Origin of the sequence: Chromobacterium fluminis (assembly GCF_011602385.1) — a bacterium.
GTDB classification, from domain to species: domain Bacteria; phylum Pseudomonadota; class Gammaproteobacteria; order Burkholderiales; family Chromobacteriaceae; genus Chromobacterium; species Chromobacterium fluminis.
Genome location: NZ_JAAOMA010000004.1, coordinates 1 through 104,225 on the forward strand (window position 1 = coordinate 1; position 104,225 = coordinate 104,225).

Sequence of the window (104,225 nt, forward strand, 5' to 3'; positions counted from 1 at the left end):
ACATGAATAGATAAAAACCTACTAGATGTTCAGTAAAGTGTTGCAGTAAAAATCACAGAAAATCCAAGAATTGCGCAACACACAAAAACTTACCAGTTCTTCGCATAATGTATATTATGTCAAATCTACAATGGACTGCTCAGAAGGCTGCATCGCTGGCTTGGCAAGTTCCATACCCTGTTCTTTTGGCCAGGTTAAAAAACCGCAACACAATTCGCTTGTTGTGTGTTCCTGCAACAAAAGTCAGAACTGAAATGAAACGCAGCAACCCTTGGTGTGAATTCCCTTGCAGCCCGGACGAACTCGTTCGGGCTGTTTGTTTTGGTGACATCGAAGCCACCGCCGCCGAGCTGGGCATTCCCGCCCAGGAACTGGCCTACTACCGAAGCGGGCGCAAGCCAGTGCCCAAGGTGGTCTACCTCTGGCTACGACACCGGAGCGATACACGACTTGGCCACCAGTTCGGGCCATTCCGTGGCTTCCAGCTCGACGACCGAGGCGACGCGCTGATCTGCCCAGCGACTGGCGAGCGCATCAACTACGACGAAGTCGCGATGATGCGCGACTACCGCAACGCGCAGCGCCTGGCCACACAGCAAGCGACGTTGATTGAGCGCCTGATGGTCGAGCGTGATTTCTACCGGGAAAACTGCCACAGGCAAGCGCGTTTCGGCATGCTGCTGAACCGCATTTTAGGGGATGACTGAGTCTCAAATTGAGACAAAAGACGGGGTGCCGTCGGTGGGTTCCCTGCGGTGGTTTTGTACCATAGTGGTACAAGAGACGGGTATTACCTAGTCGCCCGTCTCTTTGACGGCCAAAACCCAAAGCGCAAAAACCAACCCCAAAAGCCCCCTCGCCGGGGGGGCACCTCCGGGGGATGTTTGCAACATCTCCCGGAGGGCCTGAAGGGTCTGGCCTGGTCAGGGCATCAAGGGCGCAGATCCTCACCCGGTCCACGGCTTCGCCGCGGCTGCGGCCTCCGGTCTGACCCTTGACCCCCAGGAAGGTGTCTAGCGCGCCCGCTGGCGCGAAATTCCTTGTAACTCCCGCAGTGCCTGCCACTCCAGGCGCTGGCGCGTCGGGCGGGGGGTATTTGGCCTCGCTCATGCGTCGCCCTAATCCGCCTCCCGCTCACTGGCTCCGCTCACATCCGCTCGCCTAAGGCTCGCTCCTGCGCTCCGCCGGGCGTTCGCTCCCGGCGGGGGCTCCGAAATCGCTCGGTCCAAACACTCCCCCACCCTCCTTAAACATGCCATCACCCTCCGTTCGGCGCTTCTAGACGAAATTTCTTGCGACACCGCGCGCACGTAAGGAGTGGGCCAAAAAAATGCCCCAGTAGAAACCGGGGCTGGCTGAATTTCCGTTACGGTAACTGCTATTTGGTGGGGGGCCTGCCAAAGCCGGATTGTGTCGGCTCAAATTGCATGCGCTGCTGCTGAGCACTGCCCATCGTTGCAATCTGCATCGACGGCGGCGGAGGCGCTGTCACAAGCTCACGAGGCTGGCCGCCCTGCTCCGCTTCACGCGGTGCGGCCTCATGCTCGGACCGATACGGGTCAAACCACGATTTAGCCACCATTTCGCGGCACGTGATCTCCGGCAAGTCATCAATCCGGGTGCCCTGCTGCGTGTAGCACTGGCAGCGCTTGACGCTGGCCACACACGCGGCCGCACGCGGAAACGTGCGCGGTTTGGCTAAGTCGTCGTAGACCGGCGCCGAGTCTGGAAAGCCAGGCATGCGCGGCAAGCGTTGACTGACATACTGCTGCGGCGTCAAAGGCTCTGCCTTGGCTCCCTGTGACTGACCAGGCATCGGCGCCGCCTGGACGGTCACAATTGGCCCGGACTGCGACGACTTGGCCTTGGCCTGGGCGGACTCCTCCGACATCGACCAGTAGAAATAGCCAATCAAGAAAATGGTGGTCCACACGATACCGAGCAGGATCCACACCTTTTTCGGGATCGACACCTTCATGGTGTGGGCCTCAGCCGATTTGTACCAGGTGTAAACCTTGCGCGGAAAAACAAAATTGCGCTTATCAAGGCAGTCCGCCTTGGCCTGGCGGGCATTCGGGTTCTGTTGGCAGCTTTCCCAGCGCAACAGCTTTGACTTAGCCATGCCAAACAGGCGAATCAGATGGTAATGGCGGCCCACCAGGGGGCGGATAAACGAGTCGATCAGCTGAGGCCCCTGAGTAATCAGAAAAATGTCCAGACCAAGATGGCGATGGGTGGCGAACTTGTCGACAGACGCCGGGATGACGGTGCCGGACCGGCGCACAGGAAACACATACTGAGCTTCATCAATCACAACAATGGCCTCAGCAGGCAGTGTCGGCCAGGACTGCGGATCCTCAAGTTCGATCCAGCCGAGCACCTTCTTGCCCTCGTCAGTCAGCGGAATGCCGTGGTAGTAGACCTGACGGTTTTCCTTGGTCGACATCTCGTAAAGCGTCTGCAAAACAAAGAGGGTTTTGCCGGATCCGGGGATAGCCGTAATCAGCGTGATCATTTGCCGAACCCCTTCCACTTGGACTGCATGATGTTCCCAGCGGAGTCCATGCCTGCCAGCGTGGCACGCATCACCAGGGCGGAGAAGATAATTGAAAGTCCCTGGCCAAAGCCGGCCATCGACAGAATCGCAAACACCAGGCTGGTGGCTGCATTCAGGTTCTGAGAAATCAGTGACTTCAACAAATCAAGCACCGCGCTGGCGCCGGCATAACCGATCATGCCGAAGCCGATCGCGCCGATGACACGTGACACGATATTGGTCAGCAGAGCGGTAACCACCGCTGCGCAAATGGACAAGATCAGTGGCATGGCTTACCCCCTGCGGAAGATGATGAACGCGGCCACGACAACGCACGCGATGATGACGCCTGGACGAGCTTTCTCGGCAAACGAACAAACCAAGGTGTATTGCAACTCCACGCTGCCTTCGCCCAGGTCAATACGCAGATTCGCAGGGCAAGCAGCAGGCCGCGTGAAAATGTCGTTGGTGTTCAGCAAGCTTGTGAGGTTAACGCCACCCTCATTGACGAGGTTAGGCGCTGACGTATCCGGCGCACCAGGCTTGTCACTGCAAAGGAATTTCCACATGCCGGTGTAATCACATTCGCCGGGCTTCTCGCCTGAAGGGCTTGAAGCGTCCGGCTTGCCTGGCGTACCGCCAGTGCCGCCACCTGTGTTGCCCCCGGTGCCGCCACCGCCAGGCGTGCCGCCAGTTCCGCCGCCTGTATTGCCCCCGGTGCCGCCACTTCCGCCACCTGGGCCGGACGTGGGATCCACGCAAACGGTTTTGCCGCCAATACCCACCGCATTCCAACCAGGGGGGCAACTTTTGCCATCAGAAGGTTCGTGGGCCGGTATGCACTCCAGGGCGTTGTTTTTGATCCGGCCCACGTAGCCAGCAGAACAGTTGCCGTTCGCATCCTTGCCGGTAGCTGGGTCCGTTGACGGCTTGTCTGACGGCGGAACCGGGCCGCCGCCAAAGCAGCCAGTAACATTGTTAACGGTGCCGTAGTACTCGCCTGGCGCGCAGGAGCTGGGGCTGGTGCCGCTCTGGTTGTTGGGGTCGCCATCCGCAACCTGGGCGCACGCCTGGCCGTTATATTTGAATTGCGTGACCTGAGGATAATTGCGGGTAATGCGGCATCCGGCATCCTCCTGAATATTGCAGCCCGGTATTTTGGGGTAGTAATTGTCACAGACGCGTGAGCGAGTACCGACATTAAAACGAGCGGTATCCACCACCTGGCCGGCGACCATAGAACAATAATTGGCAAGCTGAGCGCTAGTGCAAGTCGCCGGGTCAGGATCTGGTTTGGGTTGATCTGGGCGATAGCATTGGGTGCCGTATAGCTCAGTTTCATAGCCAGGCGGGCACGGTCCACGATATGTATCCTTTTGCGGGAAACCAGTGCGGCCATTATCACAAAAAACAATGTCCGATTTAGCCTCCTGAACTCCTCCACCTAAGTAAGAGCACATAGCAGAAGCGCTGTTTAATTTGCAAGGCGGAGAATTTGAAACAGCATCATCGCTAACACAGAGTCCACCAGAAACATACCAATATGAATGCGTTCGCGTAGGAGCTGGAATAGTCTCCGCCTTAGCGACGCAAGATAATCCAAGCAGCGCCGCAGATAGCCAAAATAACAAAATAGCCCGCCACATTTAACCCTCCTGTCGAATAAAAAAAAGGGGCCGTAGCCCCCTTTTAAAGCGCCGGGCTTTAAACAGCGCGACGCAGCACTTTCAGGGTAAATACCGTGATAATGACGCCGAGTGCAGCCATGCCCAAGAGAACGATCTTGGCATTGGAGCCATTGATTTGAGTAACGAGGGCAGCAACATCGATTTCCATTACATCTCTCCTGTTGAGTTGGGAAGAACATTCATTAACGACTTGATACAAAATGCAGAGACCCAGACGCCCACAATAGCGAAGGAAATCAAGGCCCCCTGCTCGGCTGTCAGCGGGTAGAAAAAACCCGACATTGACGAAAACTTTTGATACTCCGAAGGCGTAATCAGCAAATAGCCTGCGCAGGCCTCCGGCTGCATTGTGGTCAGCAACAACTGGCCATCGGGGTTCTGTACTGCGCACACTGCCATTTCTGATTTCCTCCTGCGCATGCGGCGGCGCTGTGCGCCGGTCGGCGGAGCCATCCCGGCGCCCCGCACCGCCGCTATGCGACGCGTTGATCTGCCTGTTGGGTGTCCACCACCGACAACGACATGCGGCGCTGGTGGTCCCAATACCAGCCAGGAACCTCAACAAGCGGCTGTAGCTCAATCACCTTGATGACCGATGCGAACTTATGCAGCGACGGCAACGGCTCGGCGATATCAAGGCCGTAATCACGCAAGCCCCTGGCATGGCGATAAAACGTGTTATGGGGCAGCAAGGCCCGGACATTTTCACCGCGCAAATAAGCAGCGGCTGTCATCCGCAAATGGCTGGGCAAATGCTCCAATTCAATACGGGTTACATCTTCACGAACACGGGACAACAGCGGTTTCACTTCCGTGTCAAATAAACGAATAAGCTTCGACATGGTGATATCTCCCAAAAACCGCAGCATGTTGTCGCGCAATAGAAGGCGGTTGGCTTCCAGCTCCAGGCGAACGACGCCACTTTGGAGGCAGTGTTGATAAACAGGGTCTGAATAGATTTCAGTTTTTTTGCGGCCATGGCGATGAACGGTCATTTCAACCGCTTTAATGTAGGCTTTGATTAATTTCCGGCCACCCTTTGAACCCCATTGAACGGTGGTTTCCCCTGCCCTGCCTCGTTTAATACGGGCCACAGATTGAGTGGCGAGCCAGTCGATTACGGCTTGGGCATTTTGCGGGGAGCCTGCGGAGTAATTGCGGGTCAAATGAATGCAAGAAATTGTCGCGCCGGTCCAATATTCAAACAGGCCATGCTTGACGTCATACGCTGACGGATTTGGGTTTATCACCTTTTCACCGGGGGCGAAGGGTGGCAAACCAAAACGCGCAAGCAGCTCATTGCAACGCTGGAGCGTTGCGTCCAGGTCCAAGTTGTAGAGGTTGTCCGGGCGATCCAAGCGCCCGATGTTGCCTTCAAGCGTGACGGTGAAGCCATCGCAATGGACGATCACCAGGGAGTCAAACGAGCCACGAATCTTTTTCTTCGACTGCATGGCCCATTCGGCATCCTCGACGTATTCGCCGGTTTCATCCGAGCGCGGGAATTTGCCGATGATGCCTTCATCCACCATCGGCAATGTCGCTTCCACCTCGCCGGTTTCCGGGTTCAATCGGCCCGGATGCCGTTGCTTGATGCGGATGAAATCGACAAAGGCAGTCATTACGCGGCCTTGCCCTGGGCCGGAACGAGCTGCACCCAATTGGTGACAGCGGAAATGACCATCACCGGCACGCTACGGCCATTGGAGCGCATCACGCGGGTTTCGGTCTCGACATCGGCCAGGCACGGGAACGTCATATCCCGAAGCTTCGGGATCACGCTTGCGTTGATCTCAATCGGGCAAGGCTCAAAGCCGCGAACGGTACGGCTGTAGCCTTCCTTGGCGAAGTCGCTTGCCGGCAAGTGGGCTTGCACGCTGGCCATGTCAAAGGGCTTGCCGGTTTTGGACGAAACGCCCTGGGAGTGTTCGAACAGGGTGAGCAGGATTTTCATAGCGATGGTCTCAGTAGGTGCAGCGGCTGGCTGCGGGGTTAAATTCGTTACGGTGACGAATAATCGTCAGCAGGTAATTACCGTTACGGTGACGATTAATGCCATGGAAGAAGCCATGCACCGGGGCAAACGTGACAAGCTCAACCGGGCGATATGGCTGAAGACGGTACGGCGTGTAGCCACTGAAGTAGCGAACGCTCCAAAGCATCTGACGCGGCTTCGGGGCCAGCAGATGGGCGTGGGACGGCAAGGGAAAGCGACGAACCGTCAAGCGAACCGAGTCGCCGCAGAACCACATCAAGCAATCATGGGTGGCGGGATCAATGTAGGTCCAAAGGGCATTGAGTGACTTGGCGTTTGCGGGAGGATCGAAACGGCGGGCATACGTAGCGTGGGCGGCGGTTGCGCGGTAGGTGAGTTTTTGCGGCGTGCTGACTTTCATTGCCCTATCCCCTGCTAAAATTGGTTAACAACCAACTGCTCTCAAGCGAGATCAGCAAGGGTATGCTAGATCAATCTCACCTGAGAGTGCAATGGAGAAGACATTGAAACTAAGCGTGGACTACCTGCAAGAAGCCATCGAAAAGATGGGGGACATCAGCCAGAACAAGAAGGCTGAAAAGCTAGGTATCGGCGGAAATACCCTCAGCCAATACATGACCGGTGCACGGACAATGGACGACTTCGCATGCATCATGGTCGCGAAAGTCTTGGGCATTGACGGCATGATCGTCATCGCTGCTGCGCAGATGGAACGCGAGAAAAATCAAGCACGTAAAGACGTTTGGGAGGACTTGGTAAAAAAGATGGGCGCCCTCGTCCTGGCTTGGATGACGGCGGGGGCGATGCTGGTAGGGAGCCTAAGCTCTGATAGTACTAGTGCAAATGGAATGTTGACGACGCAATATGTTGCGATGACACAACATGACAAGTCAACATTATGACAAATCATTGCAATATCATACATGTGAAGACCATGTGAATATTATCAGAGTTTCAGTCTTACCTATAGTTTAGCCATACCCCTCCACCAACCCATAAGCCTGTCTGCTCGAATCCTGCAAAATTTGAGCTAACCTGGCTACCCGTTTTATGAGATAGATCGAAATGACAACTGCTACTTGCATAGGATGTGGCTGCAACGACGATAACGCATGTGCCGATACCAAATATGGAGGGCCTTGTGCTTGGCTTGAAGTAGATTATGTCCTTGCCCGCGGTGTCTGTTCTTGCTGCGAAAATCATCTTGAGCGTTGGTATAACGGAGACTATGAAATCCACGTCTCTGTTGATCTAGGCTAGCTCGGTCAACAAGAGGCTTGTCGAGCGAATTGACACTTACATGTGACGGCTCTAAGCTATGGGGGCTTTTCTGTCCTTCGTGACATAGCCGTCCTTCGCGACGTTAGCGCGTTTCTCGCGCATTCCAACATCCTTTCTCAACCGGGGCAACATGCCCTGGGCTGGTTGTCTCGATTCTTTGGAGACAACCATGACTGTTACCCAGACCTACACAGGCAACCGCTTCTATGCGGCCATTCCGGCTATTAGCCGTATCAGTATTTTGGACTTCGCGCAGCACCTGTCTAATATCGGGCGCTACAACGGAGCTGTTCTCCGTAACTACAATGTCGCGCAGCATTGTGTACTGATGCCGCAGATATTGCCTAAACATCTGCAGCTTGCCGTATTGCTGCATGATGCAGACGAAGCCTACCTGAACGACATGACGAAGCCAGTTAAAAATTACTTGCCGGATTATGTCGCTTTAGAGTTAAAGGTATCGGCCCTGGTTGCAGCCCACTTTGGTGTTGATTTCTCAGATCCACTCAACAAAGAGGTAGACCTCCGCTTTGCCGAGCTCACAGATACGGCCGTCGAACCAGATTGGTTCGATGATTTTGAGGAACCTGACCCTATCTTCAAAAGTCATGGTTTCGAAATCGTCGACACTGGTGGTGGCTGTACCAACTGGGGAAAACGGTTTGCGAATGGCACCTTGGTACTCGCCGGCGATGCTGAGAATGAAACGACTCATCGCATCACCTGCGAGAAGGTTGGCTTCATTGCTCTCGATCAAAATGACCGCGCTCCGTGCTTGGTTGATCTTCCAATCAATGAACACGGCGCCTTCTCCATCCATCTGACCCATCTGAACCGAGTGCTTACAACTCTCGATTACACATTAGGAAATTCTTCCTATGTTCAAGCTGCTTAGCGTGGATACCCTCACCTTTTACTGTATTCAGAATAGTGTGTTTATTATCGCCTCTAAACGAAAGGATCTAACATGCTGTCCTGGAAGATGATGGAGGCCACAGAAGCTGCGTGTCGTCACGTTTGCGAACAGGAACAAGCGAACGAGCACTATGGGGACCCTTTCACTCATTGGGCGAGGTGGTGTGCCTGGACGCAAGGGTTTGTTGCTGGCTGGACAGGCGACTTGCAATTTGTTCCGCTGAGTGAGCGTATCAGTATGTGGTTTCGCTCTCTGACCACTAGAGGTCAGAGAGCGGATGAAGTTCAACCAGACCGTTAAACACAAGCAAATCCCGATTTTCTTTAGTTTGCCATCCCACTTTCACCAGGGGGCCAAACAACTAAATCCGGATGCACCCTTTTACTTACCACCCTTGCGGGATCTTTCCCGCAAGGGGGAGGTTCCGCTTCACTGGAGATCACCCCATGAAGCGCATCATCGTTATGAACGGCAGCAAGCTGACCCAAGTTTTCACAAACAACACCTGGCAAACTCGTGTTGTCGAGAGCGCGGGCAGTCTGGCCAACGGGATTTATCCCGCCTAACGGCACCTCCCTTCCAACAAACCAACAAGGCGGCTCCCCATAAGGGGACCGTCTTTTTTTTACCTGGAGATCCACATGATTTTCTTCCTCGCGTTCTTAGTTGCTCTGAAGAATCTCGCACTCCTTGAATTGGGGCCTCCACCTGCCGCCGGCGCTGTGCTGCTTCGACTAAGGTGCTGCGCGCTGTACCGACTAGAGGTTCGTCTCATGAATGACGGCACATACTCTGTCTATGCGGTTTCAAAGTTGGAGCCAATGCAAGAGTGGCCAATGCAGCATTCATTTCTCTGCCTAGAGGGTGTAATCAAACATGCCTTCAATCTTCGTAAGCACCGTTGGTGGTTGATCTTGAACGGGGGAAGTAGAACCCAGTACATATCACCAGAAACCCAAGACCATATTTCTTAGGAGTAATCATGATCGTTTCTAAACCGGTTATGCCTGGTGAACCTGATTTACTGGAAGGGCATACGCAAGAAACTCTTTCCTTTGTACTTGATGATGGATCAACTCTTCTGGAGTACCCCGCTCCAACTGTGGGGTGGACTCATGAGACTATTGAGAATTTGGCTCCAGTCGAACCAGGCCTTGCTTGGGATGCCTTGTTGGGTACCCACTGGATAGGCTCCTCGGAAGTCTAAGCCTCTTCTGGGTTAGCAACTCTCACTCGCTCCTTGAAGGAGATATGATAGCCCTGGTCACAGGGCTATCATCTTTCGCCCTGCCAGTATGCTCAGCCTTCTCTTTGTGCATCAATCAATCCCTCTTTTCTATTAATTGCCTCTACTTTGAACGCTCCACGAGTCTTCTGGGAAGTCATCACAGGTGGTGCATTCGTAGCTTGCAATCACATCTCCACTCTTGGCGGGGCCCATGTCGCCCAGCCCTACTCTCCGCGGTTGAGTTGAGCAGTAGCTTGCCAAACATACCGGTTTACGAAGTATCTGCATCCAAACGAAAGAAGCAGGGCTTATGCTTTGCTAAGTCGGGCATTGGATTTGCCCCCATATCTCAGGACACCAACCCACCCTTAGGTTGATCTTGCCGCCAGCAGCCTGAACTCTCGTGGTGAGCGGTATTTCAGCGCACTGTGCGGGTGCTGCTCGTTGTAATGCTCGAAGGCTATACCAAGATTGCGCAGGGCCGTGGAGGCGTCCGGTTTCGGCATCTGGGATACGTAGTCCCGCTTGATAGTCTTCACCAGACTCTCCGCCATCCCATTGCTCTGCTGGCTGCGTACCGGCGTCGTTACGGGTTCAAGGCCCAGCTGCCGCGCAAATAATCGGGTCGCTGCTGCCGTGTAGGCCAAACCGTTGTCACTGAGCCACTCTATCCGCACCGATGGCTTATCCAAGCCCAGCCGCTTCTCTACCGCCTCCAGCATCACGTTCTGCACATCATCACTCCGATAGCCGGCAGCGCCGGCCACCCAGCTCATCACCTCTCGGTCACAGCAGTCCAGCGCGAAGGTGACGCGAAGCTTTTCGCCATCATCACAATTCACCTCGAAACCATCTGAGCACCAGCGGGTATTGCTAGTCGCCACGGCGACACGGCCCTCATGCCTACACAACACCCCGGGTTGCTTCACCCAGCGGCTCAGCAATAAGCCATGCTGCTTAAGGCGTTGACTTCGGGCGGCCAGATGGGAGCGCGCTACGCCAAGGCAGTGACTAACCCGTTTCACTGCCCGTCCTCCGGCAACAAGGGCGAGCGCGCATTCCATTTTCGCGAGCGGACGATCTCCACGGTTTCCTTGAGAATCTCCGCTTCCATCGTCTTTTTGCCCAACAGGCGCTGCAGTTCGCGGATTTGCTTCAATGCTTCGGCCAATTCCGAAGCGGGCACCACGGCTTCGCCGGCACTCACCGCTGACAAGCTGCCGTCCTGATGGAGCTTGCGCCAGTGGAACAGCTGGTTCGGATTTATGCCATGGCTGCGAGCCACCAGAGACACCGTCTGGCCGGGCTCGAGGCTTTCACGGACCATGGCCACTTTTTCTTCGACGGCCCCGCGGGGGGAAACGGTGTCCTGTGTTTCAGGGGCTCGTCCAGGCATCATTCAATGTTACTCAACCCACAACAAGCTTGACTTGGGTCTTTCCAGCTTGGACTGCTCTTGGTGCACCCTCCCCTGCCGGTCCTTCAGAACATCAGCATCTCTGCATGCGGCTTTTGATTTTGATGTCAAAGAATTCATCGACCGAATGCTTAGTCTTTATTTTTACGAAGTTGGTCAGCTTCGCTGGATGTATTTAATAGTGTCCATTTGGTGGACTGTCCCCTTTTAATCCACAGCTCCCCCCCATTCTTCTGCCGGGATCCTGGTAAAGGTTTTCTTGAGCAGCTTCATTAAGCTCACACAAATCGTTCTGCCTGCGTCTACCCCTTCAAGGATTCTCAGAGTGATCGACTCCCCTTCTATCGAATCAACCTTTGCGGTTGCTGCGCCATCAGCCTCTAGCACGTCTCCAATGGCTAGTTGAACGGCATCGCGTGACAGAGAGGCCACCTCAGAAACGTCACCAGAACTGCTGCCGGTGTTTGTAAGGACGTCTAGAAGTGTCCTGTTAGACACCCGCGCGTGTTCAAACAGTTGATGGATGGATACCTCCAACTTCTCTCCGGAATCCATGGAGCGCATGTTCACAATCATGCCTTCATATGAAAGAACTACGAATTTGCCATGACCTCCAAATATGCGGCTGAGGTCAACCTCACTACCAGGCGGAATCGTGAGGCTCACGCTTTTACGCATATCTATGACAATGGTATTTAGCATCTCGATGGTTAATCGCTCTCTTCGGGAATTTTGCTTGCTGTTTGTCTCTACCCACCAAATTCCCTCAATTTTCTGGAAACGGAGGTATCTATCTGGCAATGTCAAGCCTCTCTCAGCCCAGTCTAGTAGTAACTTTTTCATCAAAATTGGTAATTTTGAGAAATCATCACGCTTATGATCTGGACTATCGGATTTGGCATTGCTCAACTTGCCAGAGATACTTGCATAGGCGACACGGAATAGAACATCTCCGGAGTACTTGCTAAATATCTTCCATCTTTCCTGAACGATGTCTTGAAGTTTCTTACCGTATTGTTTAGCAACCTTCATCAGTCGAACAATTTGTTCCGCACTCACCCCTGCAGATACCAATTTCATGCAGCCAGTAGGAATTCTAAATCGACCAATCCTAAAGAATTTTGCTCCATCATCTGCTGGTGCATGCTTGGTGCTGCCTTCCTTATCAGTTACAGCTAGCATCGCGATCGCTGTTTGGGTAAATCTGATGGAGTTACCTTGTTGCCGCTCTATCAACTTGCGCTGTTCTAGCGAGCGTAGCGTCTCATAAAGTGCACTGCGTCCAAGCTGCGCTAGGTTGCCAAGCTTCTTCCTTGTTGTAATGGTGATCGGTAATGCGAAATCTTTACTATCCAAAAATGGAAGGAGCGCTCCAATGAGCGCTCGTTCTGTTCGTGAAAGTTCCAACTTGCAGATTGGTAGCTTCTCCATCAGGTAGAAGGCGCATGTTACGCCCACCCGGTGGGGGAAATTAGTGTGGGTTGTCATCATCATTCCTTTTGAGAAAATCGAAGGCAAAGAAAAACCCCCGAGGAATTTGCATTCGCTCGGGGGTTTGTTTTTGGGCCCCTGGGTGTCTTGTTCGACTTGGCCCGGGGGGCGCCAGACTATGTATTGGTGGAGCTCCTGGTGGAGCTTCATCCCTCGTGACTGAGAGGTGTTTCCACCCAGTTAATACGTATTGACTGACGTGCGTAGCCAACCTGGGACAAGACTGATGCTGCCCAGTCAATACGTATTGACTGGAGATCGGGCGGATTGAGTCGATCGCTACCTTTGCTGTGACTGAAAGGTGATGCTGGCCAGTCAATACGTATTGACTGACGTCTGCAGTCAGACTGAGGCAAGGCAGATACCGTCCAGTCAATACGTATTGACTGGAGATCGGATGGATTGAGTCGATCGTTACGTTTGCTGTGACCGAAATGTGTTTCCACCCAGTCAATACGTATTGACTGCCGAGCACAGTAGCCCCGTGGACGGGTAGCTGTGGCTCAGTCAATACGTATTGACTGTCACGCAGGAAAGTAGATTGAACAGAAACGATAGAAAAGGAGGAATATCCTGAAAGAAGCGAAAGCCAAACAGTGTCTTGGCAATCCTGGCAAATGATCATGTCTGAGATTCCAGTCAATACGTATTGACTCCCACGCCGCGAGCAAAGTGAGCCAGCTAATACGTTTTGACTGAGAAGAGCCTCAAAAAAGTGAAAAACCGGCACAATCATCGGAATATCGGATTGGCCGGTTCTCTTATAGAGATCAAGGTGTTTAGCCACCTTGAGTCTCCTTCGGGGGGGGGTCTATAGGAGGAGTGTCCTTGAGCTTCCTGATAGCGTTTTCGATTGCCTCTGCGAACGCTGATTCCTGGCCAACGGGAATATTGTCTAAGGAAAGCTCCAAAGAGCCCTCACCATACTTCATCTTTCCAAGGTTTTCTATGGGCTTGGTGACTTTACGAACTCGTTGAGAAGCAGAATATCCGCTTTCTGCAGAACTTACATACGAATTCAGCTTTGCATACGTCCATGAACCAGAGGCTACTTTTTCAGCAGCCTTCTTTACCTTCTCCTCGTCACCTGTCTTCGATAACAAAGCAGACAGCCGAGCTGCATGGTTGTAGCCAAACTTGTCTTTAGCCCGCTCGATAATTTCGTGTACGGATGGAGGCAACTTAGCAAAAGAAAGCAAAGCAGAAATAACCTGCTTATTCTCCCCTGACTCGGTGATGAGCTGCTCCTGATCTTTTGCTATGCCCTGCTCAAGTAGAGCCGCAAATGACATGCCTTTGTCATATGGCGTAAGCGGGTTCCGGTCTTCGTTTGCACGGAAACCATGGAAGTAGCCGGTGAGATCATCTAGACCGAACTTGACAATGGCCTTAATTTTCTTGGCCATCAGATGCCGGCGGAATGAATGAAGGCGAGTGAGGCCTTCAACAATCAAATACCGGCCAGGTACCAGCGGGTTGGGTCTGACGATGATGGGCTGAATTTGGCCCTTAATAACATCGCCGTCGCCTTCCTTCAGTATCTTGCGAGCCATGTCCTGGACTGCTAGTTCATCGTAGTACCAGCGTTGACGAACGCGGGGTTCGTCGATTAGATCGACGTCGATGAGCTTTTCAGATTCACCAGTGATAGGTGCAGAGCTCACTGGGTGATTAACAGGCTCACCTGGTGGAGTAGAGTCAGAACTCAACAGCGACGATTCGCTGTCCAACGTTAGTGGATCGCTATCGTCATCGCCCCCAACGATATCAGAAAAGGACCGCGGCGCCGGTTTACTTCCTGTCTCAGGAGTCAGGGTATGAACCTTTGCAACGATAGGCTTAGGATTGCCAGCTAGATCCTTCGGGTCTGTGCCGAGTGGACGCATTTTGGAACTTGCAGCTTGGAGTGACTCCGCCATTATCTTTCTCCTACATCAGCAATGATTCGCTGAATAATTTCAGTGGCGAGATCCCTGAACTCGTTTCTAATTGCGGGGCTTGCCCCTTTCCAGATGCTTACCGGATAGCCCTCATCCATTGCCTTAGGATAGTCCTCGCTATGATGCAGACGAACATCGGTAACCCGGGTATTGAAGTGCTGCATCAACATGGCCAAGTTGCGTTGTGTGCGAGGACGGTTTTTCTGGAACATCGTTGGAACAACGATAGGAGTCGGAGCCCTGTTGTAGTCTTCCTCGAAAACACTGAGAGACTGAGTCAGGCGGGAGAGACCTTTAACGGAGAGTCTATCCATCCGGACTGGGGTAACAATGTAATCGCAGGCGACAAGCGCGTTACGCGCAGCAACTGTACTCGACGGCGGGCAATCAAAAATGATGAAGTCGTAGCCAGACAGATCGCAATTTTTGAGCTTTCCTTTCCGGCTCTGCTCAATCAGTAGGCCAAAACGGAAGTCGCTATTGTTCGCGTTGGTTAGGGCAACATTAAGATCATCAAGGCTCTCGTCGGCCGGGATGAGGTGTAGCCCGTTTTCGCCAAACGGCTTCTTAATGACGTCCTTGAGATCGTGGCCAGAAAATGCCCCGCCAAATTTGAATAAATGACCAAAGTGCAGCTCGACCGCACGACTCGCAGGGTGGCCCATCTCCTCCAGTTCGGCGACGGAGAGATCCGGGTCGAAGCTGAGCATGCTGGTCGCGTCGCCCTGCGGATCGTTGTCTACAAGCAGAGTCTTGTACCCGGCAAGGGAGAGCTGGATCGCGAGGTTAACTGCAAGAGTGGTTTTGGCAACGCCACCCTTTTTGACATGAACCGTCAATGTGATAGGCCGGTTGAGCGGCTTGATGAGGCCACTTGTGCGGCGATGAGCGGCAATGTCGAAAATGTTCTCAAGGCTATAACGCCGAGACTGAACGCCGGTGGACTGACGCTCAACCTCCAGCCCCATGTCCTTCTCGTATTTCTTGATAGACGGAACGCTGACGTTAAGCATGTCAGCCACGACATTGACCGGGTAGCGGACCGTTGAGAAGTCGGGTACCACGAACTCTAAGTCAGTCATAATTGTACCGGTTATAGATTGCTGTTTTCGTGATTCTAAGACCGGGCTATCCATTGTGCAACCTTAAATTAACGGTTTAAGTGCAAAAAATAGCCTCATAACCGTCAATGGTGTTGTGATTTTGTCGTATCCGTTACCGGTTAATGCCATTTTTTCACTGGTATACCGCTATCGAGGCCTGGCGAGATGGCCGGGCGCGTTATCGAGAACGGGTGAGTGGCCGCATAGGTCGGCAACCAACCAGTCTACAGAGTCGGAAGCTGTACATATCAACGTAAATGAGTATGTTTTTGGGCTAATTCCGAGGGTAATCGGCAAAAAATGCGTGAGGCTCACGAAATCTAGGGCAGGCAATGTACTGGGATGCGGTCTCTGGAGCCCATCACGGGTTGTTCAGGATTTAAAAAGGGTATGTAGAGGAACGAAGAGTAGCCGCAAAAAAGGGCGCCATCGGCGCCCTGGGGCTATCAACAAAAAACAGCGAGTTAGCCAGTTTGGGATGTGGATTGAAGGTGAAAGGTCCCCGAGACATTTTGGAGCTGATACCACTCAAGAGGGCCAAAGTCGTGCTGATCAAGGCGTTTACCTTTAATGGGAGTGTAAAGCTGGCCAAGAACAAGACGTGGTCCATCTGTCTCTCGTGGCCAGTCCACCACGCGTGCCACAAAGCCAAGCGTTTTTCCACCTATCTCAACATATGTTGAACGAGTAGCAGATTTGGTGAAGGCAAGCTTATGTTTTTGTCTGATGCTTCCAAAATACTGAAATGCGTCCCCCCAACTTTTCCCATCAATACGTCTTGCTAGTACGTTTGCGATGCCCCCGAAAAACAGGGCACAAATCAAGTAAAAACAGAAGATCTGAATCCCTAGGAAGAAAGGATAGAACTCGTCTACGTGCCTGGTGTTGCCCGTGGAGTCAGACTGGAGGAACTGCATAAGGTATTTAGTGATCGGGTGCGTGCGTTGGAGTGGTTCCAAGAATGCCATGAGTAGACAAGACAAGGAAGCCAGGCTACACAAGACATGGACTATTTTGAGGATCAGGGTCCGGCTAACTTCAGGTACTTTGGGAATGGAGAGCGACATTGTATTCCTTGATGTTCATATGATTTAGAAGTCTACTTCTTGAACAGTATCACCGGTTGTAACCATGAGATCGGGCTGGCCAGCATAGAGGCTAGGTAGCAGCTCAGCCATCCCATTCTCATATGACTTCATGAGTCCGACGTTCTCGGGAGAGGGCTCGGTACCAAAGATTTGTATACCAGTTAGCGGAAGCTTCTGAACAATGGCTTCGGCCGCGGCGCGGCATGCGCCTAAGTTCGACTCATAAATGAACCGAGCTGCGACGATTTCATGAATGTGGGGATGACCTGGTTTCCGATTTTTCAGCCAGTCTGCCACTTTTCCATCGTTTGGCATCACCAGGGTGAGGCGATCCTGCGCTCGTGTAATAGCAACATAGAAGAGCCGACGCTCCCCTTCGAGATCTTCGGTCTCGCCTGGAAACTTGGCGTCAACCAATTCGGGCAACAGTACATGGGGCCATTGTAGACCCTTGCTTCGGTGGATTGACGTGATCAGAACCTGATCGACAGTGCTTTTCTCTCTAGAGAACTCAAGGCTCATATCATCTAGGTACTTAGAAAACTCTTGAACCGAGCCGCCATGCCGCTTCGCAAACTCTACTACCTCTTTGAGTAAATGAACCTTCTCGCTGGCCGTGTGTTCTTCGCCTGCGCGGGAAAAAGCGGAGTACAGATCCAGACGATCTATGCAGTCCAGTAGGAACTGTGCAGCTGGACGTTCTTTCGGTGTCCTGCAGGACGATCTGACGTGATCGATGGCTGTGTCGATGCGCTTAACACGATAGCCGGTACGGTTCCCTTTGAACTGGCTTAAAACATCCATCATTGCATCGCCAATGTCCCCATCGTGAGCAACCAGCCTTTTAATCTGGGACTCAATTTGATAGCGCTTCACGAATAGAGGTGGGACGGTAAGAAATCCGTCCAGAAGCTTTGTCTTACGCTTGGGGTCCTCTATCTCATGCCAGCCGTTCGTCACCATGACCATGGCTGCCCGTAGCGCTAGTACTTCTTTGCGATCGAAGAATGGTTCTGATCCGATTACCTGGTATGGAATGCCTTCCCGCATGAGGGCCGTCTCGGATGTGATCCCGTGTGAGTAATCGTGAACTAGAACCGCACATTCCTTGAGTTTCCGGCCAGAGGACTGCCATTCCTTAACCGCATTCACCACAGCGCAACCCGAGTCACTCGCTCGAAGAAGCGACACGTTGGTATCAGCCTCCCGGGCAGAGAGGCAGTATTTTGGGTGGCGCTGCTTATTGTAACGAATGATGTGATTTGCCATTAGAGCTAGGGTGTGGCCATACCGGAATGTGACCGACAGGGTGTAGCGGGTAGTCTCCGGGAAGGTCTGCTCGAAAAGCTCAGTCATATAATCCGGGCGGGCGCCTCGGAAGGTATAGATGCATTGATCTTCATCACCGACAGCCATTATTGAAGCCCGGTGGCCAGCAACATGATATAGGAGGCGAACTTGAAGCTCGTTAACGTCCTGAAATTCGTCGACAATGATTTTGTCGTAGTGGTTGGCTACGAACCTTGCAATGTCCGGGTGGGCAAGGATAGCCATCACGGGGTCATAGAGCATATCGGTAAAGGTGCGGAAGCGCTGATTGGTGTCGAGCCTGCGCTTCTCGTAAGCCGAAAAGGCCATTTCCCATCGTTTGGACATTGGAAAGGGCTTGCCGTCTGCCAAAACCATGGTTTCTTTTACCATGTTGATTGCGTCGATGAACTCCAAAATGACGTCATGACCAGTGTCGAATTGATCGTCTGGGGATAGCTCAGTGTTGACCTGCTCGAGGATCTCACGAGCAATCGAGAAAATTCGATTGTCAGTGATTAGCTCCGCAGGTTCGATCAAGCCCTTTTCGACTAAGGCATTGCAAAGACTCAGTCCGAATGCATGGAAGGTTCTAACTTTTGGGACCGGGGTAGCGGCCTCAGCACACGCAAACTTTAGTCGTTTTGTGAAATCAAGCTGAGCACTTTTATTGAACATCAAGATGAGCAATCGTCGAGGATCGGTCCCTTTTTTCAGCATGTGAACGATGCGTTGAACCATGGTCTCCGTTTTGCCTGAACCGGCAACAGCGACAACGAGAGCATGCTTACCATCATGGCGAACGACGGCCGCTTGTTCCGTAGTTGGTCGCCGCATTACTTCGCTCCTTTCTGGGCCAACTCATGATCATATGTCAATCGATCGTAGTAGAGCTCATCAAACATGCCGGACACCGTTACCAGGCGCATCTTGTCGTCGCGGTCATCAATGATCAGATTGAGACCAGATCCTTTGTGGAAGAGTACAAGGGGAAGAAAGCCGTGGGTCCGCAGGTAATAGGCCTGATGCTTTGCTACCACCCGCATTGGATGTAGGTTCTTAGTCTGAAGCCAACGGCCAAGAACGCTGGTAGCAGAGGAGATATCGGGAAGGCTTGCTCGTTCTGCTAGGCGGGTCAGTCCGTGATAGCTCAGTTGAATCGGCCCAAAACGCGAGGGCAGCGCCTCAATGACAGGTGCTGCTGTAATGGTATCCACTACTTGGCCGGAAAAGATCGACTGAAGGCTCTCGTCGAGTCCTTTGATTTCGATTCCCAAGTAGCGAGTTTGGAGAAACTGACCAAAAAGGAATAGATCACCATCCGCAACCGTCATTTCCTGAACTGAAAGTTTCTTGAACTCTCTGTGTCGAGTCCGGAGGATTATGCCTTTGCCATGCCACCGGTTGCTGCCAATTATGCTCATTTCGGACATCAGGTGTCGAAGCGCGCACAGTTCAGCAATAGCTACCGATTTGGAGGAAAGAGCTCCTTCAGGAAAGATGACATCGAGTGCCAGACTAGACGGGATCAAAGAGTTCTTGCTGAAGAAGCAACGGAACAGGTTGGTGCCCAGAGCGATGGTTTCTACAGACAGCACATTCATGATGATTTCCAAGTAAGGGGCCTTGATCTGCGGGAGCAGATCGGTGCCTGTTTATCAGGGGCCCCATACTATCCATCCTATTCACAAACACAATGATCGATTTTAGGAGTGCCCAAGACAAGGGGTAAGCGCGGTTCCTTCAATTATCCCTCGAGTCCTGATGAGCCGCGTGCTGGAAATGGCAAAGAATAGCACCGATATCCAGAAAGGATGTTGCCAGGGAGGCAAGTAGGATTGCCGCGGGTGCCAACAACGCGACTGATGGCGCTGGTACTGGATGTTCTCAACACAGCAGAGGCCCTGCCGATTACAAGCCAAGCTATCTATCCAGGGGTAGATCAAGACCGATATAAAGGCCTGCCTACCATGGGAACTGTGGCGACTGTTCGTTTGGCGCCATGGCTTGGAACTGACGGAATCTTTGTCGTCAATGAAGCTGTTTCTGCCTCACTGCCAAAAGAGCGCCTTGTGCCTGTGGTTGACGCCAGCGACCTACTACCTATCGGCAGGTGGGGTTAAGTCGCCTAGTCGATTCGCGATTCGAACCTATCCTGGGGAGGAGCCACCTACAGCAATCAAGGATCACTTGGTACGTGAGATGCCTCGGATGTCACAACGCGGCCGTAAGGCAGGTCTATGGATGCCTCCAGAGACATTTCATCGTTGGGATCTCAGCCAACCATCATTGATGTTGCCTAGAAAAGCGCAAACGGTAGCATCATTCTGGATTGAAGGGGGCGCTTGCCGTTAGATCACCATTTGTCAATCTCATGCGACTCGCAAGAACAACTAGAACATATTTAGCGAGCATTAAACCACCCACTTGCGACGTACTGGCTACAGGACCATGGGCAACGGCTTGAAAATGGATTTTTCTACCTAACAGCGACGTTGTTAAGACGGGTGCAGCTAGTGCTTTGATTCCAACTGTTCTGCTGTGAACCTATCACCGGCAAGATGGATGTGACGCGGAAGAGAAACTTGAAATTGGCATGAATTTGCGTGGATTCAGGCCCTTGTTCTTAGGCGCATTCCTTGTAGGCTGTTGGATATTGGCTTTAGCCAGAAGAGAGGTAGTTTGGGCAAAGAAGTGTTAGCACATGTGCACCCGAACTATTTCCCATGTCATCCTATAAACGAATGGAGCACTAAATGGTACTGCCTTTTGATGAAGCCGTTGGCGACAAATTGATCGAAGGTGTCGAAGGTTGTGTTGCCGTAAAGCGAGCAGGGTCGGAACAAATTGAACTCTGGGGCGAGGAGTTCGAGCGGCAGCTTGGCTGCGTGCCGGGAAATTTTTGCGCAGTCCAAATCAATGTGGTGATGAGTTTTTTACGCATGGGATATAGCTCAGGCTTTCAGGATGGCAAACTTGCCCAGCAACACGAGGTTCAACGTAAGCTTGGTATCAGTGTTTGCCTCTATCCGAATGTGCAATTCTCACATTGATCTTGCTCCTATTATCTATCTAGGACAGGAGGAGGTTGGTGTTCATTTTTTGCGTCTTCGTGGGTTCACTCGCCACGATCTCGCTGGTTATGCCGCATGAGGTGTCCCAGCCTTCTCCTGCTCAAGCAGTGATCAGTGCGGGTACAGTCCAGGGAGGGGACTGCATTCTCAACTTCTACATCTGTAGTGACAACAAGAGCCTACCAAGTCAGTGGAGGGGGGCGGCAGCAAATGGCGAAGTTTTTTCACTGAGGGCGACACAGAGTAATCTCCAGAGAACCGAGCTTTGCATACAGTCCAAGATCAAAGCCGAGTGCTATGAATTATTATGAAGAGATGTACCTCTATTGATAGGCGTTTCTTCAACAGCAAGCGAGATCTAGAACTCAGATTTTATATTCCATGGCAATGAGAATAATATGAACCACAAGTATATGTGCATGGTAGTGGTAGTCACAGTCGGAATTTTTACAGTATATAGGGTTTGGAACTCCTTAAAGTATCTTATTGCACTCCGTTCCGGCCTTCACGCAAACTGGATCCGTGACACAGAGCGATTTCGTTTTCATCCGCTCTGGGGGAGTATTCATAAATACGATAGAGGTTGGTTCGCATATTCAGGGAGAGGGAAAAGCACGGGCCCATACCTAACTGCCGATGAAGCTCAAGGGTTTTTGGAGTCATTACCGCTTCTCCTTGAGCGGAAGCAGGATGTTATCAAAGTGGCAAAGCTACGAGCTCACTTGGCTTTACACGTAATGGGCAGTATTGTGGTGTTTATTCTTTTCGCACTGTTTTCAATAAAATTTGACTACCAAGGTCCGCCAAATATGGTGCCAAGGGTCTTGACTATCGGCATCTCTTTCGCTTTCATTTTTTATAGCCTCTACCTGGTGATTTTTACACGAGAACGATTGTGGCTTGTTCGGGGAATGCTAGCTATTTGTGGATTCGTTTTGGCCCCCCTTTCTTTCTCATCAATCCTAATGGAAAATGCTGCATTTGTTGGCAGTGTGACCGTACTGATTCTATTGGTATTTTGGTTGTGTATTTCCACTGCTGCCGATAGTCTTCAAGCAGCTGCATGTCGTAATTTAAAGCGATCAGCCGGCTTTGGTGGGGGGGCGATACGCTGTCTTGAGTAAATCATATTTTTATATATGACTAATCAGCCTCACATCGCAATGCGGTATGAGGCTGATTGTTATTTCAAAAGAAAGAACTTGATTGCTTGGAAAAGGTAGTAAACAGCAAGGCAGATTGAGGATGCTGCTATCACACCTTTTATTAAGTTCGCGGAAAATGTTTCAACAAACCGGACTTTGTAACCAGCAAATAGCCAAGACGAAGCTGCAACCAAAAGCGTAAGCGATGTGGGAAGCAAAGGAGGCTCTGAAGGCGAAATCAAATTAAATAGAGCAGGCGCAGATATAAAAACAAAGGCTATCCACGTCGGGATCAGCCATGATCTATTCCTCTGAAAGTAATTTTTGTGATTTTGACTTGCGTTAAGTAAATCTTTATTTTCTGGCCCTTCGAAAAAATTATACATTTCCCTGCCTTGCGTTAGATTTAAACCACTGTGGACTGATAGGAACACAAAATAACTTGTGAGAAATTTATGAACCCATTTCCCATGGAAGCTGTTGCTTTGCAAAGGCTTCCAAATAAACCGCTATTGTAATGGTACATGAGATCATGGCCAAGACAACAAGGAATATGAGCAATTTTTTTGTCTATTATAATTGCCATGTTGCAAGCTTGATACCACTATAAGGTGACTCTGGTAGGTATGTCTTGAATTCCATAGACAAGATTGAAGTGCCTGCTTTAAAATCAGAGCTCGTTCCAAATGGTTGCTCGGACAAAAGCGAGTCTTTCAATTTGTCGCTTTGAAGCGGCGTCTTTTTTGAGTTTTTAGCTCATAACCCTTGCGGGGCCTTCCCCGGCAGGGATGGCTCTGTAACTAATTGAGGAGCCATCATGATCCATCTCGAAGACCCTGCGGTGCAAGCTGCTCTGATAGGCGGTGTCTGTAGTCTTATAGCCACTGTGATTGCGGCTATTTGCGCAGCATTGATCGGGCAAAAGCTTGCGCGGATTCAGAGGCTTAAGGAGCAACTCCTTCTGGCCATGAACGATGTGGAATTCCTTCTGCACTGCGAGGAAGTTCACTGCAGCAACGTGGATGGTAAGTTGGATGTGACGAAGAAGTTGGAGATCCGTAAGAAGGCACGTGAACAAGGCCATACCTGGTCCGGCCTGTTTACTCCTGGTCGTGCCGCCGAACGTCGCCTGTATTTGAAGTAGTACCACAACCTCTCCGGGGGATCCTTTGATCACCTCCTAAGGTATTTCACCTGTAAGGTAAACCCTATATAAGCCCCGAGAGATCGGGGCTTTTTAGTTTTTATAGAAGTGGCGCCGCGGCTGGTCTGGCGGCATTGGCTCGGGTTTGCTGTGAGCCATCTACAAAACCGCCTTGGTTGTGCCCTGGACGCTCCCGAGTTTCGTGGGTTGATGCCGCGCACCCGTCTCCTACTTACTCATCGAGGAGGTGGCTTTGAACTGGTACGCAAGCGCCGCACGCTACCTGATGGCCGGCAGGTTGATTATTGGGCTGCTGACGCTCTGGAAGCGAGGTTCCGAGAGCTATACCGCGCCGCTGGCATCAAAACGAGTAGCCATGCTGGGCGGCGCTCGTTCGCGTCGGCACTGCTCAAGAATGGAGTGTCATTGGAACAGGTGGCGATACTTTTGGGGCACCAGGACACCGAGGTAACGTCTGCCTACATCCAAGTCGAGAAAAAGCAGCTTCGCGCCATGTATGAACTCGCATTGTGATAGTGCGCAACATACTTCATACTATGCAAATGGCTAATCTGTTCAAACCACCTTGGCACTACTTCGCTTGGCAACCACCAGCACTTGATGCCCGAAGCGAACGAAACGCTGCGGCCATTACTCGCAGCAGAGGCTGGCTGTGGGCACTGTTGCTGTTCTGGGGTGTCGTTGACGGTTCCTCTGTCCAGTTCGGCAGGCTGAGGGTTTTCATCGGCTACAACTACACCGGCCTAATAGCCGGGCTGCTGGCATGGTTTGCCCCTGTACTTGGGCTTGGCACAGGCTTGAGTGCCGTGATCGCCACTATCGGCCTTGGCTGGCTCGTGACAGTCGTGTGGGGTACCGCAAGATACGTAGGCTGGATCGCCGCCATCCTTGGCCGGTGGCCACCAACGGGAAGGGCATAGAAAAACATGAGTGAAATGGTGATCTACCAGCATGAAGCTGGCGAGCTGGTCTCGGTGCGGCTGGAGGGGGATACCCTGTGGCTGACCCAGGACCAGATGGCCGAGCTATTTGGCCGCGAGCGTTCTGTCATCGCCAAGCACCTGCGCAACATCTACAAGGATGAGGAGCTGACCGAGTCAGCAACTCGTGCAAAATTTGCACAAGTTCGTTTAGAGGGTGAGCGAGAGGTGTCCCGTGAGATTGAGCACTACAATCTCGACGCCATCATCAGCGTCGGCTACCGGGTTAACTCCCGGCGCGGCACGCAATTTCGCCAGTGGGCAACCGGCGTGCTGCGCGACCATCTGACCCAAGGCTGGACACTGGATCGTGCCCGCCTTGAGCGCAACGCTGCCGAATTGGAAGCGGCGCTGGCGCTGGTCAGGAAAACCGCCCAAACCCCGGAGCTGACCGCCGATGCCGGGCGCGGTCTGGTGGAGATCGTCAGCCGCTACACGCAAACGTTCCTGTTGCTGCAACGCTACGACGAGGGGTTGCTGACCGAGCCACAAGGCACGCCTGGCGGCACACTGCTGACGCCCGTGGAGGCGCGGCGGGCCATTGCGACGCTGAAGGCCGACCTGATGATGCGGGGCGAAGCCAGCGAGCTGTTTGGCCGCGAACGCGAAGACGGTCTTGCTTCCATCCTGGGCAACCTCGACCAGACGGTGTTCGGCCAGCCGGCCTACGCCACGCTCGAAAGCAAGGCGGCACATCTGCTGTACTTCGTCATCAAGAATCACCCGCTGGCGGACGGCAACAAGCGCAGCGGGGCGTTCCTGTTCGTAGACTTCCTGCATCGCAACGGGGCGCTGCTGCGCGATGGCCAACCCGTCATCAACGACATGGGCCTGGCGGCGCTGGCGCTGCTGGTGGCCGAATCCGCCCCTCCCCAGAAGGAAACCATCATTCGACTGATCGAGAACATGCTTGCGAGGCCGCTGTGAGGATTGAAGTACAACCACTGAGCCGGATGACCCCGGACGAGTTCAAAGAGCTGGTACGCGGCAAGGGCTGGACCTACCGCGCCCTGGCGGTACGCTGGGCCATGTCTGAAACCCGCGTTAGCCAGATTGCGCGAGATGCGGAGCGTCCCCTGTACTACGACGATGCGGTGCAGGCGCTACCGGCAATGCCGCGTGGTAAAAATGCAAAAACATGAAATATACTTCATGAACAATATTGCATTTATAGAAACTATACTTCATACTTTTAACATCAAGAACTAGGAGATAGTCATGGATGAACAGGAATGGAAGGCAGCTTTCATTGCCGCCATGCAGGCCCACGGCAGGACTGCCGCAGAGAAAGCTGAAGAAGAGGCCGACTACCAGTGGATGACGGCTCCGAACGTCGAGAGTATCGATCCCGTGGCGTGGGCAAACAAAATCGCCCCGGCCTACTGCTAAGCACCCGGAAAATTACAGGAGCCACAGCATGCCGACCCTGACTAAGACCCGCTAACAAAACCTGTCGATAAATCGCAGACAGATCAATGAGAAAGCCAGCTTGAGTAAGGCGTAATGCGTATCCAGCCGCCGTTCGAAGCGGATGCGCAATTTCCCGAAGCCAGCTAGCCAAGAATGGGTTCGTTCTACCACCCAGCGGTGGCGACCTAGTCTCTCGCTGCTTTCCACCCCGCGACGCGCGATTCGCACCAAGATTCCGCGTCGGTTCAGGTGTTCACGGCAACGGCGGTAGTCATAGCCTTTGTCTGCATGCAGCTTGTAAGGCTTTTGCCTGGGCCGCCCTGGCAAACCAGGAACGGCAGGAATCGCATCGACCAAAGTTTCGAAGGCCATGGAATCGTGCCGATTGGCGCCGGTAATACACAGCGCCAGTGGTAAACCTCGGCGATCTACGATGATGTGCCGCTTGCTGCCGCATTTGCCTCGATCGGTGGGGTTGGGACCGGTCTCTTGGCCCCCCGGGGGCTGGCAACGCTAGCCCCGTCAATGCTTGCCCGGCTCCAATCAATTTGATCGTGTTGGCGCAGTTGTATCAGCAGGGCTAGGTGTAGGCGGTCCCAAATGCCTAGCGCTTGCCAATCGCGCAGTCTTCGCCAGCAGGTCATACCGCTGCCAAAACCGAGTTCCTGTGGGAGGTCCTCCCAAGGAATGCCGGTAGTGAGAACAAACAAGATGCCGTTGAGGGCGGCAAAATCATCCAACCGCGGCCGCCCACCCCGGCGGGAACGCGGTGGTGGAGGAAGTAGTGGTTGCAATGACTTCCAGAGCTTCTGACTGACGACTTTCCGTTTCATCTTCGCCAAATGCGGGCATACGCATCTGACATCAAGAGGTTTTGTTAGCGGGTCTAAGCGCACCCTCTGTGCTTGCTGCCATCAGTTCATGAATGCTGGCGAACCGTTCCGTTGGTATGAAAAACGGATAGCGACTGGCTCCAGCGTCAAGTCCGGAGGAAAGAGCGTTCATCGCCCAGCGCACGTTGACCCGCTGTGCTGGCAAAAATTGGCGATGCGTGAAGAATTGGAGCGAGAGGTAAAAGCCAATCTCGCCAGTATTGAAAGTCTCAAAGCGGTCAATGCTCCGGGTGAAGTCCTTGCCTTGTTCGAGGTGAAAGCAGACGAGGCACGGGCCAAGTTGGCCGCGATGAATTAACCACGGAAAACAGATGAAAATCGATAGCACATTGCTGGCCAACGCCGAGCAAGAATATAGGGTTGACATGTCCAGGCCGAGGCGAGCAGTTCGAGACGATGTCATCACCCCATTTGCAATTGCAATGAAGTTGGGAGGCTACGTTGAGGCATCTAGGTTCAGTCGTTGCTCTGAATTGCGCGAATGTCCGTTCTGCAAACAAAAGTATTCAACCCGCTATCAAAAAGACGGGGCGATCTTTTGGGGATGCCCACACTGCCAAAACATCACTGAGTCGTAACGGAAAAGGAAGCCCTCATGAAGCGTACTGTTGAGCACTTGGCAGTTGACCGACAGCAGTGGGGTGGCAGCCTTTATGGAACGCTCTGTCGCCGCTCTCACAATGACGGCGTGGATACCAATCGGACCTATGACCGTGACAAAGTCACATGCAAGTTCTGTTTGAAAATCATGGCGGCACAGCAGGCACGGCAAACCGCTAAATGAACACCACGGAAAATGCGCATCAAGAAAAGGAATCAACAGTGGAAAGCCTTATCGCAGTGTGCTCCCTTCTCGTTGCTGTTCAGGGGACCATCTTCGTTTTGAGCAGCAACACGGAGGAGTCGATCCTCGTAGGATATGGCAAAGCATGGCAGAAGACCTTCCGCCTGGTTGGTGCCATGTTCGTTGGCGGCAGTAAGCAGGAGCGCAAATTGTCGATCATCGCGTGGGTGGTCTTCCTGCTGTGCATCCCCGGCTTCTTTCTGGTGTGTCACACTCTTGCCGGCATGCACTTGGTTCCCTGACATCGGAAAAGACCATGACAACCAGACATGTGCAGTTCAAGTCCGACGCGAAAATCGTTCCATGTCCGAAGTGCGGCAACAAAACACATTTCACGATTCATTCGGACTACTGTGCCGAAGATTGTTGCGAGGTGTGGGCGGTTTGCAAGTGCGGGCACCATGCCGACAGTGATGAGCGATTTGAGGACGTGATGGGTGGTGTACATGACGACAACGTGATCGCCGCCATCAGCTGCTGGAATGAATCCATGGCTCAAGAAGCCTAACCCTCGGAAAAGCCCACCAGGGCAGAGAGAAGAGAAAATGGGCGATTACACCCGCATCAAGTTCAGAGCCAAGCTGCGCGAAGACACACCGGCCAATGTGCTGGCCGTCTTCGACGCCGCTAGCCGTGGCGAGGCCGACAACCTTGAATCGCTGCCTGATGCAGATTTCTTCAAGGATGAGCGGTGGACCATGGTCTTCAACGGCGCTAGCGCATACTTCCAAACCCCGGAGAAATGCCAGGTCGCTGTTGAGGACGGGCTTGCCTCTGTCTCCTTCCATAGCAGCGTGAAGAACTACGACGACGTGATCGAGAAGTTCTTCGACTGGATCTCGCCATATCTCGCAGAGACGCCGGGCGGCATCTTAGGGGAATACGAGTGGACCTCCGATCAGCCAGAAACGGTCATCGTCGGTGCGGATGGCAAAATCACCCGGCAAAAGCGGCAGCCCGAGCTGGACGATTCTGAAACAGACATCTGGTAACGGAAAATACGATGAATCTGACACCAGACCAGAAGGCCGCACTCCTCGACTTAATTCAGTGTGGACAGCCGGACGTTGCGATTGAACGTTGCATCGAATGGTGCCAAGACAGTCTTGCCGCATCTCTGCTTGAACGAGGTGGCTACGGCACGTTGCAGCTTAATCCCCCCGGCGTTGTGCCACGTTTGCACTTTGTTGAACTGGATCAGGTGCAATCGGTGACCATGGCGAAAATCAATGGCGTTCTAATTCATCGGGATGGACTGCATGGCTGAGGTGATTCTACACAACGCAGGTGCTTACAACCTGTACAACACGATTTCTGACGGCGCGCACTTCGTCAGCGCTCTCACGCTTGACCAGCTGAGATATTACATACAGCGCGAATACGGGGATGCCGGATTGAAGGCGCTGCCGGCGCGTTTGGAGCGTGCCCACACAACAGGCACCAGTGATCCCGAGGCTGAATCGCTTGAAGAATTCCTTATCAGCAATCAGGCTGGGGCGAACGGTGAAACCCTGTCGTGCGCCGACTTTGTTCAGAAATTTCTAACCATCGTTCCAACGGCATAGGCCTCGGAAAAGGATTGAAGATGGAGACCGCAGTTAATCCTGTCGCAAAATTCTACGCTCCGGTTGACTCAACCGGGTATTTCTCGCTTCACGCTATCCAGAAGGCCAAGAAAAACATTCGTATTTTGCCTTCCGATGCGGAATATGGCGGTGTCACTGCCCGTCGAGTTGAAGCACACATCTTCGAGGGCGATATACCTGATGTAGACGATGATGCTTGGCGAGCTTGGAAAGATCATCGGCTCGGTTGGGTCATCCAAAATGTCGATGGATCGTTTTGGTGGGATACCTTGTCGATGAGCAAAGCTGAAACCGAGTCATGGCTGGGGAGTGCCCCGGACAAGGTTGCGACAAAGAAGTCCCAATTCGGCTTCAAGACAGTGGCGCTAGTGTTTACTGTCGCCGCCTGAATACGGAAAAAATCATGAAACTGCTGACCTACGCATCAACAGACGCTATCAGGCTGTGGCTGGCCTCGGCAGTGCTGATTGTGCTGAGTTTTGTTGTAGGGCTTGGGGTGTTTGGCTCTACCGTGGCGCTCAGTTTCGGTTGTTCAGCCGCATTGATGATGTGGTTGCCGCTAGTGCGGCAACTTGCACCGGTTGCGTACTCAGTGGTTGTTAAAGGCCGTTGGCCAGCCCGGCAGTAATCAGAAGACGGAAAAGTCTGCTGGCCGCTGCCGGTTCCCCTGCCGGCAACCACGAACAGACTCAACAGAGTTTCGCATGCGAAACCACCTGGCCGCCGCTGGCGGCCTTCGTCGCACCAGGAGTACAGATTGGAAGAGAAGAAGCGTGGCCGGGGACGGCCGGTTACTGGTAATGCAAAGACCCCTACCGAACGTGTTCAGGCATCTGAGGCGGCAATTCTGGCCGATGGTGGTCAGCGGCTGGGAACAGTGCGAATTGGCGCAGAAGCGAGCCTGGCGCTGGAAGTGTTGATTGCGCGGTACGGTAGCAAAAAAGCCGCAGTCGAAGCGGCGCTAATCGCTCATGCTAAAATAATAGTTGGCACCAACGATAAATAGAGTATAATTGAACCATCAACAGATGAATGGTGGTTGGCATGGCTATCGAGGGAAAGCAATTCAAGGTGCTCGGCACTTCTGATTATCCGGTTTGCGATTGCTGTGGAAAAACCAACCTGACCCGCGCTATTGGTCTCGAAAATGAATGTGGCGAAACATTCAATGTTGGTGTTATCTGCGCAAGCAAGCTGTTGCGCCAGTCCTACCAGGGAAAGAAGCACAAGATTTCCACGTCGGCAATCATGTCGATTGGTAAGGCGGCACGCCAAAGCCAAGAGTGGAAAAATCGTAACGGATATGGTGCTGCCAGCTTTACGCTGGTTGCTGCCAACTAAGTCTCGGAAAAGATATGACACAAAATATTCTAATGGCTCTTTTGATTGGGGCTGTCTGCGGAATTGGTTACGTTTTATCCAAAATTTATGGCGAGCTTCAGTATGCCAATGACCTCAAGTCTTTTGAACTGAAGGCAAAAGGTGTTGAGCTGCCAGAGCAATAACCACCTCGGAAAATCGCCATGAAACAACGCGATGGAGACGTTCATCGCCGGCCGCAAAATCTGACAGCGCACAATGAATCCATCGACCGTCGCCGGCCGGTAGCCGGGATCAACAACGATAAGACCTTTCACCAGGCCGCCAGAACGCGGCCTTTGTCGCACCAGGAGCAGAGTTTGAGTAATGAGCAGAAGCTAGGACCAGGCAGGCCGGCAACAGGCCAAGCACTTACAAGTACGGAACGTGCAGCGAAACGCGACAAGGAGCTTATCGCGTCGGGGGGGCGAGTGCTGCGCAATGTCCGCCTCATTCCGGAGGCGGCAGCAGCGCTGGAGGCGCTGGCCGCGCTACATCCGTCAGAGCGTAGTGCAATTGAGACAGCGCTGATCGAATGGCATAAAATAAGCGTGGTATCCCACGATAAATAGGCTATAATTGAGCCATCAACAGCGGAGAAACTGTCATGGCGCAAGGGAATTGGAATCCTGAAGTTATCAAGCCGAAGCCACGTTGCCGGTTGTGCCGCCGTGTCGTCAAGGCGGCAGATTTTGTCAGGCTAGATGGCATCATGCCGGCGCATCGCTGTTGCGCTCAGGCAAAAAATCGGCACTTCACGGAAGGGAAAGAAATCTATCGTAACGGCGTTTCGTCTGATTGAAACCAGCTAGACCGGTTTACGTGACGTGATTAATCAATTCGGAAAATCCTGCTAGCTACTGCCGGCATTCGCTGGTAGCAACGAGCAGACTAAACCAAGTTTCGCATGCGAAACCAGCGCTTGAAGCGCCCGCAGCGAATGTACTGGAGACTGAAATGCTTTACGTGATCTGGTCAATTGCTTTGATGATAGCCGGCCTAGCCCTGATATATCGGAGCAATGAAAATATTGGGCATATGTTCGCCGGGGAGGGGCTGGAAATTTTATCTGTCGTTCTCGTAGCCAACCATACGATCATTCCGGCCTATAAGTGGATCTGTGAGATGCTGCCTAACGAAGGCGAGTTCATCAACTACCTAACAGCCGGGGTAATTGTGCTTGCTGTGATTGCTGCAGCTCTGGTCTTTGTGAATGCCAAACTGAGTGAATGGGGGGAGCAACGACGTCATCCCCGAATAATAAAAAACGAGGTGGATCATCATGCCTGAAATCCAGACTGTTGTCTCGGTTCTCTGGTGGTTCCCTTATGCCACATTACTATTAGCTGCTGGTTGTATAACTGTGGGGCTGAGTCATGCTTATCGCGCCCTATGGCTTTGGAGGCACCAAGACACGCCGGTCAACGCGATAGTTGCAAAAGCCCTCGAAGGTGTGAAGGCTCCACCATATTTCATCTATGCAGCTGTCTGGCTCATTTCAGGAATGGTCTTGGCCGGCTTAACCTTCATTATGTGGCATTAACTAATCCGCGCAAGCTGGCTCTTATGAGGAATCAATATGTCCAATGACGTGGTACTAGAATCTCTGACCGAGAAGATTCAGCGGCAAGATCGCCGCATCAAGAAGCTGGAAGCCGAACTTCTACAGGCGCGGCAAGCCGAAGTTGGCAACATGCTCGGGCAGCTTCGCTTGCGAGAGGCGGTTTTGCTATATGTTGGGCAGAATGCTGGCAACTTCGAGCGGGAGATTGCAGAGAAATTCGGTCGAGAGGTAGCGCAGGAGGTGTCAGTCAGCCTGTTCGTGCTTGACAACGCGCCTGTTTCGCCCGAAGTACGTGAGACGTTCCGTAAAGCGACCAACCACGGAATGAACCGATGGTAAGTGACATTCGCGGCGCAACCTTTCCAAGTTTCGCGGAAAATCGCGGCCAGGTGCCGCCCGTTGCCGGGCGGCCGCCGGAAATGACCATGCCAGATTTGAACGAACTGAGCAGGGCAGCATTGTCTGCCGCGATGCGTGGCGGCACTGCCGGATGGGGGCAAATAGGCTCGGCTTCGGACAATATCCGGTATGCAGAGCCACAGGAGCCGCAGCGTCGCAAGAAATGTTATTGCGGCTGCTGCAAGAGGGCGACGCACAGAGGCATGGCCAATGGCGTTTGCCTGATGATTGGATGCGAGCTGTACGTGAGGCGCTGGGTGCGCGATGGCGTGGCCAAGCCCGTAACCAAATAACTCGGAAAATTGCGCATAGCGCCGGCGCCAGCCGGTAGCCGAACAAGGACTGTCATGAAAACCTACCCGATTTACGTGGCGAGAAACACCTACCGTGGAGCTGACCCGAAGAAGAAGGCCAAAGCCGCTGCTGAAAACCGGGATGCTGCCGCGTTGGAAAATCATGTGAATCAGCTGCTGCTCAGCCAGAAGTCACCTGTTTGCACCTATGGCTGGCTGGAGATATCCCGCGGGTGCGGCTTGCCGTATGAGACGGTTGCACGCTTGGGGTATTCAATTGATGGTGGCAGTAATGGCTTTACCGCTTGGCGGCATGACATGAGTTATGAGGCCGCCATGGAAGCTCACACGAACGGTTCAAATAGCTAATCCCATCCACGGAAAATGACATGGAAATCGAAAGCCTGACACCTGAAGAAATCGCGCTTATTCAAAAGCGTCGGGATGAACAAGCGGCCCGTGATGCTGCCCGCGCCTTCCAGCGTAAGGCCATCGCTACCGCTCATGAATTTGCCAAGTGGTCGGACGAGGAAGGCTTGGGCCTAACTTTTTCGACCTTCATTAACACCTTTGGCTATCAAGACGATGACGGCACTCAAATGTTTCAAGCCGTAGAGCGCATCGTTGACGCGGCCTGGCCGAAGTAACCAGAAAAACCCGCGCCCTGGTGGCGCCCGCCGCCGGCCGGCCGCTGGCACTGGATCAATATTATGCATCACGACGAACTGAAGATGGACCGGATCATTAGTGGCCACGGCATCGCCAAGACGAATCAGGATGATGCCGACTGGCTCCGCGCGGTACAGGAAGAACGGGCGCAGCTCCGGAAAGAAGTTGATGCCTGGCGCGAGCGTTTCCCCGACCTCAAATATCGCCCTCAGGACGACTGCGTGGCACTCAAGTAAACGCCACGGAAAAGCATAAGGAAAAATATGGCCAATGTGATGAAACGGTTCGGTGAGCTTCCATTTTTTGGAGTTGGTTTGATTGCAGCGCTTTATGCAATCTACGCCGTTGAGCTTGTCCTTTTTATAGCGTGGCTGCTTCGAGTATTGGAGATTAAATCTGTTTTTGATCGAATACTTCCATTTTGGGTGTCATCGCATCTTCTGTTGGCGCTGGGAGGAAGTGTATTGGCCGGACTTGGGGTCCGAAAACTAATCATCATGATGGTCGAATAGGCCGCGGAAAATACTCCATGAATACGACGGCCACCCTCTGCCTGTTTCACGGCGCTGCCGATGTGCTTTCCAATTGGCATCCCTCGCCATTCACCTACAAGGGCTTTCAGTTCAACTGTGTTGAGCAGTTCATGATGTTCTCAAAAGCCAAAATATTTGGGGACGAGGAAACAGCAAAGAAAGTCATGGAAACGCACGACCCCAGGAAGCAGAAAGCGCTCGGCCGGGAGGTGAAGAACTACGACGACGCTGTTTGGGCAGCAAAGAGACTCAGTATTGTCACCGTTGGGTGCCGTGAAAAATTCAGGCAAAACCCGGTCCTGCTGAAAGCTTTGCTAGATACCAAGGATACAGTCCTGGTCGAGGCAAGCCCCTATGACCGTGTCTGGGGTATCGGCCTCGGTAAGGATGACCCTCGAGCCCTCAATCCTGCCAAGTGGCAAGGTAGTAATTTGCTGGGAGAGGCACTTATGGCGGTAAGAAAACACCTTACGCCGGCACCGAAGGCGGCCCCGGCATGTAGGCCGTCTGCTGGGCCGCGAATGAGAATGTGAAAATCCCTCGGAAAATTATGGAACAAGAACTTCACTGGTACGCGTTTACCTTCCAGGACGGGAATGCAACCGGGTCGGTGTATCGCGGTTTCCCTCAGCCGCTTGTAACGGTTCCCCGTATCGAAACGGCCAAAGTGTCAGCGAACATGCCACCGAATTCAGTGTTGATTGGGCTAGCTTACCTTGGCTTGATGTCGCATGAAGTAGTCACCCGTCTGGAATAGCGGAAAAGCCTTGTCCATGCCGGCGGCCGCGCCGGTATCAGCAAGACCTTTCACCAGGCCGCCCAGGATAGGGCGGCTTTGTCGCACTAGGAGCAGAGATTGGCTGAAGAGAAGCGAGGCCGGGGACGCCCGGCCACCGGCAACGCAAAGAGTAGTACGGAGCGCGGGAGGGCTGCCGATGAGGCACTGAAAGCGGCCGGCGGGCGTATCGTCAACCGCGTGAGGCTGAGTAAGGAAGGCGTGGATGCTCAGGAGATGCTGTCCCAGCATTACGGATCTGATCGTGTTGCATTTGAGACAGCACTTGTTGAGTGGGCTGCAATTATTGTTGCGCGCAACAATAAATAGAGTATAATTGAGACATCAACAACGCACCTGTAGAGGGAGTCGGCCATGAGCAGCACGTCTTATATCGAGCATGTTTATCAGCAAAAAGGTGTGGCCGCGGCTTATGACGAAGCCTGCAATACCGTCCGTCGCCAGGCCGCAGAAGTGGATGGGTGGTGGAACAGCCGTTTCTTCGAGCGCCGCGTGCTGGACAATGGCACCAAGAAGCTGTGGCCGACGACCGAGCGCAGCATCAGCAGCGCGTATGACCTGGCCGACTGCAACGATGGCCCGTTCCCCGAGTTCTTGTATTGTGATGAAGATGGTGAGTTGTATCCCGTCACGGTCGGCAAGAGCGAACGCATCAATAGCGAGGAAGAATGCCCGTTCAACTATGCCGCATCTGACATGGTGGCCAACGGCAAGGTTATCGGCACCGTGATGTATACGGATCACTAACCCCGGAAAAGAGTCGTATGCCAGTAAGCGACACCAATCTCAAGCGGTTCAAGAAGGCTGTGAAGCAGTTAAACGCAGTAATTGCTGATTGCAAGAAGGACTGCGAGGGCGAGCTTCACATCCCATTTGCCTATCTGGATGGCAACAACAACCTTCACCTTCTTTCAGGTGAATTCGCTCCTGGTGAGGAAGGCGATCAGGATAGCATCTTGGTTGATGCCACTCTGGACGCGGCCGGCGGCGTCTGGTGATAAACCATACGGGGACCATCGGAAAAGACCATGAAACCCGGCGACCGCGTGAATTGGAACTATGCCCCGCGAGGGGGCTACGGCTACATGATCAAGGTTGCCGGGGTTGTGAGAAAGCTCACCACAAAGCGGGCGATTATTGAGGTGGCTCGCAAAGTGGACGGTGTTTGGAAGAAAGAGCAACGGTCGGTTTCCTTGGCGAAGCTGACGCTGAGAACAACTCCGTCGCCCGAACTGGGCGAACTGACTGAATAGGAAGGTGTGTATGTGGCATCAAGTTGCGACGCCGGCAGGGCCGGACACTAAGCTGCGTATCGAGGCGCACCAGCGGTCTGGTAAGCATGGAGACTACCGTCTGACTGCGTTTCTTGGGGACTGCCAGGTTCACTCTGCAACCTATCCCTGGAACGTCTGGCTGGGGCATGCGTGTGGTCAACTTTTGATGCCTGCGTTCATTGAAAGCGCGACGTTGGCAGCGGGTTTTGACACCGAAAACGAGCAGCGTTGGCCGAATGCGCTGACGCCTGAGAAATAGTCGGAAAATGACCATGAATAAGAGCATCGAGATCGTTAGCAAAGGTCGAATTGTAGCGGTTGGCGCGGAGCAACTGGATGAGGTTGGCCAGCTTGGTATTGGCTGGTATTCCTACTGCCAAGCCCGCCTCTCGCGCAGTCACACTACTGCAATTGACCACCTGACGCGATTCCGGCGCGCCTGAACGGAAACTCTTCATGGATGCGATTGCCCGTTCGAAGCGAATCCTCGCGCTGGTGGATGACTATCACGAGAGGCCAACAGCTGACACTCGTACTGCATTGCGCATTGCACTGATGGATGAGTTTGAGTCCCATCCGTCGCAAGTGGGCGACTTGGTAATGCTGATCAAGCAACTCGTCCGCTCGCTCTGCAAAGCCGCGCCAGACAACGAAATGGCGGCGCGGGCACTGGACTACTTGAAGCGAAAAGACCTTCTTGGGTCGCCGCTTCGCTAACCCCGGAAAAGATCATGGCAAGGAAAGTACCACTCAAAGACAGGATCAGGGTTGCGCTGGCCAGTGGTGAAAGAATGACCTACCACGACCTGATGCTTGCTGTATTCCCATTCGATGAATACCCCAAGGCATATCGCTATCAATCCAATGGTGGACCACCTGGTTGTGCGATGGTTTTCGGTAAAGCTCTGCGAGAAATGAAGCAGGCACAAGAACTTTACGACCATCAAGACGCAGGTGGCTGGCGCTGGATTCGCCTGGCTACCAAGTAACGGAAAAATCATGATTGAGACATGGGCGCAGTATACGTGCGATGGCTGCGGTGTTACCGAGTATACCGGCGCGGCCAATGAGACTCGGAAACAGGTCCGGGCAGAATTGCGCAAATACGGCTGGCGAGCATATGGCCGTCTCGATTACTGCCGGGAATGTGTGAAAAAGGGTAACGCGCGCAAGCGCATCACCGACATGAACCACTGATCGAAAAAGTCTGCTGGCCGCTCCCGGCACTGCCGCCAGCAGTGAGTAGGCCAATCAACTGGAGAATGGCATGACAACGAAACTGCACTTTTGGGATGATGGCGACCCGTCCACCGGCATTGGCCGCAATGAAACCGTGATCGAGCTGGCGCTGGACGGCTACAACGCTGACGAAACCGCCGACAACATCGTCCATGCCAAGGATGTGTTGGCCAAAGCTTTGGCTGAAATTTGGGACAACGGCACTGTCCATGTGATGACAAGTGAAGAGGCGAATCGATTTGTCACGATGCAAGCGGCGGGCGCAGCACAAGGCATCCAGCGTGCTTGAGTTCGCTGGAATCGCTGTACGCCAGCGATAAAAAGTAGCCTCGGAAAATGACCATGATCATCAGTGAGCTGTCGGCTCAGATCGAACGCAAGATGAAAAAGTCGGATTCGCTTTGGAAATCGGCCAAGAGATTAGCCATGGCCGGTGAAGGGCGACATGCGGTGTCTGTGACGCGGGCGGCCAAACGACTGGATGATGAAGTAGCAGAGCTACGCTTGAAGCTGGCGGCTTCTGTTAAACAAGATTAACCACTGAAACCACTGCGCCCAGGTAGGGCGTCCGCCGCCGGCCGGCCGCCGGGACTGGATCAATATCATGCATCACGACGCACTGAAGGTGGCCAAGCCCGATACCAAATAACTCGCCCTACCCATGCCGCCAGCCAGGCGGTATCAGCAAGACGATTACCAAGGAGGAAGCAATGGACAGTAACCCCTATCTGACCGGTTTGGAACTGGTCAAGCAGCACAGCGGCACCAGTGGGCAGGGAGCCTTGGCCAAGTGCATTTTGTCGCTCTACAACAGCCGCAACGCCTTTGCAATATCCGACATTCTTGCGCCCCTGGACGAGCGATATACCCGCGTTGTCATTGCAATGGTCAAAGAGTACGCCGAACGCGGTGAGACCGAGGAGTTGCGTATTGCCGGCCGCTATGTGGCCGAAGCGTTCCCCGGCTTGATCGAGCTGTCCAACGCTATGGCAGAGGCCCGTGACGCGGTGCGGCGAGAATGGGACCGCCAGCGTGAGGAAGAAGCCAAACGACTCTACCCTGACGGCTGATCGGAAAATAATTTTGGAGAACCTCAATGGATGAGCATGAGAAAGGTGTGCATCTGGAGCATTGCAACCAGGGCGAATACGTGGGGAGTTGTAAGTATGGCGATGATGGCTGCCCGGCGCAGGCCGGAGCAGACGGCATGACCAAGGAGCAGATGCTAGAGGAGCTTGAGCAGCTTCGCGTGGTAGCAGATGAGTTGATCTCGTTCCAAGCCGAGTATGCCGAAAAAGCTTGGGAGCCTGGTGGCATGCCTGGGAATGATTACTACAGGCCAAAACTGGTCAACATCGTCAACAAGGCCCGCGCAGCACGCGGCCAGTGACACATCGGAACCTGACATGGCCAAGGTATCGAAGAAGTTGCAGCAACAGATCGTGGAGGCGATTCGCCAGGCGCATAGCGGCGTTGTTGATCAGTTCCTGCCCGAGTGCGTCGAAAACCCGCCAGACCTTTGGACTGCGGAACAGACCCTGAAATACGACATGCTCACTGACGCCGAAATGAAGTCCGTCGCGTCAGCGGCCACGGCATCGCCAAGACGAATTCGGATGATGCCGACTGGCTCCGCGCGGTCCAAAATGACACTCACTTCTCTGGCTGCTGCCGTGCTGTTCCTGCCCGCCAGTGCAGCCTCTGCGTCCACCCAAACGGTGGACGGCTTTGATATGGGCAAAGTGACCAAGATCAATGTGCCTTCGCCTCTCTACGATGACGCAATGGTGATGGTGAGGCGAGACGGCAAGAAAACCATCTGCAAGGTGATGATGGTTCGCACTGGCCAGGCTGATGCAGTCAAAGCCGAGGACATCAAGCCGCGAGAACTTTCTCTTTATGGCTGCGATGAAGTGACAACGGGTGTGGCATTCCACTCCCCTGAACAGGGCAAGTGAGCCCTCGGAAAATCGGAGACAACAGCGTGAACATGAATACTGAATGGCAGGTTGAGGGAAGCACGGTTTATCGTCTGATGGAGGACGGTTACCGCAAGGGAGAGCCGGTGTTCAGGAATGAGTTTTCGTTCCTTGTTCAGGCTGACAAATCGCGGGAAGATCAAGCGCCCGAGCTGGCAAAACGCCTTCAACTGTTGTTGGAACTTTCCACCGGGCTGTCCGATGATGAGCTGCGCGAACGCCTGTCCAAGTGAAACACCTACGGTAACGGAAAATGAGCATGAGCCAAAACACTCGCGTACCGTTCGATGATCCAGGTAATGTGTCACCCATGTTGCCGGACGGTTTCACCTATGAAAAATATTCTGACGAAGACATTGTTCTTGGCTTGGAAAGGCTGGTTAACGAGTTTGGTGCAGAAAACGTTTGGATGGTTGTTGCTGACAAACTGGTACACAGCGGCATTTTAAGTGGCACGACGCCGACTGACTTAGCCGCCAGAGTTCAAGCATTGGTAGAGATCGTAAAGAGTCATAACGCTGACCAACAAACGTAAAACGGAAAATATCGTGAGAACAGTGCAAGAGATTGATTGCGAAATTCGACGCCTCAAGAGGAATGCCATCGTCAAGATTGTTTTGTTGTGGGTTGGGGCATTCTTCATTTTGTACGGCTTGTACGTTTGTGCTGGCATGTAATCGTATTTTGTAGTGCTTAAATCGGAAAATGACATGGAACTTGGTGATCTGACTCCCGATGAAATTGTGCTGATCCAGAGGCGCAGGGGCGAACAAGCAGAACAGGCACCCTTGCGGAATACCTGATGGATCGGTTGATTTTCAACAGCTGGCCAAACATTTTGCACCGGTTGCGCATGCGCTGGCGCCCGAATGATCTTGACCGTCGCTCGAAACATTTGCTGAATTCGGGATCGATTTTTGGTGGATAGCCCTATTATCGGAAAATTCAAGGAATGGATACTGACATGGAACTCGCTGAAGATTGGCAAATCGATCAAAACAGGCAATGCTTATGACAGCTATCGTACATCAACTAGTCAATATGGCTACAGATCCAGCCGTTTCTACTGTTGACTTATTGCGCAAGGCGCTGGTAGTCGCTCGCCGGTTAGCGGTGTCTGAGCTTGTCGATTGGATCGACGGAGAACTGAATGGATACATTGGCAAGGAGCTCCCGGACTACCGTCTGTTGCGTGGCCAATTGAAAGCCCTAAACCCCTATAACGGCCCCATACCTTTGATGATGCCAACCGCAGAGTCCACAGAGCACCTGACGTGGACTAGGGTTTTCCAATCTGTGCCCGAACTGGAGCAATTAGCTCAAAGCAAACACGGGGTTTTTTCCTATTTCACCGCCGGCATGGAACAACGTCTGATGCAAGGCATGGAAGTGCCAATGCGCCCGGTCATCAGTCTCTCTACAGTCCAAATCCACGGAATCGTTGAAAAAGTTCGCAGTCGCATTTTGGAGTGGGCGCTCGATCTCGAAGAGCGTGGCGTACTTGGGGAAGGCATGACTTTCACTTCTCAGGAAAAGCAAATGGTTCAGCAACTGCACTACCACTTTGGAGACGTTAGTGGATCGCAGATTCAGATTGGATCCAACAGTTCCAATCAAATCCAAAACAAGACGGTCAATACTGATGCCCTCAAAGCCTTGATCGCGGTTTTGCAAGAAGCCATCGATCGAGGCGAGGTTGCAGGTGAGCCGTGCGAAGAGCTGCGTTCAGAGCTGGCGACCCTGCAGGCACAGGCAGTTTCTCCCAAGCCAAAGTGGCAAGTCCTCAAGGTTACGGCAAACAGTATCAAATCGATATTAGAGAATGCGGCAGGCGGTATCGTTACGGCTCAGGCACTCCCATACTTGGCTCCTTTTTTAAACTGATATAAAAGGCAGACATAACCGAGTTAGGGATGGAACCTATCTGCTCTATCAAGATGTACTCCCAGCCGGCTAGCGAATACCTGTCAACGAAAAATTTAATGAGAAAGGATCAAAACATGCCTCAGCTCGAACGACTGGACGAGATAGCACGACAAGCCTGGGCGGGAAATTATGAAAATGTTGGTGTGCTTTCAGGGGGCGAGCGGTTGTACGTCGCACTGGCCTCGGGGCGAATGCGTGAACTTTGCCCCTCTGACTCGATTGCCTACGCGGTTGATCGCGTAGGGCCTAAGTGGATGGCACATATGATCAACGTGTGGCGCAGTACCCCGCAACCAACAGACTAACCATCGTGAAACCACGCGCCATGATGGCGCCCGCGGGCACCAGTAATGGTGGCCAAAATTCAACAACGTTTCGTTATCGACTTCACACTCGTTGTAGTTTCGACGATATTCGCTATCTCACTTGGGCTTAAATCCGGAGTTGCGCGTGAGCGGGCAAAGCTAGCTCTGAACATGCCGCTTAGGGGAAACGCTATGCTGGCGAGGAATGCCCCGAACTGCACCATGCTCGCGCTGGCTGCCTCAATAGCGTTCTGATACCCAAGAGAGCCCGCCAAAAGGGCGTAAGCGCCTCTATGTTGGGGCAGACTGCTGGGCATCACGATCTACCCGCCTGGCAACTCCAAGGTTGGAAGATCCGCTCCGGATGGCTGATAGGCGGGGGGACGAATAGGAAAGTAATTGTGATGAATAGGACTGAATGCTGAATGGGCCTGCTTGTGATTCTGAATCAAGGCAGCGAAATGGAAGAGATTCCGATGGCCGAAATTTACCCATCCTCGTTGAGACAAATGCTGGGCGGAGAATTCCAACTTGCGCAAGTCATTTATCGTCAGGATGGGCGTTACATGGCATTCAATCCTGAGTCTAAAGAATGCATAAACGAATTAGCTACTAATCTCTTTCAAGAATTTATGAGAGCCATGGCTCCCATGCTGCCAATTGCTGCCAAGAAGCAACATGAATTCATTAGAGGAAAAGCCATCGTTTTTATTGACGTTTCCATTGGTGAATATTGGACAGATGTAAGCGAATTTTGGTATCACTGAATTCAAGTGAAGGCAAATCTGTGAGACCTACTAAGTGGCAAATTGAGTAACTCTGGCAGTCCCTCGATGTAACAAGCAAGAAATCTCAAATTTAAAGGAAACATCATGAAGAAAATTCTGCATGGCTTATTGCTGATGAGCCCTCTTGTCGTTGGAGCCAGTTCGTTGACGGTTGCGTCAAATATTCCCCCTAATCTAAAGGAATTTGTTGATGCAAATGGTGAAATTGTTGGAGCGGTGGTATATGGAAATGCTCGGACGCGATCTTACGTGAAGGAAATAAAGCCTGGAGTACCGATGGAGATCATCCAGGATGTTGTGTGGGAAGGTGAGAAAATTTATAAGACTAAGAACGGAAGTTGCCTCCAGGAAGTGCGCTCTGGCTTAAGCGTTAAAGATAATAAAACTCCGCTCGGGATAGTTCAGCTCCCGTCTTATGAGAGAAGCCTTTTGGGAATTAAATGCCCTTAGAGGAAGGTGGGTAGTAATCGTAAATCTTGCGGCTAGTGCCCGCTGGCAGCCAAAAAAGGAACTGAATAATGAACTTAAAGGCGATCCTCCCAGTAATTCCCAAAGAAGCAAAGAAACGGCTCCCTGTGTCGGTTATGATTGGCGAGACTCTCAACTTAAAAACGTTGGAATTCCTTCTTCGACTCAATAAATAGTCTGCAGATGGCTGCCGGCTTCGTAGCCGGCAACTACACGCAGATTCCATTGTATAAATGTCAAGTTGATGTGCGTTCGCACCCACGTCGACCAGTAGTCAAGAAAATAGGAGTTTGCGATGCCAACAGATGAAGAACAAGCTCTGCTTGACCTCCAAGTCGCAGATTGGACAATGGAGCTACAAGGCTTAGCAGGAAAGATCGCAACCGCCAAAGGGAGGAACTGCGCAATTGTTCTTATAGAACCTAAGGGTGAAGGCTATGAAGATGTCTGCCCCCAATTGATTGTTGAGGATGCGTTAGGGGTCCTTTCCCGCGGCTGGCCCTCTGCCTTCAGCGTAACGATTCTAAACCGATCAGACTGATAAACAAAAATTCAATAATATTCAAGAAAGTTACCATAGTCGCTACAGAATTAGAGGCGAAGCAGCTCACGGTTGTCGTTGATCCTCAAGTGTCCGGCTTGTCGGAGTTGAAGATCGGTTGCATATGCATTTAAGAATTAATTGGGAACAACAAAATGAGTAGTGATAAAAAAATAGAGCGAGGCCTGCGAGATTTGGTGTTTCCCTGGATACAGGCACTTGGTACCCGTGAAGGTCTTGAGCAATCTTCCGATGTCTTGGCCAGGGCCCTGGCCAAGGTATACGTATCAGCATCGTCTGGAGGGGATGGCGAAATGGCGGTTCTGATGCTCTCTGGATTGGTCAATAAAATTAATCATGAAATTGAGTTGCTGAGTCCTACAGTTGGAGTGAGTGAGAATACCAAAGTAACATCGCAGTGACATGCAGTTTTCTTCCTCTGCATTGAGATGAAGCTAGAAGTGGATCGATGCGACCAGGCTACTATCACTTCGGTGGCCATATGTTTACACTTGATATGTGCAAAGACAGAATTAAACTCATTGAGTCCTTGAAACCCCTATGCGAACAGATCCGGAAAGTGGCGTTTCGAGGCTCGTGTACAAATATGGAAGGGGCCAGCTGGCGGCTTTCTCTCCGGGGGTGAGCAGACCCAGGCCACACCCCCGACCACAAAGCCTGAAACATCGAGGAGCACATTAATGAAGAATCTTCCATCAAAGTTACTGCAAGACCTCGCCAAGGCTGGTTTTGCTAGCTTCCCCAAAGAGCGTGCGCCAGTCATCATGGGGCTAACAAGCCGAGCAGATGCACTGCCGAGCGTTTATCGTTCATTGGTAGTGAAGCAGGGAGTGCTAGATGCTCACGATCTCGTGACCTTGGAAGTCGATTCTTCAGAGCATATTCGTGTAATTGTCTATGACGTGAATGATGAAGATTCTGTCGACGGTATTGTGTACTGCGATGATTTTGCGCCGTTGAATTCAGCGAAAGGCATGGCGCTTCTTGATGATGCTTTTATTCTTCAAGCTTGGTCTGACCGGAGTCAATGGGGTTTGGACGGTAAGCGTCGAAAACATGAATATTAGCAGCCTTAAGAAAGAGGGTGTTGTAGTCAGGATAGTCGAGTATGTTCTTTATCACGTAGTCGAAGTCTGAGCTGCGTTTTCATACTATATATTAAATCTCACACAAGCAATAAAGATCATGACTTTAAACATAGACTTCGAATATGACAGCAAAAGAGATGGGTTTGTCTATACAATTAAGGATAAGCTTTCTGGTAAGGAATTAGCGAAATCGACAGACGCATTTGAATCTCCGAGAGAGGCGATGCGTACGTGTCTGATGCGGCTTAATTCTGCGGGAATTAGTAACATTCCTCAGGAGAAAATTGAAAATAGTGTTTTGATCTACAGAGATACTAAGTGGGTATAGTGATTTCTTTTGCTGATGTATATGGGTTAGTCAATATAGTGCGTGCAAAGTTTTAAAATCAAGACCCGTTCGCTACGAATGGGTCTTTGCATTTGATTGTAAAGAGCATTATGGTGTGGTGGGACTAAGTTGGTTCGTCGCGTATGCAAAAAAATGTAATGGCTAGAATTTATTGAAGGAACTGTTAGAATTGACCTAACGTAATGTAATTGAGTAGGTTGAAAATGGAACTTGAACACCTAGAAGGGTTGATTGCGGAGGGCGGTGACTTGCGGACCATATACTGTATAGACTACGGCAGCATGGCTGGCGATTATAAGTTTTTCAATTCGAGTAATGAAAGAGATGTTAGTTTATTGAAATATTCAGTTGATTCGCATGCTGCCTTTTTTGACATGGATGTGCCCGCAGATGTCGCATGTGAATACTTTGCTCTAGATAATTTGATCTATAATGCTGCTTTCAAAAAGCTCTATAAAGTAGGGCTTAGATTTTGTCGGCAAGTAAAAATAGAGAACACGAATGCATATAAAGTGGTTCCTTCTCCAAACGCGTTAATGAACGAGGACATACAATTTTAAGAGCCCAAATTGATTGGAGGATTTAGTGGTGAATAAAATTCAGTCATTAAGTCAATTTGCCATTGTTCTTACCTCTCTGCTTGCCGACAAGCCTCAGGGTACTGTAGGTCGCTTACCTACTGGGGGTCATGTGTGGATACTGGACGGCCAGGTCATATATTGTTGGGAAGGAGCAGAGATTGACTTTGCTTTTCCATGGGACCAGTCTGCCCTGGATGCCGCAACGATAGAAGAGGTCAATGATTGGCTTAAAAATCCGACATTTGAATGCCACATACCAGATGAAGAATTTGAGGGTGATTTGTCGCTTTCTCCATTTCAAGAGTGATTGATAGGCAAAGCCGATTGAGCGAGGCCGCATGGACTCGGGGGTGGAGTGGAAGCCATGCATAGATTGGCTCCGGCGGCCGCACGAAATTCATACTTATCGCCGTGACCTGTGTGGTATCCGCTGGAAAGTTACTAGTCTGACGCAGGGGGGCGCATCAGGTGTACTGCAGTCGTCAGCTAGACGAAACGGGCTGGCATGCAACTGCTTCAACAAAACAAGTATGGGAAAAGCGATGGATGCTGTGCTGGTAACACAGCATCCATCTGACCACCAGAGATCTAAAAGGGAGATCCAGATGGCTGCACCTATCGTACACAAAAAAATTGTCTATCGGGCTGCTCGTGGAAAGTATTTCGGCTTCGCGCCTGCTCATCGTAAGGCGCGTGGGCTCGGTCGATGGTGCATTTGCATGGCTAGACTGAGTGACGGATTTCAATTTGCCAGGGCAGATGTTGCTATGCCCGTCTTCAGGTGCATCCCGGTGAACAAAGACCGCACCTATCACTAAGGCTGCGCGGAGGAGTTGGATATCTTAACCTGCATAGGGCTTGCCGCGTTTCCTAGTGCCTCAATGCTCAGCCACCATACATGGTGTTTTGAAGGCCATCAGACATGGAACGCGGAAACTAGCTCAATGACGATTAAGATGAGGCATTGGTTTCGGTATGTGTCGAATGCTGCATTGAAATCAATGAATTATGTTGGCATTGCGATGCAAATTTGTTGTCTGCTTACAGATTTCAGAGCTTGAGGACTGTATGGATAGGCTCGCGAGAGAGTACAGAGCCAAGGTGGCAAAGCGGCATCTTGATACACTAGTACTACGAGCCAACCGAGAAAATTGATTTCGCTTGGTCAACGTGTGACCAAATCAAATTAACCACGGTGTGTTACAAATGATTGAAAACCTGCAAGCCATGTTGTCAACTACCCGTCACGGAGTGAGCTTTGAACAGTGCTTGGCACAATGCGTTCAAACCAAAGAACTGGTAGACGCCTATGATCGCCTTCAGGGCACTAACCTTGCTCGCCGCGGTTCACCGTTGGACCTGGCTATTGATGTTGCCTCAGGTCGACTTGAGTCTGAGCTTGAAGAATACATTGAATTTTGCTGGGACAGCATATTCATGCGTTTCGGCGCATAACGAAACGACTTTTTGCCAGGTACTGACTTTGCATGTGGCTAAGTCATACCTGATCGGGTTCTTCCCTGGTGCTATGCTACAACTAGAGCGCTTACGTCGATAGGGAGATTGCATAATGTAGGAAGGTGTTATATTTTTAATTCAACTTGAATGTGGAACAGGTGGGGATATGAATATTTCTTTAATTGTTGTGTTTGGAGTAGTATTTGTTGCCATATTGGCAGTACTTGCAGGGATATCGTTTACTACGGAAGTCGTTCGTTGTCGTTGTGGTTTTGTTAGTAGAGTGCCGATTGGAGTTGAAGACTGCACATGCGAAAATTGCGGGTTTAAATATAAGAAACCATTATAACTGTCAAGGTTTGTATGCAAAGCTAATGGCTTAATTTAGCCTAGGCACAACTCTCTCTGACAAGGGTAACTATCAATGTCTTTCTCAATATTTGCTATCACGATTTTGATGTATTTGGCTGGTTTCGTATATATGAAATTGATTGAGTTTCAGCGGGAAAAGCTTAATGACACAGAAATTCTCGCATTGCGTGCCGCAGCAGCCGGAAATAAAATTGCAGAGCAGTTGGTGGAGCTAAAAAGCGAAGAAAAATTTTCACCGCGTGAATATGCTGCACTCAGGTGTAGAGTTGATGCCATTGTATCGAAGGGGGCTAATCCTATAAAGCCTGATCAGTTGTCTGATTAATTCTAGCCAATTGAAGTTTAATATCGGCGTTTATAACCATTTCATCAAGTAATGCTTGGATAGACTGGGCTGATGCCCGGCCAAGCATGTCGCGCAGCGCGGTCATCCACAGCTCCGCACGCTCCAGTTCATCAAGATCAATTTGCAGCACATCACCACTAGCCATCGCTGCCTCCAGGGGAAAGATTAAGGGATCTAACCCCCTTGGATCAGGCGCCAGCATCCTGCTCTGACGGGCCGCGTCGGCAAGGCTCCTCATCAAGCGAAGATTCGAAACTTGCTCCAGATCGACTATTCCTTGTCGCATTGCTGCCAAAGCATTCTGTCCAGGGGCAACCATCTTGTTCGAGAGGTCGAAGAAGGGCAGTCGCTGCGCACGCTTTTTTTTCATCAATGTGCTCCGTTATAGGTGCCCACAGATTCAAACACTTGAAGCTGGTTTGGGCTATAGCTTGGCTATGTGAATTCAAGTTCTTACATCTGCGGGTTGTTACAACGCAATGATATAGTATTTTGGTGCAAGTAGTGCTTGAGGGAGGAAATTCTGTTTTTTTGCAAGTAGTTACGACCTGAGTTGTAAGGTGGGCTCAGGTGCAATGTGATTACGGAGCACCAATACTGAGTGATCGAATCGAATTGCAACTACTCGTTGCTTCGTGCCACCAGAGAGATTATCCTAGCAAGTAGACGTACCGAGCTGCCGGCAGCAGCATTTTACATGGGCCCTTGGCCAAGATTTCCCCCGCGACCTTCGTGTCGCTCTTCGCAGGCTTACCCCTGCATTCCAACTATCATCCCGGATTGCCGTGATGAAGCTTTCCCACCGGGACCATCTCCCGGTGGGTGGTGGTCTCCTAACTCTTTGGAGAAACACCATGAAGCAGATCTACCGCGGGTTCAGAGTCGGGAACAAAGTCACTTCACTCGTTCCTGTCCGTGCGACAGGTAGCGGGCTGAATGGAAGGCCCCTGTCTACTTTTGAGCCTGGCATGCAAGGCAAGGTTCTGAAGATCAACTCATGGTTCAGTCGTCCACGTAACACAGTTGGGCAGTATTACTTTGTCCTGGAGTATTACAGTGGGGAGCAACGTTGGGAGGTCACTCTCAAGGCTGACCAGATTGCTAAACTGAGCCATCGCTAAACAAAACACCAGTAATCGACCCACCCGGGGCTTTCTTCCCGGAAGGGAAGTCCCCTACTTATAAGGAGCCTTCCCATGACTGTCACAGTCGACTTTCCAGATCCGTTTACCAATCTTCCTACTTCTGTTCGTGTTATGCACGGCTCTGAAGGGTTTAAAGTAATTGGATACTGGAGTAGCTCAAGCGGAAACACCATTAAACAGACCCGTTCCAGATGGGAGGCATTGTTGACGGCCGCCGCGTGGAAAGGTGCCGATAAGATTGCTCTATTGACCTTATTGGAACTTGGCGCCGAAACCCGAATATCCGAAGTCTACGATGCACAGCCCGAAGTCGCCAATGCGTTATGCGTGCTGGTGCCAGGGTTTGAGTATCCTGACTGGTCGCATCTGACCATGCTTGAAGCCATGTCTGTTATTGCCGCCCGCCGGACAGTGTTCCAATCTAGTCATCCTTCCAATAAGCCAGTTTCACATTGAAATTGAGCTAGATGAAGAAGGATGGAAAACGGATTTTTTTCCACATGATTATGTTTTAAACCCGCTTGGGACGCATTTACCGCGGGAATGGTCCCTCTTAACAGGAGTAGGACCATGTACATACCCGAGGAACTTGAGGACTTCATTGCACAGCGCAATCGTGCTCATTCTGAGTTTCGAGAAGAGGTGATTAAAATCCTTAAACAGCACGAGCATGATGTGCCACATGTTGAAGGCTATTTCCTGCAACTTCTAAATGGTCGAAATGGCCACTGCGAGGAGATTGAGGAAATTGGATTCAAGGGACCGTGTTTTGGCCCGTTGAAGAGTTTTCACATCTCATACTTAACCAGCATCAAGCTCGAATTTGAGGGCGAAAGCAGTTCTATACCACCTACAAGGATGATGGAAAGTATTATGGAGATTTCGAACTGGCGTTCCGAAAAGCCGGAGAAATCAGACCATAATATGGGCCAACCCACTGCAATGCTTGTACGTGACTGTCAAGGAGAATGAAATGCGTTTGAAGACAGAAACTTTCTTACTGCAGTTAGTGGAAAGAGCCACTTTAGAGCCACTTTCAGAAGTGTACGAGAGCAACTTGGAGCGTGGTGAAAACGAATATGATTTTTCCGTTGAAGATCGCATGAAGCGAAGCTTTCTCGTAGAAATTGAAACGTTGATCAAGCACACCCCCAGTTTGCGTAGAAAGCTAGCAGGCTGTGATTGGATAATCGATTGCACGGTTGTCTGATTAACCAGCAGCTTTAGAGATTTTTTTAACCCTGCCGGGGCTCTTCCCGGAAGGGAGGGCTCCGGAATTAAATTTGGAGCTCTCATGGCAAAACTATCCCATTTACCCAAACAGATTAAGGACTTAATCAAGGCTCTCGACGGAGGCTATCAGCACGGGCCCAGGACCATGCTCGAGGCTTTTGTAGAGCACACCCTTTCAGTTTGGAAGGCGCCGGGGGTGGACCGGCCACAACCGTCCTTGCGTGATCGTATGCAGGATGCCTTCGAATGTTACGGTGAGCTAATCAAGACCCATGAGCCCTTTGAGGATATCCTCGGCCCTGTTTTCATGGAGGTTGTGTCTGGTAAGTCTCGTGATGCGAAGGGGCAGTTTTTTACACCTTGGAGCATGTGCAAAATGATGGCGATGATGACTATCGGAACTGATCCGGTTAAATCACATGACCGCTTGACAACCATCATTGACCCGGCGTGTGGCAGTGGGGCGATGTTGCTTGCAGCAGCTAATCAGATCCTGACGACGCAAGGAAATCAGGCGCTCTATATGACCAGCATTTCTGCCATAGACATTGACCTCCTCTGTGCTCGCATGACTGCGGTACAGATGGTGGCCAACTGCAATGTGTGGGGTGTCCAGTTGGGGGAGATTGTCGTGTACCAGGGCAACAGCCTTGGCCCTCTAACAGATATGCGTACAGTGCTGCATGCGAATGCGCCAGGCCATGTCGTACCGCCCGCGCTGGATCCTATTCGGCAACGGATGATTCGGAATTCAATTGGCCATCGGTCTGTGCAAGCGCCGTCACGAGCCCGTGATCCCGCTTATACAGTAGAGAAGCCGATGCTGGCGACAATCGATTAACCTAAATGCCTCTGTGAGGCGCTATTAACTTTGCCAGGCATTTACTGGCGCTACCCCTGACGGGCTTCTCCCCGTTAGGGGGGAGGCTTGTCCTTACCTAAGGAGAGCTTCATGCAACCTAGTGTTATTCAACGTCCTCATCCTACATATGTAGACATGAGTCAGTTAGTGCTTCAGAAGGATGGGCTGGATATACCCATCCTGAACGTCAGTGCTTTCTCACGCCTGCAGGCGAAAGATATGCGTGATGATCTGGACCGAACAAAGTTCACCTATACAGCTCGCTATTGCAATGGTGGCCTGACGCGCGATCTTCATGAACTCATAAGGCGCATCCAGAACAAAGAGGTAAAGCTACATCCATTGACAAAAATTGAAGATGATGGCCGATTTTTCACCTTTTGGGGAGGAATCGCTGGGGTTACCCAGGACTTCTGCTTTTTGATTTTTGATGAAGGTTTGGCATACCAGGTGATGCTTGTTTCAGGGTTGGAGCCTGAGAAAGTGCTGAAGGCTTTTATGGCCAGACGCAAATTCACGATTCTTCCCGAAATCAAAGCAAACCGCCTGCGTCATGTATCTGCCTTGGCAAATGATGAGCAAGTCGTATTACCTCCTTTCTTCGAGAAGCAGGAAGATGGCACGTTTTTGTCACTCATTGTGCGAACTCGGGTCATCATCACCGATGGCCTGCTCGAGCTTCGGCGCCAGGTGTTGCCACAGGGAGAGCCGGTTTGAACTGCTGTAGTCCTGATCGTCCATTTACTGATGATACAGTTTAGAGCAGAGAATATGAAACTCCGGCAATGACATCAGGTTGTCAGTAGGTCTAGGCAGAAACTGAGTCCATGCAAGAAACGGAAACTGTATTTAATACGATTGGATTAATAACCTGTCCATAGAGGCAAATATGAATAGCTTTAAATTGGTGATGTATACCTTGTTGTGTGGTCTTACTGTAGGTCTGATTGGAGCCGTGGTCGATCTGGTATTTCATGATGTATACAGCGCAATGGGTTTGATGCTGTTGTCCAGCATTGTCACTATCAACAAAATGATTCATATTATTGATTGTGAAATTGGCCTTGGTGTTCATTTGGCTACTGCTACATCCGAAGTCCGAAAGTGTTATTAGTGGCGATATGGCTTTATATGATACCCGTTTCTAATCCGCATACTTCAGTACTCACCAGAAAATCGGTGTTTGTGTTGACACAGTGTCTGAAAGGACAGAAGTAAAACGTTAAGTGTTTTGATCTTTGCTTGTTAATCTAGCAATGTGCTATTGACCCAAAGGCCCTCGACTCGCGTATGCGATCGAGGGCCTTTTCACGTCTATTTAGACTTTCCATATTGCCAGATGGCAATAAAAAAAGCCCTGCCTCTCATTAAGAGGGCAGGGCTCTGCAACAGTTCAGACGAATAAGTTGCTGGTTGGCCAAAGAACGGAACGACCGTTGAAGTATTCCCCCAACTGCAAGCGCAATACAAGAGTTCTAGCCTGGTCGCTGTACTGGTTCGCTGTAGTGAAATTATCCCAGCCTCGCTCGAACGATGCTTTAGCGTTCAGCTCAAGTAAGCGAGCTGTGGCTGCTTCGCGTTCGGCCATGTCCGTAATGGGAGCGAGCCATGTGAAATTGCCGGACTTATACCCGCCAGAAGTAATGGCAACGTCTTCGCCGAGGTCATCCTTGATTGATACCCTGGAAACCCATGGATCAACATCGGAGTAGGCGTAATTACCTTCCGATTGGAAGATGTCAGCAAGGAAGTTGGTGTACTCCAGATCGAGTTGCTCTTTTGCAGACTCGATGCGGAACCAACACCCAGGAAGTGAGTGTGTCGCCGAAGCAGTGTATTCGTCATAGTGCTCATCGAGTGCCTTCCACTGAACCTCGATGGAAACGTGGAATGTCCGCGGCAACAGGTGCTTGATCATCGACTTTACGAATTGGCGATCTTGAATGGTCTGAAATGCTTCGGGAGACATATCAGCATCAACAGGAAAGTTCGTTTGGTTGAAATTTTGCATGTTACAACTCCTTGAAATAAAGCCGCGGAGCCTACCCTTGCGGGATGGCAAAGTTCCCGCATGTTTTTTTGAAAGGGGTTTAGACGAAAGGTAGAAATTCTCTGGTAAACCAAGAACGATCTTAAGAATACTAATCGGCTCACACTCATGATGAAGAGCTTGCGTGCAGACCTGATTACGAGATCGGTATACTTCGAGCATGCGCCCGGTTGCTGGTTAGAATTTGTGAACGTTGGAATGCAGGGAAGCCTGCTGATGCTGGTAAAACAGCAGAGTACCCATTCAGTTTAACGCTGTCTCTTGACTGATGCAAGGGTTGGGGAGTGACCCATTGGCTATGAATGAACAATAATAAATAATGCTTTGAATTGTTTTAGCATGCTGATGATGAAATGCCCTTCGCAGACCTAGAAAAGTACTTCTACAGGGGTATCATTCCACATCATCATTGATAACTGCGTGAGAGTAGCGATTCTAATATTTGCGAACATGGACACCCCAATCGCTTTGAGAATTCATCTCACTCAAATTTTTGCAAGGGTTTTTATTATGTTTTCTGCCAAATTTACCGACACGACTCACGACGATAGTGATTTTGCCAGCTATGACTCTATGATTTTGGGCATTACCCGCGAGGAGGTGGAAGCGGGAGCGATCGGCAAAGCATTGAGTCGTCTACTGCTACTATCAGACCAACTGCATTGGGTGCGCAAGTTTGAAGGAAAACTCTCTTTCGTGTTCTTTGGCTATGACAACGATCCTCGTGAGTTGTCAGAGATCGCTGATGTAAAGTGTTTCATGAAAAATCTGATAGAAGAGTGGCCATACTGGTTTCATTTTCTTGATCGTCGAGGTTCGCAAATAAGTACTCTTTTGCTCCTGTATTGCAAAGTAACCAAAGTAAAGCCGGTTTCAGGTGCCGTGGGTTTCGAAGTAGAAAATGCAAAAGAATTTGAGTCGATGATCTTTAAAATGTTTGAAGGAATGAACACTCTCCATGACTGTTACGGAATCAGCGAAGAGGTGAATAGTCGGATTTCTGCAGAAATATATGGTGCTTTGCACAGAATGTTAGGGTAGTTGTGCCACTCACAGATCGCCAATAGAAGCGACAGGATACTAGGCTAAATACAGAGAGTTCGTTGTTGTCTAATGCCAGGCAGGATGCATTGAAATATGCATCAGTCGCGGGCTAACTACGCTGTACTGGTAATCATGAGTGAGATTAGATTCTCAGGTTTTGTTTTATGCAGCGTTAAGAGGCCGGGGGCCGGGCACGGTAGCCGAATGGTGTACCCCTAAAGTGACTCCAAACTGATTCCAGTATTAAGAATGCGGGATGAAGGAGGGGGACTTCCTCGTAGCAGATGCCTTGCGGACCCCATAGCATCTGATTTAGCATCAGAGGCGGATTCTGTAGCACGTAAAGTTGCTAAGGCCGGTTCTCACAGTGTTCTAAGTCTACGAATATAGTCCTACTAACTCGCCCAGCGCCTCCGTATAGCCCATGGGCGAAACCATTCTCTATATTTGCGTCTGAATGCACGTCCCAATTCCAGTGGACGCTCACATGGGAGAGTTTGTTTGCGTTTCCTTTCACATTTTTTTAAGCGCTTCAACCAAGAACCTAAGTTGCCAACCGCTGCCAATGACATCGGAGAGTACTCTACTAATTTTGTGATCGCTTCTGCTTTCACCGCATCATGTGGATTTTCCAGAATCCCAGTCGACTGGAAAGAAGGCAGTGTACTGGATGTTGATGGATCACAGATTGCCTCTGTTATGAGGGTCGCAGGTATTCCTGATGCGAGTAAGTCAGCTGCTCAGTGCTTGAAGTGGTGCCACTTTCTTGCTCCTATCTTTGAAAAACAACTTGGTTGTCGGGTTTGGGTGACAATCGGTCAGGTGTGGAAGGGCGATGCGAAGATCTATGGTCCCACCTGGGGGGACATCAAGCGCTGGAGTGCTGAGGGCATTCAGTTGGAGGCAATGACTACCAGTGTTGGGTTTGACCTTCATGCGTGGTTGACCGTCGAAACTGGAGAGATCATTGACCCAACCTATCTGAGTACACTTGCGGCTACTCTAGGCGGACCATATAGTCAATTCGCGGGAGTTGTTATATGGGGCCGGGAGGAGACCCTTATGGAAGGGCACCGTTATTTCCCTATGGCAATTGGCAATGAATTGGTCGAGTCGATCGCGGCTAAGTCATGTGTTCCCTTGTTGGCTGCTAGAGTAGAAGAGTTGTTTGTCTACGCCGCATTGCTAGAACCGATACCTTAACAAGCTACAGTTTCAAAGCGGAAAATCTAAATGCAAAAGCAAGTAGAAAATTCTTTTCAACCATGTGCATGTATCACGGCTGTGGCAGGTATTGAGATGGGCGTCTTGGCGTTTTCATTGGCCTTCTTTTGATGGTGAGATGTGCGGCCTTGATGTGGCCTTCTGTGGAGAATTTTAGAGCGGTCGTGAGCATGTTCCTCTTTTTGATGTTGCCTGTAGGAGGGGCCGCGCTGTTGTCTGGGCCTACTTCCGCTAAGTTCGCATCGCCACCTTAAGCACGACGTCTTGCGCTGGCAGAGGGTAATACAATCTACTGAATGATAAAAATATCGGCTTTATCCCGACGAAGGATGCCAGCTTTTTGAGCACCTAGGTAATGGTGGTGCGCCCATATCCACTGTATGGGGACACAATGGCAGGGACCACGCGCAGTGTCGTTTACCTCCCATGGCATCATGGGGTTACGTTGGATATGAGCATTTTTTGCCGTCATTCACGCATGTATGCCCTTGTCCAGGAGTGGAATAATTGGGGTTAGGAATCCATCGCCAGGCAACGTGGCATACCGCGCACGTACTGGATTTTCAGCAAAAGGGATGTCTTGGTTGGACAAGCAAAACGCAATTTCTAAGATCAAAAAGTGCCTGGCCCTCGCAGAAAGCCTGAACAAACATGAAGCAGCGAGTGCCCTTCGGCAAGCTCAAGCGCTCATCAGGAAGCATGGTGTTAATGAGCTTGAGCTCATTTCTGCAGAAATAGCGCGTTGTGATGCAATCGCCAGCGCTAAATCCCGACCATCCGAATGGGAGTCCCTCCTTGCCTCAACAGTAGCCAAAGTGTTCGGCTGCCGTGCCCTGTTTGTTACTGATGGCACGGCTGCTCGGTGGGCGTTCATTGGTGCCTATCCAACCAACGAGCTTGCGCAATACGGGTTCGTTGTCATGCTTGAACAACTTAAGGCTCAGCGCAATGAGTACCGCAAGAAGCATTGCATGCACCTCATAGAAGCCAATAGGGTGATTCGCGCAGACCTATTCTGCTTGGGCTGGGTTGATGCTGTTCGACGAAACGTGCAAGCACTGGCGAGGAAGTTGACCAACAGTCCCGCAATCAATGCCTACCTCGAGACTAACTTCGAAGTAATTACCGATCTGGTTGTAACAAACCGCAGTGCTGGCAAGGAGTTGACTGTGAGGGAAGAGGAGGCCATGGAGATAGGTGCCGCGGCCGGCCGGATAGCGAACCTCACTCGAGCCCTTGGTTGTAATACCAATACCTGCTCGCTCTTGAAGTCAGCGTAAAGGGTAGGGGCTGGGGCGACAATGCGAGACAAAGCACCGGCATCGGATGTATGACGCTAGAAGAACGAAATTAATGCCCTAGATAATTGTTGTTTCTGGGGCTTTTTTTTTGTTTGGCATATAGCAGAATCGCAAATGAAATTGCCCGCAAATTTTCGAGGGCATAAAACATACTTTCAATCGGGGGCTATATGGGCCAACTGCTGTACGTTGACTATTCTAATCTGCACATAGAGGGTGGCCATTTGGCCGCAGTAAGTAAAGGCTATGCCTTAAATATTCATGAAGCAAGCAGCCGGAATGTCTTCGATCATCACTGGCTTTGCGACTTTGGCCGCCTATTTGATGTTCTTTCTCAAGGGCTGGAAGTAAAGAGAGCTGTACTGTTCGGCTCGACCCGAGAGGGCCAATCTTCACGCTGGGAGCTTGCCGCGCAGAATGGATTTGAGGTAATTGCACACGAACGAGATGTGTATAACAGGGAAAAAATGGTAGATATCGATCTCGCGCTGACAGTTCTCGAGGACGCATTAACAACCTATCAAGATGGAGATATCATTACCTTGGTAACGGGTGATCGAGACTTTGTTCCCTTGATCAATCGTTTGATGAAACGTCAGATTCCGGTGAGGGTGATGTTTTGGGCTCATGCGTCCAGGTCCTTACGCGAGCATCCCGGAGTGTTCTTCTCCGCCTTGAACCCCTTCTTGAAAACGCTCTGCTCGAGGTCAGTTGGTCAGACCTTTTCTGTCGCTTAGGGGCTCCCTCTGCAAAGCCGCCTGGGAAAGGATACCTTTATAGTGAGCCTCACGCCGGACCGAGCATTAGCCGACGATTCCCATCCATTTCAGCTTACTGTAAACTCATCTTGCATTCTTGGCCTTTGGCCTTGCGAGTTTCACTCGCCTTCCAACAGAGCGGTCGTTCCGTTCTTCCATCCCCGACTGGGCATACTCGCCTAGTCGGTGTGGTGTGCCCTATTCTTAAAGGTGCACCATGCAAAGTGTTCGTACCCTCGTAGCTCAGTATCTCCTCAACTACATTGGACAGGGCTATCGTATTTGCTCTGCAGAACCCAATGGACTCGCATACTCGGTTAAGTCGAAGCGAGGTAAGCCAGCCCGACTGATCATGCCCGTTGAAACCAATGGTGTATCAACGCGCGTTCTCAGCCTGCTTGTAGTAAGAGACTGCAAGCGCAAGGTTTCCTGGCTATTTACGGGCCAGCCAAAAGCCAATGCAAATGAGCTCGCTTTTTGGGGGCCATCGGGGAGATGCCGTTTTAGCCCGATGCTGTTAAGTGATAGGCCGGAAATTTGGGTTGATGATGTTCGTATTGAGCTACCTCCCCTGAAAACATGCCGTCTGATTGATAGAGCATTGACAGGAGAGAAGGTGGTAGTTATGAAGAGCGAAGTCAATGAGATCAGTAATGTATTGAAAGTGGGTTTTGAGCTGTCTATTGTTCCGAACCCAGGTCGAGTTGGTTCTCATTTTCTGGTCTCTAATCCAGAGTTGTTACAGCCGTTGGGTGGTACAAGGCCGGCGACGGCCAGACAGTATCACTCGAGTCCGCTCCGACTTACCGCCTAATTTTCCATATTTATATCCCACCCGGGGCCAGTTCCCCTTGGGGGGCTGGTTCTACTCACCGGAGAAAACCATGCCCAATACCCATTACCCAATCTGGTTTGTTACTGTAAACCTGGAAGAGCAGGTGCATGTTCAGGCCCTTGGATTCACGAAGCAGATCTACCTTTTCGCATGTTCCCAAGACGCTCATGGCGCCGCGGTCGTCAGTACGCGCTGGGCTGAGTCACAGGGAATGAAGCCTTTCCATGTCGACGTGAAGGATTGTCTGCTTGCAGTTAGCCAAGACGTTTCAACCTATACCTTCCCTGAGCAGATCATAAATCTGCCTTCTGAAGTCTTGTTCGCCGAGTTCGACAGGCGAAAATACCCGGAATCGTTACGAGTCCCGGCTCGTGTTGTCATGATCTAATCAACCACATTGCGGTCATTTTCCCGGTAAGGGGAGGTGACCGCTTTCACTAGGAGGCCTCGTCATCATGCAGTTTTCTTTGGAGCTCGAGGAGCTTGGTCTTAAGAATGTCTCCACCAAATCTATTGAGGAGTTGGTGGAGACTGCGGAGAGGAACATAGAGTCACTCTTCTTAGCTGGCCATCAGGTAGCGGTCAACTTTTCCGGCGGTAAAGACAGTTCTGTCTGTTTGAACCTAGTTCTGCAATGTGCCGCGAAGTTAGCGAAGGCTGGCTTTGAACCGAAGGTGATGATCGCCAATGCAGACACCAAGATGGACCAGCCTGAGATCAAGACCCACGTCGAGGCCGAGCTGAAAAAGGCGGCTCTTTTCGCGAAGCAGAACGGCTTTTCTCTGGAGGGATTCATCGCTTCACCATCGGTTGGTAATGAATTCTGGGTTCGTGTCATTGGAGGGCTGAAGCTGCCAGCTTTTCCGGGAACAAACCAGGACTGTACTGAGGCTCTGAAAATAACCCCGATTTTGCAAACGAGAAAACGAATGGCTGCGCTGGGAAACCAGCCCGGTATTCCTCTTGTCAGCATTGTAGGGACCCGGTTTGAAGAGTCTGAAGTCCGCTCGGCTAGAATGAACGCCCGTGGCGAAACTGCAGATATTCCCTGGCAGAACAAGGATGGAGATTGGCTGTTAAGCCCGATAGCCTACTGGACCATAGAGAACGTTTGGGAGTACATGGGTTTGGCGATGCAGGGAGCAATTACCGCCTACAGTGATTTCGAAGAGGTGGTAAGGATCTACCGAGACGCCGGCGGAACCTCATGTTCAGTTGTTTCTGACATGGTCACTGAAGGTGTCAGGTCTGCAAGGCCTTGCGGCGCCCGTACCGGATGTTGGGCGTGCACCCCGATCGGGGCAAGTGACAAGTCAATGGAGAACCTGATCCAGTCTGACGAGCGCTACCATTACCTGAAGTCACTCAACACTTTGCGCGGCTTTTTGTTCGCAACCCGTTGGGATATGAATCGGCGCCAGTGGTATGGGCGCACCATCAAGAAAGGGTATGTTTGTGTCCGCCCGGACTGCTATGGGCCTTCTATGCAACGAGAGCTGCTCCGGTACGCATTAACGATCGATGCAGAAGAAGAACTGGAGGCTCGTAAATCTGGTATCAAACCTAGGTTCCAGATCATCAGCCCGCAAGCATTGCTCGCGATCGACTTTGTTTGGTCGCTTCACGGGTTCCAGCGCCCTTTTGAAGCTCTGAAAATCTGGCGCGATGTAAGCATGGGTGCCAGGTATCCAGTGCCCGAAGTTCAAGCATTCCCGCAGGTTCCCATGCCCGTCCCCAGGTATGTACATGTGGGAACGGAATGGGATGAGGGGCCTGATCGGCTTAACTCTGGGTTGAGAAATCCACTTTTGGAGACATTTGGTGGAAGTGGTTGCATGGGTACCCGCGAACTCAAGGGAGGGAAAGTCGTCATGGATGTTCTGACCGATGATTCCCTATCTGTCGATGAGGAAAGTGCACTGCTGGTGTTGATGCTAGAGTCGGATCGACTTATTGATCAGTATTGGGCTGACGATGGGCTCTCGCCAACATATGCGGCATTCTACTACTTGCAATTAGGGACTGTGAATATCGCTGATGGCCAGCATTCAAGGGTAGATCAACATTTACGACGCACAAGCCACAAGGCTCGTCACGGCTTGAATAAGGACGTTGATCGAGATATCTTGCTTTCTAAGTGTGCTCCGAATGGATCTGTCCCGATGGAGGTAAAGCTTGCTTTCAATGACATTACCTGCAGGGGAGGGCAACCATCCCTTTTTGAAATTTAACAATCAAGTGTTCCTTTAGGACGTTTTCCAACCACCAAGCCCGGCATAGCCGGGTTTTTTTTTGATGTGTAGGAAATAGTGAGAATTTGTGCCGATTCACAGAAATCACCTCTCTTCACCAGGCGGTACGATTGCATGATTCCAGCACCTGCCACCTTGAAATTGAGAACCTACTTGGCATGCTCTAGAGGTCGATGGGGGAAGCCCCAGTTCCTGAAGGAAACAGTATGAAGAAGCGGATCCATAGAATTCTATCTTTTGCTTCTCTATCGGCTGTATTGCTTGGTTGCAGCAATGGGCCTGATATAGAGGCTCTCATTGTGAGGGTTGCCGCCATGAAAAAGGGGAGCGCTTGGGAAGGATATCAGACACTTCAAACAGCAACTCAGGTGTTGAATCAGCAGAGTACTTTCACTGCCCTGAATAATGCCCTAGGATTCGGACCAAATGAGGCGGTGAAGCTACGGCTTCAGGAGGCTCAGTACCGACAATTGGCCATCGCAGCTAGTAGCCTTAGGCCAGAGGCTGTAATTGAGCTTTACAAACACAACCATACACAAACTTTGGATCCGCTACGTATGAAGCTGGCCAGCATGGTGGTAGCCGTTGCACGCGAAAAGGAAGGGGAAAAACTGGGAGTAGAGTTCCTGCAGGTTGCGACTGATATCGCTCTACGTGGGACATTTTTTCCCCAAGATTTAAAGGCAGGCCAAGAGCTTGGTATAAAGCGCTGGAGCATTGGCGATAAGAGCGCTGCATTCGCGCTCGCAGAAATCTCCCGGCTGCAGGGTAACCAGGACAATGCCTTTGCATGGGCGTTACGCACGGGAAGTGCAGAGTTTATTAATGACTACCAGGTACGAAAATCCACCTCTCATCAGCCCAGTAGTTAGAAGCGGTTAGCAGTGTGAGATCCTGGGCGATACTGTCCAGACATTATCTAATGTCCGTAGTTGAAATGGACAAACGTATCGACGTTAGTGTCGAGCTGTTGTTCGCAAGCATTATTTGGGGCGCGGCGACCGAGCGGCCTACTCTCGGGCGCCAGTCGCGCACGTCCTTCTTTTTGCCCAAACAAGGAAGACAGATGGGTAGGACTATGCGGACGGTGTTTGCCTTTGTCATCGGCCTTCTTGCCTTTCCCGCGCTCGCAGCATGCCTGGTGCTGGGAGATAGCCTACTGTAGCAGGAACACATCATCGGCTTGCGGCGCCGGCATCGCGCAGGAGGTACCTGCAGGGTCTCGTACAGGCCCGGGCGTCGACGGCTTCCGCGCACTCTAGCTAGTCAGCAATTCCGGCGGCCGCCGGCGCCGATTTGGATCTTGAGTGCGCAGTACCTGGCCGCGGGCGGCCATTTTCCTGGCCCGCGTTTACAGGTGTCCGCCAACAGCAGGAAGATATCGTTTGGCTTACGGTGCTTTCTATGACCGGACATCGCGGATGCTCTAAACCGGACAACGTGGATGAAAACACAGAACATCGTGGAGTTATTCTCAAACAACAGCACTCTAAAACCCAAATTACAAGGTCGTCATGAGGAGAATCCCATATTTTCGAGTCAGAACACCCCCCATTGCATTCGTTCTGCCCCACCGGATATCAGGGATGCGTTGTACCGGAGATCGAGGATGGTTTCTGTTGTTATCCACCAAAAGTAAGGGGCTGGCGAGCAACGCGGATGCCTGTTCACTCAGGTGTCGCGCGAATCGCATCACCCTTCGGCCTCTTCACCCAGCGGCCTCAGCCCGTGCTTGAAGTTGTTTCTGAGCTCCACGTAGTTGCCCAAGCTCGCCGCGGCAATCATATGGCTCAAGCCCTGGACAACCTGGTCCCTCGAGAGAACGCCCTTGCTGAAATCATCCAGCACGTCGTGCAGGAAAACATCCAGATCGTCATGATCTTTTGCCGTCAGCACCGGCGACATGCGCGCCTTTTCCGCTTCGATCTCCTCGCGGGAGCGTTGATCGAAGCGCGCTTCACGTTGAACTCCAGTCATGCTTTTTTCCTCGTGTGGTTCTGGGCAGCTTTCGCTGCGGTTTGCCCCGCTTTGTATGCCGCCCGGGCTTTGGATCCTGGTAGGCCCGCGGCGGGCCCCGCTTGGCCGACCGGCAGGGTAGGGTGGTCATAACCGAGATAGAAGGCGGCGCCCAGTCCGGTCAACCGGCTGACGGGCGGATTCGCTTTCAAGGCCTGGTATACAGCCTGCTGGTCCTGGTTCATTGTCCGGCTCCCGTTACGGCCTATGGTTTATGGACGCCTTCCCCATCATCGAACTTGTCCAGAGTGGTGACGGCTTCGTTCGCGACACTCGCCACCTTGACCAGACGCTTCCAGCACTCCTGATCCTCCGTCTTGCATTGGGGGAAGGTTGTGAGAGCATTTTTGGACTTGTTCTTATTGCGCCATTCAAGCTTCACCCAGTACAGGCCGACGGCGTTCTGCGCCTGGGTTTTTTGCAGAATGGCAAACTCGCGCCAGCACTTGGTGTCGTTGCCGCAAGTCTTTTCCCCCGCAGCTTGCATCTGCTTTGCAGTTGGGAAAGACCCAGAGTCGGCGGCAGCTGCCGCGCCGCTGGCCAGCGCCAACAAAGTGGCCACGGCCAGTACGTGCTTGCTGAGGTACATGATGTTTCCTTAACGGCTTCCGGCCGTCAGCGGGCGGCCTTGCAGCCGCGATCGGTGTCAGAAATTGGCTTGCTGATACCGGCCTGTCACGTCGGCATGGGTAAGCCGACTTAGGCCTGATCGCCATCCGCCGCAGCCTGGTGTTTTGCCTCCTCCAGCTGGCTCTTGCACCGATCTCTTGCGTCGCGCAACGACTCCAGGAGACTTTCTCGGCGAGCCTCTTGAGCACCACTACCGTCACCACTATTGGCATTACTCCACGCGGCACTCATGTATTCACGGTCCGCAGCATCGTAGGCCGCCTGGGCCTTTTCTACAGCTTCACTCACGATTCCATCCTTTCGTTGTCGGCCAGCGCTGGCCGGTTTGGTGTCTCGGTTTATCCGCAGAGCGGCGCGTTGAGACGATTTCGGTTCAGAGTCCCTAGTCTTGTCGCTTCCATCCCCATCCCCTTTTAGGCCTGCTCACCCGCCTGATCAATCCGCTTCAGCTGCTGACGGATGTCGGCACTGACGATCAAATCGTCCAGCAGTGCTTGAAGCGACTGGGCCGTCGCCCGGCCTAGCATGTCGCGCAGCGCCGTCAGCCAGAGCTCAGCGCGCTCTAGCTCATCGAGATCCAGCTGAACCATGTCGCCGCTGTCCAGCGCCGCCACCAGCGGCAAAATCAGCGCCTCCAGTCCATCCGGATCCGGCGCCAGCAACTTGCGCAGGCGCGCCGCGCTGGCAATCTTGCTCATCATGCGCAGGTTGACCACCTGCACCTGGTCAACCGTCCCTTGGCGAATTGCCGCTACAGCATCCAGCCCGGGCGCGACCATCTTGATCGAAATGTCGAAGGAGGGCGGCCGATTGACCCTCTTTTTTTTCATGCTATTGCTTCCTTGTTGGTGGCCAACGATTCAAACTCGCTAGCCACCATTGATGCTTAGAGCAGTCTGAAACCAAACCCATTAGGGTTTAGACCCAGGTCCATCGATACGAATACATTGCCTTGGTACGAAGGCAGTGAAATATTTGCGCAGTTCGAAGTGATACCCTGTGGACGATAGGGGGCACGCTCAAGTAGCCCCTGATTCGAGAGCAAGCTATACAGGGAGTATGAAACCATTGCTCCTTTCGGCCGCGGGCTCGCGTTAGCTACCGCATCACAGAAAGGTTGAGTACTCATGTTTTTTCCTTTCAAAACGCCGGCGACCGGCCGGCTCGGGTGCCTCTCGGCGCGTATGCTTGCCCCTCCCACGCTCCCCGGTTTCGGTGTGGACCTCGGCTGTAGGGGCAGATGAATCTAACCAGCGGGCCACCAAGGCAGGATGCCTTACACCGTCGCAGCGCCCCCTGCATACTGATTGGCGCCGTCCGGGTTATCACGCTCTTGCGTGGTCATCTACTCGCCCGAATAGCGGGCTTTGCGCGGGGCAAGAATATTGAACAATTGGGCCCAGGCCACTTAATCGAGTAGCAGGCCTTGCGGGTCGTAGAACTCACACGCCACGTCGAAGCGCGCTTTGCCGTCGAAGTCACAGAAGTCGTCCAGCTGGCAGCGCACCACCATCAGCGGAGTCCCGTCGTCTGTTTTGGACAGGAGCAAGGGGTAGGTCAGCCCAGTGACCCACCCCCAGCCTCCCCGCGCGTCGACAAGCTTAATGCCAACCAGGGCAGAGGCAGGCGCGAGCTGGATGGCCTGACGCAAATCCGCCACCGTTCCACGTGCCGGCGCCGAGGCCGGCAGGGAGTGTACAGCCAGGACCCAGCCCGCGCCGCGGCCGAAAACCTCAAACTGCGCAACATGGGACGAGTAGTGCCGCATGCCACAGGTGAGGATGACAAATTCGATCAGGTTCTTGTCGTCAAGCTGGGCGATCAGCCCCAGCAGCGCTTCTTTGTTGATGGCCATGTTTTGCTCTTCATATTTGCAAGCGACTCAAAACCGTTAGGCCTCATCCTCAAAGCTGCCCACTGCGACGATTTTCCCATCGACGAACAGTTCCACCTTGTTGCCATCCGGCTGAATCGAGAAGGGTTTGCTACGGTCGTACCAACGGTGAGAGACCGAGACCTGGATCCCTTCCACCACACCGCTATGAATCGACAAAATCTGCTCCCGCTTGCCGGAGCGGTCTTCTGGCTGCAAACCAAAGGCCTGGGCCAGGGCGGAAACATCCTCATCTTTCTTCACCACCTTGACGGCCAGTTTTAGGTTTTCGAGCGTCATACTTTCTCCAACAGATAGGGGAATGAGCTTGGAAGGCAGGTGAAAGGTCTTTCACCGCAAAAATCCAGCGCACATTATCAATCCGCACTAAGATGCCAGTCAATTTGCATTTGATGTATAGATCAAATATTTCTTAACTTCTCCGGGCACACTGGAAGCCCCCGAATCGCGTCGTCGTCTTTGCGGCGCCGGGGCCTGGGCTTGTTGTTGATCAACCGGCTGAGGTGTTCCTCTGAGCACTCCCACCATAGCGCCAATGCCTTATTGCTCCATCCTTTGCGCATCAATTCAACTTTGACTTCTTCGGGTGTCATGATGGGCAGGAAACTCGGTAGATCCATTCTCGCGTCAACCTATACAATTGATATCTGTATCAACTATACCGCATCCTCTCTCTTCTAAGGTGAGGTTCCGATGGCCTCCCTGCAGCCATTGTCGCGCCACCAGCGATTAACTATAATTTGCGCATCCGTTTAATTATTCATCACCTGGCGGGAGCGCAATCATGACACCCTTGGAAACCATCGATCACACCACGCTGACCCATCTTGCTGACGCCGGCAGCCTGCGCAGCGCGCATGCCATCGGTCAAGTCGGGGGCTGGTCTGTCGTCGTGCGCTACGGCACCTATAGACGTGTACTGGCAGCATCACGCAGCAAGCAGGTTCGGTTGTTCAAGAAGCTGGAGACGTTGGTCGCTTACCTCGCCGGCGTCGGTATCACCCAGTTTGACGTGGATGCGGCCGAATTCAATGCGAAGAGTCCGCAGCGTATTCAGCGCCCGGATCGAAGCGCAGCGCTACAACGCGCCCACCAGGCTGCGGCCTACGACAACTATTTTCGCGAGGCGGTACAAGCCGCGCAGGAGGATCCTGCGCCTGGCATACCTCATGAGCAAGCCCAAACGTTGTTCGCCGCCAAACGGGCTGAACTGCTTAAACGCACCGGCAAGGCCAACTAATGCTGATCTGGAAGCCGTTGGCACTGGCCGACCGCAATGCGATCCTGGACTATATCGCCCAGGACAATCCGGTGGCCGCGGTGGAAATGGACGAACGCATCGAGGGGTGCGCCGAGCAGCTGATCAACCAGCCACAGTTGGGGCGACGGGGCCGCGTCGCTGGCACTCGAGAGCGGGTTGCGCACCCGTCCTACCTTCTGATTTACGAAGTGGACGACGCCGGCTACATCACAGTGTTGCGCGTGCTGCATACAGCGCAGTCCTGGCCCCAAACAAGGAAGAGAGATGAGTAGGGCTCTGTGGCGACTGTCCGCATTGGTCGGTGGCCTGCTTGCCTTGCCAACGCAGGCGGCTGACTGCCTGGTGCTGGGCGATAGCCTGGCTGTCGGCATCAGCCGCGGGCTGCCGGGTTGCGTGGCGCAAGCCAAAGTCGGCCGCACCACGCGTCAAAACATCGCCGTGGCTCCCGGCCAACCGTTTCAAGTCATCGTCATCAGCACAGGTAGCAACGACAAGGACCGCGTGTCGCTCGAGGAGCTCAGGAGCCTGCGCCTGCGGCTGCAAGCGAGAACGGTGGTCTGGGTGATTCCATCTGCCCAGTTTCGTGCCGCGGCTTACGTCCAATTTGTGGCGCGAGAGTTTGGCGACCTGACTCAGCCGGTGGACAGCGTGCTGGGCCCGGACAATGTTCATCCTACCCGCACCGGCTACCGTCGGCTGTCCGCTGGCCTGGCGCAGTATTTTCATCTGCCCTGGCAGGCCTACTGAGTCCCCACGCTGTCGTATCAGCACGCTGGCCAGGGCGAAAATCTAATCGGCATCAGAAGCACTGCACCTCCTTGACGCCCTGGCTCCCCGGTCGCACAATCGGTCGCGGTGCCCCTGGTGCGCCTGCCGCTCACACTGGCCAAGCCGATCAACCAGAACCTGTATTCCCCATCCTTCATCGAGTGTTTCCTGCGCCCGGTGGACGAGTGAGCCGTTCCATCTTTCGTGGCGCATAGGAGACAACGATGTCCTTTTCGGCTACAGACTTTATGGTGTCGGCCGACGCCCTCGGCGTTGCTGGCGCCGAGACATTTTGGGTTTGCCCTGACCTGATGGGCAAGCAACTCATGGCGGCGGCCAAGCGCCATGCACGATTCTTGGAGATCGAGTTTCCACTGTTCGGTCATCGCAAGATGCTCGAAATTGTGGCCAAGGCGGCCGGTTTCCCAAACTGGCACGCATTTCAGACCTTGCTGGATAGAATCGTCGCCGAATACGCGCCGCCGGAGCGAGGCAGCCGCAAAACGGCGCCAGACACATGCTTTCAGCCACTTGTCCCGGCGCTTCCGCTACTGATTTCCCTCCCTCCTGACATCGCTCCCACCCCCCAGGAACGCGCGGGACTCACCGATCTGGCGACCCGGCTCAGCCGTGAGCTTGGCGGGCAGCACCAGGTGGAGTCCGCGCTTGCCAAGCTAAATGGCGCCGACACATGGCGAGATCTGCTGGCGCGCAAGCCGGAAGACTCGCTTACACCGCTTTACCAGTTTCATGTCAATGACGACGGCGATGGCCGGTTTGTCTGCTCGGCCGCATGCGCAAGCCTGGTAGAAGAACTGGACGACAGGTGGCAGCGCTACGATGAGCGCCCAAAGGCAGATCAAACCCGAGCGCAATCCCATGTTGCAAGCATTCTGAAAAAGCGCCCTGACTTTTTGGAGGGGTGGCTCGCGCAAGCCACGATGCAAGAATTGGAGAGGCATGAAGAAACGGCAGGCCTCGCCTTCAGGCAAGGGGTGGATCGTGCGCTAGCGTTGATCCCCACTGGGTTCAAGGGAGAGATCTCCTGGGGATACCAGGGCAACCGTGCATACCATCGCCTGCTCTACAACTACATGCGCTGGCATATTCGGCAAGGGGATACTGCCGCAGCCCTTAAGCTTGCTCGCCGCCAACTTCGTCAAAACCCCAACGATAACCTTGGTGTCCGGTTCGATCTCCCCCTGTTCCTCGCTATCGCCCAAAAGCGTAGTGCCGCGCTCAGAGCCATGGCCAAGATTCAAAAGAAGGGAGAACGCGGGGATGGCCACATTCTGTTAATCCTGGCGCTTTGCTCGTTTCTGCTTGGAGACAGCAAGGCTGGTCAGGTCTACTTCTTACGGGCGTTGTTCGATCTCCCGGCTCTTCGCCCGCTCCTCCTAACCCAGCAGCTGCCAGATGATTTTTGGCAAGGTCGCCGCTGGCACCGCGGGTACATCCCTGATGTCGAAACCCTCTGGTTTCACTACGAGGCAGCGCGCATCTGGCGCCAGGACATCGATTTTGATTGGGAGATCCAGGTCATGCTTGAGGATCCTGAAGTGATCCATGCCGAGCGTGAAGTGCATGCCCGCTATGAGAAGAGCCTCTATGAGGGAGCCGACCTAGCCAACGCAACGGCCGAGCTCCTGGTCGAGCGAAATGGCTACACGTGGGGCACCAAGACATGCTGAATGTATATTATAACGGCAGCAAAAATCTTCTAACCCATCGGAGGGAGCCATTGGAAGATTCCGCGGCCCGTTAGAATATTGGCGGCCCACCGCTCGGTGAGCCGCCACTTCACGCTTAGGTCAGCAGCGCCAGAAGGGTGGCGTACATCATGATGGTGCCACCGGCGCGCTTCAACCACGGCGAGTAAGCGTCCACCCCCAGGGCCAGCAACAGCAGGCCCACCAAGTACATCGAAAATACTGTCATAGCTACTCCTTGGAATGTTGTGCATGCCATCGGTAATGGTGCACAGCGGCGTGTAAGACGCCGATGAGAGGTATAGCTTCCAGAGCTTGCATAAATTGGCAGCGCACTAAGAAATTGGTCATGACCACCACAGTGGTGGGTTCCCCCAAAGCGGCCAGCTATGCTGCTTCCTGCAGACAGGTTTTGTGATTAGAAATAACTAGACGACTGTCCCTCTCTAGTGATGGCGTCAGAGGGGAAAGCCTTCGGTACTCGCAGAGGACGGAGCAGGGGAGGCGGGTATCAGGACTCGGGCAGCACGGTGCAAACATACTAATCGAGTCAGTTGGCACGGACCCAACTCGCTTTGAACCAGCCCACTTGACCCGGAGGGAGCAGCGAGGGACGACACTGCATCGTCAGACTACTCGTTGAATTATTTGCCTTTCTTCCACTGTTCGTAGGCAAAACGTACTCGCTCTACCGTAACCACATCTACAAATCCCATCAACTGGGCGATCTCGCCTGCCGGCGTCTCCCGGTCGAGGTGGGTAGCCGCAAAACAATTACGTAGAGTCTGGCAGCAGGAGCGAGCCCCGTTGATCTGGTCCAGCCCAGCTTCAAGGAGCAGACGTTGGATTCGACGAAAAATACTGGACGGATCCATGGCAGCTCCTTTTGTACTGGAGGGGAACAACACATTTCCTTCCGTATTCAGCGAGCGTTGGTGCAGCCACCGTTGCAGGGCTAAAACAGCGAAGGGCTCAAGCTTGACCTGATGTTCGAAGGTTCCGGCGCCGGCGCCGTCTATGGCATCACTTCCACGAGCTTTTGGATCATAAGGTAGAGCGATGGTTTCAGCATTCAAAATGCAACTAATCGTCAGCCCATTTACCTCATGCACCTTGAGTCCCCCTCCGAGGAACATTCCAAGGAGGGCGAGGTCCCTTTCTCGCTTCCATATCCCAGCTTCTCCTTTTAATGATTTACCGGTTTTGCCTTTTCCCCCTCCATCATCCACTTGACCCGTTTCTACTATTAAGGCGAGCCGACGGCGGTCCTCTACGCTGAAAAAGCCCATTGGGGCATCCTTACCTATCGCTAACCGGTTTTTGGCTGCGTCTTTCGCTGGATTGATTGTATTTCTCGGCGCATCAGGAAGGCTGTTTATCCGTAGATATACCCGCTCAATTAAGCGGACGTAGCGGTAGCCCTGTTTTTTTACCAACTCTTCCTCATTAATAAATTGACCCAACTGATCCTTTTCCAACGTGTCGAGTCGGTAGTTATGTTCGGCCATCCATCGGCAGAACTTTCCCCACATCCAGCAGTAAACCTCAATCGAGTCTTTTTTAATGTTTTGGCTGGCCAGCCAAGAAGAAAAGGCCACCTCAGGATCAGTCATCCAGAGTGAGTACGAGGAGTCGAAGAGTGTTTGGGTGTGCATAGTTCTGTCCTTGGCTGACGATTAGTTGCAATTTATAGAGAGCGTAATCGAATGGCCAGGCTGGGTATGAAGGTCCGTTATACCCAATCTAGGGCTACCGCCGAGTCCACGTAGGGTGCCAGATTATGAAATAAGATCAAGTGCCATGTGAACATCCAGATAAAGAGGGCGAAGCCTGGTGGTGTCCCAATGGCGTAGGAAAAGAGGGCGCTACGCGCGTCTGCAGTGAGGAAAAACCGCCGGCGTCGGCTATCGCGCAATCTCGTCAGGACTTCGCCGCCATCTGGAGCTCTGACGTAAGGTGGCCGCCCACAGCGGCCGCGGTTTTTCTTCGCCCCAGATATTCAGCAAATCTTGATCCGGTTGCGCTGATCTCTCCACTGGAGGCAACCCTCTCACAGTATTCTCACGGAATTAGGCCAAAAACACCCATATTCCCGAGAAAGCCCGTATCCATCAAGCAAGTAGTATGACCGGAGTCTATCGGCGACTTCACCATGCTACGCCTCGTTGACGCCGGCGCCGGCCCACCCTTACAAGTACCAACTATAGGTGGCCGGCCTTTATTACCTTCGGTGCAGAGTCCAGGAAAGTTGCCTCGAGACCTGAGCAATTTCATCCTTCGACAAGGAAAACGCCATGCATATAAAAAATCCGTTATCTGATGTGCTGAATTTCACGCGTAGTTACCCCGGGGTGGCTGGGATGGTCTGGCTACTAGCTTTCCTGGTGTCCAGTATCTTCGTTGTGCCCCGACATCTACCGGGCCTTGGGTTGCCGGAACTTGGCCTGACTGCAGTTTTGACCCTAGCCGTCGGCACGTTCCTGGTGCACTTACTACGCCAATACGATCTCGCCCTGCAAAAACGTATCGATGCTGGCGCCATAGCCCCTGTTTGGGAAGTGGATATCAATGATGTACGAGTTGGAGAGATTCGGGATGACTACTACGCCGCAATTAGACGCAGTGTGTTTTTTGACCTGCGAATCTATATGGCCCAATTCCTGAACCTGGCATCCGTAGTAGGAAAGCTGGGCGACAAGCTACTTCAGGTAATTCCAACAGGAATTTTCTGGTTGGCCGCAGGCTGCCTTATTTTCGCTCCCAAAACCTTCTTTGCTTCCATAAACGAGTTGCAAATGATAACCCCTGAAAGGCTTATGGTTTGGATACCGGCATTTGTGGGCTTGCTCCTACCGTTCGCCATGCTCTACTTCGTGTTCCATGCGTTGTTTGGCAGGGTGCCGGGGTATTTGAACCACTTTGACGTAGCGATAGGTGAGCGTGTGCGCCGCACCGTACGTTGTGCTGCCGAAGGGAAAATTCTCCTATACAGAATGGAAGTCAAACAACGCATCGACATCAATGAACTTGAGTATGTCAGGTCCCTGTTGGTGAAGCGCTGAGGCTAGGGAGCCGGTGCGGAAAGCTCTCTGACGAAGAGGCGGAAAATGCAACTAGGGGTGGCTATGCGCCACCCCGATCTATTTCATTAAGCGTATTGTCTTGAGACTCGCTCATGCCGCTCCTGTGCAGCAATCGTCAAAGTAGCAGTTGGGTTTGCCCAGAGCCTGGCTACGCCGATCGGTTCCCCTGTATTGCAGCAAAAACCAAACTCACCATCATCGATTCGTGCCAGGGCTGAAATGACCTTGGCCAGTTCGAAGGCATCACGATCGCGCAGCCTGAAGAGTCCGGTGCGTTCTTCTTCCTGAGTCGCACGGTCTGCAGGATCCGAGACGTTCTCATGTGCCCCCAACTGGTGGGCGTATTCGTCCAGATTATTTCGCAGTTCCTCCTTACGGATTTCCAGCCGGTGCCTGAAGGCTTCCAACTGCGCTGCATTCATGTAATCCGCATCACTCATCGACATCAACTGTTCAATGCTCAAGTTCGACATAATTTCCTCGCTTAATTTCAATTAATTGGCATTGATGCCTATAGGTATTCGTTAAGATAGCTTAGTGAAGAGGGCCCGCATGAGGCGCGAAACGATATGTTCGGTTGTATTTCACCGACTGGTTTCGGAGATAGCGCTCAAGCTCCTCAGCTCGCCAATTCGGGACAGTGATAGAGGCGACGTGGCGGCCGTCAACCTCAATGTCGTATTCGACAGAATAGGGGCCGAGCGATTCTCCCAGCCGCAGTTCGATAACAGCCCCTGGTTCACGCATACCAACCAAGTCCATTACAGCAAACGCGTTCACCATATTTTGGTTCGCCATGAAATTGCTGTAAGGGCTGGGAAAGCCTACGTAAGCGAGGGGCATCAGTTGATTTGGCCCTGGTTTATAGTGCAGGGACAGTAATCCGGAAATACTGCCAAGCTTCGGGTACGTCGCCTGGATGTCAAGACGGCAGTCACTCCCCTTGAGTACCGCGGCAGCCAGAAGCGTTGCACGATAGATGTAGCCGCCAAAGGCTTCCTCCACATCATCCACCGGGTCGAACGGGATGAGATGACTCATCGGAGTGTCCTCCAGGACGGAGACAGCAGCCTCCTGGCCAAGCCCATACACATCAACGGGATCCAGGGACGCTAGCTCCGTCACCGATTTAAGGTTCTCCACTAAGCAGAGCTCAGCATTGCCATCGAAGAGATCAGCGATCAGTGGACGCAGCTGCTCCACGGGAAGATGAAGATCCGCGATAGGGTTCAGCGACCACAGCACCACGGGCATGTACATAAGCGCCACCGACATGGGCTTCCCACCAACGGTGAGTTGCACCATGTCCAACAGGGACAATGTGCTTACATCGAACTCTTTATTACCGATGCCATAACGAGCATTGAACCAGTCATGGTCGGCCTCCTTCAATTTGCTCAGGATCTGCGCGCGGGTAACAAGACCTTCGCTCACCTTGAGCTGCTTGTCATTTTTGGACATAGCGTCTCCACAGTTTTCCATCTTGATGGGTACCATTTGGGGCAGGTGGCCAGCGCTTCTAAAGTGGAGGCTATCCTGTTCACCCTCAGGGTTTCAGATCCGAGACTACGTGGGGGCAGTCTAAATTCAAGGGGGCGAATGAGGCCGAATCTAAAATGCGGCTTGTATAAGATGAAAGTACGACATAAGATATGAACGTCTTTTGTGCGGCAGCTCTCCGCCTTGTCAACGAGCATGTCAACCAGGTCTTCGCACCTATCCTTTTCCACCAGTGGAACTTTCCACTTGGTGTGGCGCTGTAGAAACCAGTGCCATTTTGCCATCAAGTCACATAGTCAACTTCAACCTACAAGCCTACTTTGGCATGGAGGGTGACTATGTCATCGACAAACTCAATTTTCAGCTCTAAGAAGGCGCCGAACTCCGGCGTTGGTATGAGCTGATTATCTATGAATTACCAACCCGCGCGGGACTATCTCCCGCAGGGGAGGTGCCTGCGCATAACCAAGGAAGCAACCATGCGCACGCACCGTCGTGTTTATGACCAAAAAGCCTACCGTGCCGCAATTCTCCGCGACCTCCAAAAGCAACTTAACCTTTCAACTGACCCTGGTGTTCGTGAGAACCTGAAAAGCCAGATTAATCAACATCTGCAGCAAGATCGGGAGTGGGAGCTCAGTTTCGGCCGCAGCTACGTTACGCCTCTCAAGGTTCCCTATTCGGAACGCTTTGAGGCCCAGAAATTGGGGGCAGTCCGAAATAGGGAGCTGAAGCGGTGGGAAGTCCCTCCGCACAAGGCCCTACGCCCTTTCCTTCGTTGGATGTAGTTATGACATAGCCCCGCCGCCATTAAGGTGGCGGGGCTAGCACTTTGCATGTGTGGTTTATTCACACATGAGCATTTATGGAGGTTTCAGATGAATATCATTTTGACCAAGATTCGTACAACCCGAGGAGGCTTCGTTTTTGTAGATAAACGAGAGCTAGATGTCGAACATCGCATACAGCTGCGTTTGTACAACAAGTGCGGAGCACGCGTAAGAGGTGAATTCACATCCATTCATCGGGAGAATCTCGATCCTGATGGCACGAAAACTGCAATCTTAAACCAAGGTACTTCTATTTTGGGGCCAAATCTTTGTGGCTATGCCAAGAAAGCCTACGTCAAACGAGAGATATCTCGCCTGAAACAAGACCTGGCTGACTATGAAATAACTCAAATCGATGGCCAGTGGTTTGGCCTACCGAAGAGGAGAGCCCTTTAACTAGCAATTCTCTAACCCACAGTTAAACCCAATCTACCTTTAACCTTGCAGTCTTTCCCTGTAGGGAAGGACCAGGCGAATTAACCAGGAGACACCTCATGACTTTTCCCAGCGTTCTAAGCAGCATCAAGGCTCTACCGAGTCAGTATGCGTTGCCAGGTGATCCACCAACTGACAAGTATCTAGTGCCCTTATCTGGCGGAGGTGACAGCTCAGCGTTGGCAATAGTACTAAAGCTTCTGTATCCCAAAGTGAATTTTGAATACATCTTCACGGATACCAAAGCCGAAGAAATTGAAATTTACAGTACCCTGGACAAGCTTGAATTATTTCTTGGCAAGCCGATCACCCGCATAGTTGGGGAGAAGGGTTTGTACGACCTGATTGATACGTGGGGGGGGTTTCTTCCCTCAGCTACAGACCGATGGTGTACTCGTGCACTTAAACTTGAACCGTTTCGGGAGTGGCTCAAACGTTACGACGGAATCCAGAAACACATGTTTGTGGCAATTCGGGCCGATGAAAGCAGCAGGTTAGCTTTTACAATCGAGGAAGTCTCAACAGAAATGCCGTTCATAGAGATGGGCATTTCCAGAGAGCACGTGTATTCGATTCTTCAAGAAACGATCGGAATTCCAAAGTACTACGCACGCCGTACTCGCAGTGGCTGCAGCGGATGTTTTTATCAGCGACGATCTGAACGTACTGGTCTACTGCAGGCGGAGCCGATTGAATTTCGTCGAGTAATGTCGTACGAGAAACTTGCTCCAGTCGATGAAGGTAGGCATTTGCCAGCACCTTCGCTTACGGAAGAAATAGGCATTGCACTGAACTGGATGAGCTTGCCATTGCCGACCAAAGACACGATACCTGGACGCGTAAAGCGTCAGCGCAGCTTATCACTTATTCCTGAAAATGGCATATTTGTTGGGGCTGAGTTCTTCTTTGATGGCTGGCAGTTCGGGCAAAGCTTCATTTGGCACAAGCGCATCGTATCGTATTCTAGCTCATTGGCTGGGATCAAACGTCAGTTGCAAGGGCGTTTCGCCCATCTCCTGTCCACCTACGAAGCACTGCATCTGCACAGTGCAGATGAAGTACGCAACCAGGCTAGGTTTGCTATTTATTACCTGCAGGCCCCGAGCGAAGTTTTCGATCCGTCCGGGCCAATAAGTAAGGCATCATATACTTGGCATAGTGGCGAATCGTACAAGCAGATGGAGCATATCGTCACTTGGTCGACACGAATGCTACACGCCGAAGGTATGCGACAGCAGATGAAAGAATACGACGGAACCCCGATATTGTCATGGGAGCATGAGCAGCAGCTACTCAACCACTCTGCACTAAACAAGGTATCTGGAGAGACTGGGGTGATGATCAACTCCATGTGGTTCACCCCTGAGGAGGTGGCCGTCGAGGATGAGTTTGATGAAAAGCGCACCCCATGCCCAATGTGCCAGATCTAGTAAGCACCTGAAACTTTGGCATTTGCGGCTCACCAATTTTTTGAACATTTATCAACCCGCAAGCCCTCGAGTTGCCTTTACGGCGATCGAGGGCTTTTTCATGCCTAAAGACTTGTAATTAGCCCAAAATCTTGCTGATTCGCGAGTGAACTGCCTCCAGCTAGTCAGGTAGCATCCAAATCATGCCGATTATCATCCAATTTTTTATGCTCATTGCCATCACCACCCACATTGTTTGGCCGGGGCTCATCAAAACTGTGCGCAAGGCAGGGCCCAAAGCGCAGTTCATCACCATCTGGGCCGCGGCCATCTTAACGCTTCCTATGTGGTGGTCCTTTGCCAGCAGTGCCCCCGGGAAGAGCCTAGTAATGTTTGCTGGTGTCATTGTATTTGCCGTGCTACTCCTCCTCTCACGATCGATTCGAAAGGGTTCCAATGGGTCTCAAGGGTCTGTTTAGCCTTACTTTTTCAGGCACCCGTCTGTCCGCAGCCGACATTGTTCACAACGATGAGACCTTCCAAAACGATCAAGTACAGTTTGCGCGGATGCTCGCCGTTTTATCGGATATTGGCCTGACAAAAAAACAGATACACCAGATTCAGAAACGTACTGGGTTGTCCTCTTCTAGAATCCTCCACGTTCAACACCGTGCTATCGATGCTTGGAACTTCATCCTGGAGCGGACCGATGAAAGCGGTTACGCCGGCGGCGCCGATTCGATCGCAGCGACCCTGTTGGATTCACGCCTATATCAAGTTCCTCCCGCTGATGATCCGAACGCATTTCTTCAAATCGAGCCAAGTGCTCACCAGTTCTATGCGGAAGTAGATCCCGACGGAGGCTCTGGACTAGTTTCACTGACTCAACCCCCTATCCCTGGTAGTGCTCTTGATCGGGGGCTTGTGGCCGAAGCGGCCGTGAGTGATGGGTCCGCCCTGATGCTGATCCATCCTCCTGGTCGGCCTTTCCTTGAGGTCTATGAAGAGGAGGGGATCGGCACAGTCGTGTCACATGGAAGGCTTGTTCATCAGAGCGTCGTAGACGGTTCCCTTGTCCAGCAGTTTGAGATTGGGGCTCCTAATGATGAAGACCTTATCTACTCTGTGAGTCCCCATATGGAGAAAGATTGTGAAACTGAAAGCATTCTCTAAACTGTCCATTCTGGCCGTAACCCTGAGTTCCTCAATGTACACAAACGCGGACTCGGGCGTCAGCAGCATTTCCGCCGGCATCTTCCGGCCCACAATGTCTTCAGGCCAATTTTTCTGTAATCAGGACTATCGCCCATCGATTATGGTCACCCAGCAAGGGGACTCGAGCCGACCAGGAATGATCTTTATCGGCTTAGCTTCTCCCAGAGAAGACCAAGCATACTTTTGGACGGACAGGGGATGGCAGAGGTATTTCGGGGGACTATATCCCCCCATTGGAATTTATCGCGACCAAATGCCTTCCTCAGGTAAGTTTGTCGTTCCACTACCAGGTGATGAGTTCACCAATGCAGGTTTCGAAGGATGGAAACTGATGTCCGGATACGGGATCTACACGGCTGAAGCTGAATCAAACATTACCCTACGGCGACAAATATTGAATGAAGCCAAGCCAGCGCGTGTCGCGGCAGGGACTTGGCACAGCGAGTACGACAGCGATGACCGCCCCATCTGGGCCTATGTGCAAAAGAACATGACGGACAAGGCCCAATACCATCAGATCGCCATCCTTCCAGCCTTAAGCTGCCAGGCGCAATGGGAAGCAAGTCACCCTAGCCGTGGCAAGTAGGCATGTTAGCCGAGGGATCTAAGCCGGAGACCATTCCGGCTTTTTTGCCGCCTAGATTTTAGAACGGTGTCTGCCACGATGCATCCATTGCACCAAGAACAGGACCAACCATGAAACGCATTCTTCTCCTTGCTACCAACTGCTTGATGCTAGTTGGTTCTGCATTTGGCCAGCCTAGCTCGTGCCCGGCTCACTTTGCCGGCGGCCAGGCTCCTGAACTGACGAACAGCCGACTGAGCCCCCGTACACAAGAGCTGTGCTTTGAAGCCTTTTCCTCCTTGCATAGTGGCGTCACCAAAAGCAGTCTCTACTCGGCCGAATTCCTGAACCGTGCTCGCATCGAGGCGGCACGCAGCCTCAAGCGCCGAAATAGCTTCCACCCTGAAGACCAACTACGTACCGGTGATCGTGCCGAGCTCAAAGACTACAGCCGAAGCGGGTACGACCGTGGTCAGGTGCTTGTTCCGACAGGTATCTTCAAGGCCATTTACGATCCTACTAAGAGAATGGGCGCCGCGTATGTTGTGAAAAACGCCCCAGGGATGGATTACCAAGTCTTATCGCTCGAAGAGCTCGAGACGCGTGTAGGTTTGAATGTGTTTCCTGTTGTGCCAACCGCCTCAAAGCGCAGTAAACTCTCGCTCCCGGAGCCCAAACCGAGCGGATATGCCGGTAAGGGGCAGAAAAATCCCAAACTCCCTGATGATCGGCAGATCTTTCGCAGCGCCTACTATCTGAAAAAGTTGATCAACCTGCACTGAGGACACATTGATGAAGGACCTTTTTGAGCCGTTTGCTAACGAGGCCGACTCGCTTCTTCTCGGTGACATGAATATTGAGAACCGCGTTGATCGTGTAGCGATGTATGGTTCCGCGGTCGTGACCAAAGACAAGGCAGGCCTTGTTCTTGCCAAGGAGCTGCACACTCTCCTTAGCAATGTGATAAGGGCGTTGGAATCGGAGAAAAACCTGCCTGATGCCATCACGGTGATAGAACCGTATACCGTAAAAAATCCCTTTGATGAGACCAACTAAGAATGAAACTTCTGTCCCATTTTTCGCTACCTCTAATATTGACCGCAACCCTGGCCGGCTGTAACTCAAGCAAACCTGACGAACAGCTGAAGCTGGCCCTCAACAATGGTTTGGCTGATGAAAAACCACTTTGCGTAGAGCTCCCCAGTGGCGCGTCCTTTGAGCGTGTTCAGCTCTTCGCTGATAGCCACCCAGGCAGTCAAACCTTTAAGGACGTGGATGCCAAGGCACTGGCGCCATACAAGGCGCTTGAATCGGTCGGTCTGATACATGCCAAGGGCACCCAGCAAGAACCATCTAAGTCCGGCGTCAAGAATTTCGCCCTCTTTGAGCTGACTCCAGAAGGGAAGAAATATCAGCCGAAACCTGGTGCAGGCAAGCTTTGTTATGGAGCCGGCGAAGTTACTCAAGTCATAGAGATATCCGATGTGAAAGAGAGCTCCGCCGGTCCAAAGGTAAATGTGACCTTCAAATATCGCATGGTCGTGAAGGCCGACTGGGCGAAACTTCCGCAGATCAAAGAGGCGTTTGGGATCCCTGAGTTGGTCTTTCAGAACAATGAGCGCGGGCCACTGACACTCCCTGTTTTTAAGGTCGAATCGGGTTGGTCTAATAAACCAGCATAATTCAGCTTAATCCGGGGGCGACTAGTCGTCACGCTCAGTAATTTCAGGTCCTTTCTATGTTGACGACTAGCTCCCTACGCCAGATAATCTAAGTACATCTAGCAGTACCAGCGGGTTTCATCCTGCCTTTCAACCGTCTTTCCCACCCTTGGGGGCCATGCCCCTTCAGGGCATGCTCCCCTCTTCATCTGGAGCAAGCCCATGACAGCACCACTTCCACCAGAAGCAACCCTACATTCATTGGGGCATCAGAAGGTAAAGTGCAATCGTATACGCCGCGGCCGTAATCCCCGTACCTATTTTGATCCAGCCGAAATGGCTGAGTTGAAGGAGGGGATTCGTGCAGTTGGCTATCTGATCCACCCCATCACTGTTCGTCCTGTCCCAATCGATGCCAACGGCACTGACCTGGAACTGGTCGCCGGCGAAAGGCGGTGGACAAATTTCTGCGAGCTTTTCGGGCCGAACTCTGAGCTCGACGCAAACGTCCTGATCCTTTCTGACGAAGAGGCGGACCTCATTGCACTCATTGAAAACGTCCATAGCGCCAAAATGAGCCCTACCGAAGAAGCAGAAGCAGCCCATAAGCTGCTCATGCGGTACCAGGATCGGGACGAAGTGGCGTTGGCCACTGGTTGGCCTAGAAGTATGGTCGATCGGCGCCTGGCGTTGATGCAATGTATTCCTGAGGTACGCTCAGCACTTACAGAGAGGAAAATCAAACTCGGACACGCCGAGTTGCTTGCGATTCTGGATGCTGAAAAGCAGCCTGCTGTACTCGCCCGGGTGCTTGAAAAAGATTGGTCAGTCGGTGTCCTCAAGAATAACCTGATGAGCATCACACAGAAGCTCAGCGTGGCAATTTTTGATAAAGCAGATTGTACCAATTGCCGACACAACTCTTCGTTGCAGGCGGCGCTCTTTGCCGAGAACATTGGAGATGGTAGCTGCTCCCACCCGTCATGCTATCAGCAAAAGACCATAGGTCGGCTTGCCGAGATCAAGGCGGAACTCGAACAAGAGGTTCAGCGAGTGGAGTATCTTGAGCCTGGTGAGGGGAAAACGATACCTATTAAGTTGGTATCTTCCGGCGCCCGAGCTGTTGGCGAGGTGCAGATGAATGCCTGCCGCAGTTGCGCCAATTATGGAGCAACTGTTTCTGCGCAGCCGGCTTCGATGGGGGTCATTGAGAGAGAAATCTGTTTCGATTCCCAATGCCATACATTGAAGCAGGGCGAGTACCTGAAAGAGATGAAAAGTAAAATTGATTCTCAGAAGGGGGTAAGCTCGCAGACAGGCGGATCAGGTACTAAGCGTTCAGCTGACAAGGGGGGCACTTCAGCCCCAAGAGTCGCAAAAGCATCGTCGACACGACAAGCAATCAAGGATCATGTCGAAAAAACATGGCGCCGGATTGCTTTTATGTTGACAACCGCCAACTCAGCAACCTCTGCCAACTTTCTTACTTGGTTGACCCTAACAGGGAATATCCGTCATTTCGACAGTAACAGATTCCGCGAAACATATACCAAGCTTACGCAGCAGAAATTCTCCTCTACAGAAGAACCATCTGCCGGCATGGCCATGTTCGGGGAAATCAGCCCTGAGGTGTTCAACAAGCTGCGCGATGTGATGGCCGGCTATGCTCTGCACCAACTTGAAATACGGCATGTTCGTAATCTTCTGTCATACCTTCAAGCAGACCTGACGCAACTTTGGAAAGTCGACAAGGCATTCCTTGAGCTGCTCACGGTTGCCGAGATCGAAGCCTACTGCAATGAAGTCGGCCTTGGAGATGTGATCACCCAAGAAGCACTGAAAAAACTTCTTACGGGTAAAAAGAGCGCCATAGTGGAAGCCCTTCTCACATTCAGCGGTACTCACCTCGCAGGGAAGGTTCCAGCATTTTTCGACTTTACTAAAAAGTAAGCCTCCGGGCTTTTTCAACCTGCCTCATCTTCCCCCTAGGGAGAGCGAGGCAACTTCTTTTAGGACTCATCATGATTTTTTCCAATCTGCAGCCCTTGCTGCAAAGCACAGATCTCACTCTGAAACTCAGCGCTTCTGGCGACGACATCACTGTTGTAGTTGTTCCGAAGGTTAAGGATATCGGCAGTGCGTTGGCAACTCCGCTATCCCTCACGGCTACGGCCGCTGAGCTGGATGCAGGTTTTACCAATATTGTTGCTCAATATGCGGGGTCGCGCAGCTCATTGGCTGAGCAGTTGGAAGCGTCCAAGCTTGTGATGGAGGCCGCCGGCAAAACGGCGGTCGAGAACGCAAGTAAGAAAGCTGCTGAGAATGCTTCCAAGCCAATGCCACCGGTATCAAAAGGTGGTGAAGGTGAAGGGGCAGAAAAGTCGGCTAATGACGCAAATCCGCAGGCCGCGGTTGGTGGCCTTGGCGATCTTTTCTAAAGGATGAGAATCATGGCTATCAAAACCATAGTTCTTAAGCGCACGTTCAAGTATGGCTCTATCAACCTGCCCGACCCTGGTTCGAACCTATCGATAGAACAAGTGTTGGATACCTATGCCGCCGCTTACCCCGAATTGATCACGGCTGTTGTCGAAGGCCCGGTCGAGAAAGGGGGAGTGTTGGTCTACGAGTTCCGTAAAGCAGTAGGAACGAAAGGCTAATCATGGAATCGCCGCAGGAGTCACTCCGGCGGCGGCTCCAGGCCGTCGTCGACTCTGACATGCCACATCCGCTTAACGGCCAGGGTGGCTTTTATCTAACCAAAGATGAGGAGGCCCCCAAATGGGAAGCCCTGACTTCATTATCAACCAAAGAGAAGTTATCCCACCCATTGGTATTACCTTTGGGAATGGATGTTCTGCTCCCATAATCCCGAAGTTAGGTGAAAACTTTGTCCCCAAGGTCACACTTGGGACAGGGCTCGAAACCAAACGAAGGGAATATGCATTAATTGCTCTTTCCATGTTAGACCGACCCGAGATGTCCAATCTCGCAGAGATCAAGGAAGTTTTCGAACCGGATATCCTGGAAAAGCTTCTACAACATTGGCTCGAGCAAACACATTTTTCCTATTGGGGGGGGTGTTTCCTCTTCGAAGACATCAAACCTTATCTCCCCGGCGATGATGACGATGACTATCAGGATGAAGCAGAGGAAGTGGATTGCAAACCTGAGGCTAAGCATTGGCTTGGGTTGTCCCTTCCGAACCTGGGATTTATTAACATTGGCAGAGCAGTTTCCGCCATTCATACGCGCATCCCCGTGCTGGCATATGTGCTAATGAGTCTCCTTGAAGAAGTTGTCGAAAAAGGGCCGTTCCTCGTCACTCCTCAACAGTTACTATTTCGTACCCAAAGCTTACATTGGTACGGGGAGGAAGATGAGGAAATTGCACTAAATGAGCAACTCCACTACGCAAATACGGAGGCCGCAAAAGAGGTTGTCCGAGAGGATATGGTGAAACTCAAGGACTTCACCGATTCGATACCGCGCTATGCACTTCATCCAGCTCGACTGGAGAAACTCCACTTGAAAAGAAGCTACCAAAAAGACATCAAGTGGATACGGCACAAGCACTGGTGGAACTTAAGTATCTCTGGATCAAAACCTATCGACAAACTTTGTAATCGGGTTTTACCAACCCTGAAAGCGATCTTCACCCTCCTAAACGAGGGGGCCTGCTTTCCAGGGCTACTTGATTGTCGTTTTGATCTTTGCGTAGAGCCTTCTGCTGTACTTACCTGGGATGATGGCTTACTCGCAAGGCGTATTGAGGACGACATCTACGAGGGAGCGCGAAACGGTAATGGAATGACGGATTACCTATGTTGCTGCCCGATCACTACTCCCAACGATCTCATCAGAAGTCTTGATGAATTTCAACTTGGCTTTCGGCTCCTTGCGGAGACCGAGAATCTTCTAAAGCTCCTGAAGGAATTTCATGACACAACCAAGTGCAAGTGTTAGAACTGCTTTGGATTCTGTTTACCCAGATTCTGCAATTATTCTTTACCGTTCCTCGCACCGAGGTCCGATAAGGTTTGCATTGGAGCATTCCATTCAGGAAGGCCAGAATGGAATAGAACTGGGTGCAGGCATTCCTTTGACCATGGAGAGCATTGCGAAAGCACTGCACGACTTGGCTGAGGAAAATGGCGTAGGTTCAGGCTACTTGCCAGAGAATGTTCTGGCTCGATCTCCGTCTCAGCTGTGCTGGTGGTGCCCACCCGGGCGCCGAACCTTGTTTGTTCGAGGAAAGGACGAGAAGCAAAAATCCTTTTCTGTGAGCCACCCCGGGCTGGTATTCAAAGCCACCCCTGGTGATTTATTTGCTCTGGCTATCAAAGGAAATACTCGGCCTGGCCCTGATACAGAATGCTTCGAGTCTCCATTCTTCAATGTTTGGAAAGGCGGGCGGATGTGTCAGGGAAACGTTGAGTACCCAGACGGAACGCTCATCGAGCGGATCAAATCATGGGAAAGCAGCTTCTTTGACACACTGTTCACTCATTCCAACGCCTTTGATGCAGTCAAGTACGATGGTGGATTGGTTGGGCTGTGGAATGACCTAGTCACCGGTGTAATTGATACCATCCCCGAAACGGTGTTGGTTCCCGTCCTCAAGAAGGGTGGATGCCCATTGACGGTAGCTAGCTTTGTTGATTAGGAGATCTCATGCTCAACCCAATCGATAAGGCTCTACAGCAAGCCGTACCAACCATCATGGTGCCGGCACATCAGGAACTTTGCCCCATGCAAGATTATGGGCATAGGTATCTGATAGCGGCCGATGGCATCTGGGTCGAAGTCCTCCGGCCATGGCTTCATGCAACTTGGCCGGTAGCCCTTCAGTCTTCTGTAGCAATGCCTTATGGAACGCTGTCAAGGAAAGTGAAGTTTTCTTTCCAGAAGCTACCGATCGACCTAATCTCACGCTTTTGTGCCGAAGCACGTGCGGCGAGTCCAGTCGAGCATGGCACCTGGATTACCTGGAATGGTCAATCTGGGGAGTTTAGATATCGGGGGCTTGACATCACCCATGCCAGTGAAGATGAACTGAACTACATTCGTCCAGTCCTTGATGAAGATGAATCCTTAGTTTTGGATCTACATTCACATGGAGAAGGAGGAGCGTACTTCTCCCCGAAGGATAATCGGGATGATGCCGGCGAGGTCAAAATTGCTGGATGTATCGGCCTTTGCGACCAAAGCATTCAAGAGCAGGCGTACAGGCTTTGCCTGCTTGGAATCTTCATCCCTATACCTGGCCCCAAGTAGTATTCTGGGGCTTCATCAAACCCGCTGGGGACCATCCGGCAGGATGGCTCCAGCATTTTCTGGAGTCATCATGCACCAACACCAAGTCAGTCACCGTCTTCAGGGCGAAGTTACAGTATTTCTCGTCGGATGCGGCGGCACCGGATCGCAGATTCTCACCGGATTAGGCCGTCTTCATACGTCCTTGCTAGCCCTTGGTCACCGCCACGGTCTCAAAGTCATCGTTTACGATGAGGACAATGTGAGCGAGGCAAATGTCGGCAGGCAACTCTTTTACCCACAGGACGTTGGTCAGAACAAAGCAACCGTCCTAGTGACAAGGGTTAATGCGGCCTTTGGCACCAGATGGCAAGCTATGCCCTGCAGGTTTACTGAAGGTACTAGTACAAACCATACTTACGGTGCGAAAATCGTGATTGGTTGTGTTGATACGCGGGCCTCCCGCAGAGCAATCCTGGGATACTGTCGTCGGGTTCGAACGGATTACTGGCTCGATCTTGGTAACCGTGCAGGCGATGGCCAGGTAGTTCTGGGAGAACCTCTAGGAAATCAACAAAAGGACTGGCATATGCGATTACCCACTGTGGTTGAGCTATTCCCGTCCGTGCTGGAAGAAGATGCTCCTGAGGATGACCTCCCATCCTGCAGCCTTGCAGAAGCTTTGGAAAAGCAAGAACTCTTCATCAACCAGGGGATCGCAACGCATGGTCTTCAACTATTGTGGACTATGTTCCGCCGCGGTGCGTTAGACCACTCAGTTATTTTCGTTAATTTGAACACCGGACGCGTAAACCCCCTTCCGATTGACAGGGAAGTGTGGAAGCGCTTTGGTCACCGTACGTATCGCAAGCCACCTCAAAGAAAGTTGAACACGGCTTGAATGTCAACCAAACAAGGCGCCTGTTACGGCGCCTTTTTTTATTTTTACCCCTCTTGAAAATTAGTTTCGATGACATAGGCTCTCACAATCTTTTTTGCATTTTTGTGAGGCTTTGATGTCTGGAACTCCTAGGATCAGTTCAACTGATTTCAAAAATCTCAACTGTAAATCAATGGGTGCACAGTTGGTCAGAAAGCGCCAAACTGAAGAAGAAGATCTACAAATGGCTTGTGTCAGTTGGGTCGAACTGCACCTCCGTGTGTATCCCATCCTAAAATGGATGTTTCATACACCTAACGGCGGAAAGCGCTCTAAAGCTGAAGCCGGTCGCTTCAAGGCAATGGGGGTAAAATCAGGTGTACCGGATCTCCTATTGAACGCACGTTGTGGGAAATGGGCCGGCTTTGCGATCGAGCTTAAGTCGAGCACGGGGGCCGTAAGTGATGACCAAGTTGAGTGGATACAGCATTATTCTGCCGAGGGATATCTGGTCATCCTTGAATGCCGGACCATTGATGCATTCATCACTGCAGTAAAGCGTTTCCTCAGTGGAGTCTAGGGCACTATATCAAACCCAACTATGCCCAAATTCTCAATCCAACAAGGTATAACCCACTGAAATAGCCAAAAATTTGGGCGATTCGCGTCTGGCATTCCAAACAACTAAACGTCAAAATTGAGTATCCGCTATAAGGAGCCTACCATGACCGGAAGTATCCACAGCTATCGCCTGGGCAGCATAGACTTTACTCTACAAGACATCAAAACCGACAAAGATGGGCTTCGCGCACGCCTGATCAAAGCCAAGGAGGATCAGCGCTACCCTCTGTGCTTGTGCCATACCCCTTATCCATCAGTTGTAATTGTTCAAGCAGGCCAAGATGTCCACCTTCGTGGCTTTCCAAACCTTGGTCATCTCCATAAGTTGAACTGCGACCACTACCGGCCAGACCCCTCTAAAAGTGGTGCCGGCCAGTATGAAAAGGCTATTCAGATAAAGCCTAATGGATACGTTGATTACAAGCTTTCCTTCCCTTTGAGTATAAAAGTCGGTGAAAGTGCTTCAGAAGACGAACCAAGAGCCAGATCCGGCACTGATACAAAAAAACGTGGCGTTATTGGCCTTCTAGGACTTCTTCATGATTGGTGGGCACGAGCTGAGTTGGATCACTATTCTCCCGCACTTGTAATACGGCGTCAGTGGGACTTAGACTGGGACAATGACGTTGCACCAGCACTGGCGCAGGAAATAGCTACTACGGCTTTTGGATCACGATCTGCTGAGCAAGTCGTTTATATTGCCCATCGTCCCAGAAAGTCCAAGAGCACAATCTCGGATGATCAGAGTAGGGAAAAGGAGAATCTCTGGGCCTTGTTTAGAAATCGCCTTGCAACAAAATCTGAGGAGCAGCCTCAGGGGATTATAGTTGGAAGGGTAGACTCGATTAACGATGCCCGATTTGGTGGAAGAATTAAAGTAGTTGGGTTGAAGGACAATTTATGGCTCGACACGTCAGGACTCAATCGCATCCGTCGGTCATTCCCCACAGAGATCGCCGTTCTCGATCGTCTTGCACCACATAAGCCTGATTTATTAAATGCCATCAATGCTCTAAGCAAAGGAGACCCCAAACCTATCAACCAGGTTAAGGCTTCATGGCCTGGTGAGGTTATTGGTATATTCCTTGTTAAGGAAACAGCGAAAGGACTTCTACAAATTCAAAGAGCAGGGCTCATGGCGACCTCACGAAATTTCATTCCAGTTGATTCAACTTATGAATTAGAAGTTGCGCATGCACTGGTCTCCGAAAAGCGCCGATTCATGAAGCCTTTGCGCTACGAAGCTGGAACGAGCATACCCTTTGCAGACTTCATCCTTCTCGACACGCCCCACGAGGTATACATGGAAATCTACGGCATTACTGACGACATGGGCTACGAGGCTCGCAAGCGCGAGAAGCGAAATGAATACAAAGCCGCGGGTGTTGAGTGTTGGGAATGGACACCATCAGAATCCAAAACCTGGCCACCTTTTCCCCCATCAAAATGGGCGAAACAATCCGAGATATGTTGAGCAAGCTTACTCCAAAAATAGCACAGTAGTGGTTGGGGCATCCCCTGCTCAGAATCTGGAACTTGAACACCGCTCAGGCAGTAGCAATTCTATCGGCCTATGGCGTACCATGTCTTTGCCTTTAATTTAATAGTGGGGAGGTTCTATGGGAGAAGCAAAACGGCGAGGTGCGATCGCGGATCGTGCTAAACAGGCAAGAGCACGCAAGGAAATTCCGATTAAGGGGTTTGGGGAGCAATGGAACAGAAACTGCACTTAAGCCCCTCGTGGGAGCAAAGCTGCAATTTGAGGCCACTACATGACGATGCCTTATTGATGGTTTCGTGCGCTCGCTCGTACTCTTGCGGGGTAAGCCGGAATCCTCGAAATTTCCGTCAGTCAGATGTTAGGCGGACAATGTTTGGGCTACTGCCCGGCTGCAGGGATAACCGGAGGCTTTGCTGCGCGCTTTAAAATTTCAGTCACAAGCTCTGGCTCGCCGGCATCAGGTAGGAGGAGCTTCCTATCTGGTGCGACATGCTCGAACGTCTCGGCCAACACCCCCATGTCATGCCCTAAGCTGCTTGATAGTGAGGTGGCTTTTAGCAGCCCGAAGCGGGCTCCGGCTGTGACTTCATCCATCCTTTGCCTTGTAACGGCCAGATTCGAGCGTAACATCACAATTGCGTCGATTGCTCCCGTTCCCATGACCAGCACCTTCGCCCCAAGGCTGTCGGTGAAAGGCATTTGGCGAGGCCTGTATGCACTCATGTCCAGGCTCTCATCTACATGCCCACCAGCGTTTAGGCTGACGATAGCCGCATCGACAAGCTGCTTTGAATTCATCAGGCCACAGGCCACATCGACCAGCTCGGCCGCAATGAGTGTCTTGAGCTTTTCTACCTGGTCGGCCTGTTCCTGTGCAGCCTTGGATCTGTCATTGGCCCGATTGATCCAGTTGCCCAACAAGAGCGCGGCGCCACCGAACAGGGCGCCGGCGAGACCGGCAGCAGCAGCTCTATCTTGCTCACTACATATCAAGATGTACCATCCGCCAGCGACCAAAACTACAAACAGCACCAGATCGATGTGGTTCATGATGCAGCTCTTGATGGTCATTGCTTTTCCTTGGTCGATGGTTACATCCTGGGCGCGTGCGGTTCCGCAGCACGTGCCTAATGGATAATTATTCTTCGTTGAATGCCACGTAGAGTTGGTTGCCCACGTCAAACAGCACGCCGATCAGGGTTTTCTTGGCGATGTCTTCGGCCACCCGGCACGCTTCGGCATAGTCGGTAAAGCGCAGCGCTGTCTCCGGCGACCTCACGTAGGCGCGGAAGGTCTGGTCGTTTCGTTCTTCAATCGTGGCAAGGTAATCGTCCTGATCCGGGTTGTGGATGACGTAGCCCATGTACTTGCTGTCTGGCGGCAAGCCCAGTTCCTGGATCAGGTCGGCGACCGGGATCTCCCGGCGCTCTCTGGCTTGTTTTGCCCGCTCTGCGGTCGAGCCGCGTCGTTTTGCCTCACCCATCTGTCCCCTCAAAAAATGCCAGTTGGCGCTGGCTGGTCATCACAGCGGTTCGGTCCACTGCGTCCAATGCAACGCTCGCCCGCCGAGTCGGTGTGCCAGTTGCTGAATCTCATCGATGCCATAGCACTCGATGGGCGGCTCTGGCCGGCCAGCTGTGTCTGCTGAATGGCAAGCATTCAGCCATGCTCGCTCGCGTTCATACGCAAGGCTCACAACGCCTTGAGTAGTAGCTTTCGTTCGCTGTCGCTTAATCCCTCGATCGGCTCACTCGTCGTCGCCGTCTTCATAGGACAGGCTTTCCGGGTAGAGCTCGGTGATGTTCGACAGCATGGTCTGAATCACGTCGAGCGCTTCACGCAATTCGACCGCCTGCATCTCGAGGTCGCTGGCCAGTTCGAAGAACTCGGCTGCCTGCTCATCGGATTGGTATTGCTGGACGGCCATGCCGAGCTGGTACAGCTTCAGCACTTCATCGCGCAGCGAGGGCGAGTCCGGGTTATCGGAATCGGCCAGCGCGTGCCGCAGACGGTCCACCGCATCTATCGTGCTCAGGATGGCCGGAGTGTCGAGGCCATCCTGCACCGTGCTCCATTCGTCGTCAGTTAGCCTGGCCATTCTCATCCTCTCCTTGGTGGGTCGATTGGGAAGCGGGTAATTGTCCTTGCATCTGGTTTAGCTGCTTGATAGCCGGCAGTCCGACCAGGGAGCGCATCTGCGTGATGGCGATCGCATTCAGTTGGGTCAGGCGTTCCTGCGCCGGTAGCCCCTGGTGGATCAGCACAGCGTTGATACTCTCCAGGTTGGACAGTACGACCAGCTGCTCGAGCGTGGCAGTGTCACGCATGTTACCGGACTGGCCAGGATTAGCCTGCCGCCATTGAGCGGCCGTCGTGCCGAACAGTGCGACGTTGAGCAGATCGGCCTCGCTGGCATAGACCGTCACCGTCTGCGTCCTGGACAGTTGCGGAGGGATCAGCCGTTCCTTGATGGCGTCGGTGTGGATGCGGTAATTGACCTTGGCCAGGGTGCGTTGAAAGTTCCACTCCAGCGAGGTGGCGCGCGCCTCCTCATCCTTGAGCCGCTGGAACTCCTTGATCAGGTACAGCTTGAATTCCGGGCTGAGCCAGGAACCAAATTCGAAGGCGACATCTCGATGTGCGTAGGTGCCGCCGCCCCGGCCGGCCTTGGCGTATAAACCGATGGCTCCGGTAGCGTCGATCCATTTCTTCGGCGACAGCGAGAAGCTGTTCAGACCGGCCTGACTCTTAAACCTCTCGAATTCGATAGGGTTAAACGCCGGGTTGTTGATCTGCTCCCAAATCCCGAGGAACTCGATGGTGTTGCGGTTGCGCAGCCAGTTGTAGAGGATGCTTTCATCACCGAAGCGCTTCACCATGTCGGTCAAGGAGATGTAGTCCTGCTCATGGCGGGTGGTGATGGCAACAACAGTGCCGTGTACGGTGACGCTGCGGTTCTTCATTGATCGGCCCCAAGGCTGTCGGGAAACACATGTTTTACGACACGGGGCGCGAATGGTCAGAAGTCCCGTGCACAACCCGCCTAAAAATGTGCGGAAAACTCTGTCGTCATGGTATAGCATACGGAAATCTTTCGCTATGGGTTTTCCGCACATGCTTGTCGGCTACATGAGGGTATCGTCCGACTCCGACCGCCAGTCTACCGACCTGCAGCGAGATGCGCTGCTGGCCGCTGGCGTTGACGAGCGGCACCTGTTCGAGGATCACGCCTCCGGCGCCAGGGACGACCGCCCCGGTCTGGCCAAGGCGCTGGCCTACGTCCGGCCGGGGGACGTGCTGGTCGTCTGGAAGCTGGACCGTCTCGGCCGTTCTCTGTCGCATCTGATCACCATCGTGAACACGCTGAAGGAACGGCAGGTGGCCTTCCGCTCGCTCACCGAAGGCATGGACACCACCACGGCGTCGGGCGAGCTGCTGTTCCATGTGTTCGGCGCACTGGCGCAGTACGAGCGCGCGCTGACGCGCGAGCGCGTGGTCGCAGGCCTGGCTGCCGCCAAGCGGCGCGGGCGCACTGGCGGGCGGCCGCCGGCTATCGACAGCGAGAAGCTGGAAACGATCCTTGCCGCCCTCGATGGCGGGATGTCGAAGGCGGCCGTGTGCCGCAATTTCGGCGTTAAGCGCACCACACTGATCGAAACCCTTGCCCGGATCGAGTGGGCAGGACCGGGGAGTGCAAACCCCGAGTAGACTGCACTCCGCATCAGCCGGACGCCGAGCGGCCGCCCTGCGGCAAAAGATGTTGTCGTCACCAAGAAAGTGAAGATCGATGCCTGTCGGATTTCTCACCCAAGAACAGCGCGACGGCTTTGGCCGGTATGTCGGTCAGCCCAGCCGTGAAGAACTCGAACGCTATTTCCATCTGAGCGATGACGACCACAAGACCATTGGGTCTTTGCGCGGCGATCACAACCGGCTCGGCTATGCCACCCAACTGACCACGGTGCGCTACCTTGGCACGTTCTGTGACGAGTTCTCGTCCGTCCCGCAGATCGTACTGCACTCGTTGTGCCGGCAGCTGGCCATCCCCGATTCAGGGGTAGTAAGCCCAAACCCCAGATTTTTTTGTCAGCCCAGATCCAGCTCCGCCACCAACTCATCCAGATTGATGAGCTTGCCCTCGCTATGGAAGGTGTAATGCCCATTGAGCAGGATGTGAATCACCCCCTTGAGGGTTGGCAGGGATTCTCACGGTCTACGTATGTGGCGTATAACAATCTCGCTAGCAAGCCTGTATTGTAAGGCTTCTACGATTGTTATATAACACCTTAAGATATAATAATTTCAGTCAAAGACACATCAATTCCGCACGGCTGACTCAGCCGCCCCTCGCCAGGGTATGAACGAACAGCTCTGCCCATTTGAGCGCGTCGTAAACCAGCGGCTTCAGGATCGGTTTTGTACCGTGTACGTCGCCCATTTTCGAGCGCAGGCTTTGCATTACGTACGCACCCTGATTGAGCGCGCCTTTGAAGTTCTCGCGCAACGGCTTGAGCCCCGCTTCCTCCCAGCCGAGTTCGCGTAATTGGGTGTCAATATGCTCGATCACCTTGTGAGCATCCAGGGCTCGGTTGCAGCGTTGCTGGAACGAGTCGGCAGTAGGGTCACCTAGACCCGCACTGTGGTAGATCGAGGCAGTGACCGTATCTACTGCGCCGCAGGCCGCTGAGATAGCACCACCAAGGTCGCCATCGCGGAACCGCTGACCGGCTTTCACAAGATCGGCGTGGAACCCTTCCGGTAGTGCCGCCAGGTCGGCCGGATCGAACAGCTCGATCGGCAGCAACGTATTATCGATCCACTGCCAACCCAACCGCGCCAGGTCGCTTTCCAGTTTCGGCAACAGATCTGGCTTATGGCGCAATGTCTCTTCGGCGGTGAGGCACATGAATCGGCGCTGTTTATCGTCCGGCATCTGCGCCAGCACCTGGTCGACCGCCGCCATCAGCACGCCCTTCGCGGGCCGAACCGGCTTTCCATCCTTGCCAGGACGTTCATCTACATCTGCAAGTTTGGACGTATCCATTCCTGCAAGCGCGGCGGTTGCCTTGATTTGGTGGAAGGTCAGGCATTCGAGGCCGTCACGAATCGCCCCCCAGGCATCGGAACAAATCCTGCTTGGCTGATTCATCCGTCGAACCTTCCACTTCCTTGGACCCCTTCCAGGCCAAGTATGGCATCGCTCCGAGCTATCAACGATTCAATCGTCTGAGTCTTGATTTCCGGCGCGAGTGCCAGGATGGCGTCGAGGGCCTTGCGCGATTTGGTCAGTTGCCTATCGAGTCTGTCGAGCTCATCGCGTTGAGCCGCCGACGGCGAGCTGTCTCGCCAGTGATTAAGTTGCCGCGCAAAGACGGGCAGCAGATCCCTGGTTTCCCCGAACGCCAACAACACTCGGTCGATGGTGACGTCGTCCATTGAGCCAGGGCGAGCATGTGCTCGCTCCAGGTTGTCCAACTGCTGTTGGAGACTTGCCAGTTGGTCGTCCACGACGCCGGCAATCATCGGTAGCATCGATAGCGGTTGGAGATTTGGTTTGCGGGCAGACTGCATATCGGCTCCTTTTATAGGTAGGCGGCGCTAATCACGTCAGAATGCCACGATTCCCGTCATGCATGGCTTGCCCTGTGCCAGCTCCCCATTCTGTTCCGTGCATCAGAATCGGGGGCGTATCGTTCACTACGATCAGCGGTTTACCGCGATGATCGAGTGCAAAGCGTGCAATAGAGCCGGCGGGGCCTTCTGGGACAGTATGACCACCTGGAGCTAACGCTCCCACCCAAACGTATTGCCCAGTCTCAAGGCAGGCAAGGTTATAAGCCACGCTCATGTTGTCCTCGCTATTCATTTTCGTTTTGCCTGGGCCAGTACCTTGCGCACCCCGGTGGCAAAGCCGTTTTTGAAGATGCGTCGGTCGCTCACCGCATCGTAGACTGCTCCGCGCTGATCGATCTTCCATCCATTCTCATCCAGGCAGGCTGGCGATATGGCATGCTCGAACGCCTCGCACTCCAGCTCGGTAAGATCGACGCCCATTATCACTTCAACCGGTGGGGAGATGCCGGCGCTAGTCCGCTGGTCAATCACAATCGGATGCTGCGAGGCTTGCTGCAGTAATCGAATCTGTCCTTTGAGCTTGCGGTTCTCCGCCAGTAGGAATCCGACCTCAGCCCGGATCACCGGGTCGCTGATCCCTTTGAGCAGGGCGTCGTCACACGAACGAGAAACTCGGCCAGTTGCCGGTTTCTTGGTCGGGACACCAACATGTTGAGCCCATGCCGCAATCAGCGCACGGTAATCTTCGCCGCTCTTGTTGCGGATTGCCTGGTGGGCCGGACCGGAGCGTAGCTCGGACAGCTTGCCAATCGTTGCAATAGTGAAGTCGTCGCTGCCGCGTTCTCGTTGTTCCCGGCAGATGTCGTCTATGACCTGCAGAGACCGCTGCTTGCGGGCGTTGGACTTCGCTTTGAGTTGTTCAAGTAGAACCTCGGGAGTGGTCATACGAATTGGCTCCAATCTGGCAGCGTTACTTGCTCGACCAGTTCGCCGGCGGCGATCGCTAACCTCTCGATGTCATCTAGGATGCCCACATCAACCAGCGCATTTTCGGCGCTGACGAAATGCACCGCTGACTCCAGAGAGCCTGTGCGGGTCTCGATCAGCCGCATCACGGCATTGCCGACGTGCAGTTGCTCTTCCGGCGCCAGTCTGAGCAACACAGGTGGCCGTTTGTACAATTGAAGCATGGCGTCGATCACCTGGCTCCGGCGCAAGACTGCGCGCGTCGCATCATAGTTTGGAAACACCACGGCATTACGGCAAACCACCTCCAACTGGTGCAGTTCGCCATTCGTTTCTCGAAGGCTCACATGCATCTGGCGCAAATCGTCGGAGCCGATCAAGTGGATGGCCGAAGGGTTTTCTCTACCGGGCTCCGACTTCGTCAACTCCAGGCAGCGCTTTATCAGCTTCATCGTCGCGTGCATGTCGTTCATTACGGCATCGGCACGCTCCGCCTCCTGCGCCAGGAGCAAATGGAGCCGTGCCAGTTCGCTTTGCTGCAGGAATGGCCGCCCCAGAACCGAGCAATCCCATTGCTCGTTTTCCAGGGTGGAAACCAGTTTCTCATACCGGCCATACCGCGTGGCCGTTTCCGAAGCCTCGTAGCTCAGACTATTGAAGTGCGCGACCAGTCCCGCCAGGAACGCCGGGCCGGTGACGAACCACCGGCAGCGCACGCAGTTACGAGGATTGCCCTGGCTATCCTTGGGCACGGCTTCGTAGATTCCACCGTAGCCGGATGAAGGCGCTTTGAGCATCTGTCCACCATTGTGGCAGCCGGCGCATGCGACTGGACAGATCCCTTTGTCCAGCACCTCCCAGCTACTGGGGCGCCGCGACTGGTCGATCATGCCAAGTCCAGACTCATCGTGGAAGACCGTCATCGATTTGATTTGCTGGTAGTCCGCATTGAGCAGGAAGCGCTCGAATTGCGCCTGCTCGCGGTCGATGAGACGCTGCTCCGCCTCATCCATGATGGCATTCATGTGAGCCTGCCCGACCTTGGTGTAATACAGAGTCATGATGATGCGACTATGGCCAGCCACCAGCTTCGACAGGATCGGAATCGGCACACCACCCTCAATGGCAAACGAGGTCAGCAAGGAGACGCGAAGTGCATGCAAAGGGTAATGGCAGGCCCTCCGTGACCCCTCTTTGACGAAGCTCAACGGCTCTCCGCTCCGGGAGTATTCGTCGCGGTCACGACACCGTTTTTCCAACTCGCGGAGTAGCTTGATCCACAAATCCACTACCTGCGACGAGGGGATGGGTTTGGCGCGATCCTCTAGCTGGTCTGCGGCCGCATTCCGGAATAGGAAACATGAACCGCCCATGCGTTGCAGAAGCTGGGGAGACTTCACGTCATCGAGATGCTTCGGCAGCAGGTCGGCCCATGGTGTAGAGCGTCCAATCGGGTTGTATTTTTCCTGCCAGTTGCGCAGCTTCTCCAGCCAGTACAGGACACGCTCGTGCCGCCAGGGAATGACGTAACCGCGATCCAGCATATCCTTGCCCAGGTCTGCCGTCTTGTTGGTGTTTACATAAAGGCCGACTTGCACATCGTCGCCGTATATCAGCCGGCGAAACACCCCACGCTGCCAGGGTTTGGAGGGTGTTCCCTGGGCCAAGGGGCCTGCATTGGCTGACCACTCGCCCCGGATATAGCGCCAGGTGTCCGCTTCGCCAGAGTCCAGCAGTCGGACCTGAAACGTACGCAGGGGAAGTTCCAGTTTCAGGTACAGGATCACTGCGCGCACTGGCGACCAGATCTCGACGACCTTGCGACGATTACCGATGTCGGCCAAGTTGGAATTATGTTTCGGTGCGATACGGCTGCGCCAGACACAGTCTGGATCATCGGGATCGATCTGGTCATAGTAGACCGGTATCCAATCTCCACCTTCACGCTCATCTTTTCGCTTGGCATGCGCCCAGACCCAGTCCCGGAAGTGGCCTTCCGGTTTTGGACAAAGGATTTGCCGCAGTTCGCTGATATAGCGGTATGGTAACGGCGTACGGACCGACTCGGTCGGTACCGGCATGCTGCTGCCGAATGCCAGGCGCGGGATTGGATTGCGATAGCCACTGGAAGCCAAGGTGCGACCTTCGTCGTCATCCATCGCATGCTGTTCCTGCAATACCCAGTCCAGGAATTCGCTGACGATGTTGTTGATGCGGACTGCACTATCCTTCCGGCGATACCCCTTCGCCCGACCAGACAGTTGAACCGGCTCAGTCAGTTGCCTGATGAAGCTGGGGGCTTCAAAGTCGCGCACCAGAATTTGGGTTGGCGGTGACGGCAGTCCCAATGCGACCAGGTAGTTCTCCAGAAACCAGGTCAACGCCTGCAGACGCTGCGAAACGGATGTCTCATGTAACGCCAGCCATTGTGAAGCAAGCTCCTGCCATGGCTTCCACTCCGATCCATACATATCAACTATCCAGGACAGGGTGAGGTCGTAACTGCGTGGTATTGGCAAGCACTCGTTGCTCATGACACTCCTATAGCTTGGGGTTCAGGCCGGACAGCAGGCCCAGTGGATCAACGTCCTCGAAGCCATAGGCCAGAAGGTCGGCCATCTCCAGTGCAGCGTTTCCGTCACCGTTTTCCAGCCTGTTTGTAGCTGCTTCAAGTACCGCCGACACCTTGGCAGCGGAGGGCTCCGTGTAGGGAAGTTGGGATTCCAGGCTGGCGTGGTGCAAGGCATTGCGCCGCACCAGCACATCGACGCCGGCATCGACCAGGCGTTGTCCATAGGCATGACGATGGCCATGGGCGGTCGTCCCGTTCAGCTTGGCAGGTTCGAGACCGATGCGGCGCACCGCTCGCTGGTGGCTGGCGAGGTAGGCGTCCATCGACAGCGGTTTGCCTTGATCCGGCCCATGCAACACGACGAAGGCGAACGGGTGTGCTCTGGGCACTTCGCGGAGCTGGCGCAGATACAGTTTCCACACATCGAGGAACCACTCCCCGAAGATTTTCGGAAACCACTGCACCTGGATGTAATTGCCGGCAGCGTCGTCTAGCTTACGAACCTTCCAGCCCGCTCGCATACTGCGGCTCACGTATTGATTTCTGGGCTTCAGTCCATGCTTGCCGCGCAAGTAGGCTTCCCTGTTGAGTGTTTTACCTGACGACTGTTCAGGCCAGTCGTCAGGAGCTCGCCCATCGGAGGGATGGAAGACGCGGACAAGGGCGACACCACGACCTGTCGGGCCTTTTGCCTGCGGATCAATACCGACGTCGTGCACATAAAGATGCAGCGGCTCACTAACCCGCAGGCCACCACCATGCAAGAGCAGCGTGATCAGAATGTCCCGCAGGTTCAGGCGCCGGTCGATGAAGGGATTACAGGCTTGACCTGGCCGCACAAAGCCGCTGAACAGCAAGTCGATGAACCGCTTGTCTGGGAAGTATTTGACGCCGTTATAGTGAGATCGAGGAGGCTCCCGCATGATCGCGGTGCGGGTTTGGCGAGCCTTCTCTTTCGCAGCAGCCTTGTCCCAAGTATGGGCGAGGAAGGCACGAGCATGTCGCTGTTGGAACGCAGCCCAGCGCAACTGTTCCTCGTAGCGGCTGGAAGAAGTCAGTGGGTTCAACTGCTCGACGTCGTATCGGTCGGCCATCCACTCCGAGAATTCCGTCAGGCTGCCAATCAAGCGGTTCGCTGATCTGGTTGAGCGTGGGCGCCAGTAGAGACCACTCGGGTCGAGCCCATCAGAGCCGATGGTGCCGCTGTACAGTTGCTGCACGAATGTGCGAAATAAGCGTCGGTGGTCGTCGAAGCACTGCACATTGGCCGAGAGGTAGGCCAGCAGCAGTTGAACCGCTTGGATGCGAAACTCCATCCAGCTCGTACTGCGGGCATGTGCATGCTCCAGGCAATACTCAAGCAGTGGCTGCAACACTCCTTGATCCGTCAGCAGAACAGGAATCTCTTGCAGCACACCCGCGTTGCTGCGCTGAATGTGGGCAACGATTTTGACGCAGTCCATCGCACCATCCGCACTGGGCGGAACTACGGTGAACCGCCAATCAGAACCTAGTCTACAGAGCAGACCACCTTAGTGTGCTGAGGCCTAGTGGGTACCTAGCACGCATAACAATTATTATACGGATGGTTATCCGATCAGGGAACTAGAGGAGGTTTTTGGGTTAGAGAAGGACTTGGCCAGCAGGGAAATCCGGGTAAATTGTTATATCTCAGGGCCTACGTAGAACGTGAGAAAAACAGCGGAAATTAATCTAAGTGCTTGATTAAAAGATGATTTTTTTGATATTTCTTGGCAGGGGTTCAGAGCCCGTTACCCCTCTGCCAAGATGCGCATACCGAAGTCCAGTGGTACCAGTTCCCGCTCGAAATCTAAGGTGGGGTTATGCAACAAAGCCGCGACAGCTGGCCACCGCTTGGCGTGCTTGTGGTCAATGCAACGCCAGGCAAGCCCCATTGGCACCATTCGACCGAACCATCGTGCATCAGGACAGGCAACATGGGGTGATGGTCGGACCAGCGGATGCGCTGGCCGTTAAACTCTATGCCGGTGCACATACAAACCGGATTTGGCATAGAGCATACACGGTATCCTTAAATCCTGGTCGCCCTTATTGGCCCTGGCTAGCTTGAGATTTGCAAGCATGAATCTCATCTTTCAAGCGATTCCATTCATCTCTAATAGTCCATCTTATAAACATACTTCTAATATCAAAATAAGCCTTCTTGATGGTGTTTGAATTTCTTTCCTCAGTTAAATTATTCTGTATTTCAGACCAGAGCCAATCTCCACTATACCCCCATACTTCTGGGGTTGTTGAATAGCACTCGCGCCATAAGACAGGGCCGACTAGGTTGAAAAGAGCGTTTTCGACTTGGTTAATTTGATATTTAGCAGCTTTGTTTGCTATTTGCTTGTAATCAATGTCGCTCGCAGCGAATAAGTCAGACAGACTTATGCATAATTCCTTCAGTTCGTCTTCAGCTTCCACGTAATATCTCCGATATCTACCTACTCAGTAGTGTAGGCTAGTTACATTATTTTCCATTTTGTAAACTCTTCCAGTTCATCGTCAAAGGTGTCGGCAAGGCTGCCTGCTGCTATGCCGCCAGCCGCTCCGCCCGCGATAGTCACTGCAACTGCGCAAAATGGCGCACCCGGCCCGCATATGGTGGAAACGAGAAGGCCAGCGGCAAAGCCTCCAAGCATGCCGCCCCCAATAACAGCCCCTTGTTTTATTGTTTCCTTTTCTTTGTTGTCAGCGGAAGCAATTGCGTAGGCAGCAAGAGTGGCTGTAACAATCCAGCCGACTTTTCCAATTACTTGAAGCCTTTTCGCTTTGACATTAAAGTTAGGGTTAGACTTTGCTGACGATTCTACTATTTTATAGTAAACCTTGTTTTTTTCTGATGGGTTCAGGGTTTCAAACTTCTTATTGAAAAGCTGATCAGAGTATTTATCTAGTAGTTCGGCTGTGGTTTTCCCTTTCCCCTTGTACTTCTCGGCAGAGGCCAGGACGTGTGCGGATGTAATTGCGCGATGCTCAACCATGATTTGATTTCGCATTTTTGATGCAAATTCCATACCCTCTTTAGCAGTTAACCGTCCCGCGTTCACTTCTTCAAGAACAGCCTTTGACATTCTCTCGATGTTATTCTGATAGGATATTCTGACTTTTGAATCGCTGATCGCATCAGCTGCGAACCGCGCAGCTGATGCTTCAAGGGCTTCAAGGCTCTTTTTGAGGGGTGACTCCAATTCATGCTTTTGATTAACTTGATAAGAGCCAAGATATTCTATGTTGTGTTCGGGTGGTTTCGATGCGCTAGTTGTGGATGTGCCGCCTTTGGTGCTTCCGTAAGTTACATCAGTCATTACACCTACCCCATCAATTTTGAGAGCATTACGCCCAAGCTGTTGCCATCGGCGTTATCATTGTTATCGAATTCAACTTTAACGCCTGTGATCTCAGAAATGGAATCAATTCTTGCGCAGCTATTTTCATTGAAAACAAGCTCTTTCGAGCTGCCATCATCAAAATTGACTGTGCATTTCATGCCGGAATAGTTTTCTTTTTCCGGTAGTGCAAACTCAATCCAGTGCGGACCGTTTTGGACTACGCTTTCTGCCGCTAAGGCCGCAGCCATGCCTGCGGCGGCTCCTAGAATAGCCGTGCCGCCCGGCGTATTGTCCACGGTGGCCTGCGCCTGCGAGGCGATCAGCACTGCCCCGCAAGAGGTCTGCATTCCTTCGACGGCGACATTCTTGCCCATGAACGTGTAGTTGGCTGCCCCTGCTACGATAGGAAAGCTTCCCTTACACTTCGGGCAGTAAACCTGATGGCCGATCCCTGAGGCGTTTTTGCCGTAGACGCTAAATTTCGGGAACGCCTCCAGAACCGTGCCGCCGTGCGAAGTGGTATCGCCTTCACGGATGATGGGCTTACCCATGCTGCGCACTCTCATTCGGCTCCGGCACATACGCAGGATCGAGCAATCCTGCAATGGGCGGTTCGTCCGCATACTGGGTGATAGTGAAATCGTTATGAATGGGGCCTATTACGCGGTCCCCATTATCCAGCTCGCTGCCCACGATGGCCATTGGCCGACCATCCACCACGCCGGCTTCGCCTGAGCCGCTAATGATCCTGGCCACAGTCCCATCCGGGTAGCGAACAGTATCGCCAACCAAGGCCACGCGCACATCTAGCAGATAAATGGGGGACGTGGCCATCACCTTGCCGCCGCGCTCCGTAAAAGATGCGCCAGTGGCAACGGGATAGGCAGCCTGGATCGGCTTGGCTGCGATTCGTGCCATGAATTCGGCCACAAGACGTTGGCCTTCATCTGCTGTGTGTTGCTGCATATTCATGTCCTCAAGCTGAGTAGAATGCTTCGCCAAGGTGGCGGCAATATCGACCAGGGCATCCAGCGAAAAGCGGCCGGTATTGCCCCGCCATAAATCGCTGATGCGGGGCTGAGTCAGCCCACACAACCGTGCTGCTTCGATCTGAGTCCAGTCATTAGATGCAAGTAGGCTCTTGATTTTGTCCAAGACAACCGCGCGGATGTTGTGACTAGGAACCGGAAGTCCGTAAGCATTTTTTGAGAATTCATTTTTTGCCATGTGGATACAATGCCAGAAAATGCATAACGTGGAAAGGTTAGGCATGTCTTGAGATGTCACTTTTATAGAATGAAACCTTTTGCAAGATATAGTTAAAATAACGGGTAAAGTGACACTTTTTGACAAGCCAATTCATCGGCTGCAAGCTGTCACATAATCGAACGTATATGTGACAGGTGCAATATGTTAATTGGCTACATGCGGGTATCGAAAGCGGATGGCTCACAGGCGACTGACTTACAGCGCGACGCCCTAGTGGCCGCCGGTGTCGATCCGGCCCATCTCTATGAAGATCAGGCGTCAGGCAAGCGCGAGGATCGCCCTGGGTTGGCGGCTTGTCTGAAGGCGCTGCGCCCAGACGATACCTTGGTGGTTTGGAAGCTAGATCGACTTGGGCGTGATCTGCGCCACCTCATCAACACGGTTCATGATCTGACAGGACGGGGCATCGGCTTGAAAGTGCTGACTGGCCACGGCGCAGCAATCGACACAACGACCGCCGCAGGCAAGCTGGTCTTCGGCATCTTCGCCGCATTGGCTGAGTTCGAGCGTGAGCTGATTGCCGAGCGCACCATAGCGGGGCTGGCTTCTGCGCGGGCGCGCGGCAGAAAAGGCGGACGGCCATACAAGATGACCGCTGCAAAGCTACGGTTGGCAATGGCTGCCATGGGGCAGCCGGAGACCAAGGTTGGGGATCTGTGCCAAGAACTTGGCATCACACGACAAACCCTGTACCGCCACCTTTCACCCAAGGGTGAACTGCGCCCGGATGGGGCAAAACTGCTCAATCGCACCTGAGAAAACAAGTAGACAAAAAAATCTGGGGTTTGGGCTTACTCCCCCACCTTGCAGACGGGCGATCGCCCGACTCGGATGGCGCAGGCTCTGGCCGAATTCGGCCGGATTGAGAAGACTCTGCATACGCTGACCTACATCGACGATGAATCCAAGCGGCGGGCGACGCTGACCCAGTTGAATCGCGGAGAAGGCCGCCACAGCCTGGCTCGTGCCGTGTTCCACGGCAAGCGCGGGGAACTACGGCAACGCTACCGCGAGGGTCAAGAGGATCAGCTCGGTGCATTGGGCCTGGTCGTCAACATCATCGTGTTGTGGAACACCATCTACATGACCGCTGCGCTCGAGCAGTTGCGCCGGCAAGGCTACCAAGTGCTGGATGATGATGTGGCACGGCTGTCGCCGCTGATTTACGAGCACATCAACATGCTTGGCCGGTATTCGTTCGCAGTCCCGGAGGAAGTCGCTCGAGGGGAACTACGGCCGCTGCGCAACCCGTCTGAAGATTAGTGAGTGAGGGCGAAGGAGAGCTTAAGTGCAGTTTCTGTTCCATTGCTCCCCAAACCCCTATCTTCCCCGTCGGAATCATCATCCCAGTAGTCCATACCCTCGAGCATTGCGGTAATGTCGTCTTGAATCATCCGAACCGGATAACCTTGCACTGGAGGCATCGGAGCATCTGGGCCGAATCGACGATCCAGCAACTCTACGAGGACAGCCCAATACCGCTCACGTGACCCTGAAACCAACGGTGCAAAGAACCGGGGGGGCAGACGAGAGAACAGCGATGCCACGGCATGACCGTTCATAGAAATAGCCATGGCGCCAACTCCTCACAATTTCGCAGATGCAAAAGATACTTTGGCGGTTGCTCACGAGATGGGTCAACTGCAATGCTCATGGCGTTTATCACATACTTCAGGAGAGCCGCTCGGCAGTGATCTGTCCGATTGGCTGCACCAGCAAAATACTCGTGGCGAATAACATGACATTGTTCATGTGAAAGATTGGGATGGGCCTCCAGTCTGATAGGCACCATGGTGTCCCATGCGGTGTCGCTCACCAGTGGTGGCGCTGATTCCATTGAGACCTTGGCTGTAACAATGCGTCCAAGGTTGAAGTCGCGATAGTCTTGATGATCAACGCAGTAGCCACGGACATGCCAGCGCTGCCCAGTAAACACTAGAGCCTGTGGGAAAACTCGGCGAGCATGTGGAGCTGGATTACTGAGGGACATGTAGGTGAGCACAACTTCGCCATGACATTTAATTGCTTGGCGGAGTGTGGCGAACACCTCAGGGAATGGGCGGCCGAAGGTAGGCAACCCATTTACGATTGATTCATCCGCGGGTGATCCGGCAAGGGCAATGTAGTGGGCGATGCCGAGATTTTCCATTTCACCCGCTGTTGCCTGGTAGGCCGCTGGGGTTACAAGATGAACGCGCTGGCGGCTATCCCAGGTAGTCCAACCGGGCCTCTCCAATCGAAAATCCTTGATCCACTCGCTGGAGCGAACCGTGCTGAGTCCAGCTACTTCGCGAAGGCGCGCATTGCCGAGAAATCCCTCCCATAACAATAAGAGGGTCAAAAGACGTAAACGGTCTGAACGAAGGGCTTTTTCTCTCATGTCTTATGGTTCATCGTATGATACGAATTATCATAACATTATGCGGCTTAGAAATCGACCCGGTTAACCTCTTACGGGTTAACCGTGGGATCACTGCCCAGTGAGGCTCTTGAGGTGTCTAGGAAAGGAGGGGCGATTCACATCGCTTTGTCGGATTCATGCCACTGCTTCCATACCAGTTCCATGCAGTCGGCTGTCAGCCCCAGGATGTTAACCAGCGCGCGTGGTATTACCTTCTGGCCATGTGCCAGCAAGTACTGTCCAGCGCTCAGGGTCTCCGCTGGGTTTGGTAGGTAGCGACGCCGATCCAAATGTGTGTCCGCCACGCTGGCCAACCAAAAGGGGAGCTGGTCTACACGCTCCGCCAGCCGGGAACGGGTGAAATGGGCCCTAGTGCAGAGTGAGAGGAAGCGTGATGGCCAGTCCTCCAGCAGCCAGGCGACTGCGAGCAGCAAGATGAGGCGCGTAGCGGGTGACTGGTATTCGAACTCATCGTGTTGGCCGGGAGAATTCCAAGGAATCTCCACGCCCAGGGTATCGCCGAGTCGCTGGCGTAGTTGCCGTCCATTGCGACCACTTAGCACACTGACCAAGGTGCGCAAGCCGATAAAGAACGGCAGGCTGCAAGGTGGGGTCAGGGGGCCACATTCCCAGTAGCCTTGCTCGATTGCAGCAATGATGCGGCGCAGCCGCTCCCAGGATGGTGGGTCTGGCCAAGTCGCAAAGACTG

General features: G+C 52.6%; 146 protein-coding genes and 3 pseudogenes (1 of these 149 running past the window's edge). 101 read left to right on the forward strand and 48 right to left on the reverse strand.

Translation table 11 applies throughout. The annotated features are described in order from the left end of the window. The first annotated feature begins 254 nt into the window (after window positions 1–254). Window positions 255–707: a hypothetical protein gene (locus HA052_RS03985; RefSeq protein WP_166450869.1), complete on the forward strand. Its 453-nt coding sequence runs from the start codon at window positions 255–257 to the stop codon at window positions 705–707. A gap of 671 nt (window positions 708–1,378) precedes the next feature. Here HA052_RS03985 and HA052_RS03990 read toward each other — a convergent pair. The 8 genes from HA052_RS03990 to HA052_RS04020 form a co-directional block, all read right to left on the reverse strand. Beyond that, on the reverse strand, window positions 1,379–2,515 hold the full coding sequence (locus HA052_RS03990) for a zonular occludens toxin domain-containing protein (protein ID WP_166450870.1): 1,137 nt from the start codon (window positions 2,513–2,515) through the stop codon (window positions 1,379–1,381). Further along, window positions 2,512–2,826, reverse strand: a complete 315-nt coding sequence (locus HA052_RS03995) for a DUF2523 domain-containing protein (protein WP_166450871.1) — start codon at window positions 2,824–2,826, stop codon at window positions 2,512–2,514. The genes HA052_RS03990 and HA052_RS03995 overlap by 4 nt, the downstream gene beginning before the upstream one ends. Window positions 2,827–2,829: 3 nt before the next feature. Then, complete coding sequence (locus HA052_RS04000) at window positions 2,830–3,774, reverse strand: virulence factor TspB C-terminal domain-related protein (RefSeq protein WP_166450872.1); 945 nt, start codon at window positions 3,772–3,774, stop codon at window positions 2,830–2,832. A gap of 466 nt (window positions 3,775–4,240) precedes the next feature. After that, complete coding sequence (locus HA052_RS27525; protein ID WP_240937265.1) at window positions 4,241–4,372, reverse strand: major capsid protein; 132 nt, start codon at window positions 4,370–4,372, stop codon at window positions 4,241–4,243. Beyond that, on the reverse strand, window positions 4,372–4,677 hold the full coding sequence (locus HA052_RS04005) for a hypothetical protein (protein WP_166450873.1): 306 nt from the start codon (window positions 4,675–4,677) through the stop codon (window positions 4,372–4,374). Before HA052_RS04005 ends, HA052_RS27525 begins: the two co-directional genes overlap by 1 nt. A 20-nt stretch (window positions 4,678–4,697) precedes the next feature. Continuing rightward, complete coding sequence (locus HA052_RS04010) at window positions 4,698–5,846, reverse strand: phage/plasmid replication protein, II/X family (protein WP_166450874.1); 1,149 nt, start codon at window positions 5,844–5,846, stop codon at window positions 4,698–4,700. Beyond that, window positions 5,846–6,178 carry a CTX-RstB family phage integration protein gene (locus tag HA052_RS04015; protein WP_166450875.1) on the reverse strand — a complete coding sequence of 111 codons (333 nt, stop codon included), beginning with the start codon at window positions 6,176–6,178 and terminating at the stop codon, window positions 5,846–5,848. The genes HA052_RS04010 and HA052_RS04015 overlap by 1 nt, the downstream gene beginning before the upstream one ends. A gap of 10 nt (window positions 6,179–6,188) precedes the next feature. After that, the gene (locus HA052_RS04020) at window positions 6,189–6,620 is read right to left on the reverse strand and encodes a hypothetical protein (protein WP_166450876.1); all 432 of its coding nucleotides are present in this window, start codon (window positions 6,618–6,620) and stop codon (window positions 6,189–6,191) included. 91 nt (window positions 6,621–6,711) lie between these two features. On the opposite strand from HA052_RS04020, the gene HA052_RS04025 reads away from it, so the two are divergent. The 4 genes from HA052_RS04025 (at window position 6,712) to HA052_RS04040 (ending at window position 9,624) form a co-directional block, all read left to right on the forward strand. Further along, on the forward strand, window positions 6,712–7,122 hold the full coding sequence (locus tag HA052_RS04025; protein WP_166450877.1) for a DUF3693 domain-containing protein: 411 nt from the start codon (window positions 6,712–6,714) through the stop codon (window positions 7,120–7,122). 548 nt (window positions 7,123–7,670) lie between these two features. Beyond that, entirely contained in the window at window positions 7,671–8,396 is a 726-nt protein-coding gene (locus HA052_RS04030; protein WP_166450878.1) for a hypothetical protein, read from the forward strand. A gap of 467 nt (window positions 8,397–8,863) precedes the next feature. Further along, a complete protein-coding gene (locus HA052_RS04035; protein ID WP_166450879.1) occupies window positions 8,864–8,983 on the forward strand; it encodes a KfrB domain-containing protein in 120 nt (39 codons plus the stop codon). A gap of 416 nt (window positions 8,984–9,399) precedes the next feature. Next, window positions 9,400–9,624, forward strand: a complete 225-nt coding sequence (locus tag HA052_RS04040; RefSeq protein ID WP_166450880.1) for a hypothetical protein — start codon at window positions 9,400–9,402, stop codon at window positions 9,622–9,624. A 389-nt stretch (window positions 9,625–10,013) separates the two neighbouring features. Here the strand turns inward: HA052_RS04040 and HA052_RS04045 are convergent. The 7 genes and pseudogenes from HA052_RS04045 to HA052_RS04075 all read right to left on the reverse strand — a co-directional run bounded on the left by HA052_RS04045 (window position 10,014) and on the right by HA052_RS04075 (window position 19,596). Next, window positions 10,014–11,041: pseudogene (locus tag HA052_RS04045) on the reverse strand (transposase). 228 nt (window positions 11,042–11,269) lie between these two features. Then, window positions 11,270–12,550 (reverse strand): hypothetical protein, encoded by a 1,281-nt coding sequence (locus HA052_RS04050; RefSeq protein ID WP_166450881.1) that lies wholly within the window; start codon window positions 12,548–12,550, stop codon window positions 11,270–11,272. Between the two features lie 782 nt (window positions 12,551–13,332). Beyond that, complete coding sequence (locus HA052_RS04055) at window positions 13,333–14,472, reverse strand: ParB/RepB/Spo0J family partition protein (protein WP_166450882.1); 1,140 nt, start codon at window positions 14,470–14,472, stop codon at window positions 13,333–13,335. Continuing rightward, window positions 14,472–15,629, reverse strand: coding sequence for a ParA family protein (locus HA052_RS04060; RefSeq protein WP_166450883.1), 1,158 nt, complete (start codon window positions 15,627–15,629; stop codon window positions 14,472–14,474). The genes HA052_RS04055 and HA052_RS04060 overlap by 1 nt, the downstream gene beginning before the upstream one ends. 431 nt (window positions 15,630–16,060) lie before the next feature. After that, window positions 16,061–16,663, reverse strand: coding sequence for a hypothetical protein (locus HA052_RS04065; protein ID WP_166450884.1), 603 nt, complete (start codon window positions 16,661–16,663; stop codon window positions 16,061–16,063). Between the two features lie 24 nt (window positions 16,664–16,687). After that, window positions 16,688–18,829, reverse strand: a complete 2,142-nt coding sequence (locus HA052_RS04070) for an ATP-dependent helicase (RefSeq protein ID WP_166450885.1) — start codon at window positions 18,827–18,829, stop codon at window positions 16,688–16,690. Beyond that, window positions 18,829–19,596 (reverse strand): hypothetical protein, encoded by a 768-nt coding sequence (locus HA052_RS04075; protein ID WP_166450886.1) that lies wholly within the window; start codon window positions 19,594–19,596, stop codon window positions 18,829–18,831. Before HA052_RS04075 ends, HA052_RS04070 begins: the two co-directional genes overlap by 1 nt. A 1,152-nt stretch (window positions 19,597–20,748) precedes the next feature. Here HA052_RS04075 and HA052_RS04080 point away from each other — a divergent pair. Together HA052_RS04080 and HA052_RS04085 are read left to right on the forward strand one after the other, a co-directional pair. Next, window positions 20,749–21,045 (forward strand): hypothetical protein, encoded by a 297-nt coding sequence (locus HA052_RS04080; protein WP_166450887.1) that lies wholly within the window; start codon window positions 20,749–20,751, stop codon window positions 21,043–21,045. A gap of 419 nt (window positions 21,046–21,464) precedes the next feature. Further along, window positions 21,465–22,190, forward strand: a complete 726-nt coding sequence (locus HA052_RS04085) for a hypothetical protein (RefSeq protein ID WP_166450888.1) — start codon at window positions 21,465–21,467, stop codon at window positions 22,188–22,190. A gap of 59 nt (window positions 22,191–22,249) precedes the next feature. Here HA052_RS04085 and HA052_RS04090 read toward each other — a convergent pair whose 3' ends face one another. Then, window positions 22,250–22,597: a hypothetical protein gene (locus HA052_RS04090; protein ID WP_166450889.1), complete on the reverse strand. Its 348-nt coding sequence runs from the start codon at window positions 22,595–22,597 to the stop codon at window positions 22,250–22,252. A 431-nt stretch (window positions 22,598–23,028) separates the two neighbouring features. On the opposite strand from HA052_RS04090, the gene HA052_RS04095 reads away from it, so the two are divergent. The 5 genes from HA052_RS04095 to HA052_RS04115 all read left to right on the forward strand — a co-directional run bounded on the left by HA052_RS04095 (window position 23,029) and on the right by HA052_RS04115 (window position 25,745). Beyond that, window positions 23,029–23,355 carry a hypothetical protein gene (locus HA052_RS04095; RefSeq protein WP_166450890.1) on the forward strand — a complete coding sequence of 109 codons (327 nt, stop codon included), beginning with the start codon at window positions 23,029–23,031 and terminating at the stop codon, window positions 23,353–23,355. Window positions 23,356–23,565: 210 nt separating this feature from the next. Continuing rightward, entirely contained in the window at window positions 23,566–23,889 is a 324-nt protein-coding gene (locus tag HA052_RS28210; RefSeq protein ID WP_166450891.1) for a tyrosine-type recombinase/integrase, read from the forward strand. Window positions 23,890–24,302: 413 nt separating this feature from the next. After that, a complete protein-coding gene (locus tag HA052_RS04105; RefSeq protein WP_166450892.1) occupies window positions 24,303–25,283 on the forward strand; it encodes a virulence RhuM family protein/type II toxin-antitoxin system death-on-curing family toxin in 981 nt (326 codons plus the stop codon). Between the two features lie 26 nt (window positions 25,284–25,309). Next, the gene (locus HA052_RS04110; protein ID WP_166450893.1) at window positions 25,310–25,498 is read left to right on the forward strand and encodes a hypothetical protein; all 189 of its coding nucleotides are present in this window, start codon (window positions 25,310–25,312) and stop codon (window positions 25,496–25,498) included. A gap of 76 nt (window positions 25,499–25,574) precedes the next feature. Next, window positions 25,575–25,745, forward strand: coding sequence for a hypothetical protein (locus HA052_RS04115; protein WP_166450894.1), 171 nt, complete (start codon window positions 25,575–25,577; stop codon window positions 25,743–25,745). Window positions 25,746–25,796: 51 nt separating this feature from the next. Here the strand turns inward: HA052_RS04115 and HA052_RS04120 are convergent. Next, window positions 25,797–26,599, reverse strand: a protein-coding gene (locus HA052_RS04120; RefSeq protein ID WP_166450895.1) for an IS5 family transposase whose coding sequence is annotated in 2 segments (ribosomal slippage) — window positions 25,797–26,272 and window positions 26,272–26,599 — 804 coding nt in all. Because the reading frame shifts where the segments join, the coding sequence is not laid out codon by codon here. Between the two features lie 88 nt (window positions 26,600–26,687). Here HA052_RS04120 and HA052_RS04125 point away from each other — a divergent pair. The 49 genes from HA052_RS04125 to HA052_RS04365 all read left to right on the forward strand — a co-directional run bounded on the left by HA052_RS04125 (window position 26,688) and on the right by HA052_RS04365 (window position 47,416). Continuing rightward, window positions 26,688–26,957 carry a hypothetical protein gene (locus HA052_RS04125; protein ID WP_166450896.1) on the forward strand — a complete coding sequence of 90 codons (270 nt, stop codon included), beginning with the start codon at window positions 26,688–26,690 and terminating at the stop codon, window positions 26,955–26,957. 297 nt (window positions 26,958–27,254) lie between these two features. Continuing rightward, entirely contained in the window at window positions 27,255–27,443 is a 189-nt protein-coding gene (locus HA052_RS04130) for a hypothetical protein (RefSeq protein WP_166450897.1), read from the forward strand. After that, window positions 27,440–27,745, forward strand: a complete 306-nt coding sequence (locus HA052_RS04135; RefSeq protein WP_166450898.1) for a hypothetical protein — start codon at window positions 27,440–27,442, stop codon at window positions 27,743–27,745. Before HA052_RS04130 ends, HA052_RS04135 begins: the two co-directional genes overlap by 4 nt. A gap of 14 nt (window positions 27,746–27,759) precedes the next feature. Next, window positions 27,760–28,011 carry a hypothetical protein gene (locus tag HA052_RS04140; protein ID WP_166450899.1) on the forward strand — a complete coding sequence of 84 codons (252 nt, stop codon included), beginning with the start codon at window positions 27,760–27,762 and terminating at the stop codon, window positions 28,009–28,011. Between the two features lie 37 nt (window positions 28,012–28,048). Further along, window positions 28,049–28,495, forward strand: a complete 447-nt coding sequence (locus tag HA052_RS04145; protein ID WP_166450900.1) for a hypothetical protein — start codon at window positions 28,049–28,051, stop codon at window positions 28,493–28,495. Window positions 28,496–28,506: 11 nt separating this feature from the next. After that, the gene (locus HA052_RS04150; protein ID WP_166450901.1) at window positions 28,507–28,770 is read left to right on the forward strand and encodes a hypothetical protein; all 264 of its coding nucleotides are present in this window, start codon (window positions 28,507–28,509) and stop codon (window positions 28,768–28,770) included. Beyond that, window positions 28,763–29,068 (forward strand): hypothetical protein, encoded by a 306-nt coding sequence (locus HA052_RS04155; RefSeq protein WP_166450902.1) that lies wholly within the window; start codon window positions 28,763–28,765, stop codon window positions 29,066–29,068. The genes HA052_RS04150 and HA052_RS04155 overlap by 8 nt, the downstream gene beginning before the upstream one ends. Before the next feature lie 20 nt (window positions 29,069–29,088). Further along, on the forward strand, window positions 29,089–29,478 hold the full coding sequence (locus tag HA052_RS04160; RefSeq protein WP_166450903.1) for a hypothetical protein: 390 nt from the start codon (window positions 29,089–29,091) through the stop codon (window positions 29,476–29,478). A gap of 14 nt (window positions 29,479–29,492) precedes the next feature. After that, a complete protein-coding gene (locus HA052_RS04165) occupies window positions 29,493–29,717 on the forward strand; it encodes a hypothetical protein (RefSeq protein ID WP_166450904.1) in 225 nt (74 codons plus the stop codon). Window positions 29,718–29,846: 129 nt separating this feature from the next. Beyond that, complete coding sequence (locus HA052_RS04170) at window positions 29,847–30,095, forward strand: hypothetical protein (RefSeq protein WP_166450905.1); 249 nt, start codon at window positions 29,847–29,849, stop codon at window positions 30,093–30,095. A gap of 38 nt (window positions 30,096–30,133) precedes the next feature. Then, a complete protein-coding gene (locus HA052_RS04175; RefSeq protein WP_166450906.1) occupies window positions 30,134–30,430 on the forward strand; it encodes a hypothetical protein in 297 nt (98 codons plus the stop codon). Window positions 30,431–30,444: 14 nt separating this feature from the next. Next, a complete protein-coding gene (locus HA052_RS04180; RefSeq protein WP_166450907.1) occupies window positions 30,445–30,594 on the forward strand; it encodes a hypothetical protein in 150 nt (49 codons plus the stop codon). Window positions 30,595–30,612: 18 nt separating this feature from the next. Further along, window positions 30,613–31,020 carry a hypothetical protein gene (locus tag HA052_RS27340; RefSeq protein WP_206118762.1) on the forward strand — a complete coding sequence of 136 codons (408 nt, stop codon included), beginning with the start codon at window positions 30,613–30,615 and terminating at the stop codon, window positions 31,018–31,020. Window positions 31,021–31,055: 35 nt separating this feature from the next. Continuing rightward, complete coding sequence (locus HA052_RS04190) at window positions 31,056–31,250, forward strand: hypothetical protein (RefSeq protein WP_166450908.1); 195 nt, start codon at window positions 31,056–31,058, stop codon at window positions 31,248–31,250. A gap of 155 nt (window positions 31,251–31,405) precedes the next feature. Further along, window positions 31,406–31,738 (forward strand): hypothetical protein, encoded by a 333-nt coding sequence (locus HA052_RS04195; protein ID WP_166450909.1) that lies wholly within the window; start codon window positions 31,406–31,408, stop codon window positions 31,736–31,738. Continuing rightward, window positions 31,731–31,991 (forward strand): hypothetical protein, encoded by a 261-nt coding sequence (locus HA052_RS04200; RefSeq protein ID WP_166450910.1) that lies wholly within the window; start codon window positions 31,731–31,733, stop codon window positions 31,989–31,991. Before HA052_RS04195 ends, HA052_RS04200 begins: the two co-directional genes overlap by 8 nt. A 36-nt stretch (window positions 31,992–32,027) precedes the next feature. Continuing rightward, window positions 32,028–32,351 (forward strand): hypothetical protein, encoded by a 324-nt coding sequence (locus HA052_RS04205; protein WP_166450911.1) that lies wholly within the window; start codon window positions 32,028–32,030, stop codon window positions 32,349–32,351. Continuing rightward, on the forward strand, window positions 32,345–32,704 hold the full coding sequence (locus tag HA052_RS04210) for a hypothetical protein (protein WP_240937266.1): 360 nt from the start codon (window positions 32,345–32,347) through the stop codon (window positions 32,702–32,704). The genes HA052_RS04205 and HA052_RS04210 overlap by 7 nt, the downstream gene beginning before the upstream one ends. Window positions 32,705–32,758: 54 nt before the next feature. Beyond that, window positions 32,759–33,073, forward strand: coding sequence for a hypothetical protein (locus HA052_RS04215; protein WP_166450912.1), 315 nt, complete (start codon window positions 32,759–32,761; stop codon window positions 33,071–33,073). Between the two features lie 20 nt (window positions 33,074–33,093). After that, window positions 33,094–33,351 (forward strand): hypothetical protein, encoded by a 258-nt coding sequence (locus HA052_RS04220; RefSeq protein ID WP_166450913.1) that lies wholly within the window; start codon window positions 33,094–33,096, stop codon window positions 33,349–33,351. A gap of 63 nt (window positions 33,352–33,414) precedes the next feature. After that, window positions 33,415–33,609, forward strand: a complete 195-nt coding sequence (locus HA052_RS04225) for a hypothetical protein (RefSeq protein ID WP_166450914.1) — start codon at window positions 33,415–33,417, stop codon at window positions 33,607–33,609. A gap of 27 nt (window positions 33,610–33,636) precedes the next feature. Then, a complete protein-coding gene (locus tag HA052_RS04230) occupies window positions 33,637–33,885 on the forward strand; it encodes a hypothetical protein (RefSeq protein ID WP_166450915.1) in 249 nt (82 codons plus the stop codon). A gap of 17 nt (window positions 33,886–33,902) precedes the next feature. Further along, window positions 33,903–34,439, forward strand: coding sequence for a riboflavin biosynthesis intermediates N-glycosidase (gene ybiA / locus HA052_RS04235; RefSeq protein WP_166450916.1), 537 nt, complete (start codon window positions 33,903–33,905; stop codon window positions 34,437–34,439). A 323-nt stretch (window positions 34,440–34,762) separates the two neighbouring features. Then, the gene (locus tag HA052_RS04240) at window positions 34,763–35,011 is read left to right on the forward strand and encodes a hypothetical protein (RefSeq protein ID WP_166450917.1); all 249 of its coding nucleotides are present in this window, start codon (window positions 34,763–34,765) and stop codon (window positions 35,009–35,011) included. A 45-nt stretch (window positions 35,012–35,056) separates the two neighbouring features. Next, entirely contained in the window at window positions 35,057–35,449 is a 393-nt protein-coding gene (locus tag HA052_RS04245) for a hypothetical protein (RefSeq protein ID WP_166450918.1), read from the forward strand. 17 nt (window positions 35,450–35,466) lie between these two features. Further along, window positions 35,467–35,700: a hypothetical protein gene (locus HA052_RS04250; protein ID WP_166450919.1), complete on the forward strand. Its 234-nt coding sequence runs from the start codon at window positions 35,467–35,469 to the stop codon at window positions 35,698–35,700. Window positions 35,701–35,730: 30 nt separating this feature from the next. Next, window positions 35,731–35,955 (forward strand): hypothetical protein, encoded by a 225-nt coding sequence (locus HA052_RS04255; RefSeq protein WP_166450920.1) that lies wholly within the window; start codon window positions 35,731–35,733, stop codon window positions 35,953–35,955. 10 nt (window positions 35,956–35,965) lie between these two features. After that, window positions 35,966–36,235 carry a hypothetical protein gene (locus HA052_RS04260; RefSeq protein ID WP_166450921.1) on the forward strand — a complete coding sequence of 90 codons (270 nt, stop codon included), beginning with the start codon at window positions 35,966–35,968 and terminating at the stop codon, window positions 36,233–36,235. Window positions 36,236–36,248: 13 nt separating this feature from the next. Then, window positions 36,249–36,419 (forward strand): hypothetical protein, encoded by a 171-nt coding sequence (locus tag HA052_RS04265; protein ID WP_166450922.1) that lies wholly within the window; start codon window positions 36,249–36,251, stop codon window positions 36,417–36,419. Window positions 36,420–36,432: 13 nt separating this feature from the next. Then, the gene (locus tag HA052_RS27345) at window positions 36,433–36,693 is read left to right on the forward strand and encodes a hypothetical protein (protein ID WP_206118763.1); all 261 of its coding nucleotides are present in this window, start codon (window positions 36,433–36,435) and stop codon (window positions 36,691–36,693) included. A gap of 14 nt (window positions 36,694–36,707) precedes the next feature. Further along, window positions 36,708–36,965 carry a hypothetical protein gene (locus HA052_RS04275; RefSeq protein WP_166450923.1) on the forward strand — a complete coding sequence of 86 codons (258 nt, stop codon included), beginning with the start codon at window positions 36,708–36,710 and terminating at the stop codon, window positions 36,963–36,965. A gap of 10 nt (window positions 36,966–36,975) precedes the next feature. Further along, window positions 36,976–37,173, forward strand: a complete 198-nt coding sequence (locus HA052_RS04280; RefSeq protein ID WP_166450924.1) for a hypothetical protein — start codon at window positions 36,976–36,978, stop codon at window positions 37,171–37,173. Between the two features lie 70 nt (window positions 37,174–37,243). Further along, the gene (locus HA052_RS04285; protein WP_166450925.1) at window positions 37,244–37,504 is read left to right on the forward strand and encodes a hypothetical protein; all 261 of its coding nucleotides are present in this window, start codon (window positions 37,244–37,246) and stop codon (window positions 37,502–37,504) included. A gap of 53 nt (window positions 37,505–37,557) precedes the next feature. Then, on the forward strand, window positions 37,558–37,752 hold the full coding sequence (locus HA052_RS04290) for a hypothetical protein (protein ID WP_166450926.1): 195 nt from the start codon (window positions 37,558–37,560) through the stop codon (window positions 37,750–37,752). A gap of 173 nt (window positions 37,753–37,925) precedes the next feature. After that, entirely contained in the window at window positions 37,926–38,285 is a 360-nt protein-coding gene (locus tag HA052_RS04295; protein WP_166450927.1) for a hypothetical protein, read from the forward strand. A gap of 26 nt (window positions 38,286–38,311) precedes the next feature. Continuing rightward, complete coding sequence (locus HA052_RS04300; protein WP_166450928.1) at window positions 38,312–38,605, forward strand: hypothetical protein; 294 nt, start codon at window positions 38,312–38,314, stop codon at window positions 38,603–38,605. A 16-nt stretch (window positions 38,606–38,621) separates the two neighbouring features. After that, window positions 38,622–39,173: a hypothetical protein gene (locus HA052_RS04305; protein WP_166450929.1), complete on the forward strand. Its 552-nt coding sequence runs from the start codon at window positions 38,622–38,624 to the stop codon at window positions 39,171–39,173. Window positions 39,174–39,199: 26 nt separating this feature from the next. Continuing rightward, complete coding sequence (locus HA052_RS04310; RefSeq protein WP_166450930.1) at window positions 39,200–39,427, forward strand: hypothetical protein; 228 nt, start codon at window positions 39,200–39,202, stop codon at window positions 39,425–39,427. 26 nt (window positions 39,428–39,453) lie between these two features. Then, window positions 39,454–39,729 (forward strand): hypothetical protein, encoded by a 276-nt coding sequence (locus tag HA052_RS04315; RefSeq protein WP_166450931.1) that lies wholly within the window; start codon window positions 39,454–39,456, stop codon window positions 39,727–39,729. Between the two features lie 476 nt (window positions 39,730–40,205). After that, window positions 40,206–41,078 (forward strand): AbiTii domain-containing protein, encoded by an 873-nt coding sequence (locus HA052_RS04320; protein WP_166450932.1) that lies wholly within the window; start codon window positions 40,206–40,208, stop codon window positions 41,076–41,078. 772 nt (window positions 41,079–41,850) lie between these two features. Next, on the forward strand, window positions 41,851–42,192 hold the full coding sequence (locus tag HA052_RS04325; RefSeq protein WP_166450933.1) for a hypothetical protein: 342 nt from the start codon (window positions 41,851–41,853) through the stop codon (window positions 42,190–42,192). Window positions 42,193–42,297: 105 nt separating this feature from the next. Beyond that, entirely contained in the window at window positions 42,298–42,663 is a 366-nt protein-coding gene (locus HA052_RS04330; protein ID WP_166450934.1) for a hypothetical protein, read from the forward strand. Window positions 42,664–42,976: 313 nt separating this feature from the next. After that, entirely contained in the window at window positions 42,977–43,222 is a 246-nt protein-coding gene (locus HA052_RS04335; protein WP_166450935.1) for a hypothetical protein, read from the forward strand. A gap of 155 nt (window positions 43,223–43,377) precedes the next feature. Beyond that, entirely contained in the window at window positions 43,378–43,644 is a 267-nt protein-coding gene (locus tag HA052_RS04340) for a hypothetical protein (RefSeq protein WP_166450936.1), read from the forward strand. Window positions 43,645–43,923: 279 nt separating this feature from the next. After that, entirely contained in the window at window positions 43,924–44,310 is a 387-nt protein-coding gene (locus tag HA052_RS04345; protein ID WP_166450937.1) for a hypothetical protein, read from the forward strand. A gap of 573 nt (window positions 44,311–44,883) precedes the next feature. Next, on the forward strand, window positions 44,884–45,240 hold the full coding sequence (locus HA052_RS04350; protein WP_166450938.1) for a hypothetical protein: 357 nt from the start codon (window positions 44,884–44,886) through the stop codon (window positions 45,238–45,240). Window positions 45,241–45,268: 28 nt separating this feature from the next. Beyond that, window positions 45,269–45,568 carry a hypothetical protein gene (locus HA052_RS04355; RefSeq protein ID WP_166450939.1) on the forward strand — a complete coding sequence of 100 codons (300 nt, stop codon included), beginning with the start codon at window positions 45,269–45,271 and terminating at the stop codon, window positions 45,566–45,568. Between the two features lie 899 nt (window positions 45,569–46,467). Continuing rightward, window positions 46,468–46,716 carry a hypothetical protein gene (locus tag HA052_RS04360; protein WP_166450940.1) on the forward strand — a complete coding sequence of 83 codons (249 nt, stop codon included), beginning with the start codon at window positions 46,468–46,470 and terminating at the stop codon, window positions 46,714–46,716. A 427-nt stretch (window positions 46,717–47,143) separates the two neighbouring features. After that, window positions 47,144–47,416, forward strand: coding sequence for a hypothetical protein (locus HA052_RS04365; protein WP_166450941.1), 273 nt, complete (start codon window positions 47,144–47,146; stop codon window positions 47,414–47,416). On the opposite strand, the gene HA052_RS04370 is transcribed toward HA052_RS04365, so the two are convergent. After that, window positions 47,388–47,807 (reverse strand): hypothetical protein, encoded by a 420-nt coding sequence (locus HA052_RS04370; protein ID WP_166450942.1) that lies wholly within the window; start codon window positions 47,805–47,807, stop codon window positions 47,388–47,390. The genes HA052_RS04365 and HA052_RS04370 overlap by 29 nt on opposite strands. 484 nt (window positions 47,808–48,291) lie before the next feature. Here HA052_RS04370 and HA052_RS04375 point away from each other — a divergent pair, with 484 nt between their 5' ends. From HA052_RS04375 to HA052_RS04400, 6 genes are all read left to right on the forward strand, one after another. Then, complete coding sequence (locus tag HA052_RS04375) at window positions 48,292–48,558, forward strand: hypothetical protein (protein WP_166450943.1); 267 nt, start codon at window positions 48,292–48,294, stop codon at window positions 48,556–48,558. Window positions 48,559–48,633: 75 nt separating this feature from the next. Next, window positions 48,634–49,038, forward strand: a complete 405-nt coding sequence (locus tag HA052_RS04380; protein WP_166450944.1) for a hypothetical protein — start codon at window positions 48,634–48,636, stop codon at window positions 49,036–49,038. Window positions 49,039–49,152: 114 nt separating this feature from the next. Then, complete coding sequence (locus tag HA052_RS04385; RefSeq protein ID WP_166450945.1) at window positions 49,153–49,554, forward strand: hypothetical protein; 402 nt, start codon at window positions 49,153–49,155, stop codon at window positions 49,552–49,554. A 1-nt stretch (window position 49,555) separates the two neighbouring features. Continuing rightward, complete coding sequence (locus HA052_RS04390; RefSeq protein WP_166450946.1) at window positions 49,556–49,792, forward strand: hypothetical protein; 237 nt, start codon at window positions 49,556–49,558, stop codon at window positions 49,790–49,792. 84 nt (window positions 49,793–49,876) lie between these two features. After that, the gene (locus HA052_RS04395) at window positions 49,877–50,656 is read left to right on the forward strand and encodes an N-6 DNA methylase (RefSeq protein ID WP_166450947.1); all 780 of its coding nucleotides are present in this window, start codon (window positions 49,877–49,879) and stop codon (window positions 50,654–50,656) included. A gap of 111 nt (window positions 50,657–50,767) precedes the next feature. Beyond that, a complete protein-coding gene (locus tag HA052_RS04400; RefSeq protein WP_166450948.1) occupies window positions 50,768–51,394 on the forward strand; it encodes a hypothetical protein in 627 nt (208 codons plus the stop codon). Between the two features lie 91 nt (window positions 51,395–51,485). Here the strand turns inward: HA052_RS04400 and HA052_RS04405 are convergent, their stop codons facing one another. Both HA052_RS04405 and HA052_RS04410 read right to left on the reverse strand, forming a co-directional pair. Next, complete coding sequence (locus HA052_RS04405) at window positions 51,486–51,752, reverse strand: hypothetical protein (protein WP_166450949.1); 267 nt, start codon at window positions 51,750–51,752, stop codon at window positions 51,486–51,488. 318 nt (window positions 51,753–52,070) lie between these two features. After that, the gene (locus HA052_RS04410; protein ID WP_166450950.1) at window positions 52,071–52,688 is read right to left on the reverse strand and encodes a hypothetical protein; all 618 of its coding nucleotides are present in this window, start codon (window positions 52,686–52,688) and stop codon (window positions 52,071–52,073) included. A gap of 489 nt (window positions 52,689–53,177) precedes the next feature. Here HA052_RS04410 and HA052_RS04415 point away from each other — a divergent pair, with 489 nt between their 5' ends. From HA052_RS04415 to HA052_RS04450, 8 genes are all read left to right on the forward strand, one after another. Next, the gene (locus HA052_RS04415) at window positions 53,178–53,768 is read left to right on the forward strand and encodes a hypothetical protein (protein WP_166450951.1); all 591 of its coding nucleotides are present in this window, start codon (window positions 53,178–53,180) and stop codon (window positions 53,766–53,768) included. A 504-nt stretch (window positions 53,769–54,272) separates the two neighbouring features. Continuing rightward, complete coding sequence (locus tag HA052_RS04420; RefSeq protein ID WP_166450952.1) at window positions 54,273–54,974, forward strand: hypothetical protein; 702 nt, start codon at window positions 54,273–54,275, stop codon at window positions 54,972–54,974. Window positions 54,975–55,570: 596 nt separating this feature from the next. After that, entirely contained in the window at window positions 55,571–56,275 is a 705-nt protein-coding gene (locus HA052_RS04425; RefSeq protein WP_166450953.1) for a DUF2786 domain-containing protein, read from the forward strand. Between the two features lie 191 nt (window positions 56,276–56,466). Next, on the forward strand, window positions 56,467–57,033 hold the full coding sequence (locus HA052_RS04430; protein ID WP_166450954.1) for an NYN domain-containing protein: 567 nt from the start codon (window positions 56,467–56,469) through the stop codon (window positions 57,031–57,033). Between the two features lie 373 nt (window positions 57,034–57,406). Further along, a complete protein-coding gene (locus tag HA052_RS04435) occupies window positions 57,407–57,868 on the forward strand; it encodes a hypothetical protein (protein ID WP_166450955.1) in 462 nt (153 codons plus the stop codon). 70 nt (window positions 57,869–57,938) lie between these two features. Next, a complete protein-coding gene (locus HA052_RS04440; RefSeq protein ID WP_166450956.1) occupies window positions 57,939–58,277 on the forward strand; it encodes a hypothetical protein in 339 nt (112 codons plus the stop codon). 67 nt (window positions 58,278–58,344) lie between these two features. Then, the gene (locus tag HA052_RS04445) at window positions 58,345–60,120 is read left to right on the forward strand and encodes a phosphoadenosine phosphosulfate reductase domain-containing protein (protein WP_166450957.1); all 1,776 of its coding nucleotides are present in this window, start codon (window positions 58,345–58,347) and stop codon (window positions 60,118–60,120) included. A gap of 227 nt (window positions 60,121–60,347) precedes the next feature. Beyond that, window positions 60,348–61,013, forward strand: coding sequence for a hypothetical protein (locus HA052_RS04450; protein WP_166450958.1), 666 nt, complete (start codon window positions 60,348–60,350; stop codon window positions 61,011–61,013). Window positions 61,014–61,833: 820 nt separating this feature from the next. Here HA052_RS04450 and HA052_RS04455 read toward each other — a convergent pair. The 7 genes from HA052_RS04455 to HA052_RS04485 form a co-directional block, all read right to left on the reverse strand. Further along, complete coding sequence (locus tag HA052_RS04455) at window positions 61,834–62,118, reverse strand: hypothetical protein (protein ID WP_166450959.1); 285 nt, start codon at window positions 62,116–62,118, stop codon at window positions 61,834–61,836. After that, window positions 62,115–62,342: a hypothetical protein gene (locus HA052_RS04460; RefSeq protein ID WP_166450960.1), complete on the reverse strand. Its 228-nt coding sequence runs from the start codon at window positions 62,340–62,342 to the stop codon at window positions 62,115–62,117. The genes HA052_RS04455 and HA052_RS04460 overlap by 4 nt, the downstream gene beginning before the upstream one ends. A 20-nt stretch (window positions 62,343–62,362) precedes the next feature. Beyond that, on the reverse strand, window positions 62,363–62,746 hold the full coding sequence (locus HA052_RS04465; RefSeq protein WP_166450961.1) for a hypothetical protein: 384 nt from the start codon (window positions 62,744–62,746) through the stop codon (window positions 62,363–62,365). Window positions 62,747–62,856: 110 nt separating this feature from the next. Beyond that, the gene (locus HA052_RS04470; RefSeq protein ID WP_166450962.1) at window positions 62,857–63,075 is read right to left on the reverse strand and encodes a hypothetical protein; all 219 of its coding nucleotides are present in this window, start codon (window positions 63,073–63,075) and stop codon (window positions 62,857–62,859) included. 125 nt (window positions 63,076–63,200) lie between these two features. After that, window positions 63,201–63,617 (reverse strand): hypothetical protein, encoded by a 417-nt coding sequence (locus HA052_RS04475; RefSeq protein WP_166450963.1) that lies wholly within the window; start codon window positions 63,615–63,617, stop codon window positions 63,201–63,203. A 578-nt stretch (window positions 63,618–64,195) separates the two neighbouring features. After that, window positions 64,196–64,642 carry a hypothetical protein gene (locus HA052_RS04480; RefSeq protein WP_166450964.1) on the reverse strand — a complete coding sequence of 149 codons (447 nt, stop codon included), beginning with the start codon at window positions 64,640–64,642 and terminating at the stop codon, window positions 64,196–64,198. A gap of 36 nt (window positions 64,643–64,678) precedes the next feature. Beyond that, complete coding sequence (locus HA052_RS04485) at window positions 64,679–64,960, reverse strand: hypothetical protein (RefSeq protein WP_166450965.1); 282 nt, start codon at window positions 64,958–64,960, stop codon at window positions 64,679–64,681. Between the two features lie 505 nt (window positions 64,961–65,465). Here HA052_RS04485 and HA052_RS04490 point away from each other — a divergent pair. The 4 genes from HA052_RS04490 (at window position 65,466) to HA052_RS04505 (ending at window position 68,401) form a co-directional block, all read left to right on the forward strand. Next, window positions 65,466–65,921 carry a ParC-related protein gene (locus tag HA052_RS04490; protein ID WP_166450966.1) on the forward strand — a complete coding sequence of 152 codons (456 nt, stop codon included), beginning with the start codon at window positions 65,466–65,468 and terminating at the stop codon, window positions 65,919–65,921. Continuing rightward, window positions 65,921–66,214 (forward strand): type II toxin-antitoxin system RelE/ParE family toxin, encoded by a 294-nt coding sequence (locus HA052_RS04495; RefSeq protein ID WP_166450967.1) that lies wholly within the window; start codon window positions 65,921–65,923, stop codon window positions 66,212–66,214. Before HA052_RS04490 ends, HA052_RS04495 begins: the two co-directional genes overlap by 1 nt. Beyond that, window positions 66,207–66,689, forward strand: a complete 483-nt coding sequence (locus tag HA052_RS04500; RefSeq protein WP_166450968.1) for an SGNH/GDSL hydrolase family protein — start codon at window positions 66,207–66,209, stop codon at window positions 66,687–66,689. Before HA052_RS04495 ends, HA052_RS04500 begins: the two co-directional genes overlap by 8 nt. Before the next feature lie 245 nt (window positions 66,690–66,934). Further along, window positions 66,935–68,401: a tetratricopeptide repeat protein gene (locus HA052_RS04505; RefSeq protein WP_166450969.1), complete on the forward strand. Its 1,467-nt coding sequence runs from the start codon at window positions 66,935–66,937 to the stop codon at window positions 68,399–68,401. A gap of 115 nt (window positions 68,402–68,516) precedes the next feature. Here HA052_RS04505 and HA052_RS27900 read toward each other — a convergent pair whose 3' ends face one another. Together HA052_RS27900 and HA052_RS04510 are read right to left on the reverse strand one after the other, a co-directional pair. Further along, window positions 68,517–68,648, reverse strand: coding sequence for a hypothetical protein (locus tag HA052_RS27900; RefSeq protein ID WP_277345067.1), 132 nt, complete (start codon window positions 68,646–68,648; stop codon window positions 68,517–68,519). Window positions 68,649–69,063: 415 nt separating this feature from the next. Then, a complete protein-coding gene (locus tag HA052_RS04510) occupies window positions 69,064–70,074 on the reverse strand; it encodes a tyrosine-type recombinase/integrase (RefSeq protein ID WP_166450970.1) in 1,011 nt (336 codons plus the stop codon). Window positions 70,075–70,713: 639 nt separating this feature from the next. Between HA052_RS04510 and HA052_RS04515 the strand changes: the two genes are divergently transcribed. Beyond that, window positions 70,714–71,481, forward strand: coding sequence for a DUF2637 domain-containing protein (locus HA052_RS04515; RefSeq protein ID WP_166450971.1), 768 nt, complete (start codon window positions 70,714–70,716; stop codon window positions 71,479–71,481). Window positions 71,482–71,567: 86 nt separating this feature from the next. Here HA052_RS04515 and HA052_RS04520 read toward each other — a convergent pair whose 3' ends face one another. Then, the gene (locus tag HA052_RS04520) at window positions 71,568–71,966 is read right to left on the reverse strand and encodes a TraR/DksA family transcriptional regulator (protein WP_240937267.1); all 399 of its coding nucleotides are present in this window, start codon (window positions 71,964–71,966) and stop codon (window positions 71,568–71,570) included. Window positions 71,967–72,036: 70 nt separating this feature from the next. Then, on the reverse strand, window positions 72,037–72,963 hold the full coding sequence (locus HA052_RS04525; protein ID WP_166450972.1) for a hypothetical protein: 927 nt from the start codon (window positions 72,961–72,963) through the stop codon (window positions 72,037–72,039). Between the two features lie 518 nt (window positions 72,964–73,481). On the opposite strand from HA052_RS04525, the gene HA052_RS04530 reads away from it, so the two are divergent. From HA052_RS04530 to HA052_RS04610, 17 genes are all read left to right on the forward strand, one after another. Further along, window positions 73,482–73,790 (forward strand): DUF5710 domain-containing protein, encoded by a 309-nt coding sequence (locus tag HA052_RS04530; protein ID WP_166450973.1) that lies wholly within the window; start codon window positions 73,482–73,484, stop codon window positions 73,788–73,790. 90 nt (window positions 73,791–73,880) lie between these two features. After that, window positions 73,881–74,228 carry a hypothetical protein gene (locus HA052_RS04535; protein ID WP_166450974.1) on the forward strand — a complete coding sequence of 116 codons (348 nt, stop codon included), beginning with the start codon at window positions 73,881–73,883 and terminating at the stop codon, window positions 74,226–74,228. A gap of 98 nt (window positions 74,229–74,326) precedes the next feature. Next, complete coding sequence (locus tag HA052_RS04540; RefSeq protein WP_166450975.1) at window positions 74,327–75,697, forward strand: adenine nucleotide alpha hydrolase family protein; 1,371 nt, start codon at window positions 74,327–74,329, stop codon at window positions 75,695–75,697. A 435-nt stretch (window positions 75,698–76,132) separates the two neighbouring features. Continuing rightward, window positions 76,133–76,849 (forward strand): hypothetical protein, encoded by a 717-nt coding sequence (locus HA052_RS04545; RefSeq protein ID WP_166450976.1) that lies wholly within the window; start codon window positions 76,133–76,135, stop codon window positions 76,847–76,849. Then, entirely contained in the window at window positions 76,827–77,477 is a 651-nt protein-coding gene (locus HA052_RS04550) for a hypothetical protein (protein WP_166450977.1), read from the forward strand. The genes HA052_RS04545 and HA052_RS04550 overlap by 23 nt, the downstream gene beginning before the upstream one ends. Before the next feature lie 110 nt (window positions 77,478–77,587). Next, entirely contained in the window at window positions 77,588–78,238 is a 651-nt protein-coding gene (locus tag HA052_RS04555; RefSeq protein ID WP_166450978.1) for a DNA/RNA non-specific endonuclease, read from the forward strand. Between the two features lie 10 nt (window positions 78,239–78,248). Then, the gene (locus HA052_RS04560) at window positions 78,249–78,512 is read left to right on the forward strand and encodes a hypothetical protein (protein WP_166450979.1); all 264 of its coding nucleotides are present in this window, start codon (window positions 78,249–78,251) and stop codon (window positions 78,510–78,512) included. 2 nt (window positions 78,513–78,514) lie between these two features. Then, entirely contained in the window at window positions 78,515–79,138 is a 624-nt protein-coding gene (locus tag HA052_RS04565; RefSeq protein WP_166450980.1) for an SEN1982 family lipoprotein, read from the forward strand. Window positions 79,139–79,339: 201 nt separating this feature from the next. Next, entirely contained in the window at window positions 79,340–81,067 is a 1,728-nt protein-coding gene (locus HA052_RS04570; protein ID WP_166450981.1) for a PRTRC system ParB family protein, read from the forward strand. 71 nt (window positions 81,068–81,138) lie between these two features. Next, window positions 81,139–81,555 carry a PRTRC system protein E gene (locus tag HA052_RS04575; RefSeq protein WP_166450982.1) on the forward strand — a complete coding sequence of 139 codons (417 nt, stop codon included), beginning with the start codon at window positions 81,139–81,141 and terminating at the stop codon, window positions 81,553–81,555. A 12-nt stretch (window positions 81,556–81,567) separates the two neighbouring features. After that, a complete protein-coding gene (locus tag HA052_RS04580; protein WP_166450983.1) occupies window positions 81,568–81,777 on the forward strand; it encodes a PRTRC system protein C in 210 nt (69 codons plus the stop codon). A 121-nt stretch (window positions 81,778–81,898) separates the two neighbouring features. Continuing rightward, window positions 81,899–83,083, forward strand: a complete 1,185-nt coding sequence (locus HA052_RS04585) for a hypothetical protein (RefSeq protein WP_166450984.1) — start codon at window positions 81,899–81,901, stop codon at window positions 83,081–83,083. Then, complete coding sequence (locus tag HA052_RS04590; protein ID WP_166450985.1) at window positions 83,058–83,783, forward strand: PRTRC system protein B; 726 nt, start codon at window positions 83,058–83,060, stop codon at window positions 83,781–83,783. Before HA052_RS04585 ends, HA052_RS04590 begins: the two co-directional genes overlap by 26 nt. A gap of 8 nt (window positions 83,784–83,791) precedes the next feature. After that, window positions 83,792–84,394, forward strand: coding sequence for a PRTRC system protein A (locus tag HA052_RS04595; protein WP_166450986.1), 603 nt, complete (start codon window positions 83,792–83,794; stop codon window positions 84,392–84,394). 70 nt (window positions 84,395–84,464) lie between these two features. Further along, on the forward strand, window positions 84,465–85,274 hold the full coding sequence (locus HA052_RS04600; RefSeq protein ID WP_166450987.1) for a PRTRC system ThiF family protein: 810 nt from the start codon (window positions 84,465–84,467) through the stop codon (window positions 85,272–85,274). A gap of 115 nt (window positions 85,275–85,389) precedes the next feature. Next, window positions 85,390–85,833: a VRR-NUC domain-containing protein gene (locus HA052_RS04605; protein ID WP_206118764.1), complete on the forward strand. Its 444-nt coding sequence runs from the start codon at window positions 85,390–85,392 to the stop codon at window positions 85,831–85,833. 144 nt (window positions 85,834–85,977) lie between these two features. Next, a complete protein-coding gene (locus HA052_RS04610; RefSeq protein ID WP_166450988.1) occupies window positions 85,978–87,348 on the forward strand; it encodes a DUF1173 family protein in 1,371 nt (456 codons plus the stop codon). Between the two features lie 405 nt (window positions 87,349–87,753). Here the strand turns inward: HA052_RS04610 and HA052_RS04615 are convergent, their stop codons facing one another. The 4 genes from HA052_RS04615 to HA052_RS04630 all read right to left on the reverse strand — a co-directional run bounded on the left by HA052_RS04615 (window position 87,754) and on the right by HA052_RS04630 (window position 90,338). Further along, entirely contained in the window at window positions 87,754–88,446 is a 693-nt protein-coding gene (locus tag HA052_RS04615) for a hypothetical protein (protein ID WP_166450989.1), read from the reverse strand. A gap of 67 nt (window positions 88,447–88,513) precedes the next feature. Beyond that, complete coding sequence (locus tag HA052_RS04620) at window positions 88,514–88,858, reverse strand: hypothetical protein (protein ID WP_166450990.1); 345 nt, start codon at window positions 88,856–88,858, stop codon at window positions 88,514–88,516. A gap of 264 nt (window positions 88,859–89,122) precedes the next feature. Then, window positions 89,123–89,473: a transposase gene (locus HA052_RS27350; RefSeq protein WP_206118765.1), complete on the reverse strand. Its 351-nt coding sequence runs from the start codon at window positions 89,471–89,473 to the stop codon at window positions 89,123–89,125. Next, window positions 89,457–90,338, reverse strand: a complete 882-nt coding sequence (locus HA052_RS04630) for a KilA-N domain-containing protein (protein ID WP_166450991.1) — start codon at window positions 90,336–90,338, stop codon at window positions 89,457–89,459. The genes HA052_RS27350 and HA052_RS04630 overlap by 17 nt, the downstream gene beginning before the upstream one ends. 136 nt (window positions 90,339–90,474) lie before the next feature. On the opposite strand from HA052_RS04630, the gene HA052_RS04635 reads away from it, so the two are divergent. Both HA052_RS04635 and HA052_RS04640 read left to right on the forward strand, forming a co-directional pair. Next, window positions 90,475–91,083, forward strand: a complete 609-nt coding sequence (locus tag HA052_RS04635) for a recombinase family protein (protein WP_277345068.1) — start codon at window positions 90,475–90,477, stop codon at window positions 91,081–91,083. Window positions 91,084–91,162: 79 nt separating this feature from the next. Further along, window positions 91,163–91,378 (forward strand): annotated as a pseudogene (locus HA052_RS04640) (DUF4158 domain-containing protein); the annotation flags it as partial. 333 nt (window positions 91,379–91,711) lie between these two features. On the opposite strand, the gene HA052_RS04645 reads toward HA052_RS04640, so the two are convergent. From HA052_RS04645 to HA052_RS04690, 10 genes are all read right to left on the reverse strand, one after another. Next, window positions 91,712–92,524, reverse strand: coding sequence for a hypothetical protein (locus HA052_RS04645; protein WP_166450992.1), 813 nt, complete (start codon window positions 92,522–92,524; stop codon window positions 91,712–91,714). Beyond that, a complete protein-coding gene (locus tag HA052_RS04650; RefSeq protein ID WP_166450993.1) occupies window positions 92,521–92,946 on the reverse strand; it encodes a hypothetical protein in 426 nt (141 codons plus the stop codon). Before HA052_RS04650 ends, HA052_RS04645 begins: the two co-directional genes overlap by 4 nt. Before the next feature lie 31 nt (window positions 92,947–92,977). Then, on the reverse strand, window positions 92,978–93,241 hold the full coding sequence (locus tag HA052_RS04655; protein ID WP_206118766.1) for a hypothetical protein: 264 nt from the start codon (window positions 93,239–93,241) through the stop codon (window positions 92,978–92,980). Further along, window positions 93,238–93,894 carry a gamma-mobile-trio protein GmtX gene (gene gmtX, locus HA052_RS04660; protein WP_166450994.1) on the reverse strand — a complete coding sequence of 219 codons (657 nt, stop codon included), beginning with the start codon at window positions 93,892–93,894 and terminating at the stop codon, window positions 93,238–93,240. Before gmtX ends, HA052_RS04655 begins: the two co-directional genes overlap by 4 nt. After that, window positions 93,891–96,449, reverse strand: a complete 2,559-nt coding sequence (gene gmtZ, locus HA052_RS04665; protein ID WP_166450995.1) for a gamma-mobile-trio integrase GmtZ — start codon at window positions 96,447–96,449, stop codon at window positions 93,891–93,893. The genes gmtX and gmtZ overlap by 4 nt, the downstream gene beginning before the upstream one ends. A gap of 7 nt (window positions 96,450–96,456) precedes the next feature. Beyond that, window positions 96,457–97,950: a gamma-mobile-trio recombinase GmtY gene (gene gmtY / locus HA052_RS04670; RefSeq protein ID WP_166450996.1), complete on the reverse strand. Its 1,494-nt coding sequence runs from the start codon at window positions 97,948–97,950 to the stop codon at window positions 96,457–96,459. Window positions 97,951–98,557: 607 nt separating this feature from the next. Further along, a complete protein-coding gene (locus HA052_RS04675) occupies window positions 98,558–98,938 on the reverse strand; it encodes a DUF7079 family protein (RefSeq protein WP_166450997.1) in 381 nt (126 codons plus the stop codon). A gap of 41 nt (window positions 98,939–98,979) precedes the next feature. Continuing rightward, complete coding sequence (locus HA052_RS04680) at window positions 98,980–99,822, reverse strand: hypothetical protein (RefSeq protein ID WP_206118767.1); 843 nt, start codon at window positions 99,820–99,822, stop codon at window positions 98,980–98,982. Between the two features lie 5 nt (window positions 99,823–99,827). Then, entirely contained in the window at window positions 99,828–100,397 is a 570-nt protein-coding gene (locus tag HA052_RS04685) for a PAAR domain-containing protein (RefSeq protein WP_166450998.1), read from the reverse strand. Further along, window positions 100,390–101,073 carry an XRE family transcriptional regulator gene (locus HA052_RS04690; protein WP_166450999.1) on the reverse strand — a complete coding sequence of 228 codons (684 nt, stop codon included), beginning with the start codon at window positions 101,071–101,073 and terminating at the stop codon, window positions 100,390–100,392. The genes HA052_RS04685 and HA052_RS04690 overlap by 8 nt, the downstream gene beginning before the upstream one ends. Before the next feature lie 183 nt (window positions 101,074–101,256). Between HA052_RS04690 and HA052_RS04695 the strand changes: the two genes are divergently transcribed. After that, entirely contained in the window at window positions 101,257–101,871 is a 615-nt protein-coding gene (locus HA052_RS04695; protein ID WP_166451000.1) for a recombinase family protein, read from the forward strand. A gap of 45 nt (window positions 101,872–101,916) precedes the next feature. Beyond that, window positions 101,917–102,378, forward strand: a pseudogene (locus tag HA052_RS04700) (Tn3 family transposase); the annotation flags it as partial. Here the strand turns inward: HA052_RS04700 and HA052_RS04705 are convergent. The 3 genes from HA052_RS04705 to HA052_RS04715 form a co-directional block, all read right to left on the reverse strand. Continuing rightward, window positions 102,375–102,689: a hypothetical protein gene (locus HA052_RS04705; protein WP_166451001.1), complete on the reverse strand. Its 315-nt coding sequence runs from the start codon at window positions 102,687–102,689 to the stop codon at window positions 102,375–102,377. The pseudogene HA052_RS04700 and the gene HA052_RS04705 overlap by 4 nt on opposite strands. Continuing rightward, complete coding sequence (locus tag HA052_RS04710) at window positions 102,674–103,495, reverse strand: helix-turn-helix transcriptional regulator (RefSeq protein WP_166451002.1); 822 nt, start codon at window positions 103,493–103,495, stop codon at window positions 102,674–102,676. Before HA052_RS04710 ends, HA052_RS04705 begins: the two co-directional genes overlap by 16 nt. Window positions 103,496–103,632: 137 nt before the next feature. Further along, on the reverse strand, window positions 103,633–104,225 hold the 3' portion of the coding sequence (locus HA052_RS04715) for a TniQ family protein (RefSeq protein ID WP_166451003.1). It continues 562 nt past the right edge of the window; only the last 593 of its 1,155 coding nucleotides appear in the window; its start codon lies beyond the right edge, outside the window — the gene reads right to left on this strand; it ends in the stop codon at window positions 103,633–103,635.

What these genes read in the sequence shown, in the direction of transcription:
- HA052_RS04020 (WP_166450876.1), bottom strand. Translation starts at nt 6,620, where the DNA reads ATGAAAGTCAGCACGCCGCAAAAACTCACCTACCGCGCAACCGCCGCC.
- HA052_RS04410 (WP_166450950.1), bottom strand. Translation starts at nt 52,688, where the DNA reads ATGCAAAATTTCAACCAAACGAACTTTCCTGTTGATGCTGATATGTCT.
- HA052_RS04320 (WP_166450932.1), top strand. Translation starts at nt 40,206, where the DNA reads ATGACAGCTATCGTACATCAACTAGTCAATATGGCTACAGATCCAGCC.
- HA052_RS04210 (WP_240937266.1), top strand. Translation starts at nt 32,345, where the DNA reads ATGGTAAGTGACATTCGCGGCGCAACCTTTCCAAGTTTCGCGGAAAAT.
- HA052_RS04330 (WP_166450934.1), top strand. Translation starts at nt 42,298, where the DNA reads ATGAAGAAAATTCTGCATGGCTTATTGCTGATGAGCCCTCTTGTCGTT.
- HA052_RS04525 (WP_166450972.1), bottom strand. Translation starts at nt 72,963, where the DNA reads ATGTCCAAAAATGACAAGCAGCTCAAGGTGAGCGAAGGTCTTGTTACC.
- HA052_RS04565 (WP_166450980.1), top strand. Translation starts at nt 78,515, where the DNA reads ATGAAACTTCTGTCCCATTTTTCGCTACCTCTAATATTGACCGCAACC.
- HA052_RS27525 (WP_240937265.1), bottom strand. Translation starts at nt 4,372, where the DNA reads ATGGAAATCGATGTTGCTGCCCTCGTTACTCAAATCAATGGCTCCAAT.
- HA052_RS04075 (WP_166450886.1), bottom strand. Translation starts at nt 19,596, where the DNA reads ATGAATGTGCTGTCTGTAGAAACCATCGCTCTGGGCACCAACCTGTTC.
- HA052_RS04115 (WP_166450894.1), top strand. Translation starts at nt 25,575, where the DNA reads ATGGATGAACAGGAATGGAAGGCAGCTTTCATTGCCGCCATGCAGGCC.
- HA052_RS28210 (WP_166450891.1), top strand. Translation starts at nt 23,566, where the DNA reads ATGCCGCGCACCCGTCTCCTACTTACTCATCGAGGAGGTGGCTTTGAA.
- HA052_RS27340 (WP_206118762.1), top strand. Translation starts at nt 30,613, where the DNA reads ATGAAACAACGCGATGGAGACGTTCATCGCCGGCCGCAAAATCTGACA.
- HA052_RS04370 (WP_166450942.1), bottom strand. Translation starts at nt 47,807, where the DNA reads ATGAAAAAAAAGCGTGCGCAGCGACTGCCCTTCTTCGACCTCTCGAAC.
- HA052_RS04070 (WP_166450885.1), bottom strand. Translation starts at nt 18,829, where the DNA reads ATGCGGCGACCAACTACGGAACAAGCGGCCGTCGTTCGCCATGATGGT.
- HA052_RS04430 (WP_166450954.1), top strand. Translation starts at nt 56,467, where the DNA reads ATGGGCCAACTGCTGTACGTTGACTATTCTAATCTGCACATAGAGGGT.
- HA052_RS04440 (WP_166450956.1), top strand. Translation starts at nt 57,939, where the DNA reads ATGCCCAATACCCATTACCCAATCTGGTTTGTTACTGTAAACCTGGAA.
- HA052_RS04010 (WP_166450874.1), bottom strand. Translation starts at nt 5,846, where the DNA reads ATGACTGCCTTTGTCGATTTCATCCGCATCAAGCAACGGCATCCGGGC.
- HA052_RS04140 (WP_166450899.1), top strand. Translation starts at nt 27,760, where the DNA reads ATGACAACCAGACATGTGCAGTTCAAGTCCGACGCGAAAATCGTTCCA.
- HA052_RS04255 (WP_166450920.1), top strand. Translation starts at nt 35,731, where the DNA reads ATGAAACCCGGCGACCGCGTGAATTGGAACTATGCCCCGCGAGGGGGC.
- HA052_RS04035 (WP_166450879.1), top strand. Translation starts at nt 8,864, where the DNA reads ATGAAGCGCATCATCGTTATGAACGGCAGCAAGCTGACCCAAGTTTTC.
- HA052_RS27350 (WP_206118765.1), bottom strand. Translation starts at nt 89,473, where the DNA reads ATGGCCAGGCTAACTGACGACGAATGGAGCACGGTGCAGGATGGCCTC.
- HA052_RS04110 (WP_166450893.1), top strand. Translation starts at nt 25,310, where the DNA reads ATGACCCCGGACGAGTTCAAAGAGCTGGTACGCGGCAAGGGCTGGACC.
- HA052_RS04435 (WP_166450955.1), top strand. Translation starts at nt 57,407, where the DNA reads ATGCCCGTTGAAACCAATGGTGTATCAACGCGCGTTCTCAGCCTGCTT.
- HA052_RS04690 (WP_166450999.1), bottom strand. Translation starts at nt 101,073, where the DNA reads ATGGCAAAAAATGAATTCTCAAAAAATGCTTACGGACTTCCGGTTCCT.
- HA052_RS04585 (WP_166450984.1), top strand. Translation starts at nt 81,899, where the DNA reads ATGGGAAGCCCTGACTTCATTATCAACCAAAGAGAAGTTATCCCACCC.
- HA052_RS04425 (WP_166450953.1), top strand. Translation starts at nt 55,571, where the DNA reads ATGTCTTGGTTGGACAAGCAAAACGCAATTTCTAAGATCAAAAAGTGC.
- HA052_RS04615 (WP_166450989.1), bottom strand. Translation starts at nt 88,446, where the DNA reads ATGACCATCAAGAGCTGCATCATGAACCACATCGATCTGGTGCTGTTT.
- gmtX (WP_166450994.1), bottom strand. Translation starts at nt 93,894, where the DNA reads ATGACCACTCCCGAGGTTCTACTTGAACAACTCAAAGCGAAGTCCAAC.
- HA052_RS04090 (WP_166450889.1), bottom strand. Translation starts at nt 22,597, where the DNA reads ATGTATAATTTTTTCGAAGGGCCAGAAAATAAAGATTTACTTAACGCA.
- HA052_RS03990 (WP_166450870.1), bottom strand. Translation starts at nt 2,515, where the DNA reads ATGATCACGCTGATTACGGCTATCCCCGGATCCGGCAAAACCCTCTTT.
- gmtZ (WP_166450995.1), bottom strand. Translation starts at nt 96,449, where the DNA reads ATGAGCAACGAGTGCTTGCCAATACCACGCAGTTACGACCTCACCCTG.
- HA052_RS04495 (WP_166450967.1), top strand. Translation starts at nt 65,921, where the DNA reads ATGCTGATCTGGAAGCCGTTGGCACTGGCCGACCGCAATGCGATCCTG.
- HA052_RS04540 (WP_166450975.1), top strand. Translation starts at nt 74,327, where the DNA reads ATGACTTTTCCCAGCGTTCTAAGCAGCATCAAGGCTCTACCGAGTCAG.
- HA052_RS04345 (WP_166450937.1), top strand. Translation starts at nt 43,924, where the DNA reads ATGAAGAATCTTCCATCAAAGTTACTGCAAGACCTCGCCAAGGCTGGT.
- HA052_RS04610 (WP_166450988.1), top strand. Translation starts at nt 85,978, where the DNA reads ATGACCGGAAGTATCCACAGCTATCGCCTGGGCAGCATAGACTTTACT.
- HA052_RS04155 (WP_166450902.1), top strand. Translation starts at nt 28,763, where the DNA reads ATGGCTGAGGTGATTCTACACAACGCAGGTGCTTACAACCTGTACAAC.
- HA052_RS04190 (WP_166450908.1), top strand. Translation starts at nt 31,056, where the DNA reads ATGGCGCAAGGGAATTGGAATCCTGAAGTTATCAAGCCGAAGCCACGT.
- HA052_RS04180 (WP_166450907.1), top strand. Translation starts at nt 30,445, where the DNA reads ATGACACAAAATATTCTAATGGCTCTTTTGATTGGGGCTGTCTGCGGA.
- HA052_RS04515 (WP_166450971.1), top strand. Translation starts at nt 70,714, where the DNA reads ATGCATATAAAAAATCCGTTATCTGATGTGCTGAATTTCACGCGTAGT.
- HA052_RS04300 (WP_166450928.1), top strand. Translation starts at nt 38,312, where the DNA reads ATGGATGAGCATGAGAAAGGTGTGCATCTGGAGCATTGCAACCAGGGC.
- HA052_RS04005 (WP_166450873.1), bottom strand. Translation starts at nt 4,677, where the DNA reads ATGGCTCCGCCGACCGGCGCACAGCGCCGCCGCATGCGCAGGAGGAAA.
- HA052_RS04580 (WP_166450983.1), top strand. Translation starts at nt 81,568, where the DNA reads ATGGCTATCAAAACCATAGTTCTTAAGCGCACGTTCAAGTATGGCTCT.
- HA052_RS04645 (WP_166450992.1), bottom strand. Translation starts at nt 92,524, where the DNA reads ATGAATCAGCCAAGCAGGATTTGTTCCGATGCCTGGGGGGCGATTCGT.
- HA052_RS04450 (WP_166450958.1), top strand. Translation starts at nt 60,348, where the DNA reads ATGAAGAAGCGGATCCATAGAATTCTATCTTTTGCTTCTCTATCGGCT.
- HA052_RS04195 (WP_166450909.1), top strand. Translation starts at nt 31,406, where the DNA reads ATGCTTTACGTGATCTGGTCAATTGCTTTGATGATAGCCGGCCTAGCC.
- HA052_RS04265 (WP_166450922.1), top strand. Translation starts at nt 36,249, where the DNA reads ATGAATAAGAGCATCGAGATCGTTAGCAAAGGTCGAATTGTAGCGGTT.
- HA052_RS04465 (WP_166450961.1), bottom strand. Translation starts at nt 62,746, where the DNA reads ATGTACCTCAGCAAGCACGTACTGGCCGTGGCCACTTTGTTGGCGCTG.
- HA052_RS04485 (WP_166450965.1), bottom strand. Translation starts at nt 64,960, where the DNA reads ATGACGCTCGAAAACCTAAAACTGGCCGTCAAGGTGGTGAAGAAAGAT.
- HA052_RS04015 (WP_166450875.1), bottom strand. Translation starts at nt 6,178, where the DNA reads ATGAAAATCCTGCTCACCCTGTTCGAACACTCCCAGGGCGTTTCGTCC.
- HA052_RS04145 (WP_166450900.1), top strand. Translation starts at nt 28,049, where the DNA reads ATGGGCGATTACACCCGCATCAAGTTCAGAGCCAAGCTGCGCGAAGAC.
- HA052_RS04030 (WP_166450878.1), top strand. Translation starts at nt 7,671, where the DNA reads ATGACTGTTACCCAGACCTACACAGGCAACCGCTTCTATGCGGCCATT.
- HA052_RS04205 (WP_166450911.1), top strand. Translation starts at nt 32,028, where the DNA reads ATGTCCAATGACGTGGTACTAGAATCTCTGACCGAGAAGATTCAGCGG.
- HA052_RS04200 (WP_166450910.1), top strand. Translation starts at nt 31,731, where the DNA reads ATGCCTGAAATCCAGACTGTTGTCTCGGTTCTCTGGTGGTTCCCTTAT.
- ybiA (WP_166450916.1), top strand. Translation starts at nt 33,903, where the DNA reads ATGAATACGACGGCCACCCTCTGCCTGTTTCACGGCGCTGCCGATGTG.
- HA052_RS04050 (WP_166450881.1), bottom strand. Translation starts at nt 12,550, where the DNA reads ATGACAACCCACACTAATTTCCCCCACCGGGTGGGCGTAACATGCGCC.
- HA052_RS04710 (WP_166451002.1), bottom strand. Translation starts at nt 103,495, where the DNA reads ATGAGAGAAAAAGCCCTTCGTTCAGACCGTTTACGTCTTTTGACCCTC.
- HA052_RS04595 (WP_166450986.1), top strand. Translation starts at nt 83,792, where the DNA reads ATGCTCAACCCAATCGATAAGGCTCTACAGCAAGCCGTACCAACCATC.
- HA052_RS04125 (WP_166450896.1), top strand. Translation starts at nt 26,688, where the DNA reads ATGAATGCTGGCGAACCGTTCCGTTGGTATGAAAAACGGATAGCGACT.
- HA052_RS04295 (WP_166450927.1), top strand. Translation starts at nt 37,926, where the DNA reads ATGGACAGTAACCCCTATCTGACCGGTTTGGAACTGGTCAAGCAGCAC.
- HA052_RS04500 (WP_166450968.1), top strand. Translation starts at nt 66,207, where the DNA reads ATGAGTAGGGCTCTGTGGCGACTGTCCGCATTGGTCGGTGGCCTGCTT.
- HA052_RS04530 (WP_166450973.1), top strand. Translation starts at nt 73,482, where the DNA reads ATGCGCACGCACCGTCGTGTTTATGACCAAAAAGCCTACCGTGCCGCA.
- HA052_RS04560 (WP_166450979.1), top strand. Translation starts at nt 78,249, where the DNA reads ATGAAGGACCTTTTTGAGCCGTTTGCTAACGAGGCCGACTCGCTTCTT.
- HA052_RS04395 (WP_166450947.1), top strand. Translation starts at nt 49,877, where the DNA reads ATGGCAAAACTATCCCATTTACCCAAACAGATTAAGGACTTAATCAAG.
- HA052_RS04685 (WP_166450998.1), bottom strand. Translation starts at nt 100,397, where the DNA reads ATGGGTAAGCCCATCATCCGTGAAGGCGATACCACTTCGCACGGCGGC.
- HA052_RS04165 (WP_166450904.1), top strand. Translation starts at nt 29,493, where the DNA reads ATGAAACTGCTGACCTACGCATCAACAGACGCTATCAGGCTGTGGCTG.
- HA052_RS04510 (WP_166450970.1), bottom strand. Translation starts at nt 70,074, where the DNA reads ATGCACACCCAAACACTCTTCGACTCCTCGTACTCACTCTGGATGACT.
- HA052_RS04620 (WP_166450990.1), bottom strand. Translation starts at nt 88,858, where the DNA reads ATGGGTGAGGCAAAACGACGCGGCTCGACCGCAGAGCGGGCAAAACAA.
- gmtY (WP_166450996.1), bottom strand. Translation starts at nt 97,950, where the DNA reads ATGGACTGCGTCAAAATCGTTGCCCACATTCAGCGCAGCAACGCGGGT.
- HA052_RS03995 (WP_166450871.1), bottom strand. Translation starts at nt 2,826, where the DNA reads ATGCCACTGATCTTGTCCATTTGCGCAGCGGTGGTTACCGCTCTGCTG.
- HA052_RS04260 (WP_166450921.1), top strand. Translation starts at nt 35,966, where the DNA reads ATGTGGCATCAAGTTGCGACGCCGGCAGGGCCGGACACTAAGCTGCGT.
- HA052_RS04375 (WP_166450943.1), top strand. Translation starts at nt 48,292, where the DNA reads ATGAAGCAGATCTACCGCGGGTTCAGAGTCGGGAACAAAGTCACTTCA.
- HA052_RS04095 (WP_166450890.1), top strand. Translation starts at nt 23,029, where the DNA reads ATGATCCATCTCGAAGACCCTGCGGTGCAAGCTGCTCTGATAGGCGGT.
- HA052_RS04600 (WP_166450987.1), top strand. Translation starts at nt 84,465, where the DNA reads ATGCACCAACACCAAGTCAGTCACCGTCTTCAGGGCGAAGTTACAGTA.
- HA052_RS04220 (WP_166450913.1), top strand. Translation starts at nt 33,094, where the DNA reads ATGGAAATCGAAAGCCTGACACCTGAAGAAATCGCGCTTATTCAAAAG.
- HA052_RS04025 (WP_166450877.1), top strand. Translation starts at nt 6,712, where the DNA reads ATGGAGAAGACATTGAAACTAAGCGTGGACTACCTGCAAGAAGCCATC.
- HA052_RS04705 (WP_166451001.1), bottom strand. Translation starts at nt 102,689, where the DNA reads ATGGCTATTTCTATGAACGGTCATGCCGTGGCATCGCTGTTCTCTCGT.
- HA052_RS04160 (WP_166450903.1), top strand. Translation starts at nt 29,089, where the DNA reads ATGGAGACCGCAGTTAATCCTGTCGCAAAATTCTACGCTCCGGTTGAC.
- HA052_RS04480 (WP_166450964.1), bottom strand. Translation starts at nt 64,642, where the DNA reads ATGGCCATCAACAAAGAAGCGCTGCTGGGGCTGATCGCCCAGCTTGAC.
- HA052_RS04455 (WP_166450959.1), bottom strand. Translation starts at nt 62,118, where the DNA reads ATGACTGGAGTTCAACGTGAAGCGCGCTTCGATCAACGCTCCCGCGAG.
- HA052_RS04505 (WP_166450969.1), top strand. Translation starts at nt 66,935, where the DNA reads ATGTCCTTTTCGGCTACAGACTTTATGGTGTCGGCCGACGCCCTCGGC.
- HA052_RS04250 (WP_166450919.1), top strand. Translation starts at nt 35,467, where the DNA reads ATGCCAGTAAGCGACACCAATCTCAAGCGGTTCAAGAAGGCTGTGAAG.
- HA052_RS04555 (WP_166450978.1), top strand. Translation starts at nt 77,588, where the DNA reads ATGAAACGCATTCTTCTCCTTGCTACCAACTGCTTGATGCTAGTTGGT.
- HA052_RS04175 (WP_166450906.1), top strand. Translation starts at nt 30,134, where the DNA reads ATGGCTATCGAGGGAAAGCAATTCAAGGTGCTCGGCACTTCTGATTAT.
- HA052_RS04340 (WP_166450936.1), top strand. Translation starts at nt 43,378, where the DNA reads ATGAGTAGTGATAAAAAAATAGAGCGAGGCCTGCGAGATTTGGTGTTT.
- HA052_RS04405 (WP_166450949.1), bottom strand. Translation starts at nt 51,752, where the DNA reads ATGAACACCAAGGCCAATTTCACAATCAATAATATGAATCATTTTGTT.
- HA052_RS04350 (WP_166450938.1), top strand. Translation starts at nt 44,884, where the DNA reads ATGGAACTTGAACACCTAGAAGGGTTGATTGCGGAGGGCGGTGACTTG.
- HA052_RS04385 (WP_166450945.1), top strand. Translation starts at nt 49,153, where the DNA reads ATGTACATACCCGAGGAACTTGAGGACTTCATTGCACAGCGCAATCGT.
- HA052_RS04105 (WP_166450892.1), top strand. Translation starts at nt 24,303, where the DNA reads ATGAGTGAAATGGTGATCTACCAGCATGAAGCTGGCGAGCTGGTCTCG.
- HA052_RS04365 (WP_166450941.1), top strand. Translation starts at nt 47,144, where the DNA reads ATGTCTTTCTCAATATTTGCTATCACGATTTTGATGTATTTGGCTGGT.
- HA052_RS04635 (WP_277345068.1), top strand. Translation starts at nt 90,475, where the DNA reads ATGGGTTTTCCGCACATGCTTGTCGGCTACATGAGGGTATCGTCCGAC.
- HA052_RS04305 (WP_166450929.1), top strand. Translation starts at nt 38,622, where the DNA reads ATGGCCAAGGTATCGAAGAAGTTGCAGCAACAGATCGTGGAGGCGATT.
- HA052_RS04225 (WP_166450914.1), top strand. Translation starts at nt 33,415, where the DNA reads ATGCATCACGACGAACTGAAGATGGACCGGATCATTAGTGGCCACGGC.
- HA052_RS04460 (WP_166450960.1), bottom strand. Translation starts at nt 62,342, where the DNA reads ATGAACCAGGACCAGCAGGCTGTATACCAGGCCTTGAAAGCGAATCCG.
- HA052_RS04230 (WP_166450915.1), top strand. Translation starts at nt 33,637, where the DNA reads ATGGCCAATGTGATGAAACGGTTCGGTGAGCTTCCATTTTTTGGAGTT.
- HA052_RS04575 (WP_166450982.1), top strand. Translation starts at nt 81,139, where the DNA reads ATGATTTTTTCCAATCTGCAGCCCTTGCTGCAAAGCACAGATCTCACT.
- HA052_RS04130 (WP_166450897.1), top strand. Translation starts at nt 27,255, where the DNA reads ATGAAGCGTACTGTTGAGCACTTGGCAGTTGACCGACAGCAGTGGGGT.
- HA052_RS04590 (WP_166450985.1), top strand. Translation starts at nt 83,058, where the DNA reads ATGACACAACCAAGTGCAAGTGTTAGAACTGCTTTGGATTCTGTTTAC.
- HA052_RS04080 (WP_166450887.1), top strand. Translation starts at nt 20,749, where the DNA reads ATGGTACTGCCTTTTGATGAAGCCGTTGGCGACAAATTGATCGAAGGT.
- HA052_RS04605 (WP_206118764.1), top strand. Translation starts at nt 85,390, where the DNA reads ATGTCTGGAACTCCTAGGATCAGTTCAACTGATTTCAAAAATCTCAAC.
- HA052_RS04150 (WP_166450901.1), top strand. Translation starts at nt 28,507, where the DNA reads ATGAATCTGACACCAGACCAGAAGGCCGCACTCCTCGACTTAATTCAG.
- HA052_RS04655 (WP_206118766.1), bottom strand. Translation starts at nt 93,241, where the DNA reads ATGAATAGCGAGGACAACATGAGCGTGGCTTATAACCTTGCCTGCCTT.
- HA052_RS04060 (WP_166450883.1), bottom strand. Translation starts at nt 15,629, where the DNA reads ATGGATAGCCCGGTCTTAGAATCACGAAAACAGCAATCTATAACCGGT.
- HA052_RS04490 (WP_166450966.1), top strand. Translation starts at nt 65,466, where the DNA reads ATGACACCCTTGGAAACCATCGATCACACCACGCTGACCCATCTTGCT.
- HA052_RS04280 (WP_166450924.1), top strand. Translation starts at nt 36,976, where the DNA reads ATGATTGAGACATGGGCGCAGTATACGTGCGATGGCTGCGGTGTTACC.
- HA052_RS04000 (WP_166450872.1), bottom strand. Translation starts at nt 3,774, where the DNA reads ATGGTCGCCGGCCAGGTGGTGGATACCGCTCGTTTTAATGTCGGTACT.
- HA052_RS04040 (WP_166450880.1), top strand. Translation starts at nt 9,400, where the DNA reads ATGATCGTTTCTAAACCGGTTATGCCTGGTGAACCTGATTTACTGGAA.
- HA052_RS04650 (WP_166450993.1), bottom strand. Translation starts at nt 92,946, where the DNA reads ATGCAGTCTGCCCGCAAACCAAATCTCCAACCGCTATCGATGCTACCG.
- HA052_RS04535 (WP_166450974.1), top strand. Translation starts at nt 73,881, where the DNA reads ATGAATATCATTTTGACCAAGATTCGTACAACCCGAGGAGGCTTCGTT.
- HA052_RS04475 (WP_166450963.1), bottom strand. Translation starts at nt 63,617, where the DNA reads ATGAAAAAAAAGAGGGTCAATCGGCCGCCCTCCTTCGACATTTCGATC.
- HA052_RS04695 (WP_166451000.1), top strand. Translation starts at nt 101,257, where the DNA reads ATGTTAATTGGCTACATGCGGGTATCGAAAGCGGATGGCTCACAGGCG.
- HA052_RS04445 (WP_166450957.1), top strand. Translation starts at nt 58,345, where the DNA reads ATGCAGTTTTCTTTGGAGCTCGAGGAGCTTGGTCTTAAGAATGTCTCC.
- HA052_RS04290 (WP_166450926.1), top strand. Translation starts at nt 37,558, where the DNA reads ATGATCATCAGTGAGCTGTCGGCTCAGATCGAACGCAAGATGAAAAAG.
- HA052_RS04085 (WP_166450888.1), top strand. Translation starts at nt 21,465, where the DNA reads ATGAACCACAAGTATATGTGCATGGTAGTGGTAGTCACAGTCGGAATT.
- HA052_RS04400 (WP_166450948.1), top strand. Translation starts at nt 50,768, where the DNA reads ATGCAACCTAGTGTTATTCAACGTCCTCATCCTACATATGTAGACATG.
- HA052_RS04380 (WP_166450944.1), top strand. Translation starts at nt 48,634, where the DNA reads ATGACTGTCACAGTCGACTTTCCAGATCCGTTTACCAATCTTCCTACT.
- HA052_RS04275 (WP_166450923.1), top strand. Translation starts at nt 36,708, where the DNA reads ATGGCAAGGAAAGTACCACTCAAAGACAGGATCAGGGTTGCGCTGGCC.
- HA052_RS27900 (WP_277345067.1), bottom strand. Translation starts at nt 68,648, where the DNA reads ATGACAGTATTTTCGATGTACTTGGTGGGCCTGCTGTTGCTGGCCCTG.
- HA052_RS04245 (WP_166450918.1), top strand. Translation starts at nt 35,057, where the DNA reads ATGAGCAGCACGTCTTATATCGAGCATGTTTATCAGCAAAAAGGTGTG.
- HA052_RS04415 (WP_166450951.1), top strand. Translation starts at nt 53,178, where the DNA reads ATGGACACCCCAATCGCTTTGAGAATTCATCTCACTCAAATTTTTGCA.
- HA052_RS04570 (WP_166450981.1), top strand. Translation starts at nt 79,340, where the DNA reads ATGACAGCACCACTTCCACCAGAAGCAACCCTACATTCATTGGGGCAT.
- HA052_RS27345 (WP_206118763.1), top strand. Translation starts at nt 36,433, where the DNA reads ATGGATGCGATTGCCCGTTCGAAGCGAATCCTCGCGCTGGTGGATGAC.
- HA052_RS03985 (WP_166450869.1), top strand. Translation starts at nt 255, where the DNA reads ATGAAACGCAGCAACCCTTGGTGTGAATTCCCTTGCAGCCCGGACGAA.
- HA052_RS04055 (WP_166450882.1), bottom strand. Translation starts at nt 14,472, where the DNA reads ATGGCGGAGTCACTCCAAGCTGCAAGTTCCAAAATGCGTCCACTCGGC.
- HA052_RS04315 (WP_166450931.1), top strand. Translation starts at nt 39,454, where the DNA reads ATGAGCCAAAACACTCGCGTACCGTTCGATGATCCAGGTAATGTGTCA.
- HA052_RS04335 (WP_166450935.1), top strand. Translation starts at nt 42,977, where the DNA reads ATGCCAACAGATGAAGAACAAGCTCTGCTTGACCTCCAAGTCGCAGAT.
- HA052_RS04360 (WP_166450940.1), top strand. Translation starts at nt 46,468, where the DNA reads ATGATTGAAAACCTGCAAGCCATGTTGTCAACTACCCGTCACGGAGTG.
- HA052_RS04135 (WP_166450898.1), top strand. Translation starts at nt 27,440, where the DNA reads ATGAACACCACGGAAAATGCGCATCAAGAAAAGGAATCAACAGTGGAA.
- HA052_RS04545 (WP_166450976.1), top strand. Translation starts at nt 76,133, where the DNA reads ATGGGTCTCAAGGGTCTGTTTAGCCTTACTTTTTCAGGCACCCGTCTG.
- HA052_RS04285 (WP_166450925.1), top strand. Translation starts at nt 37,244, where the DNA reads ATGACAACGAAACTGCACTTTTGGGATGATGGCGACCCGTCCACCGGC.
- HA052_RS04630 (WP_166450991.1), bottom strand. Translation starts at nt 90,338, where the DNA reads ATGAAGAACCGCAGCGTCACCGTACACGGCACTGTTGTTGCCATCACC.
- HA052_RS04390 (WP_166450946.1), top strand. Translation starts at nt 49,556, where the DNA reads ATGCGTTTGAAGACAGAAACTTTCTTACTGCAGTTAGTGGAAAGAGCC.
- HA052_RS04065 (WP_166450884.1), bottom strand. Translation starts at nt 16,663, where the DNA reads ATGTCGCTCTCCATTCCCAAAGTACCTGAAGTTAGCCGGACCCTGATC.
- HA052_RS04325 (WP_166450933.1), top strand. Translation starts at nt 41,851, where the DNA reads ATGGGCCTGCTTGTGATTCTGAATCAAGGCAGCGAAATGGAAGAGATT.
- HA052_RS04215 (WP_166450912.1), top strand. Translation starts at nt 32,759, where the DNA reads ATGAAAACCTACCCGATTTACGTGGCGAGAAACACCTACCGTGGAGCT.
- HA052_RS04680 (WP_206118767.1), bottom strand. Translation starts at nt 99,822, where the DNA reads ATGACTGATGTAACTTACGGAAGCACCAAAGGCGGCACATCCACAACT.